At 66.3% G+C, this 115343-nt stretch carries 87 protein-coding genes, 3 tRNA genes and 3 pseudogenes (1 of these 93 running past the window's edge); 35 read left to right on the forward strand and 58 right to left on the reverse strand.

Annotation, left to right across the window (positions count from 1 at the left end):
• Positions 1-235 precede the first annotated feature (235 nt).
• Positions 236-4966, forward strand: a complete 4731-nt coding sequence (locus NC4_RS02985; protein WP_218020894.1) for a PA14 domain-containing protein — start codon at positions 236-238, stop codon at positions 4964-4966.
• 40 nt (positions 4967-5006) lie between these two features.
• The gene (locus tag NC4_RS39905) at positions 5007-5432 is read left to right on the forward strand and encodes a hypothetical protein (protein ID WP_157554186.1); all 426 of its coding nucleotides are present in this window, start codon (positions 5007-5009) and stop codon (positions 5430-5432) included.
• Between the two features lie 1227 nt (positions 5433-6659).
• On the opposite strand, the gene NC4_RS02995 is transcribed toward NC4_RS39905, so the two are convergent.
• The 3 genes from NC4_RS02995 to NC4_RS03005 all read right to left on the reverse strand — a co-directional run bounded on the left by NC4_RS02995 (position 6660) and on the right by NC4_RS03005 (position 7636).
• Positions 6660-6732 (reverse strand) — tRNA-Arg (locus NC4_RS02995).
• Positions 6733-6768: 36 nt separating this feature from the next.
• Positions 6769-6858 (reverse strand) — tRNA-Ser (locus tag NC4_RS03000).
• A gap of 88 nt (positions 6859-6946) precedes the next feature.
• Positions 6947-7636: a dienelactone hydrolase family protein gene (locus NC4_RS03005; protein ID WP_067531935.1), complete on the reverse strand. Its 690-nt coding sequence runs from the start codon at positions 7634-7636 to the stop codon at positions 6947-6949.
• A gap of 170 nt (positions 7637-7806) precedes the next feature.
• On the opposite strand from NC4_RS03005, the gene hisC reads away from it, so the two are divergent.
• Complete coding sequence (hisC, locus tag NC4_RS03010; RefSeq protein WP_067531937.1) at positions 7807-8886, forward strand: histidinol-phosphate transaminase; 1080 nt, start codon at positions 7807-7809, stop codon at positions 8884-8886.
• Positions 8887-8893: 7 nt separating this feature from the next.
• Here hisC and nicT read toward each other — a convergent pair whose 3' ends face one another.
• From nicT to NC4_RS03030, 4 genes are all read right to left on the reverse strand, one after another.
• Positions 8894-9925: a Nickel transporter NicT gene (gene nicT / locus NC4_RS03015; protein ID WP_067531939.1), complete on the reverse strand. Its 1032-nt coding sequence runs from the start codon at positions 9923-9925 to the stop codon at positions 8894-8896.
• Between the two features lie 43 nt (positions 9926-9968).
• A tRNA-Ser gene (locus NC4_RS03020) sits at positions 9969-10056 on the reverse strand.
• A 64-nt stretch (positions 10057-10120) separates the two neighbouring features.
• A complete protein-coding gene (locus NC4_RS03025; protein ID WP_174566823.1) occupies positions 10121-10567 on the reverse strand; it encodes a MarR family winged helix-turn-helix transcriptional regulator in 447 nt (148 codons plus the stop codon).
• Between the two features lie 135 nt (positions 10568-10702).
• A complete protein-coding gene (locus NC4_RS03030) occupies positions 10703-11878 on the reverse strand; it encodes an alpha-hydroxy-acid oxidizing protein (protein ID WP_067531943.1) in 1176 nt (391 codons plus the stop codon).
• A gap of 298 nt (positions 11879-12176) precedes the next feature.
• Between NC4_RS03030 and NC4_RS03035 the strand changes: the two genes are divergently transcribed.
• Positions 12177-13169 carry an NAD(P)H-quinone oxidoreductase gene (locus NC4_RS03035; RefSeq protein WP_067531945.1) on the forward strand — a complete coding sequence of 331 codons (993 nt, stop codon included), beginning with the start codon at positions 12177-12179 and terminating at the stop codon, positions 13167-13169.
• Here NC4_RS03035 and NC4_RS03040 read toward each other — a convergent pair.
• Positions 13166-14371 (reverse strand): cysteine desulfurase-like protein, encoded by a 1206-nt coding sequence (locus NC4_RS03040; RefSeq protein ID WP_067532346.1) that lies wholly within the window; start codon positions 14369-14371, stop codon positions 13166-13168. The two genes, NC4_RS03035 and NC4_RS03040, sit on opposite strands and share 4 nt — an antisense overlap.
• Before the next feature lie 113 nt (positions 14372-14484).
• Here NC4_RS03040 and NC4_RS03045 point away from each other — a divergent pair, with 113 nt between their 5' ends.
• The 5 genes from NC4_RS03045 (at position 14485) to rsgA (ending at position 19116) form a co-directional block, all read left to right on the forward strand.
• Positions 14485-15075 carry a bacterial proteasome activator family protein gene (locus NC4_RS03045; protein ID WP_067532348.1) on the forward strand — a complete coding sequence of 197 codons (591 nt, stop codon included), beginning with the start codon at positions 14485-14487 and terminating at the stop codon, positions 15073-15075.
• Positions 15076-15205: 130 nt separating this feature from the next.
• On the forward strand, positions 15206-16039 hold the full coding sequence (wzm, locus tag NC4_RS03050; RefSeq protein ID WP_067531947.1) for a galactan export ABC transporter permease subunit Wzm/RfbD: 834 nt from the start codon (positions 15206-15208) through the stop codon (positions 16037-16039).
• Positions 16040-16046: 7 nt separating this feature from the next.
• Positions 16047-16868 (forward strand): galactan export ABC transporter ATP-binding subunit Wzt/RfbE, encoded by an 822-nt coding sequence (wzt, locus tag NC4_RS03055; protein ID WP_067531949.1) that lies wholly within the window; start codon positions 16047-16049, stop codon positions 16866-16868.
• Complete coding sequence (glfT1, locus tag NC4_RS03060) at positions 16865-17803, forward strand: galactofuranosyltransferase GlfT1 (protein WP_067531951.1); 939 nt, start codon at positions 16865-16867, stop codon at positions 17801-17803. The genes wzt and glfT1 overlap by 4 nt, the downstream gene beginning before the upstream one ends.
• A gap of 212 nt (positions 17804-18015) precedes the next feature.
• On the forward strand, positions 18016-19116 hold the full coding sequence (rsgA, locus tag NC4_RS03065; protein ID WP_084528391.1) for a ribosome small subunit-dependent GTPase A: 1101 nt from the start codon (positions 18016-18018) through the stop codon (positions 19114-19116).
• Between the two features lie 91 nt (positions 19117-19207).
• Here rsgA and NC4_RS03070 read toward each other — a convergent pair whose 3' ends face one another.
• From NC4_RS03070 to NC4_RS03085, 4 genes are all read right to left on the reverse strand, one after another.
• On the reverse strand, positions 19208-19852 hold the full coding sequence (locus NC4_RS03070) for a response regulator (protein WP_067531953.1): 645 nt from the start codon (positions 19850-19852) through the stop codon (positions 19208-19210).
• Positions 19840-21114 (reverse strand): sensor histidine kinase, encoded by a 1275-nt coding sequence (locus NC4_RS03075; RefSeq protein ID WP_067531955.1) that lies wholly within the window; start codon positions 21112-21114, stop codon positions 19840-19842. Before NC4_RS03075 ends, NC4_RS03070 begins: the two co-directional genes overlap by 13 nt.
• Positions 21115-21244: 130 nt before the next feature.
• Entirely contained in the window at positions 21245-22759 is a 1515-nt protein-coding gene (locus NC4_RS03080) for an alpha/beta hydrolase (RefSeq protein WP_245721459.1), read from the reverse strand.
• Positions 22760-22767: 8 nt separating this feature from the next.
• The gene (locus tag NC4_RS03085) at positions 22768-23937 is read right to left on the reverse strand and encodes a serine hydrolase domain-containing protein (RefSeq protein WP_067531957.1); all 1170 of its coding nucleotides are present in this window, start codon (positions 23935-23937) and stop codon (positions 22768-22770) included.
• A gap of 186 nt (positions 23938-24123) precedes the next feature.
• Here NC4_RS03085 and NC4_RS03090 point away from each other — a divergent pair, with 186 nt between their 5' ends.
• On the forward strand, positions 24124-24972 hold the full coding sequence (locus NC4_RS03090) for an SDR family oxidoreductase (protein WP_067531959.1): 849 nt from the start codon (positions 24124-24126) through the stop codon (positions 24970-24972).
• A 655-nt stretch (positions 24973-25627) separates the two neighbouring features.
• Here NC4_RS03090 and NC4_RS03095 read toward each other — a convergent pair.
• Entirely contained in the window at positions 25628-26128 is a 501-nt protein-coding gene (locus tag NC4_RS03095) for an SRPBCC family protein (RefSeq protein ID WP_157554192.1), read from the reverse strand.
• A complete protein-coding gene (locus NC4_RS03100) occupies positions 26125-26505 on the reverse strand; it encodes a hypothetical protein (protein ID WP_067531961.1) in 381 nt (126 codons plus the stop codon). Before NC4_RS03100 ends, NC4_RS03095 begins: the two co-directional genes overlap by 4 nt.
• A gap of 21 nt (positions 26506-26526) precedes the next feature.
• Here NC4_RS03100 and NC4_RS03105 point away from each other — a divergent pair, with 21 nt between their 5' ends.
• Positions 26527-27117 carry a TetR/AcrR family transcriptional regulator gene (locus NC4_RS03105; RefSeq protein ID WP_067531963.1) on the forward strand — a complete coding sequence of 197 codons (591 nt, stop codon included), beginning with the start codon at positions 26527-26529 and terminating at the stop codon, positions 27115-27117.
• Positions 27118-27253: 136 nt separating this feature from the next.
• Here the strand turns inward: NC4_RS03105 and NC4_RS03110 are convergent, their stop codons facing one another.
• Positions 27254-29158: a glycosyltransferase gene (locus NC4_RS03110; protein ID WP_067531965.1), complete on the reverse strand. Its 1905-nt coding sequence runs from the start codon at positions 29156-29158 to the stop codon at positions 27254-27256.
• A 124-nt stretch (positions 29159-29282) separates the two neighbouring features.
• Entirely contained in the window at positions 29283-29780 is a 498-nt protein-coding gene (locus tag NC4_RS03115; protein WP_245721460.1) for a GtrA family protein, read from the reverse strand.
• A gap of 98 nt (positions 29781-29878) precedes the next feature.
• Here NC4_RS03115 and NC4_RS03120 point away from each other — a divergent pair, with 98 nt between their 5' ends.
• The 3 genes from NC4_RS03120 to NC4_RS03125 are packed head-to-tail and all read left to right on the forward strand — an operon-like array spanning position 29879 to position 32534.
• A complete protein-coding gene (locus tag NC4_RS03120; RefSeq protein WP_245721461.1) occupies positions 29879-30637 on the forward strand; it encodes a glycosyltransferase in 759 nt (252 codons plus the stop codon).
• Entirely contained in the window at positions 30616-30852 is a 237-nt protein-coding gene (locus NC4_RS42110) for a hypothetical protein (protein ID WP_245721462.1), read from the forward strand. Before NC4_RS03120 ends, NC4_RS42110 begins: the two co-directional genes overlap by 22 nt.
• Positions 30849-32534, forward strand: a complete 1686-nt coding sequence (locus NC4_RS03125; protein ID WP_067531967.1) for a DUF2142 domain-containing protein — start codon at positions 30849-30851, stop codon at positions 32532-32534. Before NC4_RS42110 ends, NC4_RS03125 begins: the two co-directional genes overlap by 4 nt.
• Here the strand turns inward: NC4_RS03125 and rfbB are convergent, their stop codons facing one another.
• The gene (gene rfbB / locus NC4_RS03130) at positions 32535-33539 is read right to left on the reverse strand and encodes a dTDP-glucose 4,6-dehydratase (RefSeq protein ID WP_067531969.1); all 1005 of its coding nucleotides are present in this window, start codon (positions 33537-33539) and stop codon (positions 32535-32537) included. It abuts the gene before it with no gap.
• Positions 33540-33975: 436 nt separating this feature from the next.
• Here rfbB and NC4_RS03135 point away from each other — a divergent pair, with 436 nt between their 5' ends.
• Entirely contained in the window at positions 33976-34671 is a 696-nt protein-coding gene (locus tag NC4_RS03135) for a DUF8020 domain-containing protein (protein ID WP_067531971.1), read from the forward strand.
• Between the two features lie 77 nt (positions 34672-34748).
• Here NC4_RS03135 and NC4_RS03140 read toward each other — a convergent pair.
• Positions 34749-35735 (reverse strand): annotated as a pseudogene (locus tag NC4_RS03140) (alpha/beta hydrolase).
• Between the two features lie 245 nt (positions 35736-35980).
• Here NC4_RS03140 and rfbA point away from each other — a divergent pair.
• Together rfbA and NC4_RS03150 are read left to right on the forward strand one after the other, a co-directional pair.
• Positions 35981-36853: a glucose-1-phosphate thymidylyltransferase RfbA gene (gene rfbA / locus NC4_RS03145; protein WP_067531973.1), complete on the forward strand. Its 873-nt coding sequence runs from the start codon at positions 35981-35983 to the stop codon at positions 36851-36853.
• Positions 36853-37407 carry a dTDP-4-dehydrorhamnose 3,5-epimerase family protein gene (locus tag NC4_RS03150; RefSeq protein WP_067531975.1) on the forward strand — a complete coding sequence of 185 codons (555 nt, stop codon included), beginning with the start codon at positions 36853-36855 and terminating at the stop codon, positions 37405-37407. The genes rfbA and NC4_RS03150 overlap by 1 nt, the downstream gene beginning before the upstream one ends.
• A 215-nt stretch (positions 37408-37622) precedes the next feature.
• On the opposite strand, the gene NC4_RS03155 is transcribed toward NC4_RS03150, so the two are convergent.
• Complete coding sequence (locus NC4_RS03155) at positions 37623-39116, reverse strand: MFS transporter (protein ID WP_439957475.1); 1494 nt, start codon at positions 39114-39116, stop codon at positions 37623-37625.
• A 65-nt stretch (positions 39117-39181) separates the two neighbouring features.
• On the opposite strand from NC4_RS03155, the gene NC4_RS03160 reads away from it, so the two are divergent.
• Positions 39182-39580, forward strand: coding sequence for a MarR family transcriptional regulator (locus NC4_RS03160; protein ID WP_067531977.1), 399 nt, complete (start codon positions 39182-39184; stop codon positions 39578-39580).
• Positions 39581-39632: 52 nt separating this feature from the next.
• Here the strand turns inward: NC4_RS03160 and NC4_RS03165 are convergent, their stop codons facing one another.
• On the reverse strand, positions 39633-40505 hold the full coding sequence (locus NC4_RS03165; RefSeq protein ID WP_067531979.1) for a helix-turn-helix domain-containing protein: 873 nt from the start codon (positions 40503-40505) through the stop codon (positions 39633-39635).
• A 104-nt stretch (positions 40506-40609) separates the two neighbouring features.
• Positions 40610-41098, reverse strand: coding sequence for a DUF4282 domain-containing protein (locus NC4_RS03170; RefSeq protein ID WP_084528430.1), 489 nt, complete (start codon positions 41096-41098; stop codon positions 40610-40612).
• 351 nt (positions 41099-41449) lie between these two features.
• Here NC4_RS03170 and NC4_RS03175 point away from each other — a divergent pair, with 351 nt between their 5' ends.
• Positions 41450-41932 (forward strand): hypothetical protein, encoded by a 483-nt coding sequence (locus tag NC4_RS03175; protein ID WP_067532369.1) that lies wholly within the window; start codon positions 41450-41452, stop codon positions 41930-41932.
• Between the two features lie 129 nt (positions 41933-42061).
• Here NC4_RS03175 and NC4_RS03180 read toward each other — a convergent pair whose 3' ends face one another.
• Positions 42062-42505, reverse strand: coding sequence for a response regulator transcription factor (locus NC4_RS03180; RefSeq protein WP_067531981.1), 444 nt, complete (start codon positions 42503-42505; stop codon positions 42062-42064).
• Between the two features lie 173 nt (positions 42506-42678).
• Here NC4_RS03180 and NC4_RS03185 point away from each other — a divergent pair, with 173 nt between their 5' ends.
• The 4 genes from NC4_RS03185 to NC4_RS03200 all read left to right on the forward strand — a co-directional run bounded on the left by NC4_RS03185 (position 42679) and on the right by NC4_RS03200 (position 48835).
• Positions 42679-44862 (forward strand): molybdopterin-dependent oxidoreductase, encoded by a 2184-nt coding sequence (locus NC4_RS03185; RefSeq protein ID WP_067531983.1) that lies wholly within the window; start codon positions 42679-42681, stop codon positions 44860-44862.
• Between the two features lie 130 nt (positions 44863-44992).
• Positions 44993-47203: an adenylate/guanylate cyclase domain-containing protein gene (locus NC4_RS03190; protein ID WP_169814716.1), complete on the forward strand. Its 2211-nt coding sequence runs from the start codon at positions 44993-44995 to the stop codon at positions 47201-47203.
• A complete protein-coding gene (locus tag NC4_RS03195; RefSeq protein WP_067531987.1) occupies positions 47203-47859 on the forward strand; it encodes a Crp/Fnr family transcriptional regulator in 657 nt (218 codons plus the stop codon). The genes NC4_RS03190 and NC4_RS03195 overlap by 1 nt, the downstream gene beginning before the upstream one ends.
• Before the next feature lie 355 nt (positions 47860-48214).
• A complete protein-coding gene (locus NC4_RS03200) occupies positions 48215-48835 on the forward strand; it encodes a pyridoxamine 5'-phosphate oxidase family protein (protein ID WP_067531989.1) in 621 nt (206 codons plus the stop codon).
• Here NC4_RS03200 and NC4_RS03205 read toward each other — a convergent pair.
• Positions 48832-49287 (reverse strand): GtrA family protein, encoded by a 456-nt coding sequence (locus tag NC4_RS03205; protein WP_084528397.1) that lies wholly within the window; start codon positions 49285-49287, stop codon positions 48832-48834. The genes NC4_RS03200 and NC4_RS03205 overlap by 4 nt on opposite strands.
• A 72-nt stretch (positions 49288-49359) precedes the next feature.
• On the opposite strand from NC4_RS03205, the gene dprE1 reads away from it, so the two are divergent.
• From dprE1 to NC4_RS03235, 4 genes and pseudogenes are all read left to right on the forward strand, one after another.
• Positions 49360-50835 (forward strand): decaprenylphosphoryl-beta-D-ribose oxidase, encoded by a 1476-nt coding sequence (gene dprE1 / locus NC4_RS03210; protein ID WP_067531992.1) that lies wholly within the window; start codon positions 49360-49362, stop codon positions 50833-50835.
• A complete protein-coding gene (gene dprE2, locus NC4_RS03215) occupies positions 50832-51593 on the forward strand; it encodes a decaprenylphospho-beta-D-erythro-pentofuranosid-2-ulose 2-reductase (RefSeq protein ID WP_067531994.1) in 762 nt (253 codons plus the stop codon). Before dprE1 ends, dprE2 begins: the two co-directional genes overlap by 4 nt.
• 334 nt (positions 51594-51927) lie before the next feature.
• On the forward strand, positions 51928-53955 hold the full coding sequence (locus NC4_RS03220; protein ID WP_067531995.1) for a galactan 5-O-arabinofuranosyltransferase: 2028 nt from the start codon (positions 51928-51930) through the stop codon (positions 53953-53955).
• A gap of 408 nt (positions 53956-54363) precedes the next feature.
• A pseudogene (locus NC4_RS03235) lies at positions 54364-56134 on the forward strand (glycosyl transferase).
• Between the two features lie 5 nt (positions 56135-56139).
• On the opposite strand, the gene NC4_RS03240 reads toward NC4_RS03235, so the two are convergent.
• Together NC4_RS03240 and NC4_RS03245 are read right to left on the reverse strand one after the other, a co-directional pair.
• Positions 56140-57684, reverse strand: a complete 1545-nt coding sequence (locus tag NC4_RS03240; protein ID WP_157554199.1) for a serine/threonine-protein kinase — start codon at positions 57682-57684, stop codon at positions 56140-56142.
• 11 nt (positions 57685-57695) lie between these two features.
• Positions 57696-59561 carry a serine/threonine-protein kinase gene (locus NC4_RS03245; RefSeq protein WP_067532003.1) on the reverse strand — a complete coding sequence of 622 codons (1866 nt, stop codon included), beginning with the start codon at positions 59559-59561 and terminating at the stop codon, positions 57696-57698.
• A gap of 129 nt (positions 59562-59690) precedes the next feature.
• Between NC4_RS03245 and NC4_RS03250 the strand changes: the two genes are divergently transcribed.
• Both NC4_RS03250 and NC4_RS03255 read left to right on the forward strand, forming a co-directional pair.
• Positions 59691-62936: an arabinosyltransferase domain-containing protein gene (locus NC4_RS03250; RefSeq protein WP_067532005.1), complete on the forward strand. Its 3246-nt coding sequence runs from the start codon at positions 59691-59693 to the stop codon at positions 62934-62936.
• Positions 62937-63013: 77 nt separating this feature from the next.
• Positions 63014-63214, forward strand: a complete 201-nt coding sequence (locus NC4_RS03255) for a DUF5988 family protein (RefSeq protein ID WP_067532007.1) — start codon at positions 63014-63016, stop codon at positions 63212-63214.
• Between the two features lie 14 nt (positions 63215-63228).
• Here the strand turns inward: NC4_RS03255 and NC4_RS03260 are convergent, their stop codons facing one another.
• The 20 genes and pseudogenes from NC4_RS03260 to glf all read right to left on the reverse strand — a co-directional run bounded on the left by NC4_RS03260 (position 63229) and on the right by glf (position 96282).
• Positions 63229-63999 (reverse strand): alpha/beta fold hydrolase, encoded by a 771-nt coding sequence (locus NC4_RS03260; protein WP_067532375.1) that lies wholly within the window; start codon positions 63997-63999, stop codon positions 63229-63231.
• Positions 64000-64136: 137 nt separating this feature from the next.
• Positions 64137-67463: an arabinosyltransferase domain-containing protein gene (locus NC4_RS03265; RefSeq protein ID WP_439957473.1), complete on the reverse strand. Its 3327-nt coding sequence runs from the start codon at positions 67461-67463 to the stop codon at positions 64137-64139.
• A 114-nt stretch (positions 67464-67577) separates the two neighbouring features.
• Positions 67578-69122: an acyl-CoA carboxylase subunit beta gene (locus NC4_RS03270; RefSeq protein ID WP_067532011.1), complete on the reverse strand. Its 1545-nt coding sequence runs from the start codon at positions 69120-69122 to the stop codon at positions 67578-67580.
• A gap of 52 nt (positions 69123-69174) precedes the next feature.
• A complete protein-coding gene (gene pks13, locus NC4_RS03275; RefSeq protein ID WP_067532013.1) occupies positions 69175-74451 on the reverse strand; it encodes a polyketide synthase Pks13 in 5277 nt (1758 codons plus the stop codon).
• Positions 74452-74566: 115 nt separating this feature from the next.
• Entirely contained in the window at positions 74567-76489 is a 1923-nt protein-coding gene (gene fadD32, locus NC4_RS03280) for a long-chain-fatty-acid--AMP ligase FadD32 (protein WP_067532015.1), read from the reverse strand.
• A 400-nt stretch (positions 76490-76889) separates the two neighbouring features.
• Entirely contained in the window at positions 76890-77861 is a 972-nt protein-coding gene (locus NC4_RS03285) for a cutinase family protein (protein ID WP_067532017.1), read from the reverse strand.
• Positions 77861-78391, reverse strand: coding sequence for a DUF732 domain-containing protein (locus NC4_RS03290; protein WP_067532020.1), 531 nt, complete (start codon positions 78389-78391; stop codon positions 77861-77863). The genes NC4_RS03285 and NC4_RS03290 overlap by 1 nt, the downstream gene beginning before the upstream one ends.
• A 126-nt stretch (positions 78392-78517) precedes the next feature.
• A complete protein-coding gene (locus NC4_RS03295; RefSeq protein ID WP_067532022.1) occupies positions 78518-80569 on the reverse strand; it encodes an alpha/beta hydrolase-fold protein in 2052 nt (683 codons plus the stop codon).
• A 71-nt stretch (positions 80570-80640) separates the two neighbouring features.
• Complete coding sequence (locus tag NC4_RS03300) at positions 80641-81648, reverse strand: alpha/beta hydrolase (protein WP_084528401.1); 1008 nt, start codon at positions 81646-81648, stop codon at positions 80641-80643.
• Between the two features lie 179 nt (positions 81649-81827).
• Positions 81828-83144, reverse strand: a pseudogene (locus tag NC4_RS03305) (alpha/beta hydrolase-fold protein); the annotation flags it as partial.
• Positions 83145-83235: 91 nt separating this feature from the next.
• A complete protein-coding gene (locus NC4_RS03310) occupies positions 83236-84273 on the reverse strand; it encodes an alpha/beta hydrolase (RefSeq protein ID WP_084528405.1) in 1038 nt (345 codons plus the stop codon).
• A 327-nt stretch (positions 84274-84600) separates the two neighbouring features.
• Positions 84601-85611, reverse strand: a complete 1011-nt coding sequence (locus tag NC4_RS03315; protein WP_084528432.1) for an alpha/beta hydrolase — start codon at positions 85609-85611, stop codon at positions 84601-84603.
• A gap of 193 nt (positions 85612-85804) precedes the next feature.
• Entirely contained in the window at positions 85805-86848 is a 1044-nt protein-coding gene (locus tag NC4_RS03320) for an alpha/beta hydrolase (protein ID WP_067532027.1), read from the reverse strand.
• A gap of 181 nt (positions 86849-87029) precedes the next feature.
• Positions 87030-88118 (reverse strand): alpha/beta hydrolase, encoded by a 1089-nt coding sequence (locus NC4_RS03325; protein WP_067532029.1) that lies wholly within the window; start codon positions 88116-88118, stop codon positions 87030-87032.
• A gap of 216 nt (positions 88119-88334) precedes the next feature.
• Positions 88335-89342, reverse strand: a complete 1008-nt coding sequence (locus tag NC4_RS03330; RefSeq protein WP_369690664.1) for an alpha/beta hydrolase — start codon at positions 89340-89342, stop codon at positions 88335-88337.
• Between the two features lie 270 nt (positions 89343-89612).
• Positions 89613-91556: an arabinofuranosyltransferase AftB family protein gene (locus NC4_RS03335; protein WP_501193512.1), complete on the reverse strand. Its 1944-nt coding sequence runs from the start codon at positions 91554-91556 to the stop codon at positions 89613-89615.
• Between the two features lie 46 nt (positions 91557-91602).
• On the reverse strand, positions 91603-92550 hold the full coding sequence (locus tag NC4_RS03340) for a decaprenyl-phosphate phosphoribosyltransferase (protein ID WP_067532035.1): 948 nt from the start codon (positions 92548-92550) through the stop codon (positions 91603-91605).
• 26 nt (positions 92551-92576) lie between these two features.
• Complete coding sequence (locus NC4_RS03345) at positions 92577-93155, reverse strand: phosphatase PAP2 family protein (protein ID WP_084528407.1); 579 nt, start codon at positions 93153-93155, stop codon at positions 92577-92579.
• Positions 93152-95089, reverse strand: a complete 1938-nt coding sequence (locus NC4_RS03350; protein WP_067532037.1) for a glycosyltransferase — start codon at positions 95087-95089, stop codon at positions 93152-93154. The genes NC4_RS03345 and NC4_RS03350 overlap by 4 nt, the downstream gene beginning before the upstream one ends.
• Entirely contained in the window at positions 95086-96282 is a 1197-nt protein-coding gene (gene glf / locus NC4_RS03355; protein WP_067532039.1) for a UDP-galactopyranose mutase, read from the reverse strand. Before glf ends, NC4_RS03350 begins: the two co-directional genes overlap by 4 nt.
• Before the next feature lie 290 nt (positions 96283-96572).
• Between glf and NC4_RS03360 the strand changes: the two genes are divergently transcribed.
• Together NC4_RS03360 and NC4_RS03365 are read left to right on the forward strand one after the other, a co-directional pair.
• Complete coding sequence (locus NC4_RS03360) at positions 96573-97658, forward strand: hypothetical protein (RefSeq protein ID WP_067532041.1); 1086 nt, start codon at positions 96573-96575, stop codon at positions 97656-97658.
• Between the two features lie 75 nt (positions 97659-97733).
• Positions 97734-98303 carry a Uma2 family endonuclease gene (locus NC4_RS03365; RefSeq protein ID WP_067532043.1) on the forward strand — a complete coding sequence of 190 codons (570 nt, stop codon included), beginning with the start codon at positions 97734-97736 and terminating at the stop codon, positions 98301-98303.
• Between the two features lie 630 nt (positions 98304-98933).
• On the opposite strand, the gene NC4_RS03370 is transcribed toward NC4_RS03365, so the two are convergent.
• Complete coding sequence (locus NC4_RS03370; protein WP_067532045.1) at positions 98934-99596, reverse strand: hypothetical protein; 663 nt, start codon at positions 99594-99596, stop codon at positions 98934-98936.
• A 150-nt stretch (positions 99597-99746) separates the two neighbouring features.
• Positions 99747-100505, reverse strand: coding sequence for a MerR family transcriptional regulator (locus NC4_RS03375; RefSeq protein ID WP_067532047.1), 759 nt, complete (start codon positions 100503-100505; stop codon positions 99747-99749).
• A 275-nt stretch (positions 100506-100780) separates the two neighbouring features.
• Between NC4_RS03375 and NC4_RS03380 the strand changes: the two genes are divergently transcribed.
• Positions 100781-101512 (forward strand): S1 family peptidase, encoded by a 732-nt coding sequence (locus NC4_RS03380; protein WP_218020895.1) that lies wholly within the window; start codon positions 100781-100783, stop codon positions 101510-101512.
• 181 nt (positions 101513-101693) lie between these two features.
• Positions 101694-103655: a protein kinase domain-containing protein gene (locus NC4_RS41420; protein WP_067532049.1), complete on the forward strand. Its 1962-nt coding sequence runs from the start codon at positions 101694-101696 to the stop codon at positions 103653-103655.
• Here the strand turns inward: NC4_RS41420 and NC4_RS03390 are convergent.
• Positions 103652-104305, reverse strand: a complete 654-nt coding sequence (locus tag NC4_RS03390; RefSeq protein WP_067532395.1) for an NAD(P)-dependent oxidoreductase — start codon at positions 104303-104305, stop codon at positions 103652-103654. The genes NC4_RS41420 and NC4_RS03390 overlap by 4 nt on opposite strands.
• An 81-nt stretch (positions 104306-104386) precedes the next feature.
• Entirely contained in the window at positions 104387-105205 is an 819-nt protein-coding gene (locus NC4_RS03395; protein ID WP_067532051.1) for an EamA family transporter, read from the reverse strand.
• Positions 105206-105450: 245 nt separating this feature from the next.
• Between NC4_RS03395 and NC4_RS03400 the strand changes: the two genes are divergently transcribed.
• Together NC4_RS03400 and NC4_RS03405 are read left to right on the forward strand one after the other, a co-directional pair.
• Positions 105451-105951 (forward strand): MarR family winged helix-turn-helix transcriptional regulator, encoded by a 501-nt coding sequence (locus tag NC4_RS03400; protein ID WP_067532053.1) that lies wholly within the window; start codon positions 105451-105453, stop codon positions 105949-105951.
• 556 nt (positions 105952-106507) lie between these two features.
• On the forward strand, positions 106508-107236 hold the full coding sequence (locus NC4_RS03405; RefSeq protein ID WP_067532055.1) for a helix-turn-helix domain-containing protein: 729 nt from the start codon (positions 106508-106510) through the stop codon (positions 107234-107236).
• A 20-nt stretch (positions 107237-107256) separates the two neighbouring features.
• Here the strand turns inward: NC4_RS03405 and NC4_RS39920 are convergent, their stop codons facing one another.
• The 9 genes from NC4_RS39920 to NC4_RS03440 form a co-directional block, all read right to left on the reverse strand.
• Positions 107257-108024, reverse strand: coding sequence for an NHL repeat-containing protein (locus NC4_RS39920; protein ID WP_157554202.1), 768 nt, complete (start codon positions 108022-108024; stop codon positions 107257-107259).
• Positions 108025-108334: 310 nt separating this feature from the next.
• Entirely contained in the window at positions 108335-109087 is a 753-nt protein-coding gene (locus NC4_RS39925; RefSeq protein WP_157554205.1) for a hypothetical protein, read from the reverse strand.
• A 717-nt stretch (positions 109088-109804) separates the two neighbouring features.
• Positions 109805-110434 carry a hypothetical protein gene (locus NC4_RS03415; RefSeq protein WP_067532059.1) on the reverse strand — a complete coding sequence of 210 codons (630 nt, stop codon included), beginning with the start codon at positions 110432-110434 and terminating at the stop codon, positions 109805-109807.
• A 367-nt stretch (positions 110435-110801) separates the two neighbouring features.
• Positions 110802-110993: a hypothetical protein gene (locus NC4_RS39930; protein ID WP_157554208.1), complete on the reverse strand. Its 192-nt coding sequence runs from the start codon at positions 110991-110993 to the stop codon at positions 110802-110804.
• Positions 110994-111026: 33 nt separating this feature from the next.
• Complete coding sequence (locus NC4_RS03420; RefSeq protein WP_245721464.1) at positions 111027-111713, reverse strand: peptidoglycan recognition protein family protein; 687 nt, start codon at positions 111711-111713, stop codon at positions 111027-111029.
• 56 nt (positions 111714-111769) lie between these two features.
• Positions 111770-112267 carry a hypothetical protein gene (locus NC4_RS03425; protein WP_067532061.1) on the reverse strand — a complete coding sequence of 166 codons (498 nt, stop codon included), beginning with the start codon at positions 112265-112267 and terminating at the stop codon, positions 111770-111772.
• Entirely contained in the window at positions 112267-113565 is a 1299-nt protein-coding gene (locus NC4_RS03430; protein WP_067532063.1) for a hypothetical protein, read from the reverse strand. The genes NC4_RS03425 and NC4_RS03430 overlap by 1 nt, the downstream gene beginning before the upstream one ends.
• A gap of 87 nt (positions 113566-113652) precedes the next feature.
• A complete protein-coding gene (locus tag NC4_RS03435) occupies positions 113653-114702 on the reverse strand; it encodes a hypothetical protein (protein ID WP_067532065.1) in 1050 nt (349 codons plus the stop codon).
• A 10-nt stretch (positions 114703-114712) separates the two neighbouring features.
• Positions 114713-115343, reverse strand: the 3' portion of a protein-coding gene (locus NC4_RS03440) for a hypothetical protein (RefSeq protein ID WP_157554211.1). 443 nt of this gene lie beyond the right edge of the window; only the last 631 of its 1074 coding nucleotides appear in the window; its start codon lies beyond the right edge, outside the window — the gene reads right to left on this strand; it ends in the stop codon at positions 114713-114715.

The raw sequence follows: 115343 nt of genomic DNA on the forward strand, positions 1-115343 counted from the left end.
CGTTCTGACGACCGAGACACCGACGCTGCAGGTCGCGGCTAGTGGTGCGGTGCCGGCCGGGACGAAGTATTGCTTCAAGGTGTCGACTGGATTTGATGGCCGGACCGGCAGCGTGGCTCAGTCCGGGTGTTTGTCGGAGCCGAAATGGGCGGTGCCGCGGCATGCCCTGCAAGACGGTGGTCGTTACACATGGACGGTCGAGATCGCGCTTCCGGGCGCGGAGACGGCGACGCCGGTGAGCTGGGTTGGTCATTTCACCATCGATCAGCGTTTGGGTGATCCGGGTCTGACACCGACCGATTCTCTCGGACCCGTGACGGTGAACCTGTTCAATGGCAACGTCCGCTACAACGCGTCGGGCCCGGCCTTCTCGACGTTGGGTGGGCCCGCGGGTGTGGCGCTGGCGTACAACTCGCGCCAAGGAACACCGCGCGGTGTACGAGCGTCGTACTTTAACGATTCCGATCACAACGGCACGCCCGACAACACTCCGGTGCTGGTGCGCACCGAAACCCAGGTCGACCTGCATTGGGGAAACAAGTGGAACGACGAAACCAATAGGGACCCACTACCTCCCGGGCTGGTAGACGACTGGTACGTGATTCGGTGGGAGGCGCAGTTCGAGGCACCCGTCACCGGCGACTATCGCTTCGCCGGCGAGCACGTTGACGGTGCGAAGGTCTGGGTCGGCGACAAGCTGCTCTACGCCAACCTTGAGGCCAGGGATCCCATCACTTCGGGGTTCTTCGAGTCGAATAGTGGCGAGAAGGTGACGTTGACTGCCGGCCAGCGGATTTCGCTGAAGGTCGAGTTGTCTCACCACTCGGCCAAACCGCCGGCGATGGTGCTGTGGGTCAAGAGCAGCCAGGGTGGCATCTTCGGCGGGCAGAACCTGGCGCCGCAGATTGTTTCGGCGCAATGGCTCTACCCCGCCGACCCGCCGCCATTGCCCGCCGGTTGGACACTGTCGGTGCGGGCCAGCGGCTACACCCACGCCGCCATGCTCGACGGGGCGGTCGTGCTCACCGATGGCGCGGGCGGCAAACACAGCTGGGCTCGCACGTCCGGCGGGTATACCCCGCCGCCAGGCCGAGACGGCGTTGTCGCATTCGATGCCAAAGGCCGGCTCTCGGTGACCGAGAACGGCGTTGTCACACTGTTCAACTCCGACGGCACGCTGGCCGAGGTATCAACGGTTCTCGACAGCAAGAAGCCCGCGTCGCTGCAGTACCGGTACAGCGGTTCCCCCTCGCGGCTGACCGAGATCGTCGATCCGGTCTCGGGACGTTCGCACAAGCTGCACTACAACACCGACAACAGCAACAGTTGCTACGGCGGGGCATCGATGCCTGCAGGCGCCAACTCGGCTCCAGCACAGCAGTTGTGCCGTATCACCTACTGGGACGGCACCGAAACCCGTTTGTGGTACGCATTGAACGTGCTGGGGCGGATCGAGAATTCCGGCGCGGCCATCCAAGACTTCAACTATGTCGACTTCGCTGACGTCAAGAAGAAATACAACAAGACCAACGACCCCATCAAGCGACAGAAACTGCTCGCCGGCATCGGGCCGCTGAGCCTGGTCCTCGGCAACCTTGGACATGACTGGACCGCGAGGCAGCAGTTCCCGTCTCAGGCCATTGCCTTCACAGCCATCCAGTACCGAAACATGATCGAAGAGCCCGGCCTGCCGGGCCGCTACCGCGCAATCGCGGTGACCGGGCCGTCCTCCGACGGTGGTGCTCTGGGCAACCGGCCTGTACACCAGTACACCTATGATCTGGCTGCGCGGCGATCGACGGTCGACATTCTTGGGACTGGCGGATTCGGATCACCACCAGACCGCACCATCACCTGGGACGAGGCTGGACGTGAACTGACCTCGACCGACGCGGTCGGAGATACCGTTCGCACCGAATGGAACACGAAGGATCAGCTGACAGCGACGGTCGATACGACCGGCCGGCGTACGACGGTGCTCTACGACCATGCCGACCGGCCGACCGATGAGTACGGTCCGGCACCGGCGGCCTGCTTCAAGGGGCAACTACCGAAGCCGGACTGCGCGGAAACCATGCCGCACTCCCACAAGGAATACGACGAAAACCTTGCCGGGCTAGAGGCCGCCTTCTACGACAACCCATACACCTCAGGCGCCCCGAAGGAATGGGTAACCGGTGTCGGCACCACCGACGGCAGCCTGCAACGGATTTGGGGCTCGACCCCACCGGTCTCCAACGACGACGGCTGGTCGGGCAGGTTCACCGGAGAAGTCAGATTCCCCGACACCGGCGAATACAAACTCGGCTTCACCGTCGTCGACGGTGTCCGCCTGTGGATCGACGACGTGTTGATCATCGACAGCTGGACCGACAAAGCCAGCACCAGAGTCACGCGCTCCTACAACAACGCTGCTGCCGGGAGCTGGCATCGGATCCGTATCGATTACTACAACCGCAGCGGCATCTCGGGTGCACTCGACTTCACCTGGACCCCACCAGGTTCCGGCACTGCTGTGACGGTGCCGGGTGCTGACCTCCGCCCCCGCTACGGCCTCGAAACCAGCAAGGTCACCGACAACACCCCCAACGGTGAGGCGGCGCGCGCGCCGGCGACGGAGCTTGCGATCAACTATTCGGATCCGAACAACGGCATCGACCCGGTGTTCGGGCTGGCGGTATCCACCACCGGCGATCCGGGCGGGCTCAACCTCACCGGCCGCACCCTGTACGAAAAGCTCGGCGAAGGATACCTACGCACACTGGCTGCAGCATTGCCGGCCGGTGACCTCGCTAACCCCGACAAGCGCGGCACCACCACCTACTACGCGGACAACGAAACCCGCGCGAACCCCTGCGAAACGAACTCACCCGCAGCCAACCAAGGCGGCATGGCCAAAACCGTTCGTGGAGCAAAGAGCTCGGACGAGGCGACGAACATCGTCGAGACGGTGTACGACACCGCAGGACGGGTCGTCGCCGCGCGCACCGACAACGAGCCATGGTCGTGCGTCAGCTACGACGCTCGTGGTCGCATCACCAAGAAGTTGTTCCCGGCAATGGGCGACCAACCTGCCCGCACCCTCATCTACGACTATGCCGTCGGCGGAGACCCGACGAAACAAGCCGTCAGCGACGGAAGCGGAACGACCACCACCGTGATCGATCTGCTAGGACAGGTCACCTCGTACACCGACGCCAACGGCACCGTCACAATCTCCGAATATGATGTCGCCGGCAGGAAGGTCAGCGAGAAAACCACGATTAAAGGCGCCACTTCGACTCTGAACTTCCACTGGGATAACGCATCTCGCCTGAGCCGTCTCGAACTGGATGGTGCGACAGTAGCTACCTCCAGCTACATCGCGGGCGTCCTGACAGGCGTCGGATACGGAAACGGGTCCGACCTCGCGATCACCCACAACGACGCCGGCTCAACCGTTGGCTTGTCCTGGAAGGTAACCGATTCGACGGTCACCAGCGAGGTGACACGCTCCCAAGATCAACGCATCATCGGCGAAAGGATCACTGATACCGCCAATCCTGACAGTCGCTACGACTTCGCCTACACCTACGACGGTGTCGGACGGCTGGTCGCGGCCGATATACCGTTCCACCGGTTGACCTACAGCTTCGACAGCGACAACGGTTGTGGGCCGAACAAGAACGCGGGACTGAACACCAACCGCACCGCGTCCACTGACAGTTTAAACGGGGCGCCGGCAGTTACTACCATCTACTGCTACGACGACGCTGATAGGTTGCTGTCCACGAGCGGAGCGACCAACATGTCGCTCACCTACGACAATTACGGCAACGCAACCAAAGTCGGCGCCGACATCCTCGGCTACGACTCCAACCTCCGGCATGTATCCACCACGACTGAGACAGGTCGGACGGTCAAATATACGCGCGATATCAATGACCGCATCATCGTGCGAACGGTCACTGACAACACCAACCCTGCACAGGTGACTCGCTACGGGTTCACCTCCGACTCCGGTGGTCCTGACTTCGTACTCGACGGCGGCGGGAACCTGCGACAGCGCGTATTGAAGCTTGCCGGTGGCGTCGTGCTCACCAAGAATTACGACTCGCAATCGCAACCTGCCGCGACGAACTGGTCCTATCCCAACATCCATGGTGACATCTTGATCACCGCAGATGGTGCCGCGATCCGCACCGGAACCATCCATCTGTACGACCCTTTCGGCCAAAACATCGACCCCATCACCGGCACCAGCGGTGACATCGCGATTCCGGCCACCGCGGAAGGCGGCATGGACTTCGGCTGGCTCGGCCAGCACACCGTCCCGATCGAACACATCGCCAGCCAACAAGCTATCGAGATGGGAGCCCGTACCTACCTGCCGATCTTGGGCAGATTCCTCCAAGTCGATCCAGTTCTCGGTGGTTCTGCCAATAGCTACGACTACGTCAACGGCGACCCTGTCAATTCGACCGATCTTACGGGTAAATGCCCGATGTGCGTGCTGGTGATCCCTGCTATACCCGCCATCATTGAAGGTGGGGCTGCTGCACTTGCCGTTGGAACAGGAATATTGGCAGGGGCCGTGGTGATCGACAAGGTTACCGACCAGCCAGGACCTTCGGGCGGCGAAACTCCCCGTGATCACCTGGTGCTTGGAAATCGGCACTACGGTCTGGAAGAATTAGCTGCCAAACTGGGTGGTCGGACGCTGTTGGATGCTGCCGACTGGAAAGCGCAAGTGACAGCTGCTGGCGTGCGTCGGGCGGGAGGTGATCGCAATATGAAAATATCGTTCGCTCTCGACGGCCTGCCGGGAGGCGACTACGCTACGATCCTGGAGACTGCGCAACTGGCTACCAAATTCAATACTGCTACTGCGACACAGTGGGAACTGGCGGAACTCAGCCGTTTGGGGGTGCTTGATAGAGTTGACTTCTACGAGAATCAGAAACCAATAAAGAATCCATATAAATAGGACTTCGAGGACGTGCTCGACTTGGATTTAAGAGGATTGAATGAACATTACCCAAGGCCAGCTGCCGGTTAGATTTGATCGAAAATTTCATCTGAGCTACGTAGAAAGTCATGCTCAATTACTTCTTCGTAGTGGCAGGGGTGGTTATCATCGAGGTCAGACCTTGAGACACGATTCAGTCGTTGATATTCTATTCAAGAATGTTGCCACTCTGGCGCTAATGGAAAGTTTTATTCCCCTGGAGATATCGCTCGCCGATGAGGTCGAGGTTGAAAAGTTTCGCCGATTCCTGAAATGCGAGCTGGGCAACCGGAATCTCTATGCCTTGCGCGGAGAGGATGGACTCGGCTATGTGCTTGCCGGAGCACTTTACTGGGTTGACGATCATGATGGTTCCACGGAGGAACCCAGCGTTCTCATTGCAACACCAGAGCGTTCGGAGAATATGGTGGTGATGAGAGCGTAATGGCCTGAAATTGCCGAGCCTGGATCAAGGGGCGACAACCCGCTGGTCGAGCTTGGATCCGCACCCTCGATTGGCACCAGACCATCGGCCTGGTGCCAATCGAGGCCGGATGGATGGCGCGGGTAATCACGTGGTTCGGACTGAACAAGGTCATCGATCCAGATGAAATTGGTTTCCGCGATGCGTTATGGGCCTCGTCGAGTCGGACCTGTTCCTCGGGCTGCGGCCGCCTATGCCTGTCGCAGCCAGTCAGTCCGTGAGCCTCTCGAGGCGAGATGTCTCCCCCGCGCGGGTTCCGGTCACCGGAAGGTGCAAGGTGCTGCGACCATCGTGTGCCGTGGTCGACCGTCAGGTGGTGTGTCACCGTGGTCGGGGCATGACCATGGCGAGCCAATCTGCCAACATCGCAAAGTCACTGCACCGCACGCCGATTCGCGAGTCTACGCGATGTAGGAGACTTTGGCTCCGGTGCTGTTCCGTTACCCACTCCCGGTCCCTGTCGCTGATCTCGTCGCCGATCCAGATGAATGGCCGTCCGGCGGCCCATTCGACCAATGTGCGGGTCTTCCAGTGCAATCCGAACCATTCGTCGACTCGATCATCGGACCTGTCCGGCCATTCCACTACCGCCAATGTGGGCAAGCCCAGCACTGAACCGAGGGAATCGTTGGCTTCTTGTCCCCAGGTCGTGGCCCACACCAGCTCGCAGGACAAGCTCGACAACAGCGGTCCCAGGTCAGGGTCGAGCCATGCCATGAGCGGGTTCGGCCCATCTTGCCGTTCTTGGCCGCGCGGGGAACTCAGCCGTGCACTTGTGAGTGTCTCACCGAAGGGTATGAGCGGTCCGTCAACGTCGAGGAAGAGTAGTGGGCGGTGCAGCGTGTCCATCACCTTCGAAGGCTAGCTGGTGCGCAGGAGGCCAATGGTCGGGCCTCATCGCAGTGAGGATCTCGCGCAGCCGGTGATAGACCAGGACAATATCGTTGCGAGATTAATCTCACAGTCGACGGGTGCGGGGCCGGGGTCGCTGGGACCCGCATGCCAACCGCGTACAGGATCATAAGCAGACACTGGACTTGAATCGGTCTTGCTGGAGGTGGTTCTGGCATCAGCCAACAGGCAAAATGTTCGGTAGCTAATTTTTGGCCTTTTCTTGGTGAAAGTCCAGTGCAGCGATTGCACTAAGAGCCCCCTGACCGAAATTGCCTGGTCAGGAGGCTCTTGCTGCGCGCCCGGAGAGACTCGAACTCCCAACCTTCTGATCCGTAGTCAGATGCTCTATCCGTTGAGCTACGGGCGCAGGGCTATTCACTTGTTGTACCCGGCGTACCGGGTTTGGCGGAGGCGAGAGGATTTGAACCTCCGGTCCCCGTGAAGGGACAACTCATTAGCAGTGAGTCCCATTCGGCCGCTCTGGCACGCCTCCTGGAGCCTTCTCTTCCGAGGGCACCAGTCCTTTCGAACCGCCGGGACGAAAGATTACACAGCGACCGACCAATAGGCAAAACGGCTGGTCAGCGCAGGTGACTGTCGAACCAATCGAAGATGCGGGTCTGGGCGTCGACGACGCAGGCGTCGTCCAGGGCGGCCGGATCGAAGCCCGGATGGTCGGGGCGGTGGTGCAGGCCCGGATAGGTGACGACGAGGGTCGCCACATCGGCGCGGGCGGCGGCCTCGCGGAGGCGGTCGACCTGGTCGGGCGGGGTGCGCGGATCGTCGGCGCCGAACAGGCCCAGCCAGGGGGCTTTCAGATCGCGGACCGCCGTCATGAGGTCGATTGCCTGTGGGGTGAGCGCGGATTCGATGCCGGGGCAGGCCACGCTGACGGCCGCGCCGATGCGGCTGTTGGTCGCGACCAGGGCGGCGGCGGTGCCGGCCGAATCGAAGCCGAGCACGCCGATGCAGTCGCGGAAGACGCCGTGTCCGGTGAGCCAGTCGAAGCAGGCGTCGAAGTCGGCGAAGAGTTCGGCGCCGAAAACCCGATCGGGTGCGACGCCATTGGAGCGATGAAACAGGTCGGGGGCCAATACGGTCCACCCGTCCTCGGCCAGCGAGCGCATGAGTTCCAGCAATGGCTCGGTGAATTCACGTGATTCGTGCAGGACCACGATGCCGCCGCGGGTGTGACCGTCGGGTTCGATCACGGTGAGGGGGACCCTGGTGGTGTCGTGCACAGGTGCTAGATCGCGGTAAACGCCCGACATAGAGCCAGACTAGTTGCGCTAGGTAAAGTCGGGATAAATCTTTTCGGGGACGACCTCCTTCCGGAGATTTTCCGGTGAGCGCCGGAAACTTTCCGACGACTCGACCACTTTCGGCAAACCCGGTGACACCACCCAGCATCCATATGACCGGTTCCACATAGGGTGGAGGGGTGAGTGCGCATATTCGACCGGATCTGGACGCCATCCCCGCGTACGTGGTCGGCCGCAGCCACCCCGGCGCGGTCAAGCTGGCCAGCAACGAGACAACTTTTCCGCCGCTACCGTCGGTGGCCAAGGCGATCGCGGAGGCCGCCGAGACGGTCAACCGGTATCCCGATAATGCCGCCATCGAATTGCGTACCGCCATAGCGGATTTCACCGGCGTGGCACTGGAGAACGTGACCGTCGGCTGCGGCAGCGTGGCGCTGTGCCAGGAACTGGTGCAGATCACCTGCCTCGCACCCACCGACGAGGTGCTGTTCGCGTGGCGCTCCTTCGAGGCGTACCCGATCGTCACCCGGGTCGGCGGCGCGACGGCGGTCACGGTGCCGCTGGATGATGAATTCGCCCACGATCTGGACGCGCTCGCGGCCGCGATCACCCCGAACACCCGGGTCGTCTTCGTCTGCAACCCGAACAACCCGACCGGTACCGCACGAACCAAGGCGGAGATCGTCCGCTTCCTGGACGTGGTCCCCTCGAACGTGCTGATCGTGCTCGACGAGGCCTACTACGAATACCTGCGGCTGCCCGCCGACGACCACCCGAATGGCGTCGAACTCGGCCGCACCCGCCCGAATGTCCTTGTCCTGCGCACCTTCTCGAAGGCCTACGGTCTGGCGGGGCTGCGTGTCGGCTACGCGATCGGCCACCCCGACGTGATCACCGCCCTCATGAAGGTCCACATCCCCTTCAGCGTCAACAAGGTCGCCCAGGCCGCCGCCATCGCCTCCCTCGAGGCCCGCCACGAACTCCTGGAGCGCACCGACGCCGTCATCGCCGAACGCGACCGCATGCGCACCGCCCTCCTGGACGCGGGCTACACGGTTCCCCCCAGCCAGACCAACTTCATCTGGCTCCCCCTCGGCGACCGCAGCCTCGAATGCGGCGAAGCCAGCGCCGAAGCCGGTGTCCTGGTCCGCCCCTACGGCACCGACGGCGTCCGCGTCACCGCCGGTGACCCGCACGAGAACGACCAGTTCCTCGCCTTCGCCACCGACCCGGCGGTCATCGCGCGATTCGTCGGCTGACCCGCGGTCAGTCGACGGCCAGGTCTCGTTCCCAGCGCGCCTCGACATCGGTGAGGCGCCAGACGGCGATGGCGACGGCCCAGGTGAGGACGAAGAGGCCGACGATGATGAAGCCGAGGTCGCCGAGGTCCAGGTTGCCGATCCAGGCTACGAAACCCGAAGTGATGTCCAGTTTTTCGACGAAAATGGAGATGATCTCCTGCACGCCGATGAGCAGGGCCACGGCCACCGAGAGCCCGGTGACGATCAGGTTGTAGTAGATCTTGCGGACCGGGCGGGCGAAGGCCCAGTCGTAGGCGTAGCTCATGAAGGAGCCGTCGAGGGAGTCGAACAGCGCCATACCGGCCGAGAACAGCACGGGCAGAACCAGAATCGAGTACCAGGGCAGGCCGGTCGCGGCGGCGCCACCCGCGATCACGAGCAGTCCCACCTCGGTGACGGTGTCGAAGCCCAGGCCGAACAGGACCCCGACGGGGTACATCTGCCAGGGTTTGCGGACCAACCGCACCACCGGGCCGAGGACTCGGTTGAGCAGGCCGCGTTCGTCGAGTTGCTTCTCCAGCTGCGCCTCGTTCAGCTCGCCACCGCGCATGCGGCGGAACACTTTCCAGATGCCGATGAGCGACACCAGGTTCAGCAGGCCGATGGCGATGAGGAAGGTGCCGGACACGCTGGTACCCCAGAGCCCGGTCCAGGTGTGCAGGGGCGGGCTCTCGTCCTCCAGCGATCCGGCCAGGGCGCGCACGCCGAAGGCCAGCAGCGCGACCATGACGAAGACGATGGTGGAATGCCCGAGCGCGAACCAGAACCCGACGGTGTGGGTCTTGTCGCGCCCGTTCTCGGCCACCAGTTTGCGGGTGGTGTTGTCGATGGCGGCGATGTGATCGGCGTCGAAGGCGTGCCGCATGCCGAGGGTGTAGGCGGTGACGCCCAGCCCGACCCCGAAGACCGCGCCCTGCACCTGGTACTGCCCGGGCACCACGAACAGCAGCAGGGTGCCCCAGCCCAGAATGTGCAGTGCCAGGACGGCGATTCCCATACCGATCCAACTGCGCACGAAACACACCCTCACCGTGATGATTTGGTGGAAGCGGAGGGATTTGAACCCCCGGTCGCTCTCGCGACGCTCGCTTTCAAGGCGAGTGCATTCGGCCGCTCTGCCACGCTTCCAGGCGTCTGATATTAGCCGACGGGTGATCCGCCCCGCTCCGGCTGTTCCGTACGGCCGTCCGGGCTATTCGCCGCGCCCGTCGAGGCCGGGTTCGGGCCTGGCCCCGGCGCGGTGGTCGGAGGCCAGGTTCACCAGGTCCAGGGCGGCGGCCACGGCGGCGAGTTGCTGCGGGGTGAGCAGATCGATGAAGTAACGGCGGACGGCGGCGACATGGCCGGGGGCCGCCGCGCGTAATCGGCGCATGCCCTCCTCGGTGAGCTGGGCCAGCACGCCGCGGCCGTCGTCCTCGCAGGCGGTGCGGCGGACCATCTGCTGTGCCTCCATGCGCCGGATCTGATGGGTGAGGCGGCTGCGGGAGGACAGTACGCCGTCGGCCAGATCGCTCATGCGCAGGGCGCGGCCGGGCGCCTCGGAGAGTTTCACGAGAATGCGGTAGTCGGCGAAGGAGAGATCGCTGTCGCGCTGCAACTGGCGATTGAGATCGGCCATGAGGCGCTGGCTGCCATCCATGTAGGCCCGCCACGCACGTTGCTGTTCCGGGGTGAGCCACCTCGGTTCGGTCGCGAAGCGCCCGCCGGATTCGACAGCCACGAACCACATTCTAACTGGGCAGTAGCCGCGAACCCGGCCGAGCGGAGAAACCGGTCAGCGGAAGGAGGAGATCATGGTGCGGCTCAGGTCCGACAGCGTGGCGCAGCCCGAAAGTCCCATGGCCGCATCGAAATCCGCGAGCAGACAGCGCAGGGCGTGGCGCACGCCGTCACGGCCCGCGATGCCGAGACCGTAGGCCCAGGGGCGGCCGTAGAGCACGGCCTTGGAGCCGAGGGAGAGCGCGATCATGACATCGGAACCGGAGCGGATGCCGGAATCGAAGAGCACATCGGCGCGATCGCCGACGGTGGCGACAATGGTGGGCAGGGCGTCCAGGGCCGCGACCGCGCTGTCCACCTGGCGGCCGCCGTGATTGCTGACCACCACCGCGTCCGCCCCGGCGTCCACGCACTGGCGGGCATCGTCGGGATGCAGGACGCCCTTGACCGCGATGGGCAGTTCGGTCCAATCGCGCAGGCGGGCGATATCGGCGGGGCGCAGAGCGTGATTGCCGAACATTCCGGCCCAGGTGAGGATGGCCATGCGCAGGGCGTCCTCGCTCTCCTCGGGCGGGGCGGCGAGTTTGGCGCGGAAGACCGGATCGGACAGGTAGTTGGCAATCCCCTTGCCGTGCAGGAACGGCAGGTGCGCGAGCTCCAGATCGCGCGGCCGCCAGCCCAGGCTCGGGGTGTCGACGGTCACGACAATGGCCTTGGCGCCGGACTTTTCGGCGCGCTCGACGAAGGAGCGGGCCAATTCCACATCATTGGGCCAATACAGCTGATACCACCAGTCGCCCGCGACCGCGCCCGCCTCCTCGATGGTGGTGGAGGCGGCGGTGGACAACTCCATGCCGATGCCGAGTTCCCGGGTCACCTCGGCCACAATGGCTTCCCCGCGCTCGTGCAGCAGGCCGAGCACCCCGACGGGTGCGGTGAGAACCGGTGCGGCGAGCCGGGTTCCGAGCACCTCGATCGACAGATCGCGGGCGCCGGGTCCGCTGGCGCCGCGCAGCATGCGGGGCAGCAGCCGGTATTTCTCGAAGGCGGCGGTATTGGCCGCGGCAGTGCGTTCCGCCGAGGCGCTGCCCGCCACGTAGTTGAAGGCCGCCGGTTCCAGGACTTCCCGAGCCCGCGCTTCCAGTCCCGCCGCCGTCATCGGTAGCGAAGGAACGTTTCCCGCGAGGCCGGAGAAATAGATCTCGTGCTGGTAATCGGCGAAACTGCTCATGCCGGAGACGCTAGTGCTTTCGCTCCCGGCATGGGGTGGGTCGGACGTTCTTTTCGGCGGTGACCGATTTCAGCGACGGCGGCTGCGCACGCGCACCAGGGCGCGCGGGGACTCGTCGGCGACGAAGCCGGAAATGGCCATTGCGGTCAGCACGATCATGGCGGCGAGAATGGTCAGGAAGGTGATCATGGGAACTCCTTTCGAAACTCACGATGCCCGGCGAAGCTGACAGGATGCTGTGCGGCCGCCCAGGACGACCTGACAGTAATCGGTGAATGCGCGTCGTACGCTCGCTTTCATGTATGCGGTGACACTCGACGGTTTCGGTGGACCAGAAGTCATGTCCTGGGCGCAGGCGCCCGATCTGCCCGCACCTGGTCCGGGCGAGGCGGTGATCGATGTGGTCGCGGCCGGGGTGAACCGCGCCGACCTGCTGCAACGGCAGGGTTTCTATCCGCCGCCGCCGGGGGCGAGCGAGATCCTGGGGCTGGAATGCTCCGGTGTCATCGCGGAAGTCGGTCCGGGCGTACGGGATTGGCAGCCGGGGGATCGGGTGTGCGCCCTGCTGTCGGGCGGCGGGTACGCGGAGCGGGTGCTGGTGCCCGCCACCCAGCTGCTGCCGGTGCCGGAGGGCCTGGATCTCGCTGCGGCGGCGGCGCTTCCGGAGGTGGCGGCGACCGTCTGGTCGAATCTGGTGATGACGGCCGGACTGCACAGCGGCCAGTTGCTGCTGATTCACGGCGGCGGCAGCGGTATCGGCACGCATGCGATTCAGGTGGCGGTGAGCCTGGGCGCGCGGGTGGCGGTGACCGCGGGTTCGCAGGGCAAGCTGGAGCGCTGCCGGGAATTGGGCGCGAGCATCGTGATCAATTACCGGGACGAGGACTTCGTGTCGGTGCTGAAGGCCGAGAACAATGGCGCGGACATCATTTTCGACAATATGGGCGCGGCCTACCTGGCCCGCAATGTCGAGGCGCTGGCCGATGACGGGCAGCTGGTGATCATCGGTATGCAGGGCGGGGTCACGGCCGAATTGAATCTGGCTGCGCTGCTGGGCAAACGCGGCAGCATTCACGCCACCAATCTGCGGCGGCGGCCGGAGACCGGGCGGGGCTCCAAGGCGGAGATCATTGCCGAGCTGCGCCGCCACCTGTGGCCGCTGATCTCGGACGGCGCCGTGGTGCCGGTGGTGTCCGCCGAACTGCCCGTCGCCGAGGTGGCGGCGGCGCATCGGTTGCTGGACTCCGCCGACTCGGTCGGCAAGGTGATCCTGCGGATCCGCGACGTCTAGGTTTCCAGCGCCGTGAGGGCGCGGCCGAGCTGATCGATCTCGAATTTCGTTGTGTAGGGCGCGAGACCGATGGTGACGGCCCCGCCCTCGTCGTTCACGCCCAGCGCGTCGAGCAGGCGGCTGCCGCCGTGCGATCCGCTCAGCGTGCCGATGCGGGCATCGGCCAGCTTGGCCGAGACCTTCTCCGCCTGCATGCCCGAGATGGTGAAGCTGACCGTCGGAATGCGGGTGGAGGCGCGGCCGATCACGGTCAGATTCGGAATGGTGTCGAGCACCGACATCAAATGCTCGAAGAGCTGATCGTGATAGTCCTGCAGCGAGGTGATCGACATTTCCAGGCGTTCGCGCCGGGTGCCGGTGGCGCGTTCGTCGAGTCCGACCAGATAGTCGACGGAGGTGGTCAGGCCCGCCAGCAGCGCGTACTGGTGACCGCCCACCTCCAGGCGCTCGGCGCCCTTGGCATAGGGATTGAGCGACATGGACGGAATGCGGTCCAGAAACGCCGGATCGCGGAAGACCAGCGCGCCGATTTGCGGTCCGCCCCAGGCGGGTGCGCTCAGCGCGATCACATCGGCATTGAGTTCGTCGATATCGATGAGCGCGTACGGCGCCGCGCCGAAGCAGTCCGCGACCAGTAAACCGCCGACCTCGTGCACGCGATCGGCGGCCACCCGCACGGCGGGGGCGGAGCCGACGATCGGGGAGGCGGCGGTCAAGGCGACCAAACGGGCGGTGGGGCCGATGAGCTCCTCGAACTGCCAGGCGGGCATTTCGCAGGTCTCGATCTCGACCTCGGCCCAGCGCACGTGTGCGCCATAGCGATTCGCGATGCGCAGCCACGGCGCGACATTGGCCTCGTCATCCAGGCGCGACAGCACGATCCCGGTGCCCAGACCCAGCCGGGAGCTCAGCGACTCGGCGAGCCAGGCCAGCAGCACCGCCCGGTCGGGACCCAGCACCACACCGGCCGGATCGCCGCCCACCAGATCCGCGACCGCCTCGCGCGCGGCCTCCAGAATGGCGGCGCTGCGCTTGGCCGCGCCGTGCCGGTTGGTGTGCGTATTGGCGGAGGTCCGGAAACCCGTTGAGACGGCCCGTGATACCGAATCCGGGACCAGCATGCCCGCCTGCGGGTCGAGGTGGATCCAGCCGTCGCCTAGGGACGGTATGAGGCCCCGCACCCTTGCGACGTCGTAAGTCATGCTGGCCACTCTAAAGGGAAGGGGCAACCCGCGGTAACGGTAGGGAGTGTTTGCTCGGTTCGCGAAGCGAGGCCGCTTAGCGCGATCGCAGGTGGCACGGAATGATGGGGTACATGACGCAATCGGATGGCGCACCCGAATCCATTGTCGTATTCGGTCCGGAGGGTAAACCGCTGATCATCCCGCCCGCGGCGCAGATCGGCGGGGAGCCGCAGGAGTTCACCGGACAGGTTGTCGGCGAGGAGAATTCCGGCGAAACCGGCGAACGGGAGGAGTCCCTCGCCGATATGGTCGAGCAACCGGCGAAGGTCATGCGCATCGGCACCATGATCAAGCAGTTGCTCGAAGAGGTCCGCCACGCACCCCTCGACGATGCCAGCCACACCCGGCTGCGCGAGATACACAAGACCTCCATTCGCGAACTCGAACAGGGCCTCGCCCCGGAGCTGCGCGACGAGCTCGAGCGGCTGGCCTTGCCCTTCACCGACGACCAGATCCCCTCCGATGCGGAACTGCGCATTGCCCAGGCCCAACTGGTCGGCTGGCTCGAGGGGCTGTTCCACGGCATCCAGACCGCCCTGTTCGCTCAGCAGATGGCGGCTCGTGCACAGCTGGAACAAATGCGCCAAGCCCTCCCCCCGGGCGCGAGCCAGTCCGACCCCCGGCAGCAGGGCGGTTCCAGCGGCAGCGGGCAATACCTCTGACACCACGGAAACCGGGGTCGGCGGCAGGTTCCCGTCGCAACGCGACGGCTATTAGATAAGGTCGGGTGCTGTGCCTGCTGCTGCCCCTCCCGACTCGGCCACGGCCGAAGCGACAACGGACAATGCTCCGGTGCCGCTAGTGTCGGACTCGCAATCCTTCGGTCGCGCGTTCAAGGACTTCCGCGACGGATTCTCGCAGCGTGAGCTGTGGCTTTCGCTCGGTTGGCAGGACATCAAGCAGCGCTACCGGCGCTCGGTGCTCGGGCCGTTCTGGATCACCATCGCCACCGGATTGCAGGCGGCGGCCATGGGCATCCTGTACTCCACGCTGCTCGACCAGCCGCTGAAGGAATACCTGCCCTATGTGACGGTCGGCCTGATCGTCTGGGGTGTCATCTCCGCCAGCATTCTCGAGGGCTCCGATGTGTTCATCGCCAACGAGGGGCTGATCAAACAGCTGCCCTCGGCGCTGAGCGTGCACGTCTATCGCCTGGTCTGGCGGCAATTCCTGTTCTTCGCCCACAATATGGCCATCTACCTGGTCATGCTGGTGGGTTTCGCGGTGTGGAAGAACCTCGACTGGACCGTCCTATTGGTCATTCCGGGCATTCTGCTGCTGTTCGCCAATGCCATGTGGGTGTCCATCGCCTTCGGCATCTTCAGCACCCGCTACCGCGACCTCGCGCCGATTCTGAGCAGCACCACGCTCATGCTGTTCGTGCTCACCCCGGTGATGTGGAGCACCAAGGCGCTGCACGATCAGGGCGGCACGGTGAGCGAACGCGCCAAGCTGGTCGAGCTGGTGCCGACCTACCACTATCTGGAGATCGTGCGCGCGCCGCTGCTCGGCGATCCCATCGTGTTGCGCAGCTGGGTGGTGGTGCTGGCCTTCACGGTCGTCGGCTGGATCGTTGCCATACTTACTATGAAGCAATTCCGTTCCCGCGTTCCCTACTGGGTGTGAAGGCTCAATGACAGACCATGTGAGTATCGAGACCCAGAACGCGTGGGTGGAGTTTCCCATCTTCGACGCCAAATCGCGGTCGCTGAAGAAGGCGTTCCTCGGCAAGGCGGGCGGCGCCATCGGGCGCAATCAGTCCGATGTGGTGGTCGTGGAGGCGCTGCGGGATATCAATCTGTCGCTGAAGGAAGGCGATCGGATCGGTCTCGTCGGCCACAATGGCGCGGGCAAATCCACACTGCTGCGGCTGCTTTCGGGCATCTACGAGCCGACCCGCGGCAGTGCGCGGATTCGCGGCCGGGTGGCCCCGGTGTTCGATCTCGGCGTCGGCATGGATCCGGAGATCTCCGGCTACGACAACATCATTATTCGCGGTCTGTTCCTCGGGCAGACACGCAAGCAAATCCTGGCCAAAATCGATGAGATCGCCGAATTCACCGAACTGGGCGATTATCTCGAGATGCCCCTGCGCACCTACTCCACCGGTATGCGGGTGCGGCTGGCCATGGGCGTGGTGACCTCCATCGATCCGGAGATCCTGCTGCTCGACGAGGGCATCGGCGCGGTCGACGCGGAATTCATGAAGAAGGCACGCATCCGGTTGCAGCAGCTGGTCTCGCGCTCCGGCATTCTGGCCTTCGCCAGCCACTCCAATGAATTCCTGGCCCAGCTCTGCGATTCCGCGCTGTGGATCGACCACGGGCAGGTCCGCATGCACGGCGGCATCGAGGAAGTGGTGCGCGCCTACGAAGGCCCGGAGGCGGGCGATCACGTGGCAGCGGTGCTGCGGGATATGGAACGCGAACGTGAACCCGAACGGAATCCCGCATGACTGAACCCACCACCCCGCATTTCGGCGACGATGCCCGCATCGTCGCCATCGTGGTGACGCACAAACGCCGTGAACTGCTGGCCGAATCGCTCAAGGTGATCTGCGCGCAGTCGCGGGCCATCGACCATTTGATCGTGGTCGACAATGCCAATGAGGCCGAGGTCGCCGAGCTGGTGAACCAGCAGCCGATCGAGACCACCTATCTGGGTTCGGAACACAACCTCGGCGGCGCGGGCGGCTTCGCGCTCGGCATGCTGCACGCGCTCACCAAGGGCGCGGACTGGGTGTGGCTGGCCGATGACGACGGGCGGCCCGAAGGCCCGGAAGTGCTTGCCACGCTGTTCGATTGCGCGCAGCGGCATCAGCTGGTCGAGGTGTCGCCGGTGGTGGCCGATATCGACGATCCGGATCGGCTGGCCTTCCCGCTGCGCCGCGGCGTGGTGTGGCGACGGTTGCGCTCCGAGCTGGGCGACGAGGATTTCCTGCCGGGTATCGCCTCGCTGTTCAATGGAGCGCTGATTTCCGCGGAGGCCGTGGATGTGATCGGCGTGCCGGACCTACGCCTGTTCGTGCGCGGTGACGAGGTGGAGGTGCACCGGCGGCTGGTGCGCTCGGGACTGCCGTTCGGCACCTGTTTGCAGACCGCCTACCTGCACCCGAATGGTTCGGCCGAGTTCAAGCCGATCATGGGCGGGCGCATACACACCCAGTACCCGGACGATCCGGTGAAGCGGTACTTCACCTACCGCAATCGCGGATATCTCATGTCGCAGCCCGGTATGCGCAAGCTGCTACCGCAGGAGGTCGCCCGGTTCGGGTGGTTCTTCCTGCTCCAGCAGAAGGATCCGGCGGGCTTCGTGGAATGGCTGCGGTTGCAGCGGCTGGGCCGCCGCGAACAGTTCCGGAAGCCGCAGACGAAGGTGCCCGGAAAATAGGTTGCACGGGCCCGGCGGACCTGAGAAGGTGATGCCGTTCTGTTCGGTGCGCAGCCGGTAACGGCTGCTCGAGGGAGATGAGGAGGTGGATTACGTGAAGACGACAGTGCGGATTGTCGTGCCCCGGCGAGTGCTCGCCGCACGCGTATCCATCTCGACTTCCCAGCGCTGAGTCCCGGGACGGGCTCGGCGCCCGACAAAGGACTCCCCAAATGTCTCTGGTCGATTTCGACCTGCTCTCCCCCTACGGCTGGACCCCGGCGATCGCGGCCGAATACCTTCCGCTGCTCGGTGATTCGCTGATTCCGGCCCGCGTGCTCCGCATGGATCGCAGTGAATGCGATGTGGCGGCGCCGCTGCCCACCCCCGATTACGAGAGCCGCCTGCGCGCGGCCATCGTGCGCGCCCAGTGCCCGCCCTCGAATTCCGAGATCAGCGGGCTGTGCACCGGCGACTGGGTGGCCATCGATGCCGATCGCATGGTGCGGCAGCTGCTTCCGCGCCGGACGGCCATCGTCCGCGCTGCGGTATCCGGACATTCGGATGCCAAGGCCCGCTCCGCCAATCAGGTGCTGGCCGCCAATGTGGACACCGTGCTGATCTGCGCCGCCGGTGACGATGTGGATCTCGGGCGTATCGAGCGCATGCTCGCGCTGGCCTGGGAATCCGGGGCGCAGCCCGTCGTGGTGCTGACGAAAGCCGATCTGGCGCACGATCTTTCGATCGACGAGGTGCGGGCCGTGGCACCCGGCGCGACCGTGCTGGCGGTGAGCGCCTCGAGCGGCTACGGCATGGAAGTGCTGGGCGCGGTGCTGAACGGCACCGTCGCACTGCTCGGCGCTTCCGGTGCGGGCAAATCCACTCTCGCCAATGCCCTGCTGGAAGCGGATGTGTTCGCCACCAATGAAGTTCGCGCCGGTGACAAACGCGGCCGCCACACCACGGTGCACCGCGAACTGCGCCCACTGCCGGGCGGCGGCACCCTCATCGACACCCCCGGTCTCCGTTCGGTCGGACTCTGGGATGCCGCCGAGGGCCTGGGCCGCACCTTCAGCGATGTCGAATCCTTCGCCGCTGCATGCCGTTTCGCCGATTGCGCACATGAGACGGAGCCGGGCTGCGCGGTGCTGGCGGCCATCGAATCCGGTGAGCTGCCGCAGCGGCGGCTCGACAGCTACCGCAAGCTGAGCCGGGAGAACGAGTGGATGGCCACGCGCACCGACAACCGGCTGCGCGCCGAACGCCAGAAGGTGTGGCGGGATATCAGCAAGGCCCAGCGCCAGATGTACAAGGAGCGTGGTCGCCGCCGCTGATCGGGACGGCTGATCACGGGGACTGGTGGCGGCATTCACGGGTATCGCCGCCACCAGCGTCCCGTCCCATAAGCCGGGTGCCGTTGCGGCGCTAGGCGTTCAAGTAGGCGAGGACGGCCAGGACGCGGCGATGTCCGGCATCGTCGGCGGCCAGGCCGAGCTTGGCGAAGATGCTCCGAATGTGTTTGTGCACGGCGGCTTCGGTGACGACCAGCCGTTCCGCGATGGTGGTGTTGGCGAGGCCCTCGGCCATGAGGGCCAGGACTTCGCGTTCGAGCGGCGTGAGGGCGGCCAGTGGGTCGTCGGCGCGGCGGCGCACCAGCAGCTGGGAGATCACCTCCGGATCCATGGCGGTGCCGCCCGCCGCGACCCGGCGCAGCGAGTCCAGGAAGCGCTCCACATTGCCGACGCGCTCCTTGAGCAGATAGCCGACTCCGCCCGCGCCGTCGCCGAGCAGTTCGCCCGCGTAGCTGTCCTCCACCCAGGCCGACAGCACCAGGACCGGCAGGCCGGGATGAATCTCGCGGGCGCGCACCGCCGCCCGCAGTCCGTCATCGGTGAAGATGGGCGGCATGCGGACATCCACCACCATGGCGTCGGGGCGGTCGGCGGTCACCACCTTCAGCAGATCGTCGGCATTGTCCACGGCCGCGACCACTTCCATGCCCGCGGTTTTCAGCAGCAAGGCCAGCCCTTCCCGCAGGAGGGCGTCGTCCTCGGCGATCACGATCCGCATGGCAGCTCCACTCGCACCACAGTAGTCCCGCCCGCCGGGCTGGTGAGCAGCATGCGCCCGTCCAGAGCCTCGGCCCGCCGCCGGATACCGGCAAGCCCGCCGCCCTCGGTCTCGTGCGCCGCGCCCACCCCGTCATCGATCACCTCGACGATCAGTCGCTCGGCGTCCCCACCGAGTCGGACCGAAACCTGCTGCGCCCCAGAGTGCTTGGTCGCATTGGTCAATGCCTCCGCGATCACGAAATACGCCGCCGCCTCCACCGCCGCGGGCCGCCGGACCGATTGGCTCGAATCCACCCCGACCGCGTCGGGTGCGGTGGAACCGTCGATATTCAGAACGCACGGAATCGGGCTGCGCGCGGCCAATGCCGACACCGCGCTGTACAGCCCGCGATCCGCGAGCACCGGCGGATACACGGTGCGCACCACATCCCGCAGTTCGGCCAGCGCCGCGTGCGCGGTGTCCTGCGCCTTGCGCACCATGTCGTCGGCGGCCTCGCGATCGCGCTCGCGCAATTGCTCGGCCAGTCCGAGCTGCATGATCACCGCGGCGATCCGGGCCTGCGCCCCATCGTGCAGGTCCCGCTCGATGCGGCGCAGTTCGGCCCCGTGCGCGTCCAGCGCGGCGGCCCGGGTCTCGGTCAGCTCGGCGACCCGGTGCGCCAGCATCGCGCCCTCGGCGGGCCCGAGCAGCGCCCGCGCCGTCAGTGCCTGCCACCGCGCGACCCGCGGCATCTGCAAGGTCAGCGCCCCAACCGGTATCGCGAGCAGGGCACTCAGGATGGCGGTGGTCCAGCCGTCGACCGTGAAACCGAAGTTGCTGATCGTGCCCGGCGGCAACAGCTGCCAATACGACGGAATCGCAAGCTGATTCACCACGCTGAACGCCAGCGACACCGCGATGATCGCCAGCGGCAGCCCGGCGACCGCATGCAAGCAGAGGTACCCGATATCGCGCCGATTTGCCGGATCGGCGACCACCGCCCGCAAGCGCTGCCGCAGATCACCGGTGAACGGCACATACGACACCTCGATCGGCTCCCCGAGCCGCTTGCCCGTCCGCCGCCGCTCGACCCGCACCAGCGGACGCACCATCTTGAGCGCCTCCGGCACGGCCGGTAACCCCACCCCGATCAGGCACAAACCGGCCACGAACACCAGCCCGACCACCGCGAACATGGCCACGACACCGGTAACCGCCCCGACCGCCAGATACGCGAGCGCCCCGGGCAGCTCCCCCAGCCGCCTGCCCACCCAAGACATCACCCGCACCCGCTCTCGGCCCCGGTTACGAAATCCCAGATCACCCCACCAACCTAGCGACACCCCCACCCCACCCTCGGACGCGCCGAGGCCCCGCCATGGTGGCGGGGCGCTCGGGTTCCGTCGTGGATCAGCTGTCCGCACGGCAGGTGTAGTCGGAGTCGGGGAGGGTGCCGTCGCGGAAGTAGGTGTTGACGGCGTTGTCGATGCAGGTGCTGGGGTAGTTGCCGAAGAGGGAGTGGATGGCGACGTTTTCCAGGGTGACCAGGCGGGAGGCGGTGAGGGCGCGGCGCATGCCCTGGGCATTGGCGTAGGTGGTGCGGGTGTCGCCGGTGGATTGGACGATGAGGGCGGGGACGGAGTTGTTCACGACGGTTGCCGGTTCGGCGGGTTCGGGCCAGAAGGCGCAGGGGGTGATGTTGTTGGCGAAGTCGGCGAACAGGGGCTGGGTGGCGCGGGCGGCTTCGATATTGCGCCAGTACCAGGCGGGATCGCGGTTCACGGGCACGTCACCGCACATGATGGCCATCTGCGGGGAAGCGTCCTCCGGGTCGGCGTGCAGGAGGATCGCGAGGTTCTCGGCGATCTCCGGATCAGGGTCGACGGGTTTGCCGTCGGCGGCATCGGCGAGTTGGCGCATGGCCTTGGCGGCCTTGTCGTACTTGCGCGGATCGTCGAGCGTGGTGAACAGCAGCAGCGGGACATCGTGTTCGGTGAGATCGAATTGGCCGAAGCGGATGGGGCGTTCGGCGGAACGGCGGATCAGGTCGGTGACGGTGGCGCGCACCGCCTCGCGGGTGGCGCCGAGGTGGTATTCGCCGTCGCGGGCGGCGGTCCAGTCCGCCCAGAGGTCGACGGCGGCCTCATTGGCCGGGCCCATGTCCTGCATCATCTGGACCGCGCCGTAGCGGGCCGGATCGACCGAGCTGTCCAGCACCACGCGGTCGCTGCGCTCGGGGAACATCTGGGTGTAGACCGCGCCCAGATAGGTGCCGTACGAAGTGCCGATGTAATTGATCTTGTCCTCGCCGAGCACGGCGCGAATGAGGTCCATATCGCGGGCGGTATTGCGAGTGCTGATGTGGCGCAGGCGATCACCCTCGTTCGCGACGCAACGCTCGGCCAGATCCGCCTGGGTGGCAACGGTTTCCGCATAGCTCGCGGCATCCGGACCGGCCGATTGCAGGCCGAAGCCGCGGGTCCACCGGCAATCGATCGGGGTCGAGCGGCCGACGCCGCGCGGATCCATGCCGATGAGGTCGTAGCGGGCGCGGACATCGGGAGTCATGGCATCGGAGACGCTGATGATGTAGTCGAGGCCCGGACCACCCGGATTCGACAGCATGATCCCGCGCCGCTGCGACGGATCCGGGGAGGAGATGCGGGAGATCGCCACCGTCATCGTGTCACCCTGGGGCGCTGCGTAATCCACCGGAACGATGACATCCGCGCATTGCGCTCCGGCCTTGTCCAGGCTCTCCTCACCGCAGGATTTCCAGTCCAGCTGCTGACCGGTGAACCGGTCCGACGGGGTCTCGCCGTCGGCGGCGGGCGTACAGGCCGCGACGGTGAGGCCGAGGAGAGCGGCCGCCATGGCCGCCGTCCCGACCCGGCGCGCGCGGGTGAGCTTCGTGGTGCGCATCATGTTCTCCCTCATCCGCAGAACGCGGCATCGAATGCCTGGTCCACGGCCGCGTCGGCGGCCTCGCTGGACGGCAACTGGTTCACGGTCAATGCGACGGCGGTGCCGTCGGCGGCCACACCGGTGCTGGTGCCGAAGCCCGGAATGCTGCCGCCGTGGCCCCACACCTCCTTGCCGCACGAGACGTTGTGCCGGACCAGGCCCAATCCGTAAGGGCTGCCGGGCTTTCGGTCGAAAGGCACGGTCTGCTTCATCTGCTCGAGCTGGGCGGCGGGCAGCAGCTTCCCGGCGAGCAGGGCGGCGAAGAAGCGGTTGAGATCCGCTCCGGTGGAAATCATGTCGCCTGCGGTGCCGCCCCAAGAAGGGTCCTGATCGGTGAAATCGACTCGCCGACCGTCGATTTCCTGATATCCGACGGGATGCGGCCCGCGGATGCCGGTTTCGCCGTCGGCCGGAACGTAGGTGTCGCGCAAGCCGAGCGGTTCGATGATGCGCGTGGTGATCGCCGCGGCCGCGGGCTTGCCCGTGACCTTCTCGATCAGTACGCCGAGCAGGATGTAGTTGGTATTGGTGTACACCGATTTCGCGCCCGGCTCGTATTGCGGCGGCATGGACATGGCGATGCGCACCAGTTCCTCCGGCTGGTAGTGGCGCCAGCGCACCGCATCCGTGAGCACTTCCAGCTGCGGGGTATCCGGCGCGGCCTTGATATCGGGGCCGCCACCGCCGAGGTAGTCCGGCAGCCCGCTGGTGTGCTGCAGCAGCTGGCGCACGGTAATGCGGTTGCCGTCATTGCCATTGCCCCGCACCACTCCGGGCAGGTACCGCTCGACCGGCGCGTCCAGCTCGATCCGGCCCTCCGCCGCCAGCTGCAACACCACGGTGGAGACGAAAGTCTTGGTATTGCTGCCGATTCGGACGCGGGCGTCATCGGCGAAGGGTGCGCCGGTGGCCAGATCACCGGCGCCCTTGGTCACGATCCGGTGCCCGCCGGGCCCGTCGATGACCGCCTGCACGCCCGGGAAGCCAGCGCGCACCAAGGACTCCAGGGCCTGGGTGAGCGCGGCGTTCGCACCGTTCGGTTCGGTCTCCGAGCCACCGGTGCCGCAGGCCGAGGCCGCGAGGACGGCCACGACGCCGAGACCGGCCAGCGCACCGCGGGACCGCCGGAATGTGCTCATGGAAAGGCATTCCTACTGTTCAGGCCGGGTCTGCCCGGCTCCTTCGAGCCTAGGAATTCGATCTCGTCCTGCCGATAGCGCGACCACCCGAGTTCCGGTATCGAAAACCGAACCCACGGGGTAGCGCCTGCACTACCGACGCGCGATCATCGAGATCGGAGCGAAAGCAACGAACAGGAGCTGACCATGACGGAAGCATCCAAGCCGCTGGCGGGCCGGACGATGATCATGTCCGGCGGGAGTCGCGGAATCGGGCTGGAGATCGCCAAGCGGGCGGCGGCCGACGGCGCCAACATCACGCTCATCGCCAAGACCGATCAACCGCATCCCAAACTGCCGGGAACCATCCATACCGCGGCGGCGGAACTGGAGGCGGCGGGCGGCACGGTGCTGAAGTACGTCGGCGATGTGCGCGACGACGGGGCGGTGGCCGAGGCGGTGCAGCGGACCATCGCGAACTTCGGCGGTATCGACATGGTGGTGAACAATGCCTCCGCCATCGACATCTCCCCCACCGAGATCCTGTCGATGAAGAAGTACGACCTCATGCAGGACATCAACTGCCGCGGCAGTTTCCTGCTGTCGAAGCTGTGCGTTCCGGCCCTGAAGGACTCCGCGCAGGCGGGGCGGAATCCGCACATTCTCACGCTGTCGCCGCCGCTGAACCTGGATCCGAAATGGGCGGGCATGGCGCTGGGCTACACCATTGCCAAGTACGGAATGTCGCTGACCACACTGGGTTTGGCGGAGGAACTGCGCAAGTACGGTATCGGCGTGAACTCGCTGTGGCTGCGCACCACCATTGCCACGGCCGCGGTCAAGAATCTGCTCGGCGGGGAAGAGATGATCTCCACCTCCCGGACGCCCGACATCTACGCCGATGCCACCTATCTGGTGCTCACCTCACCGGGCAAGGACACGACCGGCAATTTCTTCATCGATGACGAGGTGCTCGCCGCGCACGGGATCACCGATCTGGAGAAGTACCGGGTCACGCCGGGCGACGGACCGCTCACCACCGATCTGTTCCTGTGATACGAAAGACGTTCTGCGAGAACGCAATTCTGTAGCGAATTCGACTCGATCGCCGATATGCCCCCGGGAGACGCGGTCTCCCCGCGCTTGTCGGGGGCGATAACGAATCGAGGAGAGTTCATTGGGACAAAAACGATTTGCCGCCGGATTCGGCATCACCACCGGCCTGTTCGCGGCCGCCGTCGGCCTGGTCGCACCGCAGGCGGCGGCCGAGAAGGTCGAGTTGGCGCCGGGCGTCTCGTGTGATCAGACGGTCTGCTGGAACGATACGGACGATACCTACCGCATCACCCACAGGGTGACCTGCGACGCCATCGGTGTGCCTGCGGTCGTCGTCGAGGAGACGACCTCTGTGCCCACCCGCGACAAGCGGGGCGTCTTCGTGGACTGCCCGGCCTATACAAAGCCGGGGACCATGGAAACCCCGCCGCCGCGCTGGGAGCCGGGCGAGTGGGAGCCGGGCCGCCAGAAGCCGGACGGCACCTGGGAGCCGGGTCGGCACAAGCCGGGCAGTTGGGAGCAGGATCCGCCGGTTCACAAGCCCGGTGAAACCGTATCCCGGCACGTGTCGTCCATCGAGCACGTGCGCAGTGGTGGACAACGATCCGAGGCCGAGTACCGGTTCCGTCGGCTGATCCGGGTGGCGGGCCGCGGTTCAGATCGCGGCCCGCGCCTCGTCTTCGGCCAGCTCTTTCAGGGTGAGCAGCTGTTTGCGCATCATAACGAAGTCGCCGAGGATGACCGGCGGCAGCAGCCATGCCGGACCGCGGAAGCGGACCCGGGCGTGCAGGCGGCTGCCCGATTCGGCCGGGCGCACCGCGTAGGTGACGGCCACTCCCCCGGTGCGCAGCGTGACCTGCACGTCCGGGGTGAAGTTCTCCAGGTCGAAGACGCTCATGAACCGTTGTCCCACAGCCAGTTCCGTCAGCTTCGGATCGCGCTGGCGGGGGCTGCGGCGACCCCAGTTGTCCAGCAGGTCGTAGCTATAGGGCGCGGCACGCAACTGGCAGAGCCAAGCGTAGACGAGCGGCGGCGGCGCGTCGATCGACACGGCGCGATCGCAGATCACGGCCTGCCCGGGAACCTCGTCGTCGCACGGCATGTCCATGCCGAGTTCGGCGGGGGTCACGCCCCACCGCTGGCCGGGAGTGATCATTTTGGTTTCCTCGTCTCATCGGCTATGCGCCGCAGCATGTTCCGGACCACGACGCGATGGCCGCCGCTGCCGATGACCAGGGCTTTGTAGATACTGCCCCCGATTCCGGGGAAGACAGCGTGACTTTCGGCGGTGATGCGCGTTTTGCCCGGTTCTATCTCGTCGAGCAGGAAGGTGAGCCGGTATCGAGAGAACGGATGCTGCCCTTTCGCCGCCAATCGGCGGGGCGGATCGGCCTCGTCCAGGGTGAATCCGCTGAACAGTGTGCTCAAATCATCAGGGTTCTTGCAGGTCGTGCGCAGCAGAGCAGCCCATGTCTGCGCGGGATCGGCGGTGACTACTCTGGAATGCGAATCGATATAGGGCAAATGCTCCATATAGAAGGACTGTACTAGTTCATGGCACCTCCCCGGAAGCACGACACCGACGTGATCCTCGACGCAGTCCGCACCCTGGTGCTGCGCGACGGTCCGCGCGCGGCCAGCGTGGCCGCCATCGCGGACGCCAGCGGCGCCCCGGTCGGCACGCTCTACCACCGCTTCGGCAATCGCAACGGCGTACTCACCGCGGCGTGGATCCGCGCGCTGGAACGCTTCCAAGCCCGGGTGCTCGCCGCCGCCGAACAGGAGGATCCGCTCGAGGCCGGGGTCGCCATGAGCGCCGCCTCCATCACCTTCGGCCGCGAATGTCAGGAGGACGCCAAACTGCTCCTCAACCTGCGCGTCAGCGATCTGCTCGACGGTGCGCCCGATACCGAGTTCCGTGAGCGGCTCGCCACCATGAACGCCCCGCTCATCGAGCAGCTGCACCGGGTGACGCTGGGTGTCTACGGCTCCGCCGGGCCGCGTGAAATCGATGCGGTGGCAAGGGCGATCGTCGATCTCCCCTATGCCACCCTGCGCCGCCACGCCCATGCCGAATCGCTGCCGGACTGGCTGGACGACGATATCGCCACCGCGACCCGCACACTGCTCACGACTCGACCCTGAAAAGGAAAAAGGGGGGTGGGGGCTAAGCCCCCACCCCCCTTAGCCTGCGGCGCCGAACCGCGCCCACACCCACCGGGCGGCGCAGGCCGCGCGACACCCACCGTTCAGCAGTGCGGGGCCGCGCCCGCGCTGCTGCCTACTTCTCCTGGTTGATGCCGTAGAGGCGTTCCCAGTTTTCGCGGCTGGTCAGTTCCGGCATGGCGGCGCGCCAGCGGTTCTGGAGGGTGGGGAGTTCCTTGCGGAGTTGCTTCAGCAGCTTGTAGGCACGCAGCAGGAGGCGGCGGGCGGTTGCCTTGTCGCGCTTGCGGATTCGGACGCCGGATTGGGAGGCGTCGGTGACCACCACGTGGTCGAAGAGGGAGACGTGCCACCAGTGGGCGTCTTCGCGGGTGATGCCCACGAGGCCGTGCTGGGTGCGGCCGGTCCACTGGTTGAGGGCGCGCTTGAAGAGGATGAGGAGGCGGCGGCTGGGTTCGCCTCCGGCGCGGCGCAGGTGGATGTGCGACTGCGGGACCGGCGCGGTGGCGGCCGGGTGTTTGATGGTTTCGGGGTAGTCCGAGCGGGAGCCGCGGGCGGCGGCCAGGGCGGCGATACCGCCGTCGCGCAGGGCTTCCGGGCCCTTCAGGTAGTCCTCGATGCCCTGCAGGGTGGTGTGGGCCAGGCCGTACTGCATGCCGACCAGGTATTCGCCGATCTCCCGGAACAGCTGGCGGGTAATGGCTTTCGGATCCAGATCGGTGTGCAGGGAGGAGACGATGAGCGAGTTGCGCGAGGAGAAGTAGCGCGCCCAGTCGTCGAAATCCTTCCAGTAGAAGTCGGCGTGCCACACCGCGGCATTCGGCAGCGTGACGGTGACGAAACCGTTCTCCCGGGCGCGCAGGCCGTATTCGACATCGTCCCACTGGAAGAAGATCGGCACCGGCAGACCGATGCGGGCCACCACCTCGGCGGGGATGAGGCAGGTCCACCAGGCGTTGTACCCGGCGTCCACGCGGCGTTCCTGGTTCTTCTTGAGCATGCTGGTATTGCGCAGCGCCTTGGACACCTTCTGGCCGTGCCGCAGCTTGCCCAGATTCGTCTCCTCCGCACCGACATTCAGGTAGTCGGGGTTGTAGAGGAACAGCATCTGCGCGCCGACCAGCGTCGGCTCGACGGTCATATTGGCGAAGGCGTTGAGCCGCAGGACCGTTTCCGGCTCGCACAGGATGTCGTCATCCATGAGGATGACGTCGGCGTGCTCATTGGCCGCGGACACCTCGTAGAGCCCGCGCGTGAAACCGCCCGCGCCACCGAGATTCGGCTGCCGGATATAGCGCAGCTTGTCGCCGAACTTGGGTTCGGTCTCAAGGAACAGCGGCTGATCCTGCACCAGATCGGTGCCCTGATCGACGACGTAGACGGCGTCGATGGCCACCAGCACGGTCGGATCGGAGGCCAGCGCGGCCACCGTCTGCGCGCAGTCGGGCGCGCGGTTGAACGTGCAGATGGCAATGGCCACCGGGCGCACATGATCGGGCGCGGCCGCGGTCCATTCCAGATCGGTAATGGTGACCTCGCCGCCGATGGCGTCGATCTCCACCCAGATGGCGCCGCCGTCGATATACATGTCGAGGTTGGCGCCGAGCACGATGCGACCGGTTTCCCGGGTCTCCGCCGTGGCCACGACCCGTCGGTGCCCGGCGATATCGGAGGCCGCCAGCCGCACCTTGGTCTTACCGGTGACCTCGAGGGTCATGCCGACCTCGACGGCGGTGACCGTGGTCCAGCGCTGCCAGTACGCGGCGGCGAAGCGGCCGAAGTAGGTATTGGTGCTGACGGTGGCGCCCTTGTCCATCCGCAGGCTGAACCGTTCCCGGTGCGCCTTGCCGCCCTTCACGAGCGCGTACAGCTCCTCGCTGATCCGCGGGGCCGGACCGTGGAACAGGCCGCGCTGTAGCACCAGCCGCTCGGGCGCCGCATGGTCCGCGCGTAGCGTCGCGGGGGCCCCGGCGGTCGGCCGGTCATTGATTTCGGTCACGGCTTGTCCAGCCGACGCATCCATGAATCCCTCGACATCCCTCGATCACAACAGACACCGGCACACCCGACGTGGAACGCACCTCCACTGTCACGCACGGCGGGGCGAGAATACCAACCGACTCGCCAGACAGCAGTGTGAACCCGCGCTAACGATCGGTATCCCGCGCGGGCGTGAACACGAATTTCCCGTATGCCCAGTAGCGGAACCCCATCGCCACCGCCTGACCGACGATGGTGCCGGAGATGTTGTCCGCCAAGGGACTGTCCAGTCCGAGGACATAGCGCGAGAATCCGAGACAGCCCGACTGGAGGCCGATGGCCATCACGTTGAGCAGTGCGTAAACCAGAATATGGCGGCCATTATTGCCGCTCTCGTGATCGGAATAGGTCCACCCTTTGTTGCCGAAATAGGTGACCACGGTGGCGGTGAGAATGGCGATGATCTTGGCCGGTACCGGCGAGTGGAACAGCGGCCCTTCCCCGCCCCAGAACACCAGCCCGTTGTAGACGCCCGCGTCGACCAGGAAGCCGATCGTGCCGACCACGACGAATGCGCCGATGCCCTGGCGTAGCGCGGCCTTCACCTTGCCGACCAGGGATTGCGGAACGGGTTCGGTCACGGTCGCCGACTCACTGCTGGACACCCGGCCGACGGTACCGCAGGCCCGCCCCACCCATATATCCCAACGGGTCGGGTACCCTCCCCGTGTTCGTATTCGCCTCCGATCAGAGGATTGACCGGGTGGACTCCACCGAGCTTCGCATTGCCGCCATAGTGCCGTGCCACAACGAAGAGGCAGCGGTGGCGAAGGTTGTCACCGACCTCAAGGCCGCCGTTCCCGGAATCGTCGTCTATGTCTACGACAACCGCAGTACCGACGCCACCGCGGCGCGTGCGGCGGAGGCGGGCGCGATCGTGCGCAGCGAATACCGCAAGGGCAAGGGCAATGTGGTGCGGCGCGCGTTCGCCGATATCGAGGCCGATATCTATTTGATGATCGACGGCGACGACACCTACGACGCCTTCGCCGCCCCGAAGATGATCGAGGCGCTGCTGACCGGCCCGTACGACCATGTGCTCGGCGTGCGCCGCGAGCTGGCGGGCGAGGCCGCCTACCGCCCGGGTCACGCCACCGGCAACAAGGTGCTCAACGGCGTGGTCGCGCAGGTGTTCGGCGAGAATGTCGAAGACATGCTGAGCGGCTACCGGGTGTTCTCCCGGCGCTTCGTGAAGAGCTTCCCCGCGGTGTCGAAGGAATTCGAGATCGAGACCGAGCTGACCGTGCATTCGCTACATCTGCGGGTCCCGCAGACCTCGGTGCCGGTCGGTTTCAAGGATCGCCCCGCGGGCAGCGAATCCAAGCTGCGCACCTATCACGACGGCTTCAAGATCCTGAACCTCATCGTCGGCCTGGCCCGGCACGAACGGCCGGTTGCCTTCTACGGCGTGTTCGGACCCTGGCCTGGATTCTGTCGGTCGTGCTCATCACCCCGATCGTGATCGAGTTCTACCGGATTCACGAGGTGCCGCGGTTCCCGACGCTGTTCCTGGGCTTCACCCTGCTGCTGCTCGGCTCGCTGGCCTGGACCGCGGGCCTGGTCCTGGACGGTATCCGCCGGTCCCGGCACGAGGCGGCGCGCCTGGTCTACCTGCGCTATTCCGCGGTCGGAACCGATGAACCCGCGACCGAACGGCCGGGCGGTTCGCGGCGATGACCATCCGGACCGAACCGGATGCCACGAACGATTCGCCCGCCCTTGCCGCGCATTCCGGCAATGGCACAGCAGAATCGGACGTTGTGGTAACAACCGACGAAACCGGCATGACCGCGACGACCGCGCCCGCAGCTGAGCCCACCGAGACCGCAGCCGAGCCGACCGCGACCGCGACCAAGCCCGCGGAGCAGGTCGCGCCCACCGGCCTGCGGCGGACGCTGGCCGGGGTCGAGCGGCGATTCGGCTCGGCGACACTGGTTTTCCTCCTGCTCGCCGGTGTCTTCGGCGCCGTGTTCTCCGTGGTCACGCCGCCGTTCTGGGGTCATGACGAGATCACCCAGTTCGGCCGGGCCTACCAGGTGGCGCACGGCGGGATCACGCCGCAGAAGATTCACGACACGCGCGGACCCGCCTGGGGCGGGCAGGTGCCGGTGAGCATCGACGCGCTCATGAGCTACGCCTTCCACGACTATCAGCAGAATCCGGAAGAACCGGATCCGATGGTGGCCGACGCGGGCGCCTACGACCGGCTCGGCAAGGCGCCGGTGTCGGCCAAGACCTCCGAGGTCTGGTTCACCAATACCGCCGCGTACTCGCCGATTCCGTACCTACCCCCGGCCGCGGGCATCCGCATCGCCGAAGCCCTGGACCTGAGCGTCGGCGGCATGATCATGGCGACCCGCTGGGCGGGCCTGCTCGCCTATCTGGTGATCGTCGGCTTCGCCATCCGGATCCTGCGCGGGCATCGCATCCAGTGGCTGGCCCTGACGGTGGCGGTGCTGCCGATCGCGCTGTTCCAGGCCGGTACGGTCACCGCCGACACGGTGACCAACGCGCTGGCGCTGCTGGTGTCGGCGCTCATTGTGAAGGGCCTGTTCCTGGGCGAGCGGCTGAGCCGCCCGGAGACCGTCGCGGCGTGCGCCGCCACCATCCTGCTGCCGGTGTGCAAGCCGACCTACGTGCTGCTGGCCATGCTGACCGTGTTGATTCCCGCGCGCCGCTTCGGTTTCGGCAATGCCGAGCGCCCGGCCGTGTGGCAGCGCGCGCTGCCGTGGGTGTGCGCGGCCATCGGCGGCGCGGCCTTCGCGGCGTGGATGAGGATCGCCGCCCCGACCGGCGACGGTATGAGCCTCATGCGCCCCGAGCACCAGTGGGGCACGGTGCGCCCGGGCGATCAGCTGAAGGACATCCTCGGCGATCCGCTGCATTTCCTCAGCGTGTTCGGCGACTCCATCGCACTGCGCGATCAGCGCTGGTTCACCCAGTTCTTCGGTGAACTCGGTTTCGCCTATATCGATGTCCCGGCCATCACCATTCTGGCCTGCCTGCTGGCCTTCGCGGTGAGCTTCGGCATCTCCGATCGCATGAGCGCCGAGAGCGCGAATACGGTGCGCACCTGGCTGATCGCGCTGACCATTCTGGCCAGCGTGGCCATGATCTACGTGACGCTCTATATGTCGTTCACGCCGGTCGGCTACTACATCATCGACGGTGTGCAGGGCCGCTATTTCGTGCCGCTCGCGCTGCTCGGTTTCGCGGTGATCCTGCGCTGGATGCCATTGCGGCTCACCGATGCCCGGGGCCGCACGCCCTCGCGCGGTCCGGCCATCGCGGTGAGCGTGGCGACCGCGGTCGCATTGATCGCCGCGATCGCCAAGTACTCCAGCATCGTCTGGGGCTGATTACAGGACTTTCTCGCCCGCCGCGACATACGCGTTCTCGGTGGCGGCTTTCATCGGCCGCCACCAGGATTCGTTGTCGCGATACCAGGCGATGGTCTGTTCGAGGCCCGTGCGGAAGTCGCGATATTCGGGTTCCCAGCCGAGTTCGGTGCGCAGCAGTCCGGCATCGATGGCATAGCGCAGATCGTGCCCGGGCCGATCGGTGACATGGTCGAAGTCGTCGCGGTCGCGGCCGAACGCCTCCAGAATCAACTGCACCACGGATTTGTTGTCGCGTTCACCGTCCGCGCCGATGAGATAGGTCTGCCCGATCCGCCCGCGCTGCAGGATTTCCCAGACCGCATTGTTGTGGTCGTCGACATGGATCCAGTCGCGCACCTGATGTCCGGTGCCGTAGAGCCGCGGCCGCACACCGTCGATGAGATTGGTGATCTGGCGTGGGATGAATTTCTCCACATGCTGATACGGGCCGTAGTTGTTGGAGCAGTTCGACAGGGTCGCCTGCACGCCGAAGGACCGCACCCAGGCCCGGACCAGCATGTCGCTGGAGGCTTTGGCGGCCGAATACGGGCTGGACGGATTGTACGGAGTGTCTTCGGTGAATCGCTTCGGCGCGTCGAGTTCCAGATCGCCGTACACCTCGTCGGTGGAGATGTGGTGGTAGCGCACCCCGTGCTTGCGCACCGCCTGCAGCAGCGAATAGGTGCCGACGATATTGGTCTGCACGAACAGCCACGGATCGGCGAGGGAATTGTCGTTGTGCGTTTCGGCGGCGAAATGCACCACCGCGTCCACACCGCCGACCAGCCGGTCGACCAGCGCGGTATCGGCGATGTCGCCGCGCACGAACTCGATGCGCTCCGCGATCGGGTCGAGCGAGGCCCGATTGCCCGCATAGGTAAGTTTGTCCAGCACGGTGACGTGGACGCCGGGGCGCCGTGTCACGGTCTGGTGGACGAAGTTCGCGCCGATGCAGCCGGCGCCGCCGGTTACGAGCAGTCGCACACCGGAAACACTACGTCGGCGGCGGCGGGTGGTAGCGCACCGGCCCGTCCACGTTGCCTTCTTTACACCACCGCCGGATCCGGGTTGCGCGGATTCGGACATGACGAAGAAGTATAATTACGCGACGAATACATGCCTCGGATCCCAAATGTCGCAATTTCTCGGCGGCTCCGCGACTTTCACTTTGAAATCCATTGCAATTCGCCAACTATCGCTGTGACCTTCGCCACAAAGAGACCGCTAGTTCACCTTCCATAGGGCACAACTGATCCGGCAAAACCCAACGCACGCTGCATATTTCCGAAAACCCACCAAACGGAAAGTCCGCTCGGTGAACGGATTTTGAACGAACGGTCACAGTCGGTTCACCGCGTGTTAGCTGCTCTGGATTTCGATTCCACTGTCCCCCCGAGCTCTTCGATGAGGTTTTCACCAGATGCTGATGAGGAAATTCGCCGCCACGTCGGCGCTGCTGATCGCTGCCATGGGCATCACCGCCGGTACCGTCAATGCCGCGCCCGCCGCCGAGGCCGACGCGATCAACTACGCGGCCACCACGACCGAGACCTCCACGATCATCCGGACCGATGCCGGTTCCATGGTCGTCGAGGATGGTGTCTTCAAGATCAAGGCCGCCAACGGCACCGTCGTCGCGGGCACCGAACTCAAGTTCCGTGTCGACGATTTCGAGTTCCCGATCGCCGCGGAGATCACCGATCGGACCGCCACCCTGACCCCGGAGTTCACCGAGGAGAAGGCCGTCTACAAGCCGGTCGCCCTGCCGTACGAGAACCAGGCCCCCTGGAAGTCCGAGTACGACCGTGAGGTCGCGGCCTTCAACCGCCTGAAGGACACCATCGCCATGGGCGCCACCATCGGCACCCTGGCCGGTGGCATCGGCGGCGCGGCCCTGGGCTGCGTCATCGGCGCCGGTGTCGGCTTCGCCGCCACCACCCCGCTGCTGCTCATGTTCGGCGCGGGCCCGCTCGGCGGCTGCCTCGTCGGCGCCAGCCTGGTCGGCTTCCTGGGCACCCTCGCCGGTCAGATCTTCGTGACCGCCCCGGTCGCCATCCTGGCCGCGGTGCAGTACTTCACCACCGTCAACCAGCCTTTCACCCCACCGGCCAAGTAATTCCGGCAGGTATTGCGCCGCGAAGCCCCGCCCGGACCACCCGGGCGGGGCTTCGCTCTTTCCCGGCTTCGCGTGGATCAGGCGGTGCGCGCGACGCTTTCGGCGGCAATGCGGGCGCGCACGAATTGTGCGACATGGGCCAGGGCGGCCCGGATCTCCGGCATAGTCGGGAAGATGGCCATGAAGGCGTGCACCTGTCCGCGCCAGATCTCCAGCGTGGCAGGCACACCCGCCTGTGCCAGCCGCTGCGCCATGATCTCGCTGTCGCGCCGCAGCACCTCGTCCTCGGCGACAATGAGCAGGGCGGGCGGCAATCCGGCGAGGCTGGCATTGACCGGTGACAGTTCCGGATCGAGGCGGCCGTTCACCTCGGCGCCCATCTTGACCACCGACTCCAGCGCGGAGAGCGGAATCAGCGGATCCCGGCGCAGATTCGGATGCGCGCGCTTCTCGGTGCAGTCCAGATCCAGTGCGGGACACATCCCCACCAGGCCCGCGGGCACCGGCAGTCAGGCATCGCGGGCCCGCAGCGCGGTCGCGAAACTCAGGTAGCCGCCCGCGGAATCGCCCGCGAAGACAATGCGGGAGGGGTCCGCGCCGTGGCCGAGCAGCCAGCGATAGGCGGTCAGGCAGTCGTCGATCGCCCCGGCGAAATCTGTTTCGGGCAGCTGCCGGTACTCCACGCTCACCACCGGCAGTCCGGTGCGGCGGGCCAGCGCGGCCACCACGGGCCGGTGGGTGTCCAGGCCGCACAGGAAGAAGCCGCCGCCGTGCATGTACATGACGGCGCCGTCGCGCAGCGAGCGCCGCGCGCCCGCGGGCCGGATGATCTCCATGCGGAAACCGTTGAGCCGCACCTGCTCCCGTTCCACGCCGCGCGGGGACGGCCGAAGTTTGGCCAGCCCGTTGATGACTCCCGCGACCAGGGGCATGGTAGCGGCGGTGACGGGCACGCTCTCGCCGAGCGTTTTGATCAGCAATGCTCGGCAGCCCAGTGCCAGGGCTTGTGAATAGCGGCTGCCCCCACTGGGATTGACGACGTCGTTGTTGCCGGTGGCTGCCATGGCGCACCTACCCTCCGCTGACGCGCCGGGCCATCGACGAGGGGAACCGGCAACAGCCCGGCGCCCGGCGGCGAGACTCTCGGCGCTGAGATCTCACATAGTGCCGTTTCAGAACACCATGGGGAACGTGACCTACGCAACATTTATGGCACCATCGGCGCGGCGGTAAACGGCCGTGATCGATTCGAGGTCCACTCGGAACCTCCCCGCGCCGACTCTCGACCGAACTGGCAGACTGCTGTGACATGCGCGGAATCATCCTGGCCGGTGGCACCGGGTCGCGTTTGCACCCGATCACGCGCGGGGTGAGCAAACAGCTGGTGCCGGTCTACGACAAACCGATGGTGTACTACCCCCTGTCCACCCTCATGCTGGCCGGAATCCGGGACATCCTGGTGATCACCACCCCCGAGGACGCCCCGGCCTTCGCACGCCTGCTCGGCGACGGCAGCCAGTTCGGGCTCTCCCTCAGCTATATCGTCCAGCCCGAACCCGACGGGCTGGCCCGCGCGTTCGTCCTGGGCGCGGACCATATCGGCACGGATACGGCCGCACTCGTACTGGGCGACAACATCTTCCACGGACCGGGCCTGGGCACCGGCCTGGCACGCTTCGAAAAGCTGGACGGCGGCGCGGTGTTCGCCTACCGGGTATCGGATCCGACCGCCTACGGCGTGGTCGAATTCGCCGACGGCAAAGCCATTTCCATCGAGGAGAAGCCGAAGGCGCCGCGGTCGAACTACGCCATCCCGGGGCTGTACTTCTACGACAACGATGTCATCGAGATCGCGCGGGGGCTGCAGCCGTCCGCGCGCGGCGAATACGAGATCACCGATATCAACCGGGCGTATCTCGAGCAGGGCCGCCTCCAGGTGGACGTGCTGCAACTGGGCACCGCCTGGCTGGACACCGGCACCTTCGATTCGCTGCTCGATGCCGCCAACTATGTCCGCACCATCGAGGAACGGCAGGGCCTCAAGATCGGCGTGCCGGAGGAGGTGGCCTGGCGCATGGGCTTCATCACCGACGACGAATTGCGGGCGCTGGCCGAACCGCTGGTGCGCTCCGGATACGGCGCCTACCTGCTGGGCCTGCTGGAACTGGGACGGGACCACTGATGCGGATTCGCGAACTGGCGGTGCCGGGGGCCTGGGAGTTCACGCCGGTGCTACGCGGTGACGACCGCGGCATCTTCGTCGAGACGTTCAAGGCCTCGACCTTCGAGAAAACGGTGGGGCGGCCGTTCGATCTGCTCCAGGTCAACACCTCCACCTCGGCGGCCGGGGTGCTGCGCGGCATCCACTACACCGAGAACCCGCCCGGGCAGGCCAAATACGTGAGCTGCCTGCGCGGCGCCTTCCTCGACGTCGTCGTGGATCTGCGCCCGGGCTCCCCCACCTACGGCCGCTGGGACAGCGTGATCATCGACGATGTCGACCGGCGCTCGGTCTTCCTGTCCGAGGGCCTCGGCCACGCCCTGCTCTCCCTCGAGGACGAATCCACGGTCAACTACCTCTGCTCCCTCGAATACACCCCCGAATTCGACCGAGACCTGGACGCTTTCGACCCGGACCTGGGAATCGAGTGGCCCACCACGGGCCGAGGCGGCACACCGCTCACCTTCATCCGCTCGGCCAAAGACGCCGCCGCGCCCCGCCTGGCGGACCTGTAAGCCTTCTCGGGAGAAGCACGAGAGAGTTCGAGGCGCGACCCAGGGCCCCGCGGGCGAAGCCCAGGAATCGGCGGCGCAGCCTAAGGGGGTCCGGGGGGCTAGCCCCCGCCCCTCCCCAACAGCACTGGGGCGCATCGCGTGTAGCGATGCGCCCCAGTTCTTTCGGTGGGCCGGTCGGTCCGTGTGAGCTGCGGCTCGACCGGCCGGTGGATTCGTCAGCCGACCAGTTCGACCTCCAGCTCACGCTGCTGGGCTTCCTGGCGGGCCCGCCGCTTGGGCAGGTAGACCGACAGGGCGATCAGCGCGCCGACGATCGAGACCCCGGCGGCGAATTCCAGGCCCGGGCGGTAGACATCGAGCACCTCGGCGGGGGTGGCGTCGACGATCGATCCGGAGGTGATGATGGCGGTGGTCACCGCGAGCACGATGGCTGCGCCGACCTGCATGGCGGTCTGCAGCACACCGGCCGCCAGACCCTGCTCGTCATCGTCGATACCGCTGGTGGCCTGAATATTGATGGCCGGGAAGCCGACCCAGCCGATACCGATCAGCAGTACGGCGGGCAGCATCATGGTCAGGTAGTTGGGATCGGTGTCCAGCCGCAGGTACAGCAGGTAACCGACGGCCATGATCGCCATGGTGACCCCGATGATGGGGCCGGTGCCGAAGCGATCGACCAGCTTGTCGGAGACGAAGGCCGAGGCCACCACCAGCAGACCGACCGGCAGCAGGGCGAGAGCCAGCTTCAGCGGCGACCAGCCCAGGGTCTCCTGCAGGTACAGCGTGGTGATGAACTGCCAGCTGAAGTAGGAGCAGCCCACCGCGATAATGGCCAGGCTGGCCCGCACCAGGGTGCTCTTCTTCAGGATGCCGAGGCGGATGAGCGGGTAGCGCACCCGCTTCTCGACCGCGACGAAACCGGCGAACAGGGCGACCGCCACCACGAAGGAGACGATGGTGCGCGCCGACGCCCAGCCCACCTCGGGCGCGGTGACGACGGTGTAGACCAGCAGCAGCATGGCGGCGGTGGACAGCAGCGCACCGAAGAGATCGTGTCCGCCTTCCTCGGCGGGCTTGTCCTTGGGCACCAGGTAGATGGCGGCGACCAGCGCGGCCAGGGCGACGGGCACCGGCAGCAGGAAGGTCCAGCGCCAGCCGAGGCCGGTCATGAGGCCACCGAAGAGCAAGCCCATGGAGTAGCCGCCCACACCGAACACGGTGTAGATGGACAGCGCCTTGTTGCGCGCCGGTCCCTCGGCGAAGTTGGTGGTGATGATGGACAGACCGGTCGGCGCGGTGAACGCGGCGGCCAGGCCCTTGATGAATCGGGTCAGGATCAGCAGCGGGCCGGAGCTGACCAGAGCGCCTGCGAGCGACGCCAAGGCGAAGACGGCCAGCGCGATCAGGAACACCTTGCGGCGGCCCAGCAGGTCGGCGGTGCGGCCGCCCAGCAGCAGCAGGCCGCCGTAGCCGAGCACATAGCCGCTCACCAGCCACTGCAGGGTGGAGTGGGAAAGGTCGAGTTCGGCGCCGATGGACGGCAGGGCCACGCCGATCATCGACACATCCAGGCCGTCCAGGAACAGCACGATGCACAGGGTGATGAGCATGCCCCACAGGCGAATCGGCCACTGTGTGGAATCTGCTGCCGCGGTGCTCACTGCGGCGCGGGTCTCGGTCAAAGTCACGAGATGGGACAGTACATGCATGCGCATCAAATGCACAAGCATTTAATGCGTTTGCATAATATGACCCGAACCACTAAGATCTGGGCATGCCGAAGTCGACAGCGCCTGTCGATCGGCCCGCCACCAGCGGGTTGGTCGCCGAATGGCGCGATCTGCTGGCCCGGCACGCGACGACCTCGTGCGCGCTCGAGAAAGAGCTGCAAGGCCGCCACCACATCGGGCTCAGCGAATTCGAAACCCTCGACCGACTCGTGGACGCGGGGGCGGAGAGCTACAAGATGAGCGATCTCGCCAGCGATATCCACCTGAGTCAGAGCGCATTGTCACGCGCCGTGGCGCGGCTGGAACGCGAAGGGCTGGTCGCGCGCAATATGTGCGAGTTCGACCGCCGGGCGCTGTTCGTCTGCCTCACCGACAAGGGCCGGGAACTGCACAGCCAGGCACTGCCCACGCATCGGGCGGTCCTGGAACAAGAACTGGGCTGACATGGTGGGACGCTGAAATGGTGGGATGCTGAGCGTCCCACCATTTTTCGCATCAGGCCGACGCGCGGATCGTCTCGATCATGGGGAGCGCGTCCACCGCGAGTGCGGTGGCGGCCGCGAAGGCTTCGCGGTAGCGCTCGACATCGTGGTCTTTGTCCAGATAGGACGCGCCCGTCAGCGATTCGACGTAGACCACCGGCGGTTCGGCGGTCCGATCGGGAGCTGCGGGGAATTCCAGCAGTACGAAGCGTCCCGCGTCCATGCCGTGGTGGTAGCCGCAGTCGGCGGGCACCAGGCGTAGTCGGACATTCGGGAGCTCGCCCAGTTTGCGCAGCCGGTCGAGCTGACCGCGCGTCACCTCCGCGCCGCCGATGCGGTGCCAGAGCACGGCCTCGGAGATCACCACATCCAGCTGGAGCGGGGATTCCTCACGGGTGAGCAGGGCTTGACGGGCCAGCCGGACCCGCACCCGCCGGTCCACCTGATCGGCCGAGATGCCCGGATACGCGCCCGCGAGCACCGCGCGGTAGTACGCCTCGGTCTGCAAAAGCCCCGGCACCAGCTCGTTCTCATAGGTGGTGAGCCGGGCCGCGGCCTCCTCGAGGCCGATATAGACCTCGTACCCCTCGTCGATGACATCGCTGTACTCGGTCCACCAGCCGCGCGCCTTGGTTTCCCGGGCCAGGGCCGTCAGTGGTTCGATGGCGTCCTCGGGCGCACCGTAGATGCGGCACATGGCCTCGACATCCAGGCTGCGCAGCGAGGTCTGACCGGTTTCTATGCGCCAGATCTTGGCTTCCGACCATTCCAGCCGCTGAGCCGCCACCCTGGTTGTCATGCGCGCGCGATTCCGCAGATCGCGCAGGTGACGGCCGAGTTGCCGCCGCGGCATGGTGGATCCGGTGATCCCCTGAGGTAATGCCATCCCTCCCCCTTACAAGTTATGCGATCGCATTGTTGCACAGGAAAACTCGCCGATCCACGAACGAGCCGCCCACAGAGATCCGCGCGATCTCGGTTTCCGGCCTGCTATTTCCGGGACGCGCGGCCGCGGAAGCGCCAGAACTGCACCGCACGAACATCTTCCGAGAGCTGATTGACCGGTTCGGCCACATCCGACAGCGCCTGGAACAGATCGTCGGCGAGTTCGGAGATGTGCTCCACCCGCGCCGCCAGCCGGGCCGCATTGAGCACGAACTCCAGCAGCAGGCGCACCACGGCGGCGATGACCAGACCCAGCGGCACCGCGACCACCACGCCGAAGGCCAGGCCGAGCAGCATGGACACCCGCCACAGCAGCACCGTGCAGGTGGCCGGGATGGCGAACGCGCCGAGCAGGCCCAGCATGTAGGCCAGCGGCAGCAGGGTCCGGGTGGCCGCGCGGTGGAACTGCAGGTCCAGCAGGGCGCGCACGGCGTCCACGCTCCAGGACTTGAAAGCACCGGGGCTGGCGAAGGGTTCGACGGGTTCCTCGAAATGCTCGAGCTCCGCCGGGCCCCCGCCCGTTTGGTCGGTCATGCCGACGATCTCCTCTCGCACAGGCCGATTCAGCCATGCGAAGTGTCACCGGTATCGCATGCGCGGCGCATCGGGTGCGAGATGTGTTCTACAACACTGTCCCGGACAGGTGGTGCATAGCCGCGCACGGCCGCGAAAGCACCCTTGACGGCGTTATCGCAGGCAGTGGACGTGAATCCGGGTTGTGTCATCGAAGTGACAGAGTCACTTTCAAGTCACGACAGCTATGGATGGTCTCGATAAGGGCCACAAGCGAACCCGGAGAAAAAAGAACGTGTAACGCCGCGAACACCCCGTGCCGATAGGCCGCACAGAGCATCACAGAAGTTCTACCGGGGAATGGAGAAACCAGTGCGTACGACGATTTCGTCTTCCGTCTCGGCGGCCGCGGTGGCCGCATCTGCGCAGGACTGCATCCAGCGCGGCTGGACGGTCGCCGAAACCGCCAACGGCATCTGCCTGATCACCGACGACACGGTGGCGGGCATCGAGGTCACCGGCGAGACGGCCGCATTCGTCCGCCGCTTTCTGCGGGCCAATGACATGACGGGCCCGATCATCGAGATCCCGGGCGCCGAGCGCCGCGAGATCCACCTGGTCACGGGGATCGGCAAGGCCGGTATGGCCATCGAGGCGCTGCGCGCGTCCGGCGCGGTCGTCTACACCGACGGCGACGGCATCCCGCTGCCGCCGACCCAGCTGTCGGCCGGCTCCGCGAGCTGGGAAGTGGCTCCGCACGAGGCGCGCTGGGTGCCGCCGGTGGTGGCCATTGCCGCCGCGGTGCGCGCCGCCGCGAAGGGCGTCATGCCGCAGGTGTCGCGTATCGCTTCCTGAGTAAGCGCTAGGACCGCGAAAACCGCGGGTGCTCCCCGGCACCCGCGGTTTTCGCGTACTTGCATTGAAACGTTGCTTTGTGATTGCTGTTCGATATGCAACGAGGTGAGAGCGTCGGCCGGACGCGAATCAGGCGCTGCGGGGGCCGATTCGCGACTGGTGTGAATTCTGATGCAGGAGTGCTGTTCTGGGGCGCACCGGATGGCCCAGTTGACGCGGTAGCGCCTGGTTCAGCACGAGGGCGCGGGCATCGCAGCGGGTGCGGACGTTCAGCTTGCGCAGGATCGCCGAGACGTGGTGGTCGACGGTGCGGATGGAGAGCACCAGATAGTCGGCGATCTCGGCATTGGTCAGGCCCGCGCACACCAGATCCAGCACATCGCGCTGCCGGGCGGTGAGCCGCGGCAGGCGCGCGGCGGCGGCCGCATCGGGCGGGGTGGGCTCCGGAGTCCGGACGAAGAGGCCGGGCGCACCGCCGATGGTCACCGCGACCACCGTGGCGGCGCCCGCCGCCACATCCTCCCGGGCGCTGAGCAGGGCGTCGAGGGCTTGTGTCCGATCGAGGAAGCGCATGGGCCCAGCCTGGTCGCGGGGCCGCATCGGGTCTGTACGCGCGCACACGCGCCCTGTGTCAACACGCTGACACAAGTGCGCTATCGGCACGGCGACGTGGCTGGATCAGGTCAACCGCGGCGTGGTTGATGCGGAAGTGATACGTCTTGCCCGGTAACGCGCGATCATTGATTATGACCGCCGTCACGGACAGCACCCGGAAACTGCTGCGCACCTGCCCGCTCTGCGAAGCGGTGTGCGGGCTCGAGCTCACCCTGGACAACGACAATCACATCACGTCCATACGGGGCGACCAGGCCGATCCGTTCAGCCGCGGTTTCATCTGCCCCAAGGGCGCCACGCTCGGGCACCTCGACGAGGATCCGGATCGCCTGACCGAACCCATGATTCGCGATCGCGCCACCGGGCGGTGGCGGGCGGCGAGCTGGGAGGAAGCGTTCGGGGCCATCCGGGAGCGGCTGCCGCAGATCACCGCCGCGCACGGAAATCAGTCCGTGGGCCTGTATTTGGGTAATCCCAATGCCCACACCGTGGCCGGGGCGCTGTACGTGCCGGTACTCATCCGGGCGCTGGCGACGCGAAACATGTTCTCCGCCAGCACCGCCGACCAGATGCCCAAACAGGTGTCGAGCGGGCTGCTGTTCGGGGATCCGCTCACCGTGGCGGTGCCGGACCTGGATCGGACCGACTATCTGCTCATGCTGGGGGCGAATCCGCTCGAGTCCAATGGATCGTTGTGCACCGCACCGGATTTCCCCGGGCGGCTGAAGGCCCTGCGGCAGCGGGGCGGGAAATTCGTGGTGGTGAATCCGCGGCGCACCCGCACCGCGAAGCTGGCCGACGAGCATCTGTTCGTCCGGCCGGGCAGCGATGCGTACCTGTTGTTCGGGATCGTGCACACGCTGTTCGCGGAGGGGCTCACCGATATTCTGGTGCCGGTGCGGGGGGTCGAGGAGGTCCGCGCCGCCGCGGCGGCCTTCCCGCCCGGCGTGGTCGCGGCCCGCACCGGGGTGGACGAAGCCACCATCGTGCGCCTGGCGCGGGAGCTGGCGGCCGCGCCGACCGCCGCCGTCTACGCGCGAATCGGCACCTGTACAGCGGAATTCGGCACCCTCACGCAGTGGCTGGTGGATGTCGTCAATGTGCTGACCGGCAATCTGGACGCGCCGGGCGGGGCCATGTTCCCCCACGGCGCGGCGCTGGGCATCGTGCGCAGCAGGCCGTTCCGGCCCGGACGGTGGACCAGCCGGGTGCGCGGACTGCCCGAGGCCCTGGGCGAACTGCCCGTCGCCACCCTCGCGGACGAGATTCTCACCCCGGGCGAGGGGCAGATCCGGGCCATGGTGACGGTGACGGGCAATCCGGTGCTGTCCGCGCCCAGCGGTACGCGGCTGGACGCCGCCTTCGCCGGGCTGGAGTTCATGGTGAGCGTGGACCGGTATCTCAACGAGACCACCCGGCATGCCGATGTCATCCTGCCGCCGCCGCGCATCGTGCAGTCGCCGCACTACGACTTCGCGCTGTTGCAGTTCGCGGTGCGCAATTACGCGCGGTACTCGCGGCCGCTGGTACCGCTCGGCGACCGGCCGTCCGAGGCGGCGGTGCTGGCGCGACTGGCGCTGGCGGTGAGCGGGCAGGAGCCGCAGCCCGGTCTGGATCCGCTGACCGTGGTCGACGAGATCGTCATCGCCGGAACGCTGCACAAGGCGGGCATGGCGGATCAGCGCAATGAACTGCTGGGCGCGAACACCACTGAACAGCGCATCGACCTGATGCTGCGGCTGGGCCCCTACGGCGCGTGGAACGGCGGTGAGCTGACTCTGCAAGTGCTGCTGGACAATCCACACGGCCTCGATCTGGGACCGCTGCGGCCGCGGCTGCCGGAGGCGCTGCGCACGGCATCGCGGCAGGTGGAACTCGCGCCGCCGCAGCTGATCGCCGATGTGGCGCGACTGCGGGAGCGCCTACCGGCCGAACAGCCGGAGATGGTGCTGGTCGGGCGGCGGCAACTGCGCTCCAACAACAGCTGGTCGCACAATGTGGCGCCGCTGGTGGGCGGGTCGAATCGGTGCACGCTGCAGATTCACCCCGACGATGTGCTCCGGCTCGGGCTGAACGGGCAGGCCGTGGTGAAGTCGGCGGCGGGCAGCCTCACGGTGGATATCGAGCCCACCGAGGATGTCATGCCCGGAGTGGTGAGCCTGCCGCACGGCTGGGGGCACGGTGCGAGCGACCAGCAGGTGGCGCGCGCCCACGCCGGGGTGAACGCCAATGCGCTGACCGATGATTCGCTGGTTGACGTGCCCTCCGGCAATGCCGTGTTCAACGGCGTGCCGGTGACGCTCAGCCCGGCCTGACCGGGGGCGATGTGGTGACCGCTTCCCGAGCGCCGCGGCGGGACGCACCGCTGGGCCGCGCGCAGGACCGTCGTGCGCGCGGCCGGGCACCGCTCACTGCTGTTCACGAGGGGGGAACGGAATGTCCTTCATGCGAATAGGTTTGTGGGCCGTGCATGTCGCGCTGCCCGCCGCGGGTTTGGCGCTGCTGGTGGCGCGGCCGCATCTGGATCACGAATTCCAGCATCACGGCGTGCATTTCTGGTTGATCCTCGGCGCGGCGCTGCTGTCGCTGGGGCTGGGCGTGCTCATGCTGCGCGCGGCGCGAGCGCGCCGGGATATGCGGCTGATCCTGGTTTCGCTGGTGTTCCAGCTGAATTCGGGCTTCCTGGCCCTGCACGCGCTGGCCACGCCCGGCATCATCGTGGCGGAGCCGAATGTCGGCTTCACCGTCGCGGTGCCGGTCGGCATGATTCTCGGCGGTGCGGCGGCGCTGGCCTCGGTGGTGGACTACGGGCCCACCGGGCCGCTGCACCGCTATACCGAAGTGCTCGCGGTACTGCCGATCACGGTCATGTCGGTGTGGGCGCTGCTGTCGCTGACCCGGGTGCCGCCGTTCGACGCCGCGCCCGATGCGTCCGAGGCGCAGGGGCCCCTGGTGGCCATGGCCTTCGTGGGCGGCGCGTGCTATCTCATCGCGGCCGTGGCCTATGCCGTGCGGTATCTGCGCGATCGCAGCACGGTGCTGCTCAGCGTGCTGACCGCGTTCGTTCTGCTGGCCGAGGCCATGTTCGCGGTCGGGTTCGGGCGCAGCTGGCGGATGTCGTGGTGGGAGTGGCATGTGCTGCTGGGGGTGGCGTTCGCGCTCATTGCCGTCAGCGCGCATCGCAGCTTCGTGCGGGAAGGGTCGGCGCGCGGGCTGTTCGACAGCGTCACCCAGCGCAGTACCGTCGCCGCCATCCAGCGCGATTACGACCGGGCGCTGGAGGAGATGGTGGCCGCGCTCGATCAGCGAGCCAGTGGCGGCGTGTCCGCGACCGAACCGCTCGGCGCGGTCGGGCAGCAGCTGGCCCGGCGCTTCGGGCTCACCGAGCGACAGGTGGCGGTGCTGCAGCAGAGCGCCCGCGCGCTCGGCGACGAACGCGAGCAAGTGCGACGGCTGGGCGCATTGGTCGCGGTCGGCGAGCGCGCCAATGTCATTCGCGGAGAGAACCATTTGCTCACCGAGATTCAGCAGCTGGCCGCGCATGCCTTCGAACGGGACGTGGTCCGCCTCGGGGTCGTCCAGCGCGGGCGACTGGTATTCGGCGACGGCGGGCCGCCCAATCCCGGCGCGTACGCATTCCCCTTGACCGTCAAGGGGATCCAGGCCGGAGTCCTGGAACTCACGCGAATGGGCGGTCCGGAACAGCCAACCGCCGCCGCGGTCGCGGCGGTCGGCTCTGTCCCCGGCCCGGGTGGCTCCGTCCTCGGCGCGAGTGGAGCTGCCCCCGGCACGGTCGGGCCTGCCCCCGGCGCGAGTGACGCGGTGGCTCGGCGCGGTTTCGGCTGGAGGCCGGTTGCCGTACGGCCCGATCCGGTGGATGCGATCTATGGGCCGCGCACCAGTTACGGGGAGCCGAATCCCGGGCTGGGACCGGCAGAGCACGCGGTGGCGCGCTCGTTCGCGGCGCAGGCCTCGGTGGTGCTGGAGAACGCGCGGCTCTATCAGCAATTGGACGGGCTGTTCCGGTCGTATATGTCGCCGCAGGTGGCGACCACGCTGCTGGCCGATCCGTCACAGGCCGGGCTGGGCGGTGAGGTGCACGAAGTCAGCGTGCTCATGGCGGATCTGCGCGGGTACACGCCGTTCGCCGAGAAGGCCGGGCCCGCGGCGGTCATGCGCATGTTGAACACCTACTACGGGGCCATCGTGCCGGAGATCCTGGCCGAGGGCGGGACGGTGGTGCAGTTCGTGGGCGATGCGGTGATGGCCATCTTCAATGCGCCGGTGCGGCAGCGGGATCACGCGCTGCGGGCGGCGCGGGCCGGGCTGGCTTTGCAGCGGGCGACGGCGGCGGTTGGGGAGGGGATGGATGGTGCGGCGGAAATGTCCTGGCCGATGTTCCGGGTCGGGGTGAATACCGGGCCCGCCATTGTCGGGAATGTGGGTGCCCGGGAAATGCGGAATTTCACCGCCATCGGCGATACCACCAATCTGGCGGCGCGCCTGGAGGCGCTGGCGGATCCGGGATCGGTGGTGGTCGGACCGCTCACCCGGGAGCGGCTCGGGGCGCGGGCCGAGGTGAAGGATTTGGGCGACTTCGATATCAAGGGCAAGAGCCAGCCGGTCGCCGTCTACGAATTGGTGGCCTTGCGATAATGAGATTCGAACTGCTGGACGGACTTTCACCGGAGGAGCGGCGGGAGTTCATTGCCGCGTGCACGCCGCGCAAGTTCCGGCGCCGCGATATCGTCTGCCACGAGGGCGATCCCGGCGACAGCCTGCATCTGATTCTGGCGGGGCGGTTGATCGTGCGGGTCACCACGCCGCTCGGACATACCGCGACGCTCACCATTCTGGGGCCCGGCGACATGTTCGGGGAGCAGGCGCTGCTCAGCCCGGACGCGCGGCGCACCGCGACCATCGTGGCGGTGACCGATGCCCAGACGCTGACCTTGAACCGGGCGCAGCTGGAACGGTTGCGCTCGAATTACCCGCAGGTGGAGCGGTTCCTGACGACATCGCTCGCGGCGCAGGTGCGGCGGTTGTCGGCGGCGGTGCTGGAGGCGCTGTATCTGCCGGTGGAGACGCGGGTGCTGCGGCGGCTGGCGCATCTGGCGAATGTGTACGGGGACGAGCGCGGCAAACCCTCGCTCATCCGGTTGACGCAAGAAGATCTCGCGTCCATGGCGGGCACCACGCGGGCCACAGCAAACAAAGTGCTGCGCGAGCTGGAGGATCAAGGTGTGGTGCGGCTCGGGCGGGGTGCGGTGACGGTGGTCGATCGCGCCCGGCTGGAGAAGAAGGCGCGCTAGATTCGGCGCGGCAAGGGGGATGTCGCCGTGCGAAATCCGGACAAAACTATGCAAAAAGGATAATTCAGGATTGCGAAACAGGCGCGCCCCCTGGGGATCTCGCCGACTCGCGCCCCGAATTCAAGATCAGCGCACCTACAGCTAAGAGACTTTGGTCCCTTGCGGACGTTTTCATCCGGGAGGATCCTCCGTCGGGAAGGTTTGTCCGGCGCCAGTCGACCATGCCCTATCAGGGCAGATGGCCGGTTCACTCATTCGCCACATGAAAATAGTTAAACCGTATAGGATTTCGGATGGCCGATGTTCGTGGCCGAGCCTCTTCCATCCGGTATTCAGCTACCAAAGGGGGCGCACGATGCCCGGTATCAGAAACGGCAGCGACGGCGAACGGGAACTCCAGGAGCGCTACGGCACACAAGACCGCGCGGAACGCTTCTACTCCGATCAAGTCCGGAATCGATTGAACACCCATATGATCGATTTCATTCGCCGGATGGACATGGCCTTCATCGCGACCTCGGATAAGCACGGCGAATGCGATTGCAGTTTCCGCGCCGGACAGCCCGGCTTCCTGCACGTCATCGACGAAGCCACCGTCGCCTATCCCGAATACCGCGGTAACGGCGTCATGGCCAGCCTGGGCAATGTCCTGGAAAACCCGCACGTGGGCATCCTCATGATCGACTTCGTGCAGGATCTCATCGGCCTGCACATCAATGGCACCGCCCGCATAGTCGACGACCGGCTCATGCGCCGCTGCGTTCCCGGCCTCCCGCCGAACGAACGCGGCCGCGTCCCCGAACGCTGGGTGGTGGTCGATATCGAAGAGGCCTACATCCACTGCCGCAAACACATCCCCCACCTCGTCCCCGCCCGCCGCGAGGCCCGTCAGTGGGGCACCGACAATATCCGCGCCAAGGGCGGCGACTTCTTCCATGCCAAGGAAGAGGCCCACGCCGCCCTGGCCGAGTACTAGTGGATCTTGAAGATGACCGCGCGCTGCACGATGAAGTTGATCACGGTGGCGGTGCCCTGGGCGATGCCGAAGGCCAGCCAGATCCGCCACCACGCATCGGGCAGCGCGTAGTAACAGACCTGATTGATACCCACTTGAAGGGCGAAGGTCAGGCCGTAGAGGATCACCACCGCCACGAAACGCTTCCGGCTGGGCTCGGCCTTGAACGTCCAGCGGCGGTTGATGAGGTAGGCGGTGGTGGTTCCCGCGATGAAGCTGATGGACTTCGCTATGGCCAAGGGCACACCGACCAGCTGGAACAGCAGGGTGTAGAGGCCGAAGTCGACAATGGCGGAGAACCCGCCGGTGAGGCCGAACCGGATGATCTGCGTTTTGAGATCAACGTCCGTACCGCCCGGTTCGTCGACCAGGGGCAGCTCGGGCGGGAGGGGCAGATGGGGTTCCGCGGTCACAAGGCGAAAGAGTAGCCCCCGCGATGAGCGACACAAGCCCGCTGTCCGGTTATGTCTGTAGTCTCTATCCCGATGTCCACGAAAGCTCAGACCACCACGGAAGCCGCCGACAGCTCGGCGAGCGAAGGTGCGGACACAGCGTCGACCGGCTCTTCCTACGAACTGCCGACGCGGACTCGCACGTTGACCGGATGGGGTCGCACCGCACCCACCACCTCCGAAGTGCTCTCCACCAGTGACCCGGAGCTGATCGCCAAAGCGGTCGTCATGGTCGCGGAGGACAACGACTCCAAGCCCGCGCATCTGCGCCGCGGCGTCATCGCGCGCGGTCTGGGCCGCTCCTACGGTGACCACGCGCAGAACTCCGGCGGCCTGGTCATCGATATGCCGGCGCTCAACCGCATCCACCGCATCGACCGCGATTCGCGCCTGGTCGACGTGGACGGCGGCGTCAGCCTGGACCAGCTCATGAAGGCGGCGCTGCCGTTCGGACTGTGGGTGCCGGTGCTACCGGGCACGCGGCAGGTCACCATCGGCGGCGCCATCGCCTCCGATATCCACGGTAAGAACCACCACTCCGAGGGCTCCTTCGGCAACCATGTGCGGTCCATCGATCTGCTCACCGCCGACGGCACCGTGCAGCACATCGGGCCGCGCAAGAACGCCAAACTGTTCTGGGCGACGGTCGGCGGCAATGGTCTGACCGGCATCATCCTGCGCGCCACCATCGAGATGGCGCCGACGGAGACGGCCTACTTCATCAATGACGGCGTGAAGACCACCACGCTGGACGAAACCATTGCGGCGCACAGCGACGGCAGTGAAGCCGACTACACCTATTCGAGCGCGTGGTTCGATGTGATCAGCCCGCTGCCGAAGTTGGGGCGTGCCTGCATCACTCGCGGCCGGTTGGCGAAGGTCGATGAGCTGCCGAAGCGGTTGCAGAAGAAGCCGCTGAAGTTCGATGCGCCGCATTTGATGACGGTGCCGGACATCTTTCCGAACTTCACCATGAACAAGCTGACGCTGTCCGCGATCGGCGAGGCTTACTACGCCATGGGCGGGAACTACACCGGCAAGGTGCAGAACCTGACGCAGTTCTACCACCCGCTGGACATGATCTCGGAGTGGAACCGCGGCTACGGTTCGAACGGCTTCCTGCAGTACCAGTTCGTGGTTCCGACCGAGGCCGTCGATGAATTCAAGAACATCATCATCGATATCCAGGCTTCCGGGCACTACTCGGCGCTGAACGTTTTCAAGCTGTTCGGTCCGGGTAACCAGGCCCCGTTGAGCTTCCCGATGCCGGGCTGGAACATCTGCGTGGACTTCCCGATCAAGCCGGGTCTCAACGAACTCGTCACCGAGCTCGACAAGCGTGTGCTCGAATTCGGTGGCCGCCTCTACACCGCGAAGGATTCCCGCACCACCGCGGAAACCTTCCACCAGATGTACCCGCGGATCGACGAGTGGATCAAGATCCGCCGAAGTGTCGACCCCACAGGCGTTTTCATGTCCGATATGGCACGAAGGCTGGAGCTTCAGTGATCAACGCGGTAGGAAATCCGCAGTCCATTCTGCTGCTCGGCGGCACCTCCGAGATCGGTCTCGCCATCTGCGCGAAGTACCTGGAGAAGGGTCCGGCCCGCATCATCCTGGCGGCGCTGCCCAATGATCCGCTGCGCGAGGACGCCGTCGCCCAGATGAAAGCGGCGGGAGCCTCCGAGGTCGAGGTCATCGACTTCGACGCCCTCGAGATGGACTCCCATCCCAAGGTCATCGACCAGGCCTGGAGCCACGGTGACGTCGATGTCGCCATCGTGGCCTTCGGCATGCTCGGCGATGCCGAGGAACTGTGGCAGGACCAGCGCAAGGCCGTCATGGCCGCCGAGCTCAACTACACCGCCGCGGTGTCCGTCGGCGTCCTGCTCGGCGAGAAGTTCAAGGCCCAGGGTTACGGCCGCATCATCGCCATGTCCTCCGTGGCCGGTGAGCGCGTCCGCCGCTCCAACTTCGTGTACGGCTCCACCAAGGCGGGCCTGGACGGCTTCTACCTCGGCCTCGGCGAGGCCCTGCGCCCGCACGGCCCCCACGTCACGGTCATCCGCCCCGGCCAGGTCCGCACGCGCATGTCCGCCCACGTCGACGAGGCCCCCCTCACCGTCGACAAGGAAGACGTGGCGGCACTGGCTGTCGCGGCCTCGGAAAAGGGCAAGGAAATCGTCTGGGCCCCAGGCGCTTTCCGCTTCGTCATGATGATCCTGCGCCACATCCCCCGCGCGGTCTTCCGCCGCCTGCCCATCTAGACAGACCAACTCTCGGGACTCTCAGGGGCAAGCCCCTGAAACCCCAACATGGAGAGCGCGGGCAAGCAACTCTCGACACCGACGAGCGGTGGCCAACTGGCCGCCGCTCGTCGCGTATGGAAGAACAACTCTCGAGACTCTCAGGGGCAAAGCCCCTGGAACCCCAGCTGCGTTGCAGGGCGTGCCCGAAGTCTGACCGGTCGCGGCGGTGTACGTGTGCGGCGAGCGTGCGGCTGGAACGGCGCGCTGCGGTGGTGGCGGTGACAATTCGTGGCGGCGCGGAGTGGTTAGGCTGCTGGGCGGTCCAGGATACGAATCCGGAGGCGGAGTGCGAATGAGCGAACAGACGAGCGGCCCGGGGGTGCTGTTGGCGCGGCAGGCCGGGGGCGCGATCGGTGAGGCCGCGCTGGCGGCTGTTGTCGCGGCGGCGGTGGCCGGGGTCGGGCTGGTGGCGTTCTCGATGGTGGACTGGCCTGCGTTCAATTCGTCCAATGTGACCCGGGCGCTGACCACCGTGGGGCAGGCGGTGGCGCTGGCCATGCTGGTGGCGGCCATTGTGCTGGTGCGGGTGCGGCGGTGGCCGTGGGTGGCGAAACTGCTTTCGTGGGGCGGGATTTCGACGTTCGTGACGGTGACGTTGGGGATGCCGCTGGCTGCTACGAAGCTGTATCTGTTCGGACTTTCGGTGGATCAGGAGTTTCGGACGCAGTATCTGACGCGGCTGACCGACAGTGCGGCGCTGCGGGATATGAACTATGCGGAGTTGCCGCCGTTCTATCCAGCCGGGTGGTTCTGGTTCGGCGGGCGGTTCGCGAATCTGGTCGGGCTCGACGGATGGGAAGCGTTCAAGCCGTACGCGATCATCGGGCTGGCAGTGGCGGCGGTGGTCGCACTTGTGTTGTGGTCGAATCTGATTCGCGCGGACTGGGCGATCGCCGTGGCGGCGGCCACCACCGCGCTGACATTGGCCTATGGCGCACCGGAGGCGTACAGCGCGGTACTGGTGCTGCTCATCGGACCAGCGTTGCTGCTGGCATGGGGGGCGCTTTACCGACCCGCACAGCTCTCGGGTGGCGTAGATCGGACCGCTGGTGGCTGGGGCGCGGTGATCGGGACCGGTCTGTTTCTGGGAGTGGCCGCGACCTTCTACACCCTGTACTTTGCGGAAGCGGTGTTCACCGTCTGCCTCATGGCCGTGATTGCCGCCGGTCTGATGCTGCGGGAACGGAATTCGGCGCTGCGGACTCAGTGGCACCGTGCGGCGGCGGCGCGCAGCACGTCGGGCGGACAGGCGGAACAGGCCCCCGTGGCGAGCGATTCGATGCCCGGTCGCTGGCATGTCGTGCGGCCGATCCTGGTGCGGCTGATCAGCATGGGAGTCATCGCCGGTCTGCTGGCGCTCACCGTGTGGCTGCCCTTCCTACTGAAGCTGCTGAGCGGGCAGATGCCCGATGGCGGCACCGCGTTCCACTATCTGCCTGAACCAGGTTCGGAACTGCCGCTGCCTATGACCGAGTTCTCGCTGCGCGGGGCGTTCTGCCTGTTGGGAATCATCTGGCTGGTGCTGCGGATCGGGTCGTCGCGGCGGGCCCAGGCGCTCGGCATCGGCGTGGTGGCCGTCTATCTGTGGTGCTTGCTGTCGATGGCGGCCACTGCCGCCGGGACTACGCTGCTGTCTTTCCGGCTGGAGCCGATTCTGCTGGCGTTGCTGGCCGCCGCCGGGTCGTTCGGTTTTGTCGAGGGCGCGCGGGCGGTCTATCAGGTGCTGCACGAGCCAGCGCGGTTCAAGCCCGTCGTCGCCGTGTTGGCGCTGGTGGGAGCGGTCGCGTTCAGTCAGGACATTCCGCATGTGCTCGATGCGGAGATCACGACCGCGTACACCGATACCGACGGGGATGGGATGCGGGCGGACAAGCGGCCGCCGTCTGCGGTGTCGTATTACAAGGAGATCGACGCGAAGCTGCGGGAGCAGACGGGGCGGACGGCGGACGGCAGTGTGGTGCTGACGGCCGATACGAGCTTCCTGGCGATCTATCCGTACTTCGGATTCCAGGCACTCACTTCGCATTACGCGAATCCACTGGCCGACTTCGCGGCGCGGTCCGCCGAGATCGAGCGGTGGAGCAAGATGAAGACTTCGGCGGAGTTCGTGGATGCCCTGAACCATTGCCCGTGGCGGGCGCCGGATGCGTTCTTGTTCCGTCGCTCGGGCGATGAGTACACGCTGCGGCTGTCGAAGGACGTCTATCCGAATGACCCGAATGTGAAGCGGTACACAGTTGCTCTGCCGAAGGAGCTGTTCACCGATCCGCAGTTCGTGATCACCGATATCGGACCGTTCACGCTGGTCGTTCGCCGCTGAAGCGAAACACGAGACGAGTATCACTTATCCACAGATACCCGGTCGGAAACTGTGGATAGATGCGGTTTTCTGTGGATAAATCATCCAGTTGCCAGCGCGTTCTCAGTCGCACCCGGTAGCGTGGGCCGCTGATTTGCTGGGTTAGAGGAGAGTTGTCGCGTGGTACAGGGGCGGGAAGTCAGCCGCAGCGCCGAAGCGGCTCCGGCCGTAGCGGTTCTGGACCGAATCGCACCGGAAGCGGCGTCCCCCAAGCTTTCCCGCCCCCGGCGGATCGCCCGGCGCATCCGGCTCGCGCGGGCGGATCTGCTGGCGGCGGCGGGCTATCTCGCGCTCGCCGTCCTGGTGCTCTCCGGGCAATGGCGGCATCCGGGCAATGGCTACCTGATCAAGAGCGGTCAGGACCAGACCATGTGGGAATGGTTCTTCGCCGTGACCGCGCACAATGTCGCCCATCTGGAGAACCCGCTCGGCACGCTGCTGCAGAACTATCCCCAGGGCGTGAACATGATGGCGAATACCGCCATGTTCGGCGTCGGGGTACCGCTCACACCCGTCACGCTGCTGTTCGGGCCGACCGTCACCTTCGTCCTGGTTCTCACCCTCGGCCTGTTCGGCACCGCATTCGCCTGGTACTGGCTGTTTTCCCGAGAGCTGGTCGACTCCAAGCTCGCCGCCGCGGTCGGCGGCCTGTTCTGCGGATTCGCGCCCGCCATGATCTCGCACGCCAACGCACACCCGAATTTCGTAGTGCTCGCGTTACTTCCGCTGATCGCGCGCCAGATCATCCGCATGGCACGACGCATCGCAGTGGACTACCCCCATGGTTCGCGGCCAAGCGCAGAGTGGTGGAGCGCTCGTTCTGGACTGAGTGGAGCGGGGGAGCGAAGCGGAGGAGCGGAGGGAGGGAAGCGGAGGAGCGGAGGGAGGGAAGAACGAGACCTCGGGGCCGCGAACCCGCCCGGAGCGAAGCGGAGGGCAAAAAGGGCACAGCGTGCGCGATGCCTTCGTGCTGGGTCTGCTGGTGGCCTTGCAGATCGCGCTCGGCGAGGAACCGCTGCTCATCTTCGCGCTCTCGTTCGGCCTGTTCGCGGTGGTCTATTACCTGCACGCCCCGCGCGCCGGACTGCGCACTCTGCGCGCCGTCACCCCGACCGTGCTGCTGGCGGCGCTGATCACGCTGGCGCTCACCGAGATTCCGCTGTGGTGGCAGTTCTTCGGGCCGCAGTCCTATCGCATGATCGACCACGGCCCCATGGGCAACGACCTGAAGGCCCTGTTCCAGTTCCCCTCGGAATCGCTGGGCGGCACGCTCATGCACGGGCAGAACGTGGCCATCAACCCGACCGAGGAGAACTCCTACTTCGGCTGGCCGCTACTGCTGCTCGTCACCGTGACCGCCGCGCTGCTGCGGCGCGAGCGCGTGGTGCGCGCCGCGGCCGTGGTCATCGCGCTGTTCACCGTCCTGTCGCTGGGCTCAACGCTCATGATCGGCAAGGACGATACGGGGATGGCGTTGCCGTGGCGCTGGCTCGAACATGTGCCGCTGCTGAATTCGGTGCTGGAATCGCGCTTCACCATGGCCGCCGTTCCGGCCGTCGCGCTGATCCTGGCCGTGGCCACCCAGCGCGCACTGGACTATTGGCGCGAATCCGCTGTCGACTGGCGGCCGCTGGCCTGGTTCGCCGCACTGGCCTGCGCGCTGCTGCCGCTGGCGCCGACCATCCTGCCGGTCGTGCAGCGCGCGCCGACCCCGGTGTTCTTCACCGACGGCACCGTGAACCGGTACGTGAGCGACGGTTCGGTGGTGATCGTGCCGCCGCCCACCCCGACCGACGCGCGCGCCCTGCGCTGGCAGATCGATTCCGGTTTCGAGTTCCCGCTCGCCGGAGGCTATTTCGTCGGGCCGACCGGCAGCGACAAGAAGGGCCGCTACGGCCCCGACGGCCGCCCCACGGCAATGCTGCTGTTGACCGCCCAGCACGACAACCGGGTTCCGGTGGTCGATCAGGCCATGCGCGATCAGGCCTGGGCCGATCTGCGGTACTGGCAGGCCGATGTGCTGGTGCTGCCGCCGACCGACAATGGCACGACGCTGCGCCTCACCATGGACCAACTGCTCGGTTTTCCTGCGCAATACGTCGACGGCGTATGGGTGTGGGATGTGCGGGCGCTGGTCTGAACGCGTCAGCTCACCCGGACGTAGGTCACCCGCCCGCTGACGGACAGCTCACGCACAATGGTTCCCTCGCTCAACCGCAGGATCTGCGTCCCCTGCACGACACAGCCCGAAACCCCCGCCGTGAGCACGCCGTCACCGACGGTGACAGCACTGGAGTCGAAGCCCAGTAGCCGGTAATCGATGGCGCAGATCAGATTTCCGCCCCGGAACACGGTCGAGGTCATGATCACCTCGTTCAGGTTTCCCTGCCAGATGATCAGCCGATAGTCGTCGTTGTTGCTACTGCTGGTCCCGGACCAGGTGCCGACGAATCCCGCCGGAACCTGCCCGCTCGCCACCGGCGGCACGGCGACGGTCGGCGCGACGGTCGGAACCGTGGTGACACCGGTCGGCTGGACGCCCGTATCCACGGCATCGCTCACCCCGGCGGTCAGTGGTGTGCCGCCGGGATTCCCGCCGCTCTCCAGTTTCACGGTGACCAGCAGGATCGCCCCGGCCAGCAGAATCGCGGCCGCCCCGAACAGAATTCCCGCAATGAGCGGCCCCTGCCCGCGCCCGCGAGCGGGTACCGGCGCTCGATGCCCCACGGGCGCCGCGACCGGCGGCGACCGGAATCCCACCGCACCCACCGGCGGGGGCACCGGAACGGTCGGCGCGGCCCGCGCCCGCGTTCCGGCCATGGGATGCACGGGACCGGTGGTGGTCCAGCCGGATTCGGATTCCCACGCCCGCGCCACCGCGTCCACGAATTCCGTACAACCGGCGAACCGCTGCTCCGGTTGTTTGGCCAGCGCCCGGTCGAAGAGCGGGTCGAAACTCCCCGGCAGTTCCGGGCGCACCTCGCTGATATGGCGCGGCGGCACCTGGGTGTGCATGTGGATCCAGCTGAACAGATCGGTCGCCAGGAACGGCCGCTCATCGGTGAGCAGCACGAACAGCGTGCAGGCCAGCGAGTACTGATCGGTGCGCGGATCCAGCGGCTGCCCCGAAATCTGTTCCGGCGAGGCGAAGGCGAAGGTCGCCGCGATATTCCCGGTCCGGGTGAGATGGGTCGATTCGTCGCGCAGCCGCGCGATGCCGAAGTCGGTCAACAGGGCTCGCTCCGCGCGCCCGTCCCCGGCCGGGGAGAGCAGGATGTTCGACGGCTTCACATCGCGGTGCAGCACGCCCTTCCCGTGCGCGTAGTCCAGCGCCGAGGCGACCCCGCCCGCGATCCGCAGCGCCCGGTCCGGCGAAATACCGCGCAGGCCATCAGCATCGGCGCCCTCCACGAACTGCATGGCGATCCACAAGCGGCCGCCGTCCACGCCGCGGTCGTAGACGGACACGATATTCGGATGGTCGAACCGGGCGGTGATATCGGCCTCCCGCTCGAAGCGCCGCCACGCCTCCCGGTCGATGGTGACGCCGGTGGGATCGAGCACCTTGATGGCGGCGTACCGGGGTAGCCGCGGATGCCGCGCCACATACACCGTGCCCGATCCGCCGGATCCGACCCGGCGCACGATGACATATCCCGCGATCTCCGCACCCGGCGCCAGGTCCGTCATGATCCGCACTCCTACTTCAGCGGCGCACGCGAAAGCCATTCGCTCAGTACCGCATTTACAGTGTGCTCCGGCCAGCGCACCATCAGGACGAAACGAGATCTCGGATCGCCATCGGGGAAGGTGACGGCGGTGAGGATGCGGCGCGTCTCGCTGTCGGGCTGGTTCGCGTCGATGCCATTGTCGGTGGTGATGGTCAGGACCCCGGGCACATCCCGATGGGTGACCGTGGTGGTATCGACGGTGCCGCCGAAGAACAGCGCACCGGCGGATTGCGGTGGGCGCGTGCCGAAATCGAAGAGGTCGAAACGCACCTGACCGGTATCGTCCTGGGCATTGCAGAGAATGCGGCGCGCGCCCTGCGCGGTATCGGCATCACCGGGACCCGGATCGCGCTGCTGGCAGCCCGCACCCTGCCAGCCCACCGAGCGGCCATTGGAGGCCAGCTGACCGACCAGGCTCGGGAAGGCCCGCGCGATGGCGGTGTGCTCGTCGTCCCAGGACTTCGCCAGCTCGTCCGCATTGGTGTACGTGATCAGGCCGCTCACATCGGTTTTCCGGCTGACCCGCCCGTCGGACAGGAAGCTCAGCGTGGTGGGCCGGTTGGCGCGGCAGGCATTGGCCGGATCGCTGGTAATGATCTCGGAGGGGCCGATGAGCAGCCGGTCGCCCTCGGACGGCACCGCCACCAGGGGCGCGGAGAATTCGCAGTGGAAGGCGGAGCCATCGGGCAGTACGCCGTCCACGATGCTGGACAGCACATGATCGCCGGGCCGTCCCTGATCCAGTTCCAGGCGATAGTTGGTCTGGCCCTCGGTGGCCAGCCAGGTGCCCAGGAATTTGTCCGGCACCAGGCTTTCCGGCGGCGGCGGGGTCGAATCGTACTGGGAGAAGGCGAATCCCACACCCGCGCCGACCAGCGCCGCCACGAGTGCCGGAACGAGCAGCCGCCTGCGGAACAGGCGCCGCCCCAGCGGCTTTCGCGGCGCGGCGACCGGCGGCGGGGGCAACAGCCGGGCCGGGGCCGTCACGGCCATGGCCGGGTCGGCGTAATAGGCCTGGGTCAGCGCCGTCACGAATTCGGCGCAGCTGGGAAACCGGTCCTCCGGGTCCTTGGCCAGGGCGCGCGTCATGACGGCGTCGAGGGTGGCGGGCAGCTCCGGGCGCACCGCGCTGACCCGCAGCGGCGGTTCCTGGGTGTGCGCGTGCACCCAGCCGATCGGGGTGTCGGCGGTGAACGGGCGGCGATCGGTCAGCAGTATGAAAAGCGTGCAGGCCAAGGAGTATTGGTCCGAGCGCGGACCGACCGGCTTGCTGGACACCTGTTTCGGGGAGGCGAAAGCGAAAGTGGCGGAGATATTTCCGGTGTGGGTGAGCCGGGTGGTCTCATCGCGCAGCCGGGCAATGCCGAAATCGGTGAGCAGGGCGCGTTCGGGCCGCCCGCTGTCCGGATCGGCAATGAGGATATTGGACGGCTTCACATCGCGGTGCAGCACGCCCTTACCGTGCGCGTAATCCAGCGCCGCGCCGATCTCGGCGCCGATCCGCAGCGCCCGCTCCGGTGAAATACCGTGCAGCTCACCGGCATCGGCGCCATCGACGTACTGCATGGAGATCCAGAACCGGTCCTCGGCCACGCCGCGGTCGTAGACCTGCACGATATTCGGGTGATCGAAATGCGCGGCGATCTCCGCCTCGCGTTCGAAGCGCCGCCAGACCTCGTCGTCACCGCGCGACTCGTCGCGTTTGAGGACCTTGAGGGCAGTGAGCCTGGGCAGGCGGGGATGGCGAGCCGCGTAGACGACACCCGATCCCCCCGACCCGATTCGCCGCGCGACGACATACCCGGCGAGCACTTCGCCCGGTCGCAGCTCGGTCATTTATTCCTCGTACGTTCTCCCGGCCCGGCCCCTCGCCCAGTTCGGTATCACCCATCCTACGAGGTGTTCGCGCGCCGGAGGTCGAGTCGTGGGCCGGTGCACCGGGTGCGGTCGATAGAGTCGGGACCCGTGCGCGCAGACACTCGAGGGTTTCATCGCATCCGGCTGGTAGCCATCGTCTCCGGGCTGCTGGGATTCCTGCTGGCGGTGCTGACCCCGATCCTGCCGGTCCGGCAGGATCGGCCGACCTTGAACTGGCCCCAGGGCGACACCGTCAATATCGATGCCCCGCTGGTGTCGTACGTGCCGTTGCGCCTGGATGTGACGCTGCCGTGCGAGGTGCTGCGGAGCGCGCCGGACGGGACGCTGTTCTCGACCATCCCCACCGCCTCCGGAAAAGCGGCCGACAAGGGCGTGGTCGTCACCATCGAGGATCGGGCCGGGACGCGCACGGTCTCGGTGATCGATCGGCTCATCCCGCTGCTGTCCGCGCCGCTGGCCGAAGTACAGAACTGCACGGCGCTCACGCTGCACTCGGATTCGAACCGGACCCGGGTGGAGTTCACCGGGATCAGCCGCCAGGACGGGACGCCGTTCACCGGGCAGGTGAGCGGGGACAACCGGACCCAGGTGGTCGGCATGTTCACCGATCTGAGCCGCGAACAGCTCGGGACCGCAACGGCTTCCGCCGAGATCGACGCGCGCTTCACCTCCAGCCCGAGCTGGCTCAAGCGGGCCGCCGTCATCGGCGCGGTGGTGTTCACGATCATCGCGCTGTTCGCCCTGCACCTGCTCGACACCGCCGACGGCCGCCGCGCCCGCCGCTTTCTGCCCGCGCACTGGTGGCGCTTCCGGCTCGCCGATGTGACGGTGCTCGGCACGCTTGTGGTGTGGCATTTCATCGGCGCCAATACCTCCGATGACGGCTACATCCTCAATATGGCGCGGGCCTCCCGGGAATCCGGGTACATGGCCAACTACTACCGCTGGTTCGGGGTGGCCGAGGCGCCGTTCGGCTGGCCGTACGAACTACTGGCCTGGATGACGCGCATCAGCGATGCCAGCCCGTGGATGCGGCTGCCGTCCTTGCTGGCCGGAATCGTCTGCTGGCTGGTCATCAGCCGGGAAGTGCTGCCCCGCTTGGGCGCCCGGGTGCGCCGCGATCAGGTGGCCGTGTGGACCGCGGCGCTGGTGTTCCTCACCGTCTGGCTGCCCTACGACAACGGGCTGCGACCTGAACCGCTCATTGCCGCGGGCGCGCTGCTGACCTGGTGCTCCATCGAACGCGCCATTGCCACCGGGCGGCTGCTGCCCGCGGCGGTGGCGGTGCTCATCGCGGCCTTCTCGCTGGCGGCCGGGCCGACCGGGCTCATCTGTATCGCGGCGCTGGTGGCCGGATCGCGGCCGGTACTGCAGATCATCATCAAGCGCGCCGCGGGGCAGGGCTCGGCGGTGCTGCGCTACGCCGCGCTGCTCGCACCGGGCGTGGCGGCCGGAACCCTGGTCATGGTGGTGGTTTTCGCGGATCAGACCCTCGCCACCATTATGGAGGCGACGCGGGTGCGCACCCTCATCGGCCCGAATGTGGCGTGGTTCGACGAGCGCACGCGCTGGGATTCGCTGCTCATGCTCTCCCCCGACGGCTCGCTGGCCCGCCGGTTCGGCATTCTCGCCATGCTGCTGTGCCTGCTGGTGTGCGTCATGGTGATGCTGCGCAAGAACGGGCGCATTCCGGGCACCTCGCGCGGTCCGGCGGTGCGGATTCTGGGCATCGTCTTCATGTCGCTGTTCCTCATGATGTTCACGCCCACCAAGTGGACCCACCACTTCGGCGTGTACGCCGGGCTGGCCGGATCCATGGCGGCGCTGGCGGCGGTCGCGGTGGGGGTCAACGGGATTCGCTCGCCGCGCAATCGAACGCTGTTCACCGCGGCGGTGTTCTTCCTGCTGGCCATGACCTTCACCGGCCCCAATGGCTGGTGGTACGTGTCGTCCTACGGCGTGCCGTGGTTCGACAAGGCGCCGCTGGTCGCGGGCAAGGGCTTCTCCACGCTGTTCCTCGGCCTGGCGGTGCTGTGCCTGCTCATCGTGGCCTGGCAGCACTACCGCGAGCCGTACACCACGCCCAAGCCGGTGCGCGGTTTCGACAAGTTCGCGTCCATGCCGCTGACCATCGCGGCCGCCCTGCTGGTGTTGTTCGAGGTGGCCTCGCTGGCCAAGGCCGCCGTCACCCAGTACCCGGCCTACTCCATCGCCGAATCCAATCTCCGTGCGCTGACCGGCGATTCGTGCGCCCTCGCCAATGATGTGCTGGTGGAGACCGATACCGCCGATTCGGTGCTGCAACCCTGGACCGGGGCGGTCGCCGACGGACTGGCCGCGGAGAACACCGGATTCACCCCCAACGGCGTCGCCTCCGACCTCACCGCCGATGCCGAGGAGACCGTGACCGGCGGCGCCAACTCGGTGAACAAGGACTCGGACAACAAGACCACCAACACCACCGGCGCGGGCACCGGCGGCGGCACCACCGCCCAGGCCGGGGGCAACGGCTCCACCGTGGCCCTGCCCTTCGGCCTTGACCCGGCCCGCACGCCGGTCCTCGGCAGCTACACCGACGGCGAGCAGGCCACCGCCGAGCTCACCACGCAGTGGTACAAGTTCGACCTGACCGACAGCATGCGCGCCGATCCGGCCTACCGGGTCCTCGTCGTCACCGCCGCGGGCCGCATTCGCGCCATCGACAAGGACGGCGTCGAGACCTACGGCCAGAACCTGTTCGTCGAATACGGCACCCGCGCCGCGGACGGCACCGTGACCGATACCGGCAAGATCCGCCCCATCGATATCGGCCCGGCCCCGTCCTGGCGCAATCTGCGCGTCCCGCTGGACCAGATCCCGGTGGGCGCCAATGCCATTCGCCTGGTGGCCAATGATCCCGACATCACCCCCAAGCAGTGGCTGGCCGTCACCCCGCCGCGCCTGCCCCGCCTGGCCACCCTGGATTCCGTTGTCGGCCATACCGCCCCGGTCCTCGAGGACTGGCACGTCGGCCTCGCCTTCCCCTGCCAGCGCCCCTTCGACCACCACGACGGCGTGGCCGAGGTCCCCGAATGGCGCATCCTCCCCGACCGGGTCGGCGCGGACGCCTCCAATGCCTGGCAGGACGATATCGGCGGCGGCCCGCTCGGCTGGACCGGTCTGCTCCTGAAGTCCCAGACCATCCCGTCGTATCTCGACGACGACTGGGGCCGGGACTGGGGCTCGCTGGAGAAGTTCACCCCGTACGCCCCGGATGCCGAACCCGCGCAACTGTCGGTGACCGTCCAAACCCGCTCCGGACTGGCCAAGGACGACCCCATCCGAGCCCGCTGACCGACCCCGCCCGGTCGCGGCTCGCCGATTGTGGCGAATCGATCGGGTGCATTGGGTGGGTATGAGAGTCTTCAGCTATGAGTAGCTCACCGAAGGCATTGCTCGAAGGCGGGCCGGACGGCCTGAAGCAGCGGATCGTGCCTATTACGCCGCCCGGCATCGAATTGAGGGTGGCGCACGGGGGCGGATACGAGCGGTTCAAAGTGACGCCGCGGTGGGAGGACACACCCGAGGGCAGTCTGCCGGTGTACGAGTGGGTTGCGCACGTCGACGCCTGAGGGCGTCGACGGGATCAAGAGCGTGCGGCGCGGCGGATGGGCTGGCGCGTCGGAATCGGGTCGTTGCTGAGGAAGTCGGCGACCACGGTGTAGACCTCGGCTGGTTTCTCCATGATCAATAGATGTGAGGTGCCGGGGATCACGGACAGTTCGGAGTCGGGAATGGCGCGGTACATCGCGAGGGTGTGATCCAGCGAGACCGCGTCATCGTCTCCGGCCATGACCAGCGTGCGGGCCGCGACGGCCCGCAGCTCGGCGGGGGGGAAACCGGGCTGGGTGCGGCCCATCTCGATGAGTTTGGCGGCGACCACGGGGAAGTGGTTCTCGCCGTCGGGGGAGACTTCGGCATAGCGACCGGCCAGGAAGGCGAGGGTGCCCTCGTCCTCGATATCGTCCAGGACGCCGGGCAGGATGCCGTCGTAGTGGAAGTTGCCGCTGATCAGAACCAGTTTGCTGACCAGATCCGGGCGGCGCAGCGCCACCGTCAGGGCGACATTCGCGCCATCGCTGTGGCCGACCAGATGAACCGGTTCGCCGACGACCTTCTCCAGGAAGGCGATGGTGTCCGCCGCCATCTGCTCATAGGAGAAGGGGCCCTCCAGATCGGGCGTGTGGCCGTGGCCGCGGCGATCGGTCTTGTAGACCCGGAAGCGGCCGACCAGCGACGGCATGGCGGGGGCGAATATGCGCGAATCGACGAAAGCGCTGTGCAGCAGCACCACCGGCGCGCCGTCACCGTGGACGTCGTACCAGGTTGCCACTTCACCGAGCTGAATATTCGCCATGGGGAACATCCTGCCGGTAGGCGGTCCGGCACTCACAACGGGTACCGGTGTGGTGTGAGCCTCATCCCGAAAGGTTGGCGGAAAACGAAGCGGCCGCCCGCGATTCGCGGGCGGCCGTCGTTCGGATCGGCGTGGGCTCAGACGCGCATCTTGCCGGGCGACCACAACCCGGAACGGGTCTCGGTGCCGGTCTCGATCTGCGCGGGCTGGGCCGGGTAGTACTGGTCGTACTTCTCCAGCGAGCCCCAGTCCCGATCCCAGTTGTCGTTCAGATAGGTCGGGATGGTCTTCGAAGCCGCCAGCATCTGGGCGAAGCCGAGCGGACCGCCGAACTCCTCCGCCTGCCAGGTATTGGTGGAGCTGACCGCCAGCGGGCGGTCCGGCAGGATGCGGTAGTTCGGCACCTCGGCCACGCCGTAGCGGTGGTCGAAGGGCCGCTGGCACGGGAACTGCAGGCCCACGGCCCAGTCCAGCAGGATGGGCTGGGTCCGGCCGAGGTAGCTGTCGATGGTCTGCAGCTTGGGCACCCGCGGCGGGGTGAAGGCCAGCCACTGGTCACCGATGAGGATCTGGTCGCTGGCGTGGATGCGCACCGTGTCCGCCGCGGCGGGCAGCGCGTCCACGGGCACCCGCAGATTGCGCCACGACGGGGCCGGGCCGATGTCGTAGGGCCGGTATTCGCCCAGCTTGGTGACGCTGCCGTCGGCTTCCTTGTGCCCGTACTCGACCAGCAGCTGCTGCCCGTAGGTCATATTGCCGGTGTCGTCGAAGGACATGATGCGCCCGGCGGCCGAGATCACCACCAGCGGCGAATCCGCCGACCGCGGCGGCAATTCGTACCAGCTGGAGTACATTTCGGCGGGCTGCTGCACGCCGTCCTGCCAGCTGCCCATGATCGGGGTGGTGGCCGGATCCAGGCCGAAGGGCAGGGCCACGGTGGACCCGTTCACGCCCTCGGCGCCCTTACCGCCGCCGGTGCCCGCGCTCTCGCCGTCGGCGAAGGCCGGGCCGACGGTCTGGGTGGAGGTATTGCCGGTGCCCGGCTTCACCTCGACGCTGTCGGCATCCAGTTTCTCGGGAACGCCATTGGGGGAGAAGCCGATCGGATTCGCACCGGCAAGCGCGTCACCGTCCTTGGGCGGGTTGGCCGGATCGATGATCGGGGTCAGATTGCCGCCATTGGGGTCGGCTTCCACCAGCACGTCATTGGCGAGGCCGCACGAATTGCCGCTCACCGCATCGAAGTTCGACCGCGCCAGCGAGTAGGCCGGATATTGCGAGGCCGCGCCCTTCACCAGCGACAGCACCTCGAACAGCACCATGAACGCGGCCACCACGGTGAGCGGAATGGCCGCGAACCTGCGAATCCGCCGCCCGCGCTTGCTCTTCCCGTTCTCCAGGGGTTTGGCGTAGCCCTCGCGCAGCGATTGCCAGGCGACCACCGCCAACGCCAGCCCGAAGAGCATGAGCATGAGGGTGTTGGACTGGTAGCCGCTCAGCGAGACGCGCTTGTCGAACCACGGCACGCCGAAGCTGGACACGTACCAGTAGCCATTGATGCCCGAGAACGAGACGGCCAGCGTGAACAGCAGGCCCGCCAGGAACACCGACCGATTCTTCCTGGACCGCAAGGCCGTCGCCGAGACCGCGACCGCCGTGACCGCCGCCAGCGAGCCCGCGATGCCCGCGTACGCGCCGAAGTGGTGGGTCCACTTGGTGGGCGTGAACATCATGAAGAAGATGGTTCCGAAGACCACGCCCATGAGCCGCCAGGTCGGCGCGCTGGCAATGCCGGGCACCTGCCGCCGCCGCAGCAGCACCAGCATGGTGGTGATGAGGCAGAGAATCATGACGAGGAAGGCGAAGCGGCGCGAGAGCGAACCGTCCACGGTTTCCACGAACAGGTAGTAGTAGCGCAGATAGTCCTCGTACCAGGCCAGATTGGGCCCGGTCGCCTGGCGTACGCGATTGGCCTCCATGATCCCGGCGAAGGTCTGGTCGCCGAAGACGACGACCAGCACCAGGAATCCGGCAGCGGCTATGGGAGCGAGTAGCGCGGCGGTGCCGAATTCCCGGTGACGGCGCACCACGATTCGAACCAAGGGACGGATACCCGCCAGCAGCGCCGCTACACACATCAGACCGGTCGGTGCGGCGGCCAATGTGAAGGCCGCGACCAGGACCGCCACCGCCGCGGGCAGCAGTCGCGCGGTGGCAATGGCCCGCTCGATGGACACCCAGGTCAGCAGCGCGCCGAGCGCCACGATGGGCTCCGAGCGCAGGCCGTTGTCATAGGGCAGCCAGAAGGCCAGGAACACCAGGCCGCCGGTCCACAGCGCCACCTTGGAGGTGGCGACTCCGCGCCCGAGCCGCGGCACCACCTCGCGGCTGATCACCAGCCAGCACAGAATTCCGCACAGCAGCGCGGGAATTCGCACCCACGGGCTGGCGGTGGAGATCTCGGCGAAGGCCTGGATGACGTAGTAGTACCAGCCGAACGGCGCCTCCGGCACGCCGAACCAGCGGAAGTAGTTGGCCATGTATCCGGCGTGCGGGGCCACCCGCACCATGCTCAGGATGTAGCCGTCGTCGGAGGTATTGGCGCCCACGAAATGCCACAGCACCAGCGTGCCGATAATGCCGCCGTCCGCCCAGGTCGGCTTCAGCCAGTGCCGCGGGAAGACGCGCCGGTGCCCGCGCCCGTCACTGGTGTCCAGCACCCCCAGCGCGCCCATGGCCAGCAGCGTCAGCAGCACCGCCGCGACAATGGCGCTCAGCTTGAGCACGGTCGGGGTGGAGGAGAAGCGCGAGTCCACGTCCATGTGGAACGAAAGGCCCTCGGGGACAGCGCCCTTCAGATCGGTGAAGACGCCGACCACCTGCGGCCGCAGATCGCCGAGCAGCTGCCCCTCGACCGGGACGGTGACCAGCTCGCGCCCGCCGTCGGCGGTCGGCTGCTCCACGGTCCGGGTCAGGCCCTCGAAGATGGCGTGGGTCCGGGTCTTGTCGGAGGTGATCCGGATGGCCGAGCAGCCGCTCATCTCCGCCCGCGGCGCCGACGCCACCACGGCATTGCGATCGAGCACGTCGACGGTGTCGCCCGACACCCGCACGAACATGGCCTGCAGATCGGCTTCCTTGCCCTGCAGCGGCGCGGTCGAGAGCAGGATGCCGCCGCGCGGATCCAGCTGATCCACCGCCGAACAGGGAATGGTGACGGTCAGATCCGTCGGCACCTGCGACATGAGCGGCGCCTGAATATTGTTCAGCGTCCCGCCCTGCGGCCAGTTCACCACCGCAGTGGTCTGCTTCACCGGCAGGAAGGGCGCGGCAATGGCGAACACCGCCCCCAGTACACCCGCGACGATCGCGATGAGCTTCGCGATCCGATAGTCGCGGGGCGTCGCCGGGTCGGCGGCGGCCGGGGGATTCGGCTTAGTGAGCACAGCAGAGGCGTCGGGCACGGTTGCTGATCGTATAGGCATGAGCTGTGAGTGGCGCTGTTCACTCTCGCGTCGCGGCGGGTATGCCGCGTCTCACCGGATTCCGCCCCTCGACGAGCTCACTCGACGGGCTCGTCAGAGTGGCAGCAGGTGGTGTTTACGGGGGTTGCGGGGGAGTTTCTTGTCGCGCAGCACGTGCAGGGCCTTGCAGATCTCCAGGCGGGTTTCGGCCGGGTCGATGACGGCGTCGATATAGCCGCGTTCGGCGGCCACCCAGGGGGTGGCGACGGTGGCGTTGTAGAAGTCGATCATCTGCTGGCGCATGGCGGCGCGCTGCTCCTCGGGCGCGGACTCCAGAGTCTTTGCGCCGATGAGGGTTACGGCGCTCTCCGCGCCCATGACCGCGATGCGGGCGGTCGGCCAGGCCAGGTTGACGTCGGCGCCGAGCTGCTTGGAGCCCATGACGGCGTAGCCGCCGCCGTAGGACTTGCGGATCACGACGGTGACCTTGGGGACGGTGGCCTCCACGAAGGAGAAGATGAAGCGGCCGCCGCGCTTGATGACGCCGATCTTCTCCTGTTCCACGCCGGGTAGGAAGCCCGGAGTGTCCACGACGAAGACCAGCGGGATCTCGAAGGCGTCGCACAGGCGCACGAAGTGGGCCGCCTTATCGGAGGCGCGGGCATCCAGGGCCCCGGCGTAGACCATGGGCTGATTGGCCACCACGCCCACGCTACGGCCGTCCACGCGGGCGAAACCGCAGATCACATTGCGGCCCGCCGATTCGCCGAACTCGTGGAAATCGCCGTCGTCGAAGATGCGGATGAGAATGTCGTGCATGTCGTAACCGGCATTGTCGGCATCCGGGACCAGGCCGCGCAGTTCCAGATCCGACTCCGTGATCTCCGGCTCCAGACCGGGATTCACGATGGGCGGCAGTTCCTGACAGCTCGACGGCAGATAGCCGAGGTAGTCGCGGACCCACTGGAAGGCCGCGGCCTCGTCCTTGGCCACATGGTGGATATTGCCGTACTCCGCCTGGCTGCGCGCGCCGCCGAGCTCCTCGAGGCTGACATCCTCACCGGTCACCTCACGGATCACCTTGGGGCCGGTGACGAACATATAGGCCTCTTCGGTGGCCACCAGGACATCGGTATTGATGGGCGCGTACACCGCACCGCCCGCGCAGCTGCCCAGGATCATGGATATCTGGGGCACCAGGCCGGACAGCGGTTCCTGACGGCGGCCCAGCTCGGCGTACCAGGCCAGGGAGGTCACCGCCTCCTGGACGCGCGCGCCGCCGGAGTCGTTGATGCCGACCACCGGACAGCCGACCTTGGCCGCGAATTCCATGATCCCGGCGACCTTGCGGCCGAACATCTCGCCGACCGAACCGCCGTAGACGGTCTGATCGTGCGAGAAGACCGCCACGGGGCGGCCCTCCACGAGGCCGTGACCGGTGACGACGCCATCACTGTAGAGCGCGGTCTTGTCGCCCGGATTGCGCACCAGCGCACCGATTTCCACGAAAGTGCCCGGATCGAGCAGCATATTGATCCGGTCGCGGGCCGAGGGAATGCCCTTTCTGGCCCGCTTCGCGATCCCAGCGTCACCTGCCGGTGCCCTCGCGATGTCCAACTTCTGGCGCAGGTCGGCGAGTTTCTCGGCAGTGGTGCTCAACTGGACTCCTTTCGGCAAAACCTACTTTCGCAGAACCCGTTTCGCGGTGGCGCTATTTCGCGGCCGTGTTGATCTCGTTCAATTTCTTGGTGAGATCGGCGCCGATGGTGGCGATACGCGGCTCGTCGATGATCTGGAGGTGATCAACCGGGATGTGGATGATCTCCAGATCCGAGATGTGCTCGTCCCAGCCGCCATTCGGACGACGGTCGCCGAATCGCGGTTCCAGTTCGATCAGACCATCGTGGTAGCGGTCGGCCAAGTAGAGAACCACGTGACCGTCGTAGCTGGACAGCTCCAGCTTCTGAAGTTCACGGTTCTCGATGAAGGAGGTGCGCTGGTGCTCGAGCACACCGCCCGGAATGTTCACCCCGGCGAACTTCACCAGTTCGGTGATGATCTGGATCTGCTCCTCGTCGGAGGCCGCGGCCAGCTCCTCCAGCTGCTCGTCATCGAGCTCACCCTGGAACCCGTAGGTCTTCTGGGCGAACGCCTGGTACCGGCGCATCCGCTCCATCCGCTCCTCGGGGGTATTGATCTCCGGCTCAACCGGAATCGCCAGGTCGATGAGGCCGACCAGGCGCACGTCCGCGCCCTCGGCGCGCATGATCTGCGCGATGGTCAGCGCGAACACCGCACCCAGCGACCAGCCGTAGAACACGTACGGGCCCTCGGGCTGCCGCTTGCGGATCTCCGGAATGTACTGGCGCGCACGCTCTTCGATCGTGCCTTCGACCCGCTCGAAGCCGTACATGGGCGTACCGGCCGGAAGACGTTTCAGCAGCGGCTCGTAGACCAGGGTGTTGCCGCCCGACGGATGGAAGACGAAGACCGGCGCGACATCCGAACCGGCTTCCTTCGCGCGCAGCGTGCGCACGAAGCCTTCGACATCATCACCGTGCTCCTGGTAGGAGGCCACTACCTCGGCCAGCTTCTCGATGGTCGCGGCGGCCCGGATCTCCTCCGGATCGATCTGCGCCTTGGCCCGCTCGGACAGTCGCGCGACGAGCTTGTCGAACTTCTCGTCGTCGAGCCGTGGCAGCGGGTTGAAAATGCCGCCCGCCGATTTGCCGGTCACCAGCGCCCAGGTGGCGAACACCAGTCGCTCGGGGGCATTGCGCGGCGGGACATTGTCCTTGTCGGTTTCGGCGACCGCCGGTGCGGCCTCGAAATCGGCCGCGGTGGTGGCGGATTCGGACTCGACGGCTTCCTCGGTGATCTCGGTGGCCTCGGCGACCACGTCATCGCTCACCGCGTCCAGGCGATCGGCCCCGGTCGGCACTGCGTTCGCGGAGGCCTGCGGCGCATCGTCGACAGGCTGAGCGGGCGTGTCCGCAGCCTGCGCCAACTTCGCCTTGGCGGCTTCCGGCAGGGCGGCGAGGGGATCGGTGCCCGCGGCCATGGCGGCCCGCACGGCGGAGACGAAGTCGGCGTCGACGGTGATCGCTTCACCGGCGGCCTGGCGCGCGGCCACGGCCTCCAGTTCCTCGCGGTGCTCGATGGCGTAGCGCAGCACCTTGCCGACCTCCAGGAGGCTGGCATCGCGCACGGCCTGCAACTGCAACTGCGGGATATCGAATTCGTATTCGACGCGGTTCTTGATGCGCATGGCCATCAGCGAATCCAGGCCGAGCTCCATGAGCGGGATCTCCATGGGCAGATCCTCGACGGCGTAGCCCATGGATTCGGCGACGATGATCGCCAGGCGATCCTCGATGGTCTGCTTGCCGTTGGGATCCCAGCGCTCGCCCGGATTCTCGGCTACCTCGACCTCGGCGGCCGGGACAGCGGCAGCCGCGACCGGCTGCGGGACAACCGATTCCGGCAGCGCGGCACCCGAGGTGACCACGGCGTCGAACAGCGGCCGGAAGGCATTGCCCTCCTTGGCGTGCACCGAGACCGACGCGCCGCCTAGATGCGGGGTGAGCGTGGTGGTCAGGGTGCCGGTCTCCGGAATCGCGCCGTGCGCAACCGAAGCGCCGACGGTCACCTCGGAGAGCACCTGTGCGGCAGCGGCATTCACCAGCGCGGCCAGATCGGTGACGGCACCGGCCTGCACCTCCCAGACGTGGCGGCCGTCGGGCAGCGCCACATGCGCGCCCGGCACCCGGGTGTTCCCGGCACCGCCGCCATAACCGGCGGCCTTGGGCCAGTACTCCTTGCGCAGGAACGCGGTGCGCGGCACATCCGCGAACTCGCCTGCGGGCAGCAGCGAGAACAGATCCACCTTGTGGCCCTGCACATACAGCTGCGCCAGCGCGGAGATGACGCCCGCCGACTCGTCTTCCTTGCGCTTGAGCGTCGGGATCAGCGCGGCATTGTGGACACCCGCCGCGTAGGTGGTGCCCAGTACCTGCATGAGCGCCACCGAATTCGGGGCCAGCTCGAGGTAGGTGGTGATGCCGGTATCCACGGCTTGCCGAATGGCATTGGTGAAGTACACCGAGCCGCGCATATTCATGACCCAGTAGCCGACATCGTGCACGGGGGCGTGGCCCGCGCGGTACACGGTGTCCTTGTGCACGGTCGAGTACAGATCGCGCTTGAGCTTGGTGGGCTCGATGCCCGCCAGCTCGGCGGCCAGCTCGCCCAGCAGCACGTCCATCTGCGAGGTGTGGCCCGCGCCGCGGGTCTGCAGCACGCGCGCGAACTTGCCCTCGGCCTCGGCGCGCGCCACGATGGCGGCCACCTGATCCGGCGGGCCGCCGATCACGGTGTTCGTCGGCGCGGCGTACGCCGCGACCTCGATATCCGGGTAATCGGCCAGCGCTTCCTGAATGGCCTCGGCGCTGTACTCGACCAGAGCCATATTGCGGACCTGGTCATCGGTGATCATGGCCTCGCCCTCGGCCATCAGCCGCGACCGGGCGCAGATCACACGCACCGCCTCTTCCAGGCTCAGACCGCCCGAAATGTACGCGCCCGCAACCTCACCCTGCGAATGGCCGACCACACCCTCCGGCTCCGCGCCGTGCGCGCGCAGAATGGTGGCCAGGCCGACCTGAATGGTGAAGGTGCCGACCTGCGAGGTGCCCAGGTCCCAGTCCTGGGCGTCATCGAGCATGAGCTCCTTGACCGAATAACCGGCCTCGTCCATGACGAGCTCATCGACCTGATCGACAGTCTTACGGAAGATCGAGTTCTCGGTGTAGAGCTGCTTGCCCATCTTCCGGTGCTGCGAACCGAAACCGGCCATCACCCACAGCGCACCGCGAGCGGCCGGGGAATCTGCGGTGAACACACCGTTGCCGGGCTTGCCCGCGGCAATGGCGCGTAGGCCCGCGACGGCTTCCTCATGGTTCTTGGCAATGACCACGCCGCGGGAACGGCCGTGATTGCGCTTGGCCAGCGCGCGGGCGACGTTCTCCAGCGGAGTCGTCTGTCCAGCTTCGCTTTCCAGCCAATCGGCCAAATCCGCGGCGGCACGCTTGCGACGCGAGGGGAGGTAGGTGGAGACCGGCAGGATCACCGGCAGCGGCTCCGCGCGGTGCCCCCACTCCGGTTCCGGCGCAGCGGCTTCCACAATGCGCTCGGCCTCGGACACCACATCGGTGGTCTCGGCATCGAGCCCGGACGCCTCGGCGACCGACTCTGCCGCGGGGTTCTCGGATGCGGAAGCGACCGACACATACTCCTGGATGACCAAGTGCGCGTTGGTGCCGCCGAAGCCGAAGCCGGAGACGCCGATGGTTGCTTTGCCGCTGTAGCGCGGGAACTCGGTGGGCTCGGTGACGACCTGAAGGTGCGCCTGCTCCCACGGAATGAACGGGCTCGGGCCGGTGAAATTGACGCTGGGCGGAATGACATTGTTCTGCAACGCCATGATCACCTTGGCCAGCGAGGCCGCACCCGCGCCCGACTCCAGATGACCGAAGTTGGACTTCGCCGAACCCAGTAGCGCGGGTTTGTCGGCCTCGCGCCCGCGACCGACCACGCGGCCGAGCGCATCCGCCTCGATCGGGTCACCGAGCAAGGTTCCGGTACCGTGCGCCTCGACGTAATCCACCGTCGATGGTGCGATCCCGGCATCCCGGTAGGCCCGGCGCAATACTTCGGCCTGTGCATCCGGGTTCGGCGCCAGCAGGCCATTGGAGCGGCCGTCGTTATTGACCGCCGAGCCCTTGATCACCGCGTAGATCTTGTCGCCATCGCGCTCCGCGTCGGCGAGGCGCTTGAGCACGACCAGGCCTGCGCCCTCGGAGCGGATGAATCCGTCCGCATCCTTCGAAAAAGCTTTGAGGTGGCCGTCCTTGGCGAACACGCCATTGATCTCGAACCCGAGGCTCGCGGCCGGAGCCAGCATCATGTTCACGCCACCCGCGAGCGCCAGATCGACGTCGCCGCCACGCAGTGCGCGGATTCCCTCGTGCACCGCGACCAACGTCGACGAGCACGCGGTGTCGACAGCCACCGACGGGCCACGGAAGTCGTAGAAGTAGGAGACGCGGTTGGCGATGATGGACGTGGACGCGCCCGTGAGCATGTACGCCTCGGCCGACAATGGCAGGTTCGGATCGCGCGGCCCGCCCAGAGATTGCGCGGCGACCAGCATGAAGTCGCTGGTCGAGCTACCGACGAACACGCCGACCGGCTGTCCCTTGAGCTCGTTGGCGGGAATCCTGGCGTGCTCCAGCGCTTCCCAGGTCAACTCGAGCATGAGCCGTTGCTGCGGGTCCATCCGCTCGACTTCGACCGGGGAATGGGCGAAGAACTCCGCGTCGAAGTTCTTCACGACCTCCTGGTCGAGGTAGCCGCCCTTGGTATTGGCCTTCTCGATGGCCTGGGCCAATTCCGGGTTGGCCTTGAACTCGTCCCAACGGCCCTCGGGCAGATCCCGAATGGCGTCACCGCGATTGATCAGGAATTCCCAAGTGGATTCGGGGGTATCGCCCGCTCCCGGCAACCGCGTAGACAATCCGACAATCGCGACATCGTGCGCCTCGCCCGGAGTGAACCCCGCTATGTAGAACGAGTCGTCGACCGCCTCCGCCGGAACATCCGGCTCCCCGTTGATGATTCGCTCAGCGAGCGAGCCGATGGTCGGGTGCTGGTACACGATGGTCGCGTTCAACACGACCCCCGTCAGCTCCTCGATATCACCGCCGAGCGCCAGGGCATCGCGCGAGGCCAGGCCGAATTCCTCCATCGGCCGGTCGACGGTGATGTTCTCCAGCGGCTGACCCGTCGCATCCGAGACCCACTTGCGCAACCATTCGCGCAGCTCGGTCACCGTCATATCGGGGCCTGCGGGCTTGGCGTCGGCAGCGCCGGACACCGCTGGAGCGTTCTCGGTCGTCTGGTTGGGGGTCATGCCCTCGTTCTCAGCCATCAGTTCCTCAAGCTACCTGTCGGTGTACGGTGCGCGGCAATGATTCGGCGGTGATTCAAGCAGTGAATGGCGCGAGCCCTGTCGGCCCGCGCCATTCGCATCGAGGCGTCCGCCTCTACTCCTCGTCCGGAGCATCGGGGAAGGCCTGCTGCGTGTAACCACCACGCAGTGTGCCTTCCAGGTACGCCGCCTTGCAGGCGCGACGCGCGATCTTGCCGCTGGAGGTGCGCGGAATCGAGCCCGCCAGAACCAGCAGGATGTCGCGCGCCGTGACACCGTGGCGGGTGGACAGGGCCGCGCGCACCGCATCGGCGATGGGCTGCGGATCGGCCTTACCGGCGCCCGGGCCGCGCTCGCCCACGATGACCAGCTGTTCGGAGGCGTCGTCGGCGTCGTACTTGATGCCCGAATGGCTGTCGGAGGCAAAGACTTCGGCGGGCAGCTGGTTGGCGGGCACCGAGAAGGCGGCCACGAAGCCGGGACGCAGCGCCTTGGAGGCCTCCTGCGCGGAGTACTCCAGATCCTGCGGGTAGTGGTTGCGGCCGTCCACGATGACCAGGTCCTTGACGCGACCGGTGATGTAGAGCTCGCCGTCCACGTACACGCCGTAGTCGCCGGTGCGCAGCCAGTTGCCGTCGACCGGGACGCCCGCAGTGTGCACGCTGCCCTCGACGCGATCGGCCAGCTTGTTGCGGAAGGTCTTCTGGGTCTCCTCGGCGCGGCCCCAGTAGCCGATGCCGACATTGTTGCCGTGCAACCAGATCTCGCCGACCTGGCCCTCGGGCAGTTCGCGCGGGCCCTCGGGCGAGTCGATGGACTCGGCGTCCACGATGGCCGCCCACTGCGACAGCGCCACATAGCCGCAGGACACCTGGGCGATGGAGTTCGGCGCGCCCTGCTCGACCTTCACGATGCGACCGGCATTGAGCTCGGTGCGGTCGACATAGATGACCTTGGCCTCGTCCTCGTGCCGGGTGGCGGAGACGAACAGCGTCGCCTCGGCCATGCCGTAGCAGGGCTTGATGGCGGTCTTGGGCAGGCCGAAGGGCGCGAACGCCTCGTTGAACTTCTTCATCGAGGAAGTGGTCACCGGCTCGGAGCCGTTGATCAGGCCGATGACGTTCGACAGATCCAGGGCCTCGCCGTTCTTCGGCACCGCGCGCGCCGCGGCGTGCTCGAAGGCGAAGTTCGGTGCGGCGGCGAAGGTTCCGGCGCCGTCGGAGACCGCGGCCAGTTCGTGGATCCAGCGCGCCGGGCGGCGCACGAAGGCGCTCGGCGACATGATGGTGATGTACTTGCCGCCCACGGCGGGCAGGATCACCGTCAGCAGGCCCATGTCGTGGTACAGCGGCAGCCAGGTGACGCCGCGCGAATTCCAGTTCAGGTCCAGCGCGTTCACCATCTGCAGCACATTGGTGCCGACCGCGCGATGGGTGATCTCGACACCGGCGGGCACGCGTGTCGAACCCGAGGTGTACTGCAGGTACGCGATATCGTCGACCGCGATATCGGGGCGAATCCAGGACTCACCAACGGAATCCGGAATCGCGTCGACGGCAATGATGCGGGGGCGCTGAGCCGCGGGGAGCGCACGGAAGAACTGGTGGACCCCGGCGGCGGAGGAGCTGGCCGTGAGGATCGCCGACGGGGTGCAGTCACCGAGCACCGCGTGCAGGCGGTCGGTGTGGCCCGGCTCGTCCGGATCGAACAACGGCACCGAGATGGTGCCCGCATAGATGGCGGCGAAGAAGGAGATGACGTAATCCAGCCCTTGCGGGGCCAGGATCGCGACGCGATCACCCCGCTTGGTCACCTGCTGCAGACGTGCGGCCACCGCGCGCAGCCGCGTTCCGAACTGACTCCAGGTGAGGTCCTGGTACACGCCGTCGCGCTCGCGTGAGTAGTCGATGTAGCGGTAGGCCAGATCGTCGGCGTCATTACCGAGGGTGTGCTTCTCGACGTAGTCGACGAGGGTGCGGCCCTCGGGAATCGTGATGTTCCCCGTTTCGTCGAGGTAATCGTCGAAAGTCTCGTCCATTCCTTCTTCTCCTCCGAGGCGCACGCAGCAGGAGGGCGCACTGCGCCCTTTACCTGTGAGGCCCCGACTCTCTTCGCCCGCGGGGGAGCTCGTCTTGCGAGAGCCAACCTGCAGATTTGTCTTGCGGTCTGCGCGGTGACCGTCTATTGGCTAGATGTCCTCAAACCAGAGACATGTTACAGAGGAGCCGTCCGGCCATGCTCCGGAGCGGCCAAACATATCCCAGCTCACTGGCTCGGCCCCAATGGGATCACCGGGGCGAATGTCGCGATTTGGTCGGTCATTACCCCCGAGTAGGACATCGATGTGAGTTGCCGCACCCCGGCTCGGGGATCGAGCCGGGTGCCGCGATCTCGGAGCACTCTACAGCGTGACCCCGAAACTAGGGGGTCGGTCGCATTCAGGAGTGGGCCGGGTGCGGGGCGTTGTTCACCAGCCCGGTCGCCCAATCGACGGTCCACTGGGTCGCGGTGGTGCCGTTGCCGTCCACGGTGGAGCTGTTGTAGAGGCTGTGCACCGGATTGCCCGCGGCCCGGACCAGGATGCCGATACTGCTCATGATGTTGGCCGGATTGAGGGCCTGGCGCGGGGAGTCGCAGATGAGATCGCCCGCGGCGCACATGGAGTAGGTGCGGTCGGCGAGCGTGCCGAAGCCGGGCCGGGCCCCGGTCATGGTGATGCCCGGGACGTTCAGGCCGCGCAAGGCGACCTCCGCGCCGACGCCGGTCGGATTGTTGGTGCCGATCTGGATGGCCTGCCCGGGGCCGGTATCGCGGCGGCCGTCGGCCAGCAGGGCCACGCCCAGCACCTGATCCGCGGGCACCGGGCCCTTGCCCTCGCCGATGCTCGCGGCCACATCGCCCGCGATCACCGCGCCCTGGGAGAACCCGGCGATCACATAGGTGGTCAGCGGACAGGCGCGATAGGTCTCGGCCAGCTTGCCGGTGGCCCGGCTGATGCCCTCGGAGCGGCTGTTGTTGTAGGACTGCTGCCCGTCCGGCGGAATCGCGATGGGATTCGAGAACTGCGCCACGTACGGCACCGTGTAGACCTCGAGCCGCTCGTTCGGGAAGGCCGCCCGGATCGGATTGGAGATATGGAGCATGAGCGACGCCGGGTTCGCGGTCGGGTTGTAGGGATCGTCGGTGCTCGACGATTCCCACGTGCCGGGCACGGACAGCAGCAGCACGTCCGGGCAGGAAGCAGGCTGCGAGGTCGGCTTCTCCGGTTCGGGCTTCTCCGGGCCCGGCACCCGCAACCGGCCCGCCAGCAGGTACCACAGCAGGACCACCACGATGATCGCGATCACGATCAACGCGACGGCCAGCAGGCAGCCCCTGGCTTTCCGGCCTCCGGATCGGCGTCGGCTCATCACTTGTTGCAGTAGCTCGCGGTCGCGGTCTCGACGTAGATCTTGCCCGCCTGGTCGACGCTCATCTTGGACTCGTCGAAGCCGGGATCGGATCCGGCGATGGCGGTCACGTAGGTGAGGATCTGATCGTCGGAAGCGCCCTCAGACTTGCCCTGGCACACCAGATTCGCGGCGGTGAGCGCGATATCGGAGGCGGCCGGGGTGATGCCCTTGGCCTTCAACGCCTCCAGGAAGGTCTTGTCCCGATCGGTCAGCGGCGCGGCATCACTGGGGGTGGTGATGAATTCGGTGGGCACCGGCTGCGGGCGCTCGGCCTCGGTGGTGGGCGCGTCGGTGGTCTGGGGTGCGGGCTGCTCCGCGGCCGAGGTCTCGCCACCCGGCGTGGTCGCCGCGGTGCTCGCCTTGGTCGTGGTCGGGGCCAGCGTGGGAGTGCTCGTCGCGGTCGAATCGTTGTTGCCGCACGCGGCGAGCAGTCCAGTGGCAGCGAAGGCCACGACCACGCCGAGAACCTTTCCACGGGTCCGATGCATCTATTCGCTTCCTTGATCTGTCTGCGGGCACAAGTTCGGCCACCAGGCTAGCGGCAACCGCTTGATCCGCGACCCCCTCGCAACCGAACCTCATACCTTTCTCAGTGATCGGAGCGGCCGCACGGCTCAGTTGGGACGCACCTCGGGACCGAGCGCGGGGATGGGCATGGGGATGTCCTCGGCGGGCGGGGTGACCGGCGGTTCCGTGGGCCGGGCGGCGGGCGGGACGGGCTGCGGTACGGCGGCGGGCGCGGGCTGCGCGGGCTGGGTCACCGGCTGCGGGGTCAAGGGGGACAGACTGGGGAGCGAGATGGGCTGCCCGGTCAGGCCCAGCACCTGGGCCTTGCCGTCGCGCACCATGATCGAACCGCCCTGGAAGGCCTGCTGGGTGCCGCCCGCGACCGGGACCTCGTCGCCGATCGGGAAGCCGAGCACGCCGTTCTCGAAGCCCAGCACGCCCCAGGCATCCATAACCGGGCCGTTGCGCACGCCCCAGGATCCCGACAGCGGACTCCAATAGATATTGCCGCCTTCGAATTTCACGAACCGGCCGAGATCCTTCACCGGTAGCTCCCCGGAGGACGGGAAGCCGAAGGGGCTGTTCTCGAAGCCGAGTTGCGCGTACTTGCCGAGGATCAGGCCCTGCAGCAGCTGCGCGCCGGTCTTGGCGCTGAAGTACATGGGCCCGTTCTCGAAGCCCTGCACCACGCCGTCCTTGGTCGGGGTGCGCTGTTCGGGACCGGTGGGGTAGCCCGCCGGGCCGCGCTCGAATCCCTGTGCGCCCCAGGCGTCGAGGATGGCGCCGCGCAGGGCATTGGCGCCGGTCTGCGGGGTCCAGTAGATGGAGCCGTTCTGGAAGGTCTGCCAGCGGCCCCGATTGTCGGGCAGCGCGCGCTCGTCACCGGTCGGGAAGCCGAGCCCGCTGGCCGCGCCGTCCAGACCGGAATACGCGCCCGCGATGGCCCCGCCGACCGGATGCGCGCCCGTGGCGGGCGAGAACACCACCATGCCGTTGCGGAAGTCCTGCGCCACGCCATTGGCGATCTGGTATTCGCCGGTGAGGCAGTCGCCGAGCCAGGTATTGCCCTGTGCCACACCGCCGATGGCGCCGCCCAGCTTGCAGTCGCTGGTCGTGCTGTCCACGCCGAGCGCGGTCGCGGTCTGCGGCCAGGACTGGCGCATCTCGAAATCCCAGTACGGCCAAGTGTGCGTGCCGGAGGGGCGGTAGTTCACCTGCACCGGAATGCCCAGCTTCTGGAGTTTGGCCACGAAGTTCTGGGAACTCAGGCGGGACAGCACTTCCAGGCCCATACCCGCGTAATTGGTGGTGATGCCCGGAATATCGGTCGGCGGATCGGTCGCGCCCGCCGTGCCGCTGCCGCTGGAGATGTAGAGGTTGACCCCTTTGAGCTTGTCGGCCAGCTCGTACGGGTCGTGCTCCTTCCACGCCGGACCGGTGGGCGGCCCGAACATGGCGGTGGAGTCGAAACCGCCCGCGTCGTGCATGGCGAAATTGACCATCTGCGGCATGCCGAGCGTGGTGAGGGTCAGGAAGCCGGAGTAGGAGGCGGCATGGCGCACCCAGCCGGGATTGCGGGCGGCCAGCATCATGGCCGCGGTGCCGCCCATCGAAAGTCCCGAGACGCCACGCACATCGGTGGCGCGCCACTGGCTTTCCAACAGCGGGGGGAGCTCCTTGGTGAGGAAGGTCTCCCACTTGTAGTTGTGGCCGTTGAAGGGTTCCAGCCAGTCGGTGTAGAAGCTGGACTGGCCGCCCACCGGCAGCACCACCATGACGTTCTTGTCGGCGTAGAAACCGGCGGCCCCGGCCTCCTTGGTCCAGCCGTTCTCGTCATCGGTGGCGCGCAGGCCGTCGAGCATGAACATGACCGGGAACCGGGCATCGGGCTTGACGCGCCAGTCCCGGGGCAGTAGCAACTGCACCTGGATGGGCGTCCGCATGGCGGGCGAGAACACCCACAGCGCCACCCGGCGATCTCCCAACCACACCGCCTTCTGCAGGGTGGCCTGGACCTGGACCGCCTGCGGCGCTTCGGGCGCGGCGGCTACCGGGCCCGCACCGGCGACAGTGCCCGCGGCGAGCGGAAATACGACGGCCGCGGCGCACGCCGCCCAGCGTCTCCGCGCCCGCGCGGTCCCACGAACAACTCCAGCCACACAAGTGTTGTACCCCTGATCGGGCGATTCTCCGGGTAGGACGCGCGGGGACGGCGCGACTCAGCAAATGCTCAGGAACCGATGGCGGCGAGGATATCCGGGCGCGCCTTGGCCAGCTGCTCCTGCCAATAGCCCCACGCATGGGTGCCCCGCACCGGCAGGTCGTAGCGCGCATCGATGCCCAGGGATTCCAGCCGGGTCTTGAACGCGCGCGTATTCAGCATCGACAGCGCCTCCAGCGCAACGGCGTTCACCGTATTGAAGGCGCCGACCGGCGAAGTCGGATCGTCGTAGCCACCCGGCACGCCCCAGGCCGCCGAAATGTACAGGGGCAGGCCGCGCAACTGCGGCGCGAAGACGAAGGGATCCATGCGCAACCAGGCCGGGCTCCACGGCCAGGCCATGGAGTCCACATTGAAGCGGCCCGCGTCGAGCATGGCGATGCGAATGGCCTCGCGCATACCGGGCGCGGAGACATTCAGATAGCCGGAGAACGAGGAGGCGTGCAGGAACTGATCGCGGTGATAGGCCGCCGCGCTCCCGCCCATGGACAGCCCCGCCACCGCGTTCCTGTGGCGCGATATCCCGTAGCCCTCCAGGAAGGACGGCAGTTCGTCGGTCAGGAAGGTCTCCCACCGGTAGGTGAACTTCTGGCCGTTGGTGGACGAGGGCGCGCGCCAGTCGGAGTAGAAGCTGGACTGGCCGCCGACCGGCATGACCAGGGTGATGTTGTCCTCGGCGAACAGCTGCAGCGCATTGGTCTCGAAGGACCAGGCATTGAAGTCGTCGCGGGCGCGCAGGCCGTCGAGCAGATACAGCGCGCCGTCACCGCCATGGCGGGCCCACTGCACCTGCACCTTAATCGGCCCCATGCTCGAGGGCACCATGAGCTCCTCGAATCCGCCTGCGGGCCTGCGCGGTTCGGGCGCGGGCTCGGCGATCGGAGCCGGTTCCGCGACCGGTGCGGGCTCGACGGCCGGAGCCGGTTCAGCGGCCGGTACCGGTTCGGCCTGTGGATCGGCGAGCGCCGGGGCCGCCAATCCCGGCAATGCCGCCACCGCGACCGCGGCCACCAGCATGCGCCGCCATCCGCCTATTGCCTGTGTTCGAACCGAACCTGGGCATGACTCGCCCTGTGCTGCCATGAGAATGACTCCTGAACCGCAGGGGAAAGACACCATTGAGTGACCGGCGTCACGGACCTCGGAGCACTCTACAGTCAGCCGAGCCGAATTTCGGCCTTACCGTCCCGGAACACAATGCTGCCGTGTTCGAAATTCTGCTGAATGCCGTCAGGAATGGGCGTTTCGTCCGAAGTTGGAAATCCCAGCCGCCCAGCGGGTCCCGCCGCGCCCGCATAGGCGCCGCCGATCATGCCGCCCACCGCATGCGCGCCGGTGGCCTGCGACCAGAGCACCCGGCCGCCGCGGAAATCCTGGGCCGCGCCGCCCGCCACCGCGAATTCGGTGGTCAGGCACTCCCACAGCCAGGTCTTCGCCAGCGCCACAGGCAATATCGCCCCGGCGGCGGCGCACTCCGGTTTGGCCGCTTCCACGCCGAGCGCGGCCGCCGCCTGCGGCCAGGCCTGGCGCATTTCGAAATCCCAGTACGGCCATGAACGCGTCCCGGAGGGACGGTAATTCACCGAGACCGGAATGTTCAGTTTGTTGAGTTTCGCCACGAACGATTGCGAGGAGAAACGCGACAGCACCTCCAGGGCCATACCCGCCCAGTTGGTGCTCACGCCCGGAATTCCGGACGGAATGTCATAGGGCCCGGCGAGCCCGCTGCCGCTGGAGACGTACAGGCTGGTGCCCCTGAGCTTTTCAGCCAGCGAGTAGGGATCGTGGGCGGCCCATTCGGCATCGGTAGGCGGGCCCCACATGGCGTCCGAGTCATAGCCTCCCGCATCGCGCATGGAATAGGCGATGGCCTGGGGCATACCGAGCGTGGTGGTGGCGAGGGTGCCGGAGAACGAGGCGGCATATCGGACGAAGCCCGGATTCCGGGCGGCCAGGGTCATGGCCGCGCTGCCACCCATGGACAATCCGGTCAGACCACGCACATTGGTGGTGCGCCAGCCCTGGTCCAGCAGCGGCGGTAATTCCTTGGTGAGGAACGTTTCCCACTTGTAGGTCTTGCCATTATCGGGTCTGCGCCAGTCGGTGTACCAGCTGGACATGCCGCCGACCGGCAGCACCACCGTGATGTTCTTGTCGGCGTAGAACGCTTCCGCCCCAGCGTCTTTGGTCCAGCCGCTCTGATCGTCGCCCGCGCGCAGCCCGTCCAGCATGAGCAGGGTCGGGAACCGCATATCCGGTTTGCTGTGCCAGTCGCGGGCCAGTAGCAACTGGACTTGTATCTGCGCGCCCATGGCCGGTGAATCGATCCACAGCGCCACGCGTCTGTCGGTCAGCCACACCACATTTCGGATGGCGGGCGCACTCGCCGTCACCGCCCCAGGTTCCGCGACCGCCACCGGGCCGGTCGTCGTCAGTACTGTCGTGATCGCCGCGAGCGCCAGCAGAGTTCTGCGCCCGCGTCTCCCCCATCTATCACACGCCACAGATGTCACATTAGTTTTCTACCGCCTCGCGGCGAAACATGTGGAGCCACAAGAAAACCGGCCGCCCCGTAGGACGGCCGGTTTTCGCGTTATTCGGTTCTTACTGCCCCAGAGCGGCCAGAATGTGCGGCCGCGCCTTCCACGGCTCGTCCTGCCAGTACTTCCAGGAGTGCGTGCCCGCGGCCGGGAAGTCGTAGACCGCCGAATTGATGCCCAGCGAGTTCAGGCGAGCCTGGAACAGGCGGGTGGTCACCATCGAAATGGCCTCGATGCCCATGGCATTCGCGGTATTGAACACGCCGACGGCGCCATTGGGCGCATCGTGCTGGCCCGGCAGACCCGAGGCCGCCGAGATGTACATCGGCAGACCCTTCAGCTGCGGGGCGAACACGGCCGGGTCCATGCGCAGCCACGCCGGGCTCCACGGAGCGGCGAGCGAGTCCACATTGAAACGACCGGCATCCAGCATCATGATGCGGATGGCCTCACGCATACCCGGAGCGTTCCAGTTCAGCGGGCCCGAGAACGACGAGGCGTGCTTGAACTGACCGCGGTTGAAGGCCGCCAGCCGCAGCGCGGCCGGGCCGCTCATGGACAGGCCCACCACGGCATTGTTGGTGCGCGAGACACCGTAGCCCGCAAGGAAATCGGGGAGTTCCTTGGTCAGGAACGTCTCCCACTTGTAGGTGTACTTCTGACCATTGGTGTTCGACGGCGACACCCAGTCGGCGTACCAGCTGGACTGACCGCCGACCGGCATCACCAGGGTGACGTCGTCATTGGCGAACTGCTCCATGGCATTGGTCTCGAACGACCAGGCATTGCGGTCGTCGCGGGCGCGCAGACCGTCGAGCAGGTACAGGGCGGAGCCGCCGCCATTGCGCGCCCACTGCACCTGGACCTTGATCGGTCCCATGGAGGAGGGGACCATCAGTTCTTCGAAACCACCGGTCGGCGTGCGATGCATCGGCGTGTACACCGGTGCGGCGAAGGCGATGGTGGGGGCTGCTACCGCAGCGGCGGTCGGGATGGCCAGCGCCGCGGCGCCGGCTGCCAGAAGTCGTGCGCCCCAGCCACGATGAGCACTACGGCGTCCGGGCTGGACTCCCTCCGGCATGGCGGACCTGCCGAAACGCATGGATACTGCTCCTTCTCTACTGCAATAGTCTTCAGTTGTCATCGCTCATGCGCACAGGGCATAACCGCCGCGGGCATACTCGATGCACCCACCCCGAATCCCGACACTTCGAAGTGAGCGAAGCGCTACCACGGTCTGGATCACACTTGCGCTCGCTGGAGGGTATTCGACCTTCCGAGCGATTGGCAAGGTGGTGCTAATGAGTGGCCGATTTCCACCATCGTGCACGACCGTAATCGTGCGGTGACCTTATCGTGAAACGCCAGTGATGTCGCGGCAACGGGAAAATCCCTTACGCCCCTTTCGACTCCGACGCGGCGCTGCCAGTCAGCCGATGTTCGCACTCATGTCCGGCAGCATCTTGAAGACCTGGTCCTGCCAGTAGTGCCAGGAGTGGACACCGTCCGGCGTGTAGTCGAACACCGCATTACAGGGACCGAACGACTCCATGCGCGCCTGGAAGGCCCGGGTATTGGCCAGTGCGACCGTCTCCAGACCCGCCGCATTCGTCAGGTTGTACAGATCCATCGGGGACCGCACCTGATCGCGCGGCCCCGGCTGACCGTTGCCGCTGGCGATCCACAGCCGGGTCCCATTGGCGCGCAGGCGTTCCGCGAACACGAAAGGATCGTTGCGCAACCACAATTCGCTCCACGGCGGGCCCCACATGGCGTCGATGTTGTAGCCGCCCGTATCCAGCATGGCCACCCGCAGCGCCTCGCGCATACCAGGCGCCGAGACATTTAAATAACCGGAATACGATGCGGCATAACGGAACTGCTCCGGGTGGTAGGCGGCCAGCACCAGCGCCGCGCTGCCGCCCATGGACAGCCCGAGCACACCATTGCCGCGCGGATTGAAACCCAGCCGGGCCGCCATGGCATTGCGCAGATCGCGGGTCAGGAAGGTCTCCCACTCGTAGCGCACCGTCTGCCCATTGGTATTGCTGGTTTCCAGCCAATCGGAATAGAAGCTGGACTGACCGCCGATCCGCATGACCACATTGATATTCCACATGGGCAGCACCCGCGAGATCTCGGTATCGATCTCCCAGCCGGAGAGATCATTACGAGCCCGCAGGCCGTCGAGGGCGTAGACCACGCGCTGGGTATTACCGTCCAGTGCGCGGAAGATGCGCGTCTTGATCGGGCCCATGCTCGAATCGACCCAGAAGTCGTGCCCGGCCGGATTGAACCCGGCCTGCGCCGTGGCTCCCCCACCGCCCACAGCCGCTGCCAGCGGCAATGTCAGGGCGAGGGCCAGCCCCGCCAGCGAGCGGCGCAGCAGTGTGCGCCCGTACCGATCCGTACCCGTCCCGCGTACCCGCACAACCCGCATCGACTCGCCTTTCACGAGCGTGGTCACCGTTGACCACATCCGAAATGCAGTAGCTGTTGCCGCTCTGGAGTTCTCTATATGCCTCTATTCGTAGCCAATGATCGGCGAAACACCTCGGGATACCGAATCGTGATAAGACAATGCCGCCCGCCCCGGTAGGGGCGGGCGGCATTGGGTGAGGAGGGGTCGGGGGCTATCCGATATTCGCCGACAGGTCCGGAATCATGCGATAAGCCTCTTCCTGCCAGTTGGTCCAGGCGTGCAGACCCGCATTCGGGAACGAATAGACGACATTGCGCGCGCCGTTGGCTTCCATCGCCACCTGGAAGGCCCGGGTATTCACCAGGGCGAGCGCCTCCAGCGGCGGACCGCGGAGCAACCGGTCCGCCGCGACCCCGACGGGCACTTCGAGATCCTGCTGCATCGGCAGGCCGCTGCCCGCGGCGACCCACAGGCGGGTGTTGTTGGCGACCAGGCGCGGAGCGAACACGAGCGGATCCATGCGCAGCCACTGCGGGCCCCACGGCGGCGCCATGGAGTCGACGTTGTAACCGCCCGCGTCGATCATGGCCGCGCGAATCATCTCGCGCATGCCCGGGCCGGAAATATTCAGATAGCCCGAGAACGAACCGGCGAAACTGAACTGGTCCGGATGGTAGGCCGCCAGCGTCAGCGCCGCGCTGCCGCCCATGGAGAGTCCGAAAGCGCCGTTGCGGTACGGGTTGAACCCCAAGCGATCCCGCAGCGCCCAGCGCAACTGGTTGGTGAGGAAGGATTCCCAGTCGTAGCGGTAGCTCTTGCCCGGCCCCGCCCCCAGCACCTCGGTCGCCCCCGAACCGGTATTGGCCGAGGAACCGGCTCCCGCCGGGAGCCCGAAGAACGAACTCGGCGCGGCCCAGTCGGCATAGAAGCTGGACGGACCGCCGACGGGCATGACCACATTGATGTTCCAGCTGGTCAGCACCTGCGCGACATTGGTGTCGTTCTCCCAGCCGCTGATGTTCTCGGTGGCCCGCATACCGTCGAGCGCGTAGACCACCCGATTGGTATTGCCGTCCGCCGCACGGAAGATCCGCGACTTGATGGTGCCCATGACGGGCGAGTCGACATAGAAGTCGAACCCAGAGGGGTCGAAGGCCGCCGATGCTGTCGGTGGGCTCACCACCACCACCCCTAGTGGCAGTAGCACCGCCGCCGCCACGCCCAGAACCGTGTGTTTGAAGCCTCGGACCCGCATCGACCTAGCCCTCTCGTCAAGGAGCACAACCGACCTGCAGTACTGATCTTCGTTACGGATCGAGTATCGGACGTCCAACTCGGCGTGTTAGGCGTGTCAGGCGCGCCTTGTCCAGAACGAGATGAACAAGAAAAGGCCCTCGCCAAGTGGCGAGGGCCTCTTCATAAGGCTTGATCAGGACTTATCCGATGTTGGCCGACATGTCGGGGAGCATGCGGTAGACCTCGGCCTCCCAGTTGCGCCAGTTGTGGACGCCGGTGGCGGGGAAGTCGTAGGTGACGTTCTGTGCGCCCAGGGTGGCCATGCGCACCTGGAAGGCGCGGGTATTGGCGAGGGCGAGCGCCTCCAGCGGCATGCCCTGGATGACCGACATGACGCCGGTGACGTCACCCGCGGACGGGATGGCGCTGGCCGCGGAGATCCACAGGCGGGTGTTGTTGGCGACCAGGCGCGGAGCGAACACGAACGGGTCCATGCGCAGCCACTGCGGGCCCCACGGCGGCGCCATGGAGTCGACGTTGTAACCGCCCGCGTCGATGAAGGCGAGGCGCATGGCCTCACGCATACCGGGCGCGGAGATGTTCAGGTAGCCGGAGAACGCACTCGCGTAGCCGAACTGATCCGGGTGGTAGGCGGCCAGGGTCAGGGCGGCGGAACCACCCATGGACAGACCGAACACGCCATTGTTGGTCGACTTGAAGCCCAGCCGGTCCCGCAGCGCATTGCGCAGGTCCTGGGTCAGGAAGGTCTCCCAGGTGTAGCGGTAGCTCTTGCCCGGACCACCGGACAGGATCTGCATACCACCCGAGCCCGAGGAGGACCCGGAGGAGGACAGCGTGCCCGACCCGGAGGCCGAACCGGTGCCGCCCTCGATGCCGAGCAGGCTCGACGGCGCGTTCCAGTCGGCGTAGAAGCTGGACTGACCGCCGACCGGCATGACGACATTGATATTCGCGTCGGTCAGCGCCTGCGCGACATTGGTTTCGATCTCCCAGCCGGACAGGTCCTGGCGGGCACGCATGCCGTCGAGCGCGTAGACCACGCGGTTGGTGTTGCCGTCGGCCGCGCGGAAGATGCGCGTTTTGACCGGCCCCATCTCTGCCGAGTCGACCCAGAAGTCGAACCCTGCCGGGTTGAAGGCCGCGTTCGCGGCCGGAGCCGCTGCCACCGACGCCCCGAGCGGTAGCAGCATGGCCACCGCCACGCCCAGCACCGACTTCTTCAACCAACCGCCGCTAGATCTCCGACGTCCTTCGTGCGCGCCTCGCATATTCCGTTCGGCCTTTCGTATCGCGTTCGTTTCCACCGTGTGCTTGTGACCACGGCGGGCGTCCCGAGACCGTATCGTGGCTGGGCTAACGGGGCGTTATCAGACTGAGACATTTGTGACCCGGGCCACTGTGCTGCGATTTTGTGGCCTCGACCGGGCTGACCAGGAGCTTCGGCGCTGAAGCCCCCGGCGGAATGAAGCGGAATCGAGAATGACTTAACCAATGTTCGCGGAGAGGTCGGGGAGCATCTCGGTGAGCCGGGCCTCCCAGTTGGCCCAGTCGTGCACACCGACGGCGGGGTAGTTGAAGCTGGCGTTGCGCCCGCCGATGCTGGCGAACTTGGCCTCGAACGACCGCGTGCCGAGCAACGCCACTGCCTCCAAACCGATTGCGTTGACCTGGGTGTCGTCGACGGCGCCCTCCTCCGCGGGCAGCGTACTGCCGCACGAGACCCACAGCCGGGTATTGGAGGACTTCAGCCGCGACGCGAACTGGACCGGGTCGATGCGCCCCCATTTCTTGTCCTTGGGCCCGGCCATGGAGTCGATGTTGTAGCCGCCCGCGTCGATCATGGCGACCCGAATGGCTTGCCGGATAACGGCCATGGACATATCCAGCACACCGGAGAACGAACCCGCGAAGGAGAACTGGTCCGCGTGGAACGCGGCCAGCTGCAGCGCGGAGCTGCCGCTCATGGACAGCCCGAACACGCCGTTGCGAGTGGCATTGAAGCTCAGGCGATCCCGGAGCGCGTTGCGCAGGTCCTGGGTGAGGAAGGTTTCCCACTTGTAGGTGTAGGTCTTGCCGGGACCGCCCGCGTTCATCTGCGACCAGCCGTTGTCCGCGGTGCCGCCGTCCGTTCCGGCCGGAGTGTCGGCGAAGGTGCTCGGCTCGTTCCAGTCGGCGTAGAAGCTGGCACGGCCGCCGACCGGCATGACCACATTGATATTCGCGTCGGTCAGCGCCTGCGCGACATTGGTTTCGATCTCCCAGCCGTTCAGATCGTCGCGGGCACGCATACCGTCGAGCGCGTACACGACCCAGTTCGTATTGCCGTCCGCCGCACGGAAGATCCGCGACTTGATCGGTCCCATGGACGATTCGACCCAGAAGTCGAAGCCACTGGGATCGAAGGCCGCGCGCGCGGCGGGCGCGCGCGCGACGGTCGCCCCGAACGGTAGCAATGCTGCCAGTCCCACCCCCAGCGCCGATTTCCGCAGCACTTCTCGTCTCGTGATGCCCCGCATACCTCGTCCGGCCTTTCATCCGTTTACTGCGACAGCCGTTGCGGCTCATACAAGATCAGCCGCACCCGCTGTTATCAGAGAGCGTATCGCGGAACCGAGGTCTTGGCGTTACCGAATCGAGATTAAACCAACTCTCGGGGCTCTCAGGGGCTTCGCCCCCGAACCCCCAAACGCGAAACCCGCCCAAACCCCCCAAAACCAAACCCCCGCGCCCGTTTTGGGCGCGGGGGTTTGCTTTTCTCAGAACTACTTCGGCGCCACCGGCGCGGTCGGATCCGGGATATCGCACCGCTGCAACTCGTACTTGGGCACCCGATCGATGCGGTACTTCGCGAACTCGAGGGCGTTCTTGAAGTTGTGCCGCCACCGCTCGAAGGTCATCGGGTCGCGAGTGGAGACCAGCAGCGCTTCGGTCTCCGGGCATTTCAGCGCGGCCCGCGCCTGCGTCATCCAGCGCTCGTCGAGGTACCACGGCGTCCACGGATGCTTGTCCACCATGCCGGTATCGACCACGACCCAGTCCGGGTAGAGGTTCTTATCGTGTCCGATGCGGCCGTCGGTGAGGCGTTCGGTATGCGCCGCAAGCGGATACGCCAGACCCATCTGATCGATGACCCGCACGTCCAGGGGCACGTTCATGCTGGTCATACCGAGATTCAGGAAGAACACGGTATGCCCGGAGCCGCCCTCGGGAATGGGCAGCGGCGGCGGCGCGATGTACCACGCCATGAACGACGGCGAGTTCAGCAGCAGACCGCCATTGGGATTGTTGGCGATGTCCTGCACCATGGCCCGCATGCGCGGATAGTCCAGGTAGTCCTCGGCACGGATCGGGTGATCGTGACCGGTATTGAGCACGTAGTAGATCCGCTCGTCCACGATGCCGGTCGAGCTGATCTTGGTGCCGGACTTGATGGCCGTGGTGTTGGCCGCGAACAGCGCCCACCCCGCGGTGCCCAGGAAGGCCAGCAGCACGATCGCGAAAGCCCAGTCCAGCCGCCGCGATCCGGGCACGCCGAACCAGCCCGCGGGCAGCCGCAGCGGCAGCACCGCCACCGGCAGGATCAGGCAGAACAGCTGCGGCAGCAGCATGCGGCCGTGCATGAAGTCGCCGCCGACGCGGATCTCGTACACGGTGAGCAGCGCACCGCTGCCCAGCATGAGCGCGACCACCGCGGACGGCGAATGCAGCCACTCGCTGAACCGGTGGATCCGGCCGCGCAGGCTCTTGTCCTGGGCCGCATCGGAATCCGCGGCATGGCGGCCGGTGACATGATCGGCCCGGTACACCCGGCCCGCGACCACACCGGCGACGGCCAGCACCACCAGCGGAACGATCAGCCAGTACGGGCCGATGAAGTTCCACAGATAGACGAAGCCCTGCCCCCACTTGGCGCCGCCCGCGTCCTTGGCGACGGCGGTATTCGGGTAGGGCAGGCCGTAGTAGCCCATGCGCCAGATCTGGTAGGCGACCGGCGCCAGGCCCGCGACCGCCACCACGAGCGCCCGGAACACGATGGGCCGCACCCGGGTCCGCGGCAGCAGCGCGCAGAAGATCATGAGCAGCGCCAGCGCGCCGACCAGGGTCATCTCCGGCCGGATCAGCGGGGCCAGACCGGCGAAGAACACCAGCCCGAAAAAGCCCGGCAAGCGCGGCTTCTCGGTCTGGCTCCAGCGAATCAGCCACCACCACAGCACGGCCAGCCAGAAAATGACCAGGCTCGATTCCAGCCCGGAGGTGGCGTAGTCGCGCGCGGGCGGCAGCGCGATGTAGACGAGCACACCGGCGGGCAGCAGCAGCGCCGTCCCCGTGCCGCCCCACAGCCGCGCCGCGCCGAGCATGGCGAACACGATCGCCAGCACCGACAGCGTGAGCGCGATGCCCAGCACCACGTACTCCAGCCGGATCTGGGTGAGCCAGCTGAAGAACCAGACGATATAGGTCCACGCCGTGCTGGTGTTCGCCTCGACCCGCTCGTCCATATTGAACACCGGGCCATTGCCCGCGAGCAGGTTGCGCACCGTACGCAGCACGATCAGGCCGTCATCGGCGATCCAGCGCCGCTGCCAGCCACCGGCCGCGAACAGCGTCGCGGTCAGCAGGATCCCACCGACGAATACGGTTCGGGATAGTCGCGTGAAGCCGCGCGCGGAATCGCCCACGCGCCGACGGGCGCGGCCGACCGGCAACTGTGCCGTCGGCGCACCCTCCTCTCGCTCTTCTCCCTCTACCACGTCAGGTGAGATAGACAGCGACACCTACCGCTCCGATCCAGGCGATTGCGAGGAACTGGAGGACCCGGTCCCCCAGGGCGATCTCTTCGGGTTCACCGGCTTCACCGCCGTCGACGTCCACGGCATAGCGCAGGACGGCGATGGTGAACGGGACCATCGAGATGGCGTACATCTCGGTGTCCTTGGCCCGACCCTGTTCGAACGCCCACAGACCGTAGAACACCACCAGGGCGGTCGCCGCCACGGTCCAGACGAAGCGCAGGTAGGTCGGCGTGTAGTACTCCAGGGACTTGCGGATCTTGGCGCCGGTGTCGAGCGCGATCTTCAGCTCGGCATAGCGCTTACCGGCCGCCATGAACAGCGAGCCGAACGCCATGATGAGCAGGAACCACTGGGACAGCGCAATATCCGTCGCCGCACCGCCCGCGACCGCGCGCAGCAGAAAGCCGGAGGAGACGATGCAGATATCGAGCACGGCCTGATGCTTCAGGCCGAAGCAGTAGGCCAGCTGGATGCCGATGTAGATGGCCATCACCACGGCCAGATGCCAGGAGGCGACGAACGACAGCAGGATCGAGCCCACCAGCAGCACGGCCGACAGCGCGTAGGCCAGGTTGACCGGAACGATCCCGGCGGCGATCGGGCGGAACCGCTTGGTCGGGTGCGCCCGGTCGGCGTCCACGTCGAGCGCGTCGTTGACGAGGTAGATGCCCGAGGCCGCCATGCAGAACACCACGAAGGCGATGCCGAGGTTGCCGATCACCTGCCAGTTGCCGATGACCAGATCGCCCGCGGCGGTCTTGCCCGCGGCCAGCGGAGCGGCCAGCACCAGGACGTTCTTGACCCACTGGCGCGGGCGCATGGCCTTGACCAGGCCGCCCGCCAGGGTCTTGGGCGGTCCCTTCACGACCGCCTCGTCTAGCTCGGTGCTGGTCGGCTCTTCGCTCATGTCAACAAGCGCTCTTTCCTGTGCGGTCACTTGGCGAGTCTCTTTTCGGCGGCGAGCACTGCGGCGGCTGATGCGGCGCCCAGCGCTGAACCGGCGAGCACGTCGGTGGGGTAGTGCACACCGAGGACGACTCGGGAGAGCAGCATCGGCGGGACGAGCACCGCAGGCAAGGGTAGCCCGGTGAGCCTGCCGAGCAATACAGCCGCCGCCGTTGTCGAGGTGGCGTGTGAGGACGGGAAGCTCAGTTTGCTCGGCGTCGACACGTTGACCTGCACGGATGGATCGTTGGGCCGGGGGCGGCGGACGATCCGCTTGATCACCACGGAGGCGGCGTGCGCGCCGAACGCGCCGACGGCCGCACCCGCCCACTGGCGGCGGCGCGGCTTGTCGACCAGCGCGCCGACGGCGGCGATGCCGATCCAGCCGAGCGAGTGCTCACCGAAGTGGGACATGCCGCGCGCGGCCTTGATGACCGCCGGATTCTGTCCGATGGTGGCCTGAACCGCGTTGATGATCTTGACCTCGGCGGGCGCGGGGGCCGTTGGCGCATCCGGGACCACACGCAGACCACGATCGGTATCGGACGCCGACTGGGGTGCGCTCATTTGGGCTCATTTCCTGTAATGCCGAAGACGTTCTCCCACGCGGCCTTGCTGGTGAGGTGCGCGTGCGCGGCACGATACTGCTCGCGGACCTCCGGGAACCGTTCGGCCAGTTCCCTGCGCAGCCGCATGGCCTCCTTGAACAGTTCCGCGGCCTTGCGGGGATCGCGCTTACGGTAGACGACGCCGCGGCCGTCGGCAGTCGTAACGGTCACGCCGTCCACCTGCGAGAGCAGGAACCAGCGCGCGTCCAGGGTGGGCACGTTCAGCTGGGGGGTGGTGTGGTGCTTCGGGTTCGCCTTGCGGAAGTTGTGCAGGACGCCCTTGCCGAGGCGGGCGACCTTGGCGAGGGGATTGCCCGGTTCGCCGACCGCGCCCACATCGGCGCGCGAGGCCATGGGGAGTTCGGTGGAGGACGGCACGATGACCGCGTCCGGGAACTCCTTGCGCATGGCGTGCACCTTGCCGAGCGCGGTGGGGAGCAGCTCGAACAGCTTGTCCGGGCCCGCGAGGTAGTCGCGGATGGCCTCGTTCTGGATGGCGACCGTCGAATACTCCAGGCACAGCAGGTGTTTCAGCGTGGCCTTGACGGTGTTGATCACCATCGGGCGGCCGTCGTTGGGCAGGTGCAGCGAGGCCACGACGAGGCGGTTGCGCAGGTGGAAGTACGCCTGCCAGTCGATGGCGTCGTCCTTGTCGCTCCACGCCATATGCCACACGGCCGCGCCCGGCAGCGTGACGGTCGGGTAGCCGTGTTCGCGTGCGCGCAAACCGTATTCGGCATCGTCCCACTTGAGGAACAGCGGCAGCGGCTGCCCGATCTCCTCGGCCACCTGCCGCGGGATGACGCAGGTCCACCAGCCGTTGAAGTCCACGTCGATACGACGGTGCAGCAGTTTGGAGTTGTCGCGGTCGCGCAGCGGGTTCTTGGCGAAGTCGTGGTCGTATTCGACGTTCGGGGCCGCGGTCCACATGAAGATGGAGCGGTCCACCACCTCGCCCATGACGTGCAGGTGCGAACGCTCCTGCAGGTTGAGCATCTGGCCGCCGGTCAGGATGGGCGACTTGGCGAATCGGGAGAAAGCCAGCGCGCGCAGGATGCAGTCGGGCTCGATCTCGATGTCGTCGTCCATGTAGACGATGTACTCGGCATCGGTGGTCTTGAGCGCCTCGTACATGACGCGGCTGTAACCGCCGGAGCCACCGAGATTGGGCTGGTCGTGAATGGCCAGCCGGTCGCCGAGCACGGCGGCGGCCTGGGTGAATCCGGGCTCGTCCACGACCTTGCGGGTGCCCTGGTCGGGGATGATGACGGCCTTGATCTTCTCCAGCACCAGCGGATCGGCGCCCAGGGCCGTCAGGGTCTTCACCGCATCGGTCGGGCGGTTGAAGGTCGGCATGCCGACGGCGATGCTGCCCTCACCCGGCGCGTCGATGGGCGCGTACCAGCCGCCGCTGCGCATTTCGACATGGCTGTCGGTGGTGATGTCGAACCAGATCCAGCCGCCGTCCTCGAACGGGCCCAGATCCACTTCGAATTCCACGAAGGCGGCGGCCGCCGCGCCGTCGCCCGGCGTGCTGAACTCGTCGCCCTGCACGTGGATGCGCGAGCCGTCGGCCTTGGAGCGGTACACGTCCACCCGGCCGTGGCCGGACAGTTCCAGCCGCAGCACCACGGACTTCAGCACGCTCCAGCGCCGCCAGTAGCTGGCGGGGACGGCATTGAAATAGGTGCAGAACGACACCTCGGATTCCGCGCCGATGGCCAGCGCGGTGCGGGTGATGGCATGCGCGCGCCGGGCATTGGTCTCGGATTCCTCGAGGTACAGCTTGCGCACATCGAGGGGTTCGCCCGGCCGCGGTAGGATGATGCGCTGCAGCAGGGACTTGGCGCGAGTCTCGGTGGTCATCTCTTCGAGGGTGGCTTGGGCGCTCATTCGGCGGTGTCCACCAGGGGGGCGCCGGATTCCAGATGCGGCCGCAGCACATTGTCGAACATGCTCAGCGCGGCGCCGATGGCCATGTGCATGTCCAGGTACTGGTAGGTGCCCAGGCGGCCACCGAAGAGCACCTTGTTGTCCGCGGTCTCGGCCTTGGCGCGCTCGCGGTAGGCGATCAGTTTGGCGCGGTCGTCGGGGGTGTTGATGGGGTAGTACGGTTCGTCGCCGGTCTGGGCGAAGCGCGAGAACTCGCGCATGATGACCGTCTTGTCCGTCGGGTAGTCGCGCTCCGGGTGGAAGTGGCGCGGTTCGATGATGCGGGTGAAGGGCACGTCCGCATCGTTGTAGTTCATGACCGAAGTGCCCTGGTAGTCACCGGTTTCCAGGACCTCGGTCTCGAAATCGATGGTGCGCCAGCCGAGCTCGCCGTCGGCATAGTCGAAGTAGCGGTCCAGCGGGCCGGTGTAGACGACCGGGGCGTCCGGGTTCTGGGCGCGGATCTCGTCGCGCACCTCGAACCAGTCGGTGTCCAGGCGCACCTCGATGAGGTCGTTCTCGGCCATCTTGGCCAGCCAGGCGGTGTAGCCGTGCTTGGGCAGGCCCTCGTAGGCGTCGTTGAAGTAGCGGTTGTCGAAGGTGTAGCGGACCGGAAGCCGGGTGATATTGCCCGCGGGCAGTTCCTTGGGGTCGGTCTGCCACTGCTTGGCGGTGTAGTCGCGGATGAACGCCTCGTAGAGCGGGCGGCCGATCAGCGAGATGGCCTTTTCCTCGAGGTTGGCGGCGTTCTTGGTGTCGATCTCCGCGGACTGCTCGGCAATGAGCTTGCGCGCTTCCTCGGGGGTGAAATAGCGGCCGAAGAACTGCGACAGCAGGCCCAGTCCCATGGGGAATTGGTAGGCCTGGCCCTTGTGCATGGCGAAGACGCGATGCTGGTATCCGGTGAACTCGGTGAACTGGTTCACGTAATCCCACACCCGCTTGTTGGAGGTGTGGAAGAGGTGGGCGCCGTACTTGTGGATTTCGATGCCCGTTTCCGGGTCCGCCTCCGAGTACGCGTTGCCGCCCAGGTGGTAGCGGCGTTCGACCACCAATACCCGCTTTCCGAGCAGGTTGGCGGTGCGTTCTGCGACGGTCAGCCCGAAGAAACCGGAGCCGACGACAATGAGATCGAAGGGCGATGCGGCGGTCACGGGAGCCCAGCGTATCGGAAGTCGCCGAAGCTGCGCGCTGGCTCCGGTATGCGGGGTTCGGGAGTGGTCGCGAGCGTGGTCCGCGTCATCTCGCCGAGTGGGAGAAATCGGCGAAGTTTTGCGCGATGTTCACCAAAGCGCGGACAAGCGCGTCATGCGGACTGTATTACATACCGAACCAAGCTGAACGTCCGTCCAGTTTGTTGCCGTGTGCTAACTACGCGGCCGTGACCCCGCCAGACCCGGAAGACCATCACACATGCGGTTCCCCCGTCTCGCACCCCTCGTGGGTGCGCTCACGCTGTCCGCCGTCCTCGGCAACCTTCGACGACATCATCACCAATGCCGCCACGGCCATCCGCACCGTCGTGCCCGCGCATCAGCTGGCCGATTACGACCGGCAGGTGAACGACTTCCGGTACTCCATCGCGAACGTCCACGTGCACCGCTCCACGCTGCCCATCGATTCGGCCGAATTCGGCGGACGGCTGGAGTTCCTCGACGATCCGATCGTCACCCACCTGGTCAACAATCTGGACGCCATCCGCACCGGCCGCATCAACAAGGTCATCCCCATCACCCACCTCACGGTGAACGATGTGATCGAGACCTTCATCCTGGCCACCCGCATCGTGAAGATCCCGGCCCAGCTGGGCGCCAGCCTGGTCCCCACCGTCGGCTTCGTCCTCAAGCCCATCGTCGGCGCCATCTTCAACGGCGTGAAGTCCCTGGCGCGCGCCGTGCAGGACCAACTCGGCAAGGGCTGCAACACCTCCGGCGCGTACGAGAAGCTGCGACTCGACCTGCCCGACGAACAAGTGTCGGTCCCGCAGCCGCTCATCGACCTGGCCAATCAGCTCACCCTCGCCGACGGGGCGTGCACCCCGCTAGCCGAGCTGAAGACCTCCGACCTGGTGGAACGCACCCGCAACTTCCTCACCACCACCTCGGGCCTACCGGTCGACCCGGCCGCCGTCAACGCCAACGCCATTTCCCTCCAAGGCTTCCTGGAGCACAACCGAGTAGCCGACATCGTGACCATGCGCCGCACCGAACAACTCGGCCCCCTGGTCAACGCCATGGACTACGGCCCCATGACCTTCCTCGCCAACCTCGGCTTCGACATCTACGAAGGCAAGGTCTTCAACACCGTCCCCCTGGCCGACGTAACCGTCGAAAACGCCTTCGACCTGGTCACTTTGGCCCTCGATACCACCAGCCTGCTGATGACCCTGGGCAATATGGTCGCCGGCTGGACCGGTGTGGCGTCGACGGTACTGACCCCGCTGTCCGTCGCGCAGACCCTGGCGTTCGCGCCCACCACTTACGGGGCGCCGATCCTGAAGGGCGTCATGCAGTCCATGTGCGCGGTGTAGGCAACCAGAACTGCGCCTACGGGATAATGCGGAAAGCGCCATCGTACAGGAATAGTCTGAGGTAGAACTTGGGAGGTGACGGTGATAGCCGAGTCGCATCATATGACCGCACCCGGCGGGCTGACCGTGGCCGATCTACGCGCCGGCTACGATCCTGGATTCCGCTTCGAGCTCGAGGACGGCGTTGCAGTGATGATGGCCTCGGCCACGTTGTGGCACAACCGGGTGCTCCGACGGCTCACCGTCGCAATGGAAACGCAGTGCCCGGCGAGCCTGTCGGTCGAGATGGAACAGGCCATCGAAATCGCCGATGACTTCGCTCCTATACCAGATCTTTTGGTTGTCGACAGTGCTGCTGCGCTTCCCGGGGAGAACGTGCTTCCCAAATCGGCGGTCATACTCGCGGTCGAGATCGTATCCCAGGGCACTCGACGTAAAGACCGGATGATCCGGCCGATGGACTATGCCCGAGCCGGAATTCCCTACTTCTGGCGAATCGAGTCCGAAGACTTCGAGCCGGCCGTCTTCACCTTCCGGCTGGATGATTCAACCGGCCAGTATTCGCCAATCGACGTCCACCGCAAGGTGCTGCGCACCGAGGTTCCGTTCGAAATGGAGATCGAACTCACCGGCTTGGGCGGCTGACCGTTCCCAACGCTGTGGTCTGAGCCCGGGTGCTCACCGTGCCGGTCGGCGCTCGGCGATCCACTGTCCGGTCGCGGGTCGCGCCGCCAAGGCGAGGACTGCGAGATGGACGGTGACCGGGACCCCGAGCAGGGCGATTCTGTCTTCGGATCTACACATATGGCGATGACGCAGCCGATGGTGCCGAGTGCCGAGAGAACGATCAGCAGGATCCGTCCGGCGGCTTTGCCGAGGAACAGCAGGGTGGCGCCGATGAGCCACAGCACGCCGACCGCCGGGATGGCCAGTAGCAGGGCGAGAGAAGCGCCTGTCAGGTCATCTGGATCGTCCGGGTTGTCGAGACCGAGGGCGATCAGCGTCAGCAGGATTCCGCCTAGAACGGCGCCCACACCGACGATCACCGCGAGTATCCCCGCGGTGATCGCTGACGCCGACCCGGTTCCGTTTCCGGGCGTGGGCGCGGGATAGGTTGGGCGGCCCGGGAATTGGTGCCCGAGTTGCCGCGGATCTCCAGGCTGCGAATACCCGTGATCGTATGAATTGTTCATTTGGATCCCCCCATTTCGCGCGAACTCTACCGTCCGCCGTCCGGTTGGGCGATCCAATAATCCGGCAGTGTGAAATCGCGAGCTACTGATACGAATACGGGGCGTAGCCCGCTGGGGGCTGGTTCTTCTGTTGCTTCTTGTAGGCGATCCACACGCCCGTGGGTGGGGCGGCGGCCAGGCCCAGGATGAGGCCCGCGAGGATCAGGCCGACAATGCCCGAGCCCACGGTCTCGCTGTCGGTGAAGCCGACGAGGTTGAGGGCGACGCTCAGGCCGGACAGGACCATGAGCATGACGCGACCCGCGGTCTTGGCCATCAAGAGCAGGATCGCGCCGATGATCCACAGGACGCCGACCAGGGTGATGATGGCGCCCAGGATCGCGATGAAAGCGGCTATGCCACTGCCGATATCGCTATCGTAGTCGCTCGCGTTCACACTCCCGCCGAAGACGGCACCGCCGACGAGCATGAGCAAACCGACGAGGGCGGCGAGTATGCCGCCGATGAGGGCGAGGACCGCGGCGGCGATGGCGGTGCCGCCGCTGGGGGCAGCGGGGGGATACATGACGGGCTGGTAGTTGTAGGCGGGCTGCTGGTAATCCGGGTAGCCGGGCTGGGCGGGCGGATACGCGGACTGGCCGCCGAAATAGGCGGGCGGGTAGTTCTGCGGTGGGTATCCGGGCTGGCCGCCCTGATAATCGGGCTCACTCGGCGGATAACCGGGCTGGCCGTACGGATTGCTCATTGGGACCTCCCCCACTCGTTCGCGCGAATTTTACCGGCCGCTAGGCGACTGAGCGATCGACTAATTCGCGATGTGGGTCACCGCCTTCCGAGAAAAGGCGACCCCTTCCGGCGTCATTGCCGGAAGGGGTCGCCGTTATTCGATCTCACCTCAGAGGTTGGCCTCCGCGTAGACCTTCATCGCGTCGCGGACGTAGGCGGCGGTGCCCTCGCCGCCGGGGCCGTCGTAGTTGACCGCGAAACGCGGGTCTGCGACATACATTTCACCGAGTCCGATGAAATGCTCCTTGACCGGCGGCTTGCCCTGGTAGCTCGTGCCCAGCCAGTCGTAATGCCGCTGCACGATGGCCTGCACCTCGGCGCTGTCGACCGGGACGCCCGCGATGTGGGCGCGGCCGTAGTCGGTCGCGATATCCACGTGGGTCTGCATGAACGCCTTCTTCTCGGCGTCGCTCAGCCCCCGCCACCAGCGATCACCCGATTCGTAGGCGTCCTTGCCCCACTTCTCGATGACCTCGTCCTTGTACTGCGTGTGATCGAATCCGTCGAACACTTCGTTTGCCATGAGTGGCTCACCTGCTTCCGTTTTGCGCAATGTGGTGTGCACCGAGGCGATTTGGCGCGCGATCCGGTCCTGCTCCTGTCGCAGCAACTCCAGATGCGTGCGCAATGCGGCGGCGGTGTCCTGTTCGCCTTCGAGAACGTCGGCAATGGTCGGCAGACCGAGTCCGAGTTCGCGAAGCAACAGGATGCGCTGCAATCGCACGAGGGATTCCTGGCCGTAATAGCGGTAGCCGTTGGATCCGATCCGGGTGGGCGGCAGCAGGCCGAGCTGACCGTAATGCCGCAGGGTGCGGCTGGTCGTTCCGGCCGCCTTGGCCAGATCCTGGATGGACCATTCGGTTGCCACTGTTGCGTCCTTTCTCCTCTCGTTCGCCTCGACCAACTCAGGATGCAAGTTGACGTAGCGTCAAGGTCAAGACCTATTCAGTATGCGCCTTCCGGGAGCGGTCCGGCGATAGCGCATCGGTCGCCAAATCCGTCACCGACCGGCAGGTACTTGCGCCCCCGGTGAACGGCGTGACAAGATCCGCGAGCGCGCTGGAAAGATCAGTTTTCAAACGCGTTCGTCGATTCGTTCAGCCGGGGGACGCACACGCGCGTCCCGGGGATGGGAAATAGAAAATGTTGTCTGCGGGCCGCGCCCGAGTCCTGCGCTGGGCGGCCATCGCCGCGACCGCGCTCAGCTCCGCTCTGCTGATGCCCGCGAGCGCCCAGGCCGCGCCGCCGGTCACCCTCGGCGGCGGTTCCGGCGTCTACGTCGAACAGCTCGACGACGAGGGCATGGTTGCCGAGTGCACGCTGACCGCCATCGGCTACGACAACGAGAACCGGCTCGTCGGCCTGACCGCCGGGCACTGCGGTGAGATCGGCGCGCGCATTGCCGCCGAGTACACCCAGAGCGGCGGCATCGGCGTCATTGCCAACAAGTACGACGGAAACGACTGGGCCGTCATCCATTTCGACGCCGATCGGGTCATCCCGACCCGTCAGGTCGCGCAGTCGGTCATCAACGGCCTGGGCGGCGCGCCCAAGCTCGGCGATATGGCCTGCAAGAACGGCCGCACCACCGGCTACACCTGCGGCGTGGTCTGGGATGTGAACCCCGCCTGGTTCCGCAGCCAGGTCTGCGCCGATCACGGCGACTCGGGCGCACCGGTGCTGCTGGGCGATCGCCTGGTCGGCATGATCGTGGCGGGCACCAGCATCGACGTCGGCCCGGTCAGCCTGGAGCTGCCGTCCTGCAAGGGCGCGGGCGATCTGATCTACCAGCCGGATCTGTCCACCACCATGGACATGGTGCTCGCCGATATCAACCGCAAGGGCGGGGTGGGCGCGGGCTTCCGGGTGTTCTGACCCGACCGAAACACCAACGCGCGGGGCGGCACTCCCTATTCCGGGGGTGCCGCCCCGTTTGCTGTTTCCGCAGGTAGGCGGAGATTCCAGGTGCTCTGGCCGCGCGCCCGGTATTGTCCTGTTCGCTTCCTGCTCAAGGATTTTCGGATGGTCGGGGCGCACACGTGAGAGGGGACCAACCGTGGACGGAACGCCCTTCGGCCGGTACCGGCTGCTCGGACTGCTCGGCGAGGGCGGCATGGGGCGGGTGCATCGCGCCTACGACACCGAGACCGATCGGGTCGTCGCGCTGAAGGTCCTCTCGGAGGGTTTCGCACACGACCAGGAGTACCGGGAGCGGTTCCGCCGCGAGGCGCAGGCGGCCGCGCGGCTCAGCGAACCGCACATCATCCCGATCCACGGCTACGGGGAGATCGACGGGCAGCTGTTCCTCGATATGCGACTGGTCGAGGGCACCGATCTGGCGGCGCTGCTGGTGCGGGGCGGCCCGCTGCCGCCCGTGCGCGCGGTCGGCATTCTCGAACAGGCGGCCGCCGCCTTGGATGCGGCGCACCGGCAAGGACTGGTGCACCGCGACGTCAAACCGTCCAACATCCTCATCGCACCAGGCGATTTCGCGTACCTCATCGATTTCGGCATCGCCCGCGGCGATGACGACACCAGCCTCACCACCGTCGGCGCGGCCATCGGAACCTTCGCCTACATGGCCCCGGAACGCCTCGCGCACGAACGCTACGACTCGCGAGCGGATGTGTACTCGCTGGCCTGCGTCCTGCACGAATGCCTCACGGGCGCAAAGCCGTTCCCCGTGGACAGCCTGGGGCGGCAAATAGCGGCGCACCTCACCCAGCCCCCGCCGCGGCCGTCGGAGGCCGGGAACGTGCCCGGCGCATTCGACGAGGTCATCGCGCAGGGCATGGCGAAGGATCCGGATGAGCGTTTCCCGGCGGCCGGTGCGCTCGCCGCCGCCGCGCGAGCCGCACTCGATCGAGAGAACGGCGGCGCCGCGCCGACTGCCCATCGAACCGCGCCCACCCAGTTCAACCCGCTCCCCGGAGTCTCCCGAGCGGCCGACCAGGCAGGCGCACCCACCCGCGTGAGCACCGGTGCAACGCCTTTTCCCGCCGCACCTCCCGGTAGCTCGACCGCGCAAAGCCCATCCGATCCGCATGGTGTGCCACTGGACGGAGGAGAGTCGACGCCGTCCGGCGCTCCGGCTCCGCAAGCCCCATCGACACCATTCGGCGGCGCGTCGGCGGCGCAAGACCATTCGACACCGCACGGCGCTTCGACCACACGAGGTCCCTCAACCCCGCACAGCGCCTCGGCCGCGCAGGCCCCCTCATCGCCGCACGGCACCCCCGTCGCACGAGACGCCTCGACGACGCGCGAGCTCCAGGCCACCCAAGAAGCATCGACGTTGCCCGATACAGCAACCACGCGGGGCCGGTCGACCTCGGGCCCGCTGCCGGGCGCGCACGGTTCCACGTTGCCCGGAATCCCGACGACTCGGGAAGCGCTCGGCGGGCCTGAGCACATGTACCCGTCGGCGCCGTCCCATGGCGCACCACCTCCGGGCGAATCGGCACCGCGCGGGTCGGGTTCACCGATCGCCCGGCGGCGCGGAATACTCTGGGCGGCAGCGCTTGTGGTGTTGCTGGTCGTGGGCGGGGTGCTGGCGGTGCGGCTCACCGGTGAGGATTCCCCACCGGTCGGTCAGGGCACCACCTCGGCCGCCGCGTATTCGACGACCGCGGCGCGGACCTCCGGCGCGACGGCGACGACCGCCGTCACGTCTGGCGTGACCACGCAGACCACCACGGCGCGAGCGGCTGGAGCTGAGCTGGCGAACTTCGTTGCCGTCCACTATTCCCTGTTGCCCCTGGACATCCCGGCGGCGTGGTCCCGGCTGACGACTCGCTATCGGGACTACATCGGCGGCTTCACCGCGTATCAGACCTTCTGGCGAACCGTCTCCGCCGTCTCCACGTCTGCTGTCACGGCGAATCCCGCGGACAACACGGTCAGCTACACACTGCATTTCACCTATACGGACGGCAAAGTCGCCGTCGAGAAGCGTGTGGCCACGCTGGTCCCGAACGGCGACAGCTATCTCATCGACAGTGCCGAGCTGGTGTCCTAGTACCCGACGGTGAATCGGACGCGGTGGTGCTTGGGGCGTTCTGCCTCGTCGAGCAGGGCCACGGCGAGGTCCTCCATCGAAATGGCGGAGTTGCCTTCGTCATCGGCGATGAGCTCGTCCGCGCCGAGACGGTAGGTTCCGGTGCGCTCGCCGGGCTCGAGCATGGCGGCCGGGCTGAGGTAGGCCCAGTCCACCGCGCCGCCGTCGGGCTGCTGCGCCGCCTGCTCGAACACCGCCAGCTGGTCATTGCAGGCGTGGGCGATGGGCTTCCAGTCGGCGGGGAAGTCCGGCTGTTCGACCACGGTCTTGCCGGTGCCCGCCACGGTGAGGCTGCCCGCGCCGCCGACCACCAGCAGCCGAGTTCCCTTCTGGCCCAGCCCTTCCAGTAGCGCGGTCGCGACCTCGGCCAGTTCGTGCTCACGGCCGACGACCGGGCGGGTCGCGCTGATCACCAGGTCGGTGTCGGCGCTGGCGGCGGCCACCTGGTCGGCGTCGGACACATCGCCCGCCCACACCTCGACCTCGCTCGGCAGGCCGGTCAGCTTGGCGGCGTCCCGCGACACCGCGCGCACGCGGTGCCCGCGCCGGACCGCTTCGAGGACCGTCCGGCTGCCGACTCCGCCCGAGGCTCCGAAAACCGTGATGTGCATGGGGAACTCCTTCATCAGAGTGCGGTGGTACGCGCTCCGGGGACCGCGTACCGGGTTGAGGGTTTGTCGCTTCGAGTGCGATCAGGCTGCGGTGCGGGTGGTGGCCGCCATGAGCCTGACCTCGTGCACCTCGGCCTTGGGCTGTGCGGGCTGGGGCGCGGCCTTCAGCGCGCCGGTCTGCCCGAGCAGGGTGCCGCCCAGCGCGATGGCCATACCGAGCAGCTGCACCGGGGTGAGGGCCTGGCCGAGCGCGATCCATCCGATGACGGCGGCCGACACCGGGCTCAGCAGTCCGAGGAAGGCGACCGAGGTGGCATTGGCCTTGGCCAGTCCGCGGAACCAGATCGCGTAGGCCGCAGCGGTTCCGATGAGTCCGAGGTAGAGGTATCCGCCGATATTGGTGGCGGTCAGCGCCGGCGGCGCGCCCTCGACCAGCAGCGCCAGCGGCAGCAGCAGGAGTCCGCCCGCAGTGAGCTGCCAGCCCGTCATACCCAGCGAGGTAACGCCTTCCGGCCGTCCCCAGCGCTTGGTCATCACCGTTCCGCCCGCCATCGACGCCGCGCCGAGCAGGCCCGCGATCACGCCGACGGTATCGAGCGCCGCGGAGGCGCGCAGCACGACCAGCGCCACGCCGAAGAGTCCGATGACCCCCGCGAGCAGCTTGCGAGTGGTGACCTTCTCATTGAGCGCCATGGCGGCGAATCCGAGCGAGATCAGCGGCGCGGCAGCTCCGAGCACCGCGGCCACACCACCCGGCAGCCGGTACGCGGCGAGGAACAGCAGCGGGAAGAACGCCCCGATGTTCAGCACCCCGAGAATGCCCGCCTTCCACAGCCATTGACCGTGCGGCAGCTTCCGCGTGATGGCCAGCAGCAGCAGTCCGGCCGGCAGCGCCCGCATGAGCGCCGTGAACAGCGGCCGATCGTCTTGGCAGGAACTCCATGGTCACCGCATACGTCGACCCGAAAACCAGCGGCGCGATCGCGGTCGCGGCCAGTGTTCCGGCCATCGTGGCCCCGCCGACACGGAAGGTGGTGTTCATCGTTAGCTCCTCATTGATAATCTCAACGTTGAAATAACACCACCCGGATCGTTCAGTGTCAAGTATCTTGATGTTGAGATTTTCACCCCCGAGAGGAGTCGCCATGGACGACGCAGTCGACCAGATCCGTGCCGCCTGGGGCCGCATCCACCCTGACCTGGACGTTTCCTACGTAGAGCTAACCAGCCGCCTCACCCGCATAGCCCGCATCATGGACCGCGAACTCACCGACTTCTTCCGCTCCCACGGCATGGAGTTCTGGGAGTTCGACGTCCTCTCCACCCTCCGCCGCAACGGCGGCGACTCCGGCCTCACCGCAGGCGACCTCAACAAGGCCCTCATGGTCACCTCCGGCGCCATCACCAACCGCATAGACCGCCTAGCCGCCAAAAACCTCGTAGAACGCGTCCCCGACCCCACCGACCGCCGCGCCATCCGAGTCCAACTAACCACCCCCGGCCGCGACCTGGTCGACAAAATCCTCCCCCTCCACGCCGCCAACCAGGAACGCGTCCTCCAAGCCTTCCCCACCCCCGACCGCGAAGCCCTCATCCCCCTCCTCCGCAGTCTCGCTGTGGCACTTGGCGATACATCCATCGCCTGAACCCCACCAACACGAAAAGAGGGCGGCGCTCCCACTCCGGGAGCGCCGCCCTCATCAGTTCGAACTAATCACCGCGCGCATCGGAAATACTTGCCGGACAACCGAGTCCGCCCACCCCGCGCACTCTCCACACACTCCCGACACCGCGCGTCGGGAAGCAATCCCACAGCATCACAACCCAATACGCCCGCATCCACAATCAACTCGCAGGCCGTAAATGTCGCCGGCGCCGCCAGCCGATCAACGAGAATTCGTTCATCGACCCCCATCCGCCGAGCCAACTCCACCACTCCGATCCCCGCCTCACCCATCGCCCGCGCAACCCTGCCGCCGACGCATCTGTCCACCCAGTCCACAAGACCGCCTTCCACCCCAAGCACGACAGCGACACGACCCGCACCATCGCAGGTCGCGGCACCATTCCAGCTATCATTCGAACATATATTCTATTATCCGAGGAGCCCCGTTCGAAGATCAACGATCTCCGCTCACACAATCCGTGGGAAACCCCGACAACAGAACACCGCACTTGTCAATAGGAAAGAGGTGAGCCGCATTGTCCGACAACCAATTCGGCGACTACATCCGCCGCCGCCGAGAGGACGCTCACCTCACCCGCGCCGAGTTGGCCAAACAAGCCAACGTCTCGGTTTCTTTGATCGAAAAGATCGAACTAGGCACCCGCCCCACCACCCTCCCCACCCTGCAAGTCCTGTTCGACCAGCTGGATGTTCCCTCGATGTACCGCAAACACATCCTGGCGGTGAGCCTGCCGAACGTATTCGGCACCGCGCCGAGCAGCGCGGCGTCGACCCCGACGGATGACGACCTGGCCGACCTGAACAGCCTCCCCCACCCGGCAAGCTTCTACGTCCTACCAACCTTCAAGATCGTCGCCGCCAACGCCGCCCACGAACGCGCTTTTCCGGGTTCCGCCGCCGGCACGAACTTCGTCGAATGGATGTTCCTGAACCCCGCCGCCCGCACCGTAATCGTCGGCTGGCGCAAAGAAGCCCAACGCCTACTCCACAGCCTCCGCATGCTGACCCCGAACATAACCACCAACGCCGAAGTCACGGCAGCCGTGCGCAACTGCCAAGACGCCCCTGAATGGAAAGAGTTGTGGCACAGCACCCCACCGCGTCAGCCGAGCGAGGACGTTCACATCCTCATCCGCACCCCCGGCAGTCACCGAACCGAGGAACTGACCGTACGCATCTACTCCCCCGAATTCCCGCACCGCCCATGGTGGCTGTGCCGACTCATTCCCCGATCAGTTCGCTAGTTCTGGTACAGGAATCCAAGTCAGGCAGTCACCACAAGCCGCTGCACCGAGCCCATCGCGTCGAGAACGGTGATATTGCCCGCGGTGTCGACACGAATATCGATCGGGCGCATCACACTGAACTGGCGGAACGGAACGGCTTGGGTGACGCCCGCCGGAGTAAGCATCGCAATCGGGATCGTGAACGAATCCGCACCGAAGTTGGTGACGTAGGTATTGCCCGCGGCGTCCACATCCACGCCGGTAGGCCCCAAGACCCGAGAGAAGGGCAGCTTCGCCTGAATGCCTTGCGCGTTCAGCCGAACGACACTGTATGCCGCCTTGTTCGCGACGGTGATGTTTCCGGCCTGGTCCACCCGGATGCCATGCGGATCCGACAAGTCGGTAAAGGGCAAATCAACCTGCGTCCCGTCCGGAGACAGTCGAACCACCCGGTTATTCGATCCGTCTGTGACGTAAACATTGCCAACCGCATCGACGTCCACGTCATTGGGGAAGCGACCCAGCCCCGCAAACGGAAGCTCAACCACAACCCCGTCGGTCCCAAGCCTGAGGACACGCCCACCGCCATAGTCCACGGCAAATACGTTGCCGCCCTGATCAACCCGGATACCCGCCGGCGTCCCCCGGAAAGTCATGGGCAACGAACTGTGGACGTAATTGGCTGTCAGCTTCTCGATCCGCCGAGCACCTTGATTGGAAACATAAGTATTGCCCGCCAAATCGACTTCGAGCCCAATCGGCGTCCGAAGATCGTTGAACGGCAAGCTAACCTGCGCGTAAGCCATGATTCACCCTGCTACTTTCATAAAAAGGGCGGCGCACCCACGATCGGGAGCACCGCCTTCGTTCACCACAGGTCGCCAGACCTGCGCTATCTACGTCTTGCCGCAGCCGACCACCGCCTCCACTCCAGCCGCTGCAACTCCTGCCACCACCACCGCCGATGCAACCAACAACGCCAGGGCAAAGGAGCAGGAAGCGGCCTCATCCCACCTTCCCCCTCCACCAAACGTCATGCCCATACATGGCATCCGTGGCCCAGTGGACCGAATTCCTCCAGGCCACTCAGCGATGATCATTTCCGAAGCGGATTCATCACGCACTCAAAAATCTACGCCACAGATCATCATCCAACTGCCAGCCGCTATCCAGAAGCGTGGATATTCCGCTTTGAATATCATCGAAGCCGGCGCCACTCGGAGTCCATACCGACCAATTTATCGAGACTTGCAGAGTCAGAATACCGAAGTCTCGGGTCACCTGACGCACAATCGGGCTCGGCCGATTCATTTGTTGTGGACCACATACCCACTGACCACCATTGATGACCTCAACAGAGTGATCGATTACGGATTGATTGCATCGCACGAAAACGGTATCGCTGGTAGTCTCACATCCGGAAGGTAGTCGCACCATCATCGACCGCGCCCATAGCGCTTCCCACCCAACTTTCAATCCAGATTCGTCGGCAGGGTCAGACTCCAACGCATACTTCATGAAGTCAGACGCAGTCGAATAGTTCAACTCTGCGACAGGGTGGATCTTCTGCCCGACCCACCAGGGATCGATCACTACACCATTTGGAAGTGTGGCGCAGCGTAGCATCTTGTAACCAGGACTCAACCTCGATGAACGAATCAGCATATCATACTCGTCGTCCCAGTATGACAACGATAGATCCAGAGCTAGCGGGCGGCAGAATACGGCTAGGAACCCAAACATCGCCGATAACGCTATGGAGTGCAACTCCGAATCCAGCTGCACGTCGTTGACATCCTTTTCTAGGGCAATCACATAGCCGGAATCAAAGATTTTCGGCAGGTCGCCCCCTTCAATGCATTCGTTCATCTCAGACGACTCCAACTCCGGCCAGCTCTAAAATGCTCGGCCAAAACAGCGCGAGTATCCGGATTGACAATTGTAACTCTATTCAGTTGATCGATGCCTTGAATCTTAGGTAGGTTATCCAAGAGGATATCGAACAAGTTTTCTTCTCTGATCAAAGTGCCATTGGGCCTCTCCATTCTGAAAGTGCCATCTGGAAGCCATTTCTTGACCTGCCTCTTAGTATTCGTTCCCGTGTAGACTCTAGCATAAACAATCGCCCCTAGCTCACCACTCAGCGGTCGCTTCACTTGCGCGCGTGCAACGACCTTGTCGATTGCGTGACGAATTTTCTCGGTAAAATTGCTCACGTTCCGAGCGGGACTCACTAGCGCTGCCATCTCCACTCGTCTATCAAGAATTGGACCACCTCGGGTCAAGCTAACGGCGGGGCTGCCCCCGACACAAGACCGACATCGAACTCCGGTAAAGGCTCGTCGAGAGTTCCGGGGCGTATTAGCTTGAATCTTTCAAGCGAGGTAATTGCTTCCTTTCCTGGATTCTCCTTCAATAGCCGATGAACTTCGTACAACTCATGCAAGACATCCGGGAACTGGTCGTCGGTCTTACCCCTATGGAAGCCTAGCCATTCCCTCGACATAGCTGGCGCCACACCGACCCGATCGTTGCGCGATGTCATGGGGTCTGGATGAGCTTTCGGTACGAACGACCCCGCACCGTTCAGACGTTCTCCGTGGCACCGGAGGCGAGCGGTGTGCGGGTGTAGTGGATGTGCCGCCAACCCGCCTTCGCGTCGTGGATTCGGCCCAGCGGGACACCGTTCACACGGGACAGGTCGATAGGATCGAGGTCGCCAGACAGCACCCGCACGTGTTCGACGGCTGCGTCGGCGACCGGGTTGTAAGTGACATAGATCTCGGAGTCGAAGAAGTCGCCGACCACGCGGATCTCGTCGATCGACACCAATCCCGGCACATAGAAGTCGACCTCGCCGAAAAGTGAACCGGTGACGACGAGAGTCCGCTTGGTCTGCTGCGCGGCGGGAACCTCCACCCGATAACCGATGTAGCGATCGGAGCCGCCGACCAGCGGCACTCGACCGAGGGGAATTACCGTATCGGTCGGGGTGGGCACGGTCAGGGTCGGCACGATCGGCTCCACCTGGGCGACGAATTCGACGGTCGACACGGTGGCGGCCTGGTCGGTGTCGTATTGGACGTACACCTTCGACAGGCCGTACCAAGTGGGATCCTCGAGCGGCTCGACCTTCTCGATGCGCACGAATCCCGGAATGTGGAGCGGCTTGCTCCAGAACGGGCTATGGAGCAGGACGGAAGTACGGATCGTCATGTGTGACTAGGCCTTTCAGTTTGCTTGGTTTTGTGCCGCGTACGTGCGGTCTTCTTCGTCGACATGAGGCCCCGCCCCTGATCAAGAGGAATGCAGGGTTGGGACCCATTGCGCCCCGGACACTGCGACCTGGGTCCGCGACCGCGGAGCCACCAGCGGCATTCGTCCCGGCCAACCCACCGGGAACGCACGGCGGCAGACCCTTCGACTCGACAGATGGAGAAGACATCGAGCCAAGTCCGCCTTTCGAATCCGGGCATGAAAAATCCCAACCCCAGGAGGTGGGATTGGGATAAGCCGAGCTACGGGATGAAGTTGTTGGGGCGGTGCGGTCGGATCGAGCGCACCGCCACTGGTTTGGCGTGGGTTATGCCTTGCTGGCGGGGCGGAAGGTGTTCTTCACGTCTTGACTGCGGCGAGCACGCTTGGCCAGCTGCGCTGCGCGTTCTTGGGTCATGTTGTTGAAGTTGAACACCTGCGTTTTGCCGTCCGAATCAGCTTGTCCGGAAGGGCGGATGCTCCCAGGAGTCCAGGCGGGCAGGGTTTGCCGGTTCGGCATCGATACACCTCCGAAGAGTCGGGCAGGGATGGACTACTGTTCGAGCCGCTCCAGACGGGCGCGGATATCGGCCAACGCGTCCACCACGGTTCGGTCACCCAGCTGCGGCCAACCCCCGAACTGGCCTGAATCGCGTTGCGCCAGAACGCACAACTGTTCACGGATGTCCTTGACATCGCTGCCGATCGGGCCGCAGAACTCGGTGATGAAATCCTGGATCTGCTTGACTTCGGCTGCACTCATCGCAGCGTCCTCTCCGTCGATGAAGGCCTGGACATCGCGGCGGAAAGCGTTCATGTCGATGCCGACCGGGTCGATTTTTCCTTCGCGGCTGTACTCGCGGTGGGCCACGCAGTCGGCGGCGGAACGGCCGATGCGCGCCAGGATGGCGGCGCAGCCGCGTTTGTAGGCGTCGAGTTGTGCTGGAGTCCAGTCGGTTCCGTCGCCACGGGAAACCGCCTCGATGCCGATCACGTGGTAATTGGCGTTGTCGGTGGGCCAGCCGGGCCAGGAACCACGGCCGACGTGCCAGCACACGCCGGCCGCGATCACTCGGTAGGTGCCGTCGCGTTCCAGGACCAGTTGGGCCAAGGGGCCTTCCAGATCAGGGCGGCCGTACTGGACGATGCGCCAGTCGTTGAGGCCGCCGCCGGCGGGTGTGGTGGCAGAGCACGCCGCGGATGTCGGCGAAGTCGCCGTGACCGCGGTCGCGCCAGCCATCGTGTTCGATTACTTGTAATCCAGCCTCGCGCAGTACATCTACGAGCCAGACAGGGTCACCTTTCCAGGCCATGAGCTGTCCCTCCTTCCGGCTGCGCAGCGTCGAAGGTGACGTACGTGGTGTTGCCGCCCTGGATGGTGCCGTTGATAGCCCAGAAGCCGGATGTGGTGTTGGTGACCGCAACCCAGATGCGGTCACCAGGTTGAACCGTGACGGGCGTATCGGCGAGAGTCAGCGACGAGGCCCCGTTCACAACCTCCGCGGCTTTGATTTCGACGGTGTTCTGCATGAGCGACACGCGAAGTGCACCGGTTGCCTGGGGCTGCCATGCCTGCGCCAGCTGGATCCGGCAACGCAACACGTCGGCACCCGTGCTGCCGATGATCATCTCGTGGTTGCCGTTGACGACCGTGTCGCCATACCCGCTGCGCGGAACCCACCCCTCCAATCTCCGGGGAGTCGTGGTGTCGGGGCCGATGACCTGGTTCGCGGACTTGTCCATGCCCATGGGCGTGGCGGTCACCGCAGCCGGAGCGACGATGAGGAACGGCATCAGGCCGTCACCCCCTTCAGGCTCACCTGCAGACCCTTGCCCGCCGGGCTGTCCGCGGTGGTGATGTACACCTGGAGCCTGTCACCGGTGTTGAACGTCCAGGGCGCACCCGTGGTGACGATCGTGTCGGCGGCGTGCGAGCCGGCGGCGATGGTGGCGGCAGTGCCGGGGATGGCAGTGTTGGTGCCGGCCTTACGGAGTTCGACGACCAGGTTGCCGGTGCCCGCGGTTTCACCGCGATAGGTGATCGAGGTGATGCTGACCTGGCGCTCGAACCGAAGGCCTTCGGGCATGACATTGCCCGCACCTGCCACGCGAGTTCCGGTGTGGGACTTGAACGCGATGTCGTAGGCCTGCCCGGCAGCCGTCGGTGTGCGCGGATCGCTCAGGCGCGGGTCGGTATTGGCCACCACACCAAGGGAAGTGCGCGCCGCCGCGGCATCGATCGCGGTCAGAACGGATCGGCCGGTTACGGAGGCATCGGAAATCTGGCTGACCGGATGTGTGTGCGGCAGAGGGGTTCTGGCGTCGTTGAGTCGCGGATCGTCGCCCGCCACGGCGGTCGTCGCCGTGGCGCCGATCGTCGGTGCGAAAGTGGTCGGTTTCCCGCTGATACCTGCCCAGTCGGTGGTTCCGGCCGGGCCGCGGATCACGACGCCCTGGCCGTTGGGCGCCCACCCGCCGGCGGCCGCGTGGTACACGTACAACAGGCCGTCGGCCGTGACAACGTACTGCGTGCCCTCGGCCGGGTTCACGGGCAGCTTGTCGTAGGTGGCGACCTGGCCGTCGATCTGGATGCCTTCGCCCCGTTCACCGCGGACGACGGCATTGCCGTCGCTCGCGGGCACCGGCGCGGCCAGCGTCAGATCGACAAGGCCGGAGGAACCATGATCCGGGTTGTCGGGATTCGGACCGGGCAGATACTCACCGACCTTGAAGCTGAAGGACTCCATGGGAACCGGTCGGCCGTCGTAGCTGAGTTCGAACGAGACCCGCCAGGTCCAATCCTTCGGATTGGTCGCGTCGCCCGGGGCGACGAGGCGCACCCCGCGTTTGCCGCGCCAGGTGAGGTAGCCGAATTCGTCGAGTTGGCATTCGTAGTGCTCGGGCAGCTGTACATAGGTCGCCGGCGCGGGCTGGCCGCCTGCGACCAGGATCTTCTGGGCTTCGGCGGTGAAGGTGATGGTGCCGGTGAGCGGGGGAAAGTCGGGCAGATCCCCGACGGTGGGTCCATCGGCGATATTCGCGAGGAAGCGTCCGACGACCTTGCCGTACTTCAGCGGAGGCAGTTCGGCCATGATTCAAGTCCTTTCGAGCGGAGGGCAGCCGACAACGGGCATGCCGAAGAGCGACTTCTGGTGAAGCCGTGAAGGATTTGGTGAAGGTCAGCGAGCGACCGGCTGGGCATAGACGATCATCTGTGCGCCGAAGTTGGTGATGGTGTAGCGTTCCGCGCCGCGGACGCGCTTGAGGATCACGTACAGGGTGGTGGTCTGATTCGCGGGAACCACGCCGAAGTTCGACTCCGGCGTCATGGCGGGCTGAAACTTCGAGGACAGCAGAATCTCACCGAACCGGTCGTCCGGATAGCCATGCCCGTAACCGATCAGATCCCCGTCAGGCCCTCCCAGACGCACCTCGACGTCACAGAGAGTGCCTCCGGAGGTGTGCGTCAGCACATCGATTTTTCCGTCGATCCGCGGCCGCCACGAAACGGGTTGCCCGGGAATCGTAATGGCCGCTAGGACCTTGACGCTCTCGTCGAGTTGGCGGCCGGAGGCGAATTGATTCTGGGCGATTGCCCAGGGACCACCGAGTCTCGGACCCGGTGCCGGAACGAATTTGCCCAGTGTGGGATTCCAACCGAGCACATAGTCTTGGCCGAGCAGATGATCGTCGTCGATCAAAACATCGGCTGAGTCCTGAATCCGGCCCTTCTTGCCCGGGTCACCGATTTCACCGGTTTCACCCCGCGGGAATGTGATATGCAGCTGCTGCTGGGGCGCGGTTCCGGTGAGCTTCGCCGACGCGGCCGATCCGGTCGGTCCCGCTGCCGCTGCGCCGGTTAGGCGATTCACCGGTCCGGAACGTCCGGTCTTACCGAATGCCTTCGTAAAAGCGATGAACTCGAGCCCGGTCCAGTAATAGACAGCGTTCTCGGAGACCACGCGCCATGCTTTGCGGGCGTCGGAAGTGGTCAGCTTCAACGCCTGGAGGGCAGCCGGATCGGGGACATCGCCTTGCCATTCCCACGGCCAGCCCGGTGCACCGTCGGGTCCTTGCGGTCCGGCCGGGCCTTCTCGGAGTTCGAGCAGGGCTTCGCGATCGGCGATTTCGAAGGGATTCACCGTGTAGGGCAGTCCGACGGAATCGGACACGCCGCGCATGGTGATCATGATGTCGTCGTTGTAGACGATGTGCGGTGTATTGGTCATGATTCCGTCCTCACGACATCCGGACCGGCTGCGCCCAGCACACGATCTGAGCACCACCTTGGGTGTAGGTGTAGTTCGAGCTGCCGCGATTTCGGCGCAGCACCACGAAGATGGTCGCCGCGGTACCGGCGGGCAGGACACCGACATTGCTTTGCGGGGTCATGCCGGGAGTGGCGTAATGCGGCTGGAACCGCAGGAAGCCGTCGACGCCGAACACGATCCCGGAGCCGAACGCGACAATCTGGCCATTGGGTGAGCCGATACGCACCTCGGCATCGACACGGTGGTCGAACGAGCCTGTGATGTCGGTGCGGACAATGACTCCACCTGTGATGACGGGGCGCCAGTCGGTGTCCTGCGCCGGAATCCTCAACTGTGCGACCGTGAACTGCGCCGAGTTGATCCCGCCCTGAGAGGCGGTGAATCCAGCACCGCCGTCCCACGCCGTGGACTCCACAATCGACCACGGACCGCGCAGTCCGGGGTAGGGCCGGGGAGTCCACTTCAGGCTTGTCCCCTCCCACATAGGAACCGCGCCATCGATATGAGTGCCGTCTGCATAATCGGGTGCTTTGCGGATCGGCCCCGGTCCACCACGCTCACCCTTCTCGCCCTTACCCCCTTGGGGGACGGTCAGGTTC

Source organism: Nocardia crassostreae (assembly GCF_001613405.1).
GTDB classification, from domain to species: domain Bacteria; phylum Actinomycetota; class Actinomycetes; order Mycobacteriales; family Mycobacteriaceae; genus Nocardia; species Nocardia crassostreae.

Coding starts and splice junctions, on each gene's coding strand:
- NC4_RS39905 (WP_157554186.1), top strand. CDS start 5,007: ATGAACATTACCCAAGGCCAGCTGCCGGTTAGATTTGATCGAAAATTT.
- NC4_RS03005 (WP_067531935.1), bottom strand. CDS start 7,636: ATGTCGGGCGTTTACCGCGATCTAGCACCTGTGCACGACACCACCAGG.
- nicT (WP_067531939.1), bottom strand. CDS start 9,925: ATGGGAATCGCCGTCCTGGCACTGCACATTCTGGGCTGGGGCACCCTG.
- NC4_RS03025 (WP_174566823.1), bottom strand. CDS start 10,567: ATGGATGGCAGCCAGCGCCTCATGGCCGATCTCAATCGCCAGTTGCAG.
- NC4_RS03030 (WP_067531943.1), bottom strand. CDS start 11,878: ATGAGCAGTTTCGCCGATTACCAGCACGAGATCTATTTCTCCGGCCTC.
- NC4_RS03035 (WP_067531945.1), top strand. CDS start 12,177: ATGTATGCGGTGACACTCGACGGTTTCGGTGGACCAGAAGTCATGTCC.
- NC4_RS03040 (WP_067532346.1), bottom strand. CDS start 14,371: ATGACTTACGACGTCGCAAGGGTGCGGGGCCTCATACCGTCCCTAGGC.
- NC4_RS03045 (WP_067532348.1), top strand. CDS start 14,485: ATGACGCAATCGGATGGCGCACCCGAATCCATTGTCGTATTCGGTCCG.
- wzt (WP_067531949.1), top strand. CDS start 16,047: ATGACAGACCATGTGAGTATCGAGACCCAGAACGCGTGGGTGGAGTTT.
- glfT1 (WP_067531951.1), top strand. CDS start 16,865: ATGACTGAACCCACCACCCCGCATTTCGGCGACGATGCCCGCATCGTC.
- rsgA (WP_084528391.1), top strand. CDS start 18,016: ATGTCTCTGGTCGATTTCGACCTGCTCTCCCCCTACGGCTGGACCCCG.
- NC4_RS03070 (WP_067531953.1), bottom strand. CDS start 19,852: ATGCGGATCGTGATCGCCGAGGACGACGCCCTCCTGCGGGAAGGGCTG.
- NC4_RS03075 (WP_067531955.1), bottom strand. CDS start 21,114: ATGTCTTGGGTGGGCAGGCGGCTGGGGGAGCTGCCCGGGGCGCTCGCG.
- NC4_RS03080 (WP_245721459.1), bottom strand. CDS start 22,759: ATGATGCGCACCACGAAGCTCACCCGCGCGCGCCGGGTCGGGACGGCG.
- NC4_RS03085 (WP_067531957.1), bottom strand. CDS start 23,937: ATGAGCACATTCCGGCGGTCCCGCGGTGCGCTGGCCGGTCTCGGCGTC.
- NC4_RS03090 (WP_067531959.1), top strand. CDS start 24,124: ATGACGGAAGCATCCAAGCCGCTGGCGGGCCGGACGATGATCATGTCC.
- NC4_RS03095 (WP_157554192.1), bottom strand. CDS start 26,128: ATGATCACTCCCGGCCAGCGGTGGGGCGTGACCCCCGCCGAACTCGGC.
- NC4_RS03100 (WP_067531961.1), bottom strand. CDS start 26,505: ATGGAGCATTTGCCCTATATCGATTCGCATTCCAGAGTAGTCACCGCC.
- NC4_RS03105 (WP_067531963.1), top strand. CDS start 26,527: ATGGCACCTCCCCGGAAGCACGACACCGACGTGATCCTCGACGCAGTC.
- NC4_RS03110 (WP_067531965.1), bottom strand. CDS start 29,158: ATGGATGCGTCGGCTGGACAAGCCGTGACCGAAATCAATGACCGGCCG.
- NC4_RS03125 (WP_067531967.1), top strand. CDS start 30,849: ATGACCATCCGGACCGAACCGGATGCCACGAACGATTCGCCCGCCCTT.
- NC4_RS03135 (WP_067531971.1), top strand. CDS start 33,976: ATGCTGATGAGGAAATTCGCCGCCACGTCGGCGCTGCTGATCGCTGCC.
- rfbA (WP_067531973.1), top strand. CDS start 35,981: ATGCGCGGAATCATCCTGGCCGGTGGCACCGGGTCGCGTTTGCACCCG.
- NC4_RS03150 (WP_067531975.1), top strand. CDS start 36,853: ATGCGGATTCGCGAACTGGCGGTGCCGGGGGCCTGGGAGTTCACGCCG.
- NC4_RS03155 (WP_439957475.1), bottom strand. CDS start 39,116: ATGCATGTACTGTCCCATCTCGTGACTTTGACCGAGACCCGCGCCGCA.
- NC4_RS03160 (WP_067531977.1), top strand. CDS start 39,182: ATGCCGAAGTCGACAGCGCCTGTCGATCGGCCCGCCACCAGCGGGTTG.
- NC4_RS03165 (WP_067531979.1), bottom strand. CDS start 40,505: ATGGCATTACCTCAGGGGATCACCGGATCCACCATGCCGCGGCGGCAA.
- NC4_RS03170 (WP_084528430.1), bottom strand. CDS start 41,098: ATGACCGACCAAACGGGCGGGGGCCCGGCGGAGCTCGAGCATTTCGAG.
- NC4_RS03180 (WP_067531981.1), bottom strand. CDS start 42,505: ATGCGCTTCCTCGATCGGACACAAGCCCTCGACGCCCTGCTCAGCGCC.
- NC4_RS03185 (WP_067531983.1), top strand. CDS start 42,679: ATGACCGCCGTCACGGACAGCACCCGGAAACTGCTGCGCACCTGCCCG.
- NC4_RS03190 (WP_169814716.1), top strand. CDS start 44,993: ATGCGAATAGGTTTGTGGGCCGTGCATGTCGCGCTGCCCGCCGCGGGT.
- NC4_RS03195 (WP_067531987.1), top strand. CDS start 47,203: ATGAGATTCGAACTGCTGGACGGACTTTCACCGGAGGAGCGGCGGGAG.
- NC4_RS03200 (WP_067531989.1), top strand. CDS start 48,215: ATGCCCGGTATCAGAAACGGCAGCGACGGCGAACGGGAACTCCAGGAG.
- dprE1 (WP_067531992.1), top strand. CDS start 49,360: ATGTCCACGAAAGCTCAGACCACCACGGAAGCCGCCGACAGCTCGGCG.
- NC4_RS03220 (WP_067531995.1), top strand. CDS start 51,928: ATGAGCGAACAGACGAGCGGCCCGGGGGTGCTGTTGGCGCGGCAGGCC.
- NC4_RS03240 (WP_157554199.1), bottom strand. CDS start 57,684: ATGACGGACCTGGCGCCGGGTGCGGAGATCGCGGGATATGTCATCGTG.
- NC4_RS03245 (WP_067532003.1), bottom strand. CDS start 59,561: ATGACCGAGCTGCGACCGGGCGAAGTGCTCGCCGGGTATGTCGTCGCG.
- NC4_RS03255 (WP_067532007.1), top strand. CDS start 63,014: ATGAGTAGCTCACCGAAGGCATTGCTCGAAGGCGGGCCGGACGGCCTG.
- NC4_RS03260 (WP_067532375.1), bottom strand. CDS start 63,999: ATGGCGAATATTCAGCTCGGTGAAGTGGCAACCTGGTACGACGTCCAC.
- pks13 (WP_067532013.1), bottom strand. CDS start 74,451: ATGGCTGAGAACGAGGGCATGACCCCCAACCAGACGACCGAGAACGCT.
- fadD32 (WP_067532015.1), bottom strand. CDS start 76,489: ATGGACGAGACTTTCGACGATTACCTCGACGAAACGGGGAACATCACG.
- NC4_RS03285 (WP_067532017.1), bottom strand. CDS start 77,861: ATGAGCCGACGCCGATCCGGAGGCCGGAAAGCCAGGGGCTGCCTGCTG.
- NC4_RS03290 (WP_067532020.1), bottom strand. CDS start 78,391: ATGCATCGGACCCGTGGAAAGGTTCTCGGCGTGGTCGTGGCCTTCGCT.
- NC4_RS03300 (WP_084528401.1), bottom strand. CDS start 81,648: ATGCTGGTGGCCGCGGTCGCGGTGGCGGCATTGCCGGGATTGGCGGCC.
- NC4_RS03310 (WP_084528405.1), bottom strand. CDS start 84,273: ATGCGTTTCGGCAGGTCCGCCATGCCGGAGGGAGTCCAGCCCGGACGC.
- NC4_RS03315 (WP_084528432.1), bottom strand. CDS start 85,611: ATGCGGGTTGTGCGGGTACGCGGGACGGGTACGGATCGGTACGGGCGC.
- NC4_RS03320 (WP_067532027.1), bottom strand. CDS start 86,848: ATGCGGGTCCGAGGCTTCAAACACACGGTTCTGGGCGTGGCGGCGGCG.
- NC4_RS03325 (WP_067532029.1), bottom strand. CDS start 88,118: ATGCGAGGCGCGCACGAAGGACGTCGGAGATCTAGCGGCGGTTGGTTG.
- NC4_RS03340 (WP_067532035.1), bottom strand. CDS start 92,550: ATGAGCGAAGAGCCGACCAGCACCGAGCTAGACGAGGCGGTCGTGAAG.
- NC4_RS03345 (WP_084528407.1), bottom strand. CDS start 93,155: ATGAGCGCACCCCAGTCGGCGTCCGATACCGATCGTGGTCTGCGTGTG.
- NC4_RS03350 (WP_067532037.1), bottom strand. CDS start 95,089: ATGAGCGCCCAAGCCACCCTCGAAGAGATGACCACCGAGACTCGCGCC.
- NC4_RS03370 (WP_067532045.1), bottom strand. CDS start 99,596: ATGAGCAATCCGTACGGCCAGCCCGGTTATCCGCCGAGTGAGCCCGAT.
- NC4_RS03380 (WP_218020895.1), top strand. CDS start 100,781: ATGTTGTCTGCGGGCCGCGCCCGAGTCCTGCGCTGGGCGGCCATCGCC.
- NC4_RS03390 (WP_067532395.1), bottom strand. CDS start 104,305: ATGCACATCACGGTTTTCGGAGCCTCGGGCGGAGTCGGCAGCCGGACG.
- NC4_RS03395 (WP_067532051.1), bottom strand. CDS start 105,205: ATGCGGGCGCTGCCGGCCGGACTGCTGCTGCTGGCCATCACGCGGAAG.
- NC4_RS03400 (WP_067532053.1), top strand. CDS start 105,451: ATGGACGACGCAGTCGACCAGATCCGTGCCGCCTGGGGCCGCATCCAC.
- NC4_RS39920 (WP_157554202.1), bottom strand. CDS start 108,024: ATGGCTTACGCGCAGGTTAGCTTGCCGTTCAACGATCTTCGGACGCCG.
- NC4_RS39925 (WP_157554205.1), bottom strand. CDS start 109,087: ATGAACGAATGCATTGAAGGGGGCGACCTGCCGAAAATCTTTGATTCC.
- NC4_RS03415 (WP_067532059.1), bottom strand. CDS start 110,434: ATGACGATCCGTACTTCCGTCCTGCTCCATAGCCCGTTCTGGAGCAAG.
- NC4_RS39930 (WP_157554208.1), bottom strand. CDS start 110,993: ATGCCGAACCGGCAAACCCTGCCCGCCTGGACTCCTGGGAGCATCCGC.
- NC4_RS03420 (WP_245721464.1), bottom strand. CDS start 111,713: ATGGCTGGCGCGACCGCGGTCACGGCGACTTCGCCGACATCCGCGGCG.
- NC4_RS03425 (WP_067532061.1), bottom strand. CDS start 112,267: ATGCCGTTCCTCATCGTCGCTCCGGCTGCGGTGACCGCCACGCCCATG.
- NC4_RS03430 (WP_067532063.1), bottom strand. CDS start 113,565: ATGGCCGAACTGCCTCCGCTGAAGTACGGCAAGGTCGTCGGACGCTTC.
- NC4_RS03435 (WP_067532065.1), bottom strand. CDS start 114,702: ATGACCAATACACCGCACATCGTCTACAACGACGACATCATGATCACC.